Here is a 114,491-nt window from a genome sequence, read left to right on the forward strand (position 1 = left end):
GCGCCGATGGCGCCGCGGACCAGGTCGTCCCACATGAACCAGAAGCGGTCCTGGCCGGGTGTACCGAAGAGGTACAGGATCAGGTCCTGGTCCAGGGTGATGCGGCCGAAGTCCATGGCCACCGTGGTGGTGGTCTTGTCCCCGGTGTGGGTGAGGTCGTCGATGCCTGCCGAAGCAGACGTCATGACGGCCTCCGTGCGCAGCGGGTTGATCTCCGAAACGGCCCCGACGAACGTGGTCTTGCCCACGCCGAAGCCACCCGCCACCACGATCTTCGCCGAGGTGGTGGAGCGGCTTTCGGAGACCGTCCCGCCGCTAGAGCTTGCGAAGTCCACTGAGCACCCTTTCGAGCAGTGTCACGTCCGGGGCGCCGGTCGTCTCGTCGCCGCCCGGCTGATGCACGGCGACGAGTCCCGCCTCCGCCAAGTCGGCCACCAGGATCCGGGCAACACCCAGTGGCATGTTGAGCAGCGCCGAAACCTCGGCGACCGACTTCACCTCACGGCACAGATGGCAGATGCGCTGGTGCTCGGGAAGGAGCCCCATGAGCGCTGCCGGATCGGCCGTCGTACTGATCAGAGCCTCGATGGCCAGTTGGTAGCGCGGCCTGGTCCGGCCGCCGGTCATCGCGTACGGACGAACCAGCGGCTGGTCGCCCTCGTCCTCGTACGGCTCCGCGTACGGATCATGAGAGGCGGTGGGCGGGGTCATGAATCCTCCGGGCGGGACAGCAAGCGGTCAGTCAAGCCGTCTGATGGGGCCGGTGGGGGGAATTGTGGCGGCCGGACGGTGATTTGGTGAGACGGGTGGTGCCGGGGCCGATCAGTGCAGCAGACTTCCCTGTAGCTCGGCGCGCAGGTCTGGGGTGAGGACCGCCCCCGCGCGGTCGACCAGGAGCGCCATCTCGTAGCCGACGAGGCCGATGTCGCACTCGGGGTGCGCGAGCACGGCGAGGGACGAGCCGTCGGAGACGGACATGAGGAAGAGGAATCCCCGCTCCATCTCGACGACCGTCTGAGCGACGTTGCCGCCCTCGAAGATCCGCGAGGCGCCGGCCGTCAGGGAGGTCAGCCCCGAGGCGACGGCCGCGAGCTGGTCCGCGCGGTCGCGCGGGAAGCCCTCGGAGAGCGCCAGGAGGAGACCGTCGGCGGACACGACGACGGTGTGGGACACCCCAGGGGTGTTGTCCACGAAGTTGGTGATCAACCAGTTGAGGTTCTGTGCCGCCTGGCTCATCGGGCTCAACTAACGCTCCTGCTGGTGAGTGGGGTGCGGGAAGCTGCCGGTCTGTGAGGTCCCGGCCTGACGACCCTGTGCGATACCCCGACGGAGATTGGTCAGCCGGCCGCGCACGTCATCGGGGGCGCGCGAGACCTGAGGACCGCTCTGGTGGGACTGCTGCTGAGCTGTGCCCGGGACGAGGTTCGCCTTGGGCACCCGGCGCGGCAGGCCGGAGGTGGTGACGCCGCCCGCGGCCGGCTTGCGGACGCGTTCGGCCTGCTTGACGAGCTCGTCGTTGGGCGAGCTGCGCCAGGCGGCGTTGGACCGCTGCGGGCCGGTCGGGCCCTGCGGCTGCTGAGGGGACTGCTGGGGCTGGGGCTGGTGCTGCTGCGGGGGCTGGTGCTGCTGGGGCGCCGCCGGAGCCGCGCCGCCCGCCTGCTCCGGGGCGCCGCCCTGGCCGCCCCGGAACCAGTTGGTCTCCAGCGTGTCGTACAACGGCGTACGGCCGTCGCCCGGACCGGTCGCCGGCGGCAGGGCCCAGGCGTCGGACACCTGGCGCTGCTCCTCGGGCCGCTGTTGCGGGGCCTGCGGACGCGGGGCGCCGAAACCGCCGTCGGGCCGGCCGTTCGTCCGCGGGCGCTCGAACTGGCCCGTGGCGGACGGGTCGCCGGCGTTGCCGCGGTCCGGCAGGGCGTACTGGCCGGTCGAGCCGTTGTCCTGGCCCGGAGCCTGGTACTGACCGGGAGCCTGGTACTGGCCGGCGGCACCGTTGTCGTAGCCCTGCACGGCGGGGAACTGGCCCGTGGCGGACGGGTTCTGGTCGCCGGGACGGCCCTGCTGGCCGCCGAAGATGTCACCGCGGACGAACTGGCCCGTGCCGTGGGCGCCGTTCGTGCCCGGCTGGGCGTACTGGCCCGGGTTCTGACCGTTCCCCGGACCGTGCACGGGAGCCGGGGGGTTCTGCTGCTGCGCGTCGAACCGGGGGATCTCCGCCGTCGCGCCGGGACCCTGGTGGTCGTCGAAGCGGGGCATCGAGGCGGTGCGGGAGACGTCCGGCTCCTCGTGGCCGCGCGGGGCGTCCATCGAGGCGCGCGGCACCGGCGGCTGGGCGTTCTCGTCGCTCCAGCTGGGCACGCGCTGCTGCTGGTCGCCGCCGGGCAGTTCCGGACGGGCACCGCCGCGCGGCGGGAGCTGGGGCCGACGGCCGCGCTCGGCGGGGGCGTTGCCCGCGGAGGCGTTGCCCCGCTGCGGGGGCACCTGGCCCCGGGCGCCGCCGAAGGCGTCCTGGCCCTGGTTCCCGCCCTGGCCCGAGGCCTGCGGGGCACCGGGACCCTGGGCGCCGAAGGCACCCGCGCCGGCCGGCGCGGGACGTCCCTGCGGCGGGGCGGAGGGAGCGCCCTGGTCGAACAGCGACGGCGTCTGGTTGCCCGACGGACCCTGCGGTCCCCGGGCACCGGGCCGGCCGCCGCCGTCCCGTCCGGGCAGCGCGGCCCGCGGGCCCTGTCCGGAGCCGAGGCGGCCTCCGGGCGCACCAGCGCCGAGGGCACCGCCGCCGGACTGACCGGCTCCGGCGGAGCGCCGTGCCGCGGCGGCACCGGCGGCGGCCTGCGCGGCGGCCGGACCACCGGCGCCGGGCTGACCGGGCTTGCCCTGAGGCTTCTTGCCGCCCTGGGCGACGTCGACGGGCAGCATGACCAGCGCGGTCGTACCACCGGAGTCGGACGGGCGGAGCTGGATGCGGATGCCGTGGCGCTGGGACAGCCGGCCGACCACGAACAGACCCATGCGGCGGGAGACGGAGACGTCCACGGTGGGCGGCGAGGCGAGCCGCTCGTTGATCGCCGCCAGGTCCTCGGGGGACAGACCGATACCGGTGTCGTGGATCTCGATCAGCACCCGGCCGTCGGGCAGGGCGTGACCGGTGACCTTGACCTTGGTCTGCGGGGAGGAGAACGAGGTCGCGTTCTCCAGCAGCTCGGCGAGCAGGTGCACGAGGTCGTTGACGACCCGGCCGGCCACTTCGGTGCTCGGCACCGAGGCCAGCTCGATGCGCTCGTACTGCTCCACCTCGGACGCGGCGGCACGGAGCACGTCGACCAGCGGGACCGGACGGGTCCACCGGCGGCCGGGCTCCTCACCCGCGAGGACGAGGAGGTTCTCACCGTTACGGCGCATACGCGTGGCGAGGTGGTCCAGCTTGAACAGCGAGGACAGCTGGTCCGGGTCGGCCTCGCGGGACTCGAGTTCGGAGATCAGCGACAGCTGACGCTGGATGAGACCCTGCGACCGGCGCGAGAGGTTGGTGAACATCGCGTTGACGTTGCCCCGCAGCAGGGCCTGCTCGGCGGCGAGGCGGACCGCCTCGCGGTGCACGTCGTCGAACGCCGCGGCCACACGGCCGATCTCGTCCCGGGAGTGCACACCGACCGACTCCACGGACGTGTCGACGTCCTGCGGGTCGGACTCGGAGAGCTGCTTGACCAGGTCGGGCAGGCGCTCCTGGGCGACCCGGGTGGCGGTGTCCTCCAGGCGGCGCAGCGAGCGGATCATGGAGCGGGCCACGACGAAGGCGCCGACCAGGGACACGCCGAGCACGAGGAGGATCAGGGCACCGGAGACGATCGCGTCGCGCTCGGTGGCGCTGCGCAGCTCACGGGCCTTCTGTTCCATGTCCTCGAGCAGCTTGTGCTCGATGTTCTTCATCTGCTGGATTTTGGTGGAGCTGTCGTCCAGCCAGTCACGGTAGGAGCGCGCGCCGACCGACGCGAGGCCGTACTGCGAGGCCAGCGCGCGGCCGGCGTACTCGTCGGTGGCCTTGATCGTGGGGTTGCCCTCTTCGATGGGCAGCAGCAGCTCGGCGGCGAGGTCCTCGCCGTAGATGCTCTTGAAGCTGCGGAGCTCGGACTTCTGGCTCGTCAGGGCCGATTCCGCGTACAGCCGGTCGTTCTCGTTCAGCTTGCCCTTGGTGGTGTTGCCGGCGGGCAGCGCCGCGGCGAGGACGGCGCGCTGGACCGACGCGTACTCCTTGGCGGAGGAGAAGGACGCCAGGGCACGCGTGCGCTGGATCATGTCGGGGTTGCTGGTCGCCTCCGCCATGTCCTGCGAGAGGTCGATCAGGTTCTCGATCAGGCGGTGGTAGCCCTCGACCGTCTGGGTCGAGTTGTTCTCCGTCTGGAAGGCCGTGTTGCGGATCTTCTCGAGCTCGCCCAGGTCACCGGCGATCTGCACCAGGTTGTCGCGGACGCCCTTGAGGTTGCCGTCCTTGCTCGCGGCGTCGATCTCCTCGGAGCTGTCGAGGAAGTTCGACTTGGCGCGGTCGGTCTTCTCCCGGTAGCCCTTGACCGAGAAGTCCGTGCCCTTGCCGCCGTGCGCGAGCGGACCGGCCGACTGGTCGCGCTCCTCCTGGAGCGCGTGCGCCAGTTCGGTGGCCTGCTTGGTCATGTCCGTCAGCAGCTTCATGTTGTCGAGCTGCTGGATGTCGTCCATCGACTGCTGGATACGCAGTGCGCCGAGCGAGGTGGCCGCGACCACCGGCAGCGCGAGCAGCGACACCAGACGGGTCGAGATGCGCCAGTTGCGCAGGGCTATTCGCGAACCCGGGCCGGTCGGCTCGGCGGGGGAGGCCGACGGAGTCGGCGGTGCGGGCGGCGCGCCCGCGCCGGGGCGCTCGCCGCCGTTGCCGGGCGTGGTCGAACCCTGGCTCTGGGCGTGCTGGGGCGAGGAGCTGACGGCCTTGGGGCCAGTCCCGCCCTGCGGCTCCGGCTCCGCCGAAGCGCTGCCATCCCTCTTGAAACGTCCCTGCACTAGCGTCGCAACCTCTGAACCAGGCACCCCTCCGCGTGAACGGTGAGGCACGGTGTCGGCGTCATAGGGGCGCCCTGAATACGCCCCCGTGGTGGTCGTGATGATCCGGCGCCGGTCCCCCATCTCGCCGCCACTCGGCGCGTGGTCGCGCCCCCTGTGCGCCGGCTCGATCCCTGCGGCGGTCCGTGAGATTCCAGCACAGTGCAGGATCTCCAACAAGGCCCGTGGGCTTACCCGTGACATACGTGACACCCGGTGAGCGCCGGATCACCGGTGGTAGAAAAGGATCTTGTCCATACCGGGCGAAACGGCGCGGACCGGCGGGCCGGTGCGGGTGTCCCAGTCGGCATGATCAGGAGCGGAATGGTCGCTTCAGGGGGTCAATGTCCGATTCCGGTCACCCCGGAACGGGCCCGCATTGCCTGAATTGTTCCTCACTTCGTGAGGAAACTCACATCGTGATCACCGGATCCGCACCCGGGTCGCCGGGCATTCAATGTTTAGCCTGACGCTTTACAGGGATGGCAGAACTGACAACCCGCGCCCGCGCGAGGTCCTCCGGGCCCCGCCGGGCGCCCGTGCACAGGACAGGGTCAAGTAAACAGTGAAGACGACGACGATGTTCCACAGAATCGCCAACCCGCGGCGCACGACGCTGGCGCACCTCGGCGGTGCCGACGAACTGCAGACGCCGGTACAGCGGGAGCACCCCGTCGAACTCCCCACCCAGACTGCCAACCCCAAGCGCACCGTCCTCATGGAGATCCCGGTCGCGGCCGACGCCGCGCACTGACACCGGTCCATACGCGCGACGGCCGCGAAACGCTCAACGCGCACCGCGCGACCACGAGGGGCGCCCCACCCTGGACGGTGGGGCGCCCCTCGTCGGTGCGTCGGGCCGGGACCCCTGCGCGTTAGCCTGGAGCGTCAGACTCCAGCCGCTTCAGTCAAGGGGACCAGCATCCCGTGCGCATCGCCAGATTCTCCATCGACGGGAACGTCGCCTTCGGCGCGGTCGAGGGCGAGAAGCAGGACGAGCTCGTCCTGGACATCATCAAGGGCATCCCGTTCGCGGACTTCGAGCTCTCCGGCACCAAGGTCCCGGTGAGCAAGGTCAGGCTGCTGCCCCCGGTGCTCCCGAACAAGGTGGTGGCCTTCGGCCGCAACTACGCCGAGCACGCGAAGGAGATGGGCAACGAGGTGCCCGACGCCCCCTTCGCCTTCTTCAAGCCCGCCACCTCGGTCGTCGGCCCCGGCGACGAGATCCAGTACCCCTCCTTCTCCCAGGACGTGCACCACGAGGCCGAGCTCGCCGTGGTCATCGGCCGGCTGTGCCGCGAGGTCCCGCGCGAGCGCGTCAAGGACGTGATCTTCGGCTACACGTGCGCCAACGACGTCACCGCGCGCGACGTCCAGAAGCGCGAGAAGCAGTGGGCCCGGGCCAAGGGCTTCGACACCTCCTGCCCGCTCGGCCCCTGGGTGGAGACCGAACTGGACCCGCACGACCTGACGATCCAGCTCACGGTCAACGGCGGCCAGCGCCAGCTCGGCCGCACCAGCGAGATGATCCACTCCATCGAGGACCTGATCGTCAACATCTCCGAGGCCATGACGCTGCTCCCGGGCGACGTCATCCTCACCGGCACCCCGGCTGGGGTCGGCCCCCTCCACGTCGGCGACGAGGTCGCCGTCACCATCGAAGGCATCGGCACTCTCACCAACAAGGTTGTCAAGCGTGGCTAGCGCATCCGGCTCCTCCGTACGCGTCCGTTTCTGCCCCTCGCCCACCGGTAACCCCCACGTGGGCCTGGTCCGCACCGCCCTGTTCAACTGGGCGTTCGCCAAGCACCACGGCGGCACCCTGGTCTTCCGCATCGAGGACACCGACGCGGCCCGCGACTCCGAGGAGTCCTACAACGAGCTGCTCGACTCCATGCGCTGGCTGGGCTTCGACTGGGACGAGGGCCCCGAGGTCGGCGGCCCGCACGCGCCGTACCGCCAGTCGCAGCGGATGGACATCTACCGGGACGTCGCGCGGAAGCTCCTCGACGCCGGCCACGCCTACCACTGCTACTGCTCCCAGGAGGAGCTGGACACCCGCCGTGAGGCCGCCCGCGCCGCCGGCAAGCCGTCCGGCTACGACGGCCACTGCCGCGGGCTCACGCCCGCGCAGGTCGAGGAGTACAAGGCGCAGGGCCGCGAGCCGATCGTCCGCTTCCGGATGCCCGACGAGCCGATCACCTTCACCGACCTGGTCCGCGGCGAGATCACCTACCAGCCGGAGAACGTCCCGGACTACGGCATCGTGCGCGCCAACGGCGCCCCGCTGTACACCCTGGTCAACCCGGTCGACGACGCCCTGATGGAGATCACCCACGTCCTGCGCGGCGAGGACCTGCTCTCCTCCACCCCGCGCCAGATCGCCCTGTACCGGGCACTGATCGAGCTGGGCGTCGCCAAGGAGATCCCCGCCTTCGGCCACCTGCCGTACGTGATGGGCGAGGGCAACAAGAAGCTGTCCAAGCGCGACCCGCAGTCCTCGCTCAACCTCTACCGCGAGCGCGGCTTCCTGCCCGAGGGCCTGCTCAACTACCTCTCGCTGCTCGGCTGGTCGCTCTCCGCCGACCAGGACGTCTTCTCGATCGAGGAGATGGTCACGGCCTTCGACGTCAGCGACGTCAACCCCAACCCGGCGCGCTTCGACCTGAAGAAGTGCGAGGCGATCAACGCCGACCACATCCGCATGCTCGACGTGAAGGACTTCACCGAGCGCTGCGCGCGGTGGCTGAAGGCCCCGTTCGCGCCCTGGGCGCCGGAGGCCTTCGACGAGGCCAAGTGGCAGGCGATCGCCCCGCACGCGCAGACCCGCCTCAAGGTCCTCTCCGAGATCACGGACAACGTCGACTTCCTGTTCCTGTCCGAGCCGGTCTCCGACGAGGCCTCCTGGAACAAGGCGATGAAGGAGGGATCCGACGCCCTGCTGCGTACCGCGCGGGAGAAGCTGGAGACCGCCGACTGGACCTCCGCCGAGTCGCTGAAGGAGGCCGTCCTGGCCGCCGGCGAGGCCCACGGCCTCAAGCTCGGCAAGGCCCAGGCCCCGGTCCGCGTCGCGGTCACCGGCCGCACCGTCGGCCTGCCCCTCTTCGAATCCCTCGAGGTCCTGGGCAAGGAGACGACGCTGGCCCGCATCGACGCGGCCCTGGCGAAGCTCGCCGGCTGAGGCCGTCCGCCGTCGAGGGGCGGCGCCCGGACACGTCCGGGCGCCGCCCCTCGACGTTCCCGGGTACCGTCGGTGCCATGGACATCCGAGCCGTCGTCTGGGACGTCGACGACACGCTGTTCGACTACACCTCCGCGGACCGGAAGGGCATGGGCGCCCATCTGGCGGCCGAGGGGCTCCTCGCGGAACACGGGTCCGTGGAGCAGGCGCTGGCGCGCTGGCGGAGGATCACCGATCAGCAGTGGGCGCGGTTCGCCGCCGGCGAGGTGGACTTCGAGACGCAGCGGCGCGACCGCACCCGGGTGTTCCTGGGACGCGAGCTGACCGACGCCGAGGCGGACGCCTGGTTCGACCGCTACCTGGTCCACTACGAGTCCGCCTGGAGTCTCTTCCCGGACGTGCTGCCCGTGCTGGACGCCCTCGCGGAGAGCCACCGGCACGCCGTGCTCTCCAACTCCAGCCTGCTCGTGCAGGACCGCAAGCTGCGCGTGCTCGGGGTGCACGACCGTTTCGAGGCCGTCCTGTGCGCCGCCGAGCTGGGCGTCTCCAAGCCGGAGCCCGCCGCCTTCCTGGCCGCCTGCGAGGCGCTCGCGCTGCCCCCGCGGCACGTCGCGTACGTCGGGGACCACCCGGAGATCGACGGCCGGGGGGCCGCCGAGGCCGGGCTGCTGTCGGTGTGGATCGACCGCGCCGACGCCCACGCGACGGTGGAACCGCCCGTGGGTCCGCGGCGGATCGCCTCCCTCTCCGAACTCCCGTCGCTGCTGCGCGCCGATACTCGTTTTGGAGCGTCGTCGTCCTTCAGGTAATGTTCTTCCTGCGCCGCGGGGAGCGGGCCGGAAGGCCGGAGCCCCGAAGCGCAGAACTAGAACAAGATCCCCTCAGGGGCTTGCGTTCCAGTGGCCTATGGTGTAATTGGCAGCACGACTGATTCTGGTTCAGTTAGTCTTGGTTCGAGTCCAGGTAGGCCAGCTCGCAGAGCTCATCTGCACCCGCGGATCACATCCGCAAGCCCCCGTTGTGTAGCGGCCTAGCACGCTGCCCTCTCAAGGCAGTAGCGCCGGTTCGAATCCGGTCGGGGGTACAGATCCTTCCCGCGAGGACAGTGAGGGTAGCTCCCCCTGTCCTTACGGTGACACCACCCGGCTACCACCGGGTGAGGATCGCTAGGGCCCCCGTTGTGTAGCGGCCTAGCACGCCGCCCTCTCAAGGCGGTAGCGCCGGTTCGAATCCGGTCGGGGGTACTGACTGGTCTAAACCATCATTGGTCTATGGTGTAATTGGCAGCACGACTGATTCTGGTTCAGTTAGTCTTGGTTCGAGTCCAGGTAGACCAGCAGGATCTGCGGAAACGCATGATCCACGCCCCCGTTGTGTAGCGGCCTAGCACGCCGCCCTCTCAAGGCGGTAGCGCCGGTTCGAATCCGGTCGGGGGTACACAGGACGAAAGCCCTCCACTTCGGTGGGGGGCTTTCGCGTTGCCGCTCACTCGATGCCGTACCGGCGCGCCGACTCCTCTTCCTGCGCCAGCCGGTGCAGGGCCCGCAGCACCGGCTCGAACAGCACCGCCGACGCCACCGCCATCTCCACCTGCTCCGTCGGTGAGGCGTACGTCTCCATGTGGTCCAGTTGCCGGGACGCCACCTGGTGCATCAGCCGACCGTACGGGGCCATCAGTTCGGCATCCCAGGGGTAGCCGAGCCGGCGCAGCGTCGCCACCGCCACCACCAGCGAGCGGTGCACGGGGGAGAGCGTGGCCAGCTCCCGTGCGGTCTCCCAGCCCAGCGTCTCCAGCAGCCGTTCCACCTCCACGCGGGCGGCCGCGACGTCCGGGTCCTCCTCGTCCGGCTCCGGGTCCTGCGGCAGCGCCCACAGCGCCGCGCCCAGCCGGATGGTGCGGCCCAGGGAGTCGTCGTCGATGTGGCCCAGCACCTCGCGAGCCTTCGCCACCGGGACGCCTCCCACCTGGATCAGGGCGCGCACCAGACGCAGCCGGCGCAGGTGCTCCTCGTCGTACTCCGCGGTCGTGGCGTTGACCCGGCGGCCGGGCGGCAACAGTCCTTCCCGCAGGTAGTACTTGATCGTCGCGGTGGACACACCGCTGCGTTCGCTCAGTTCAGCCAGCCGCACCTCTTGCGCCTTTCTTGGGATAGCGAGACTATCCAATGGCTCCCGCGGGAGCACATCCAGCCCACCCTACGGATGCGGGAGTACGTCATGGGGCGCAGGTTCGCCGTTGCCGAGCGCACGACCGCCGCGGCCGAGGGGGACGTCGTCGTCCTGCTGATCGGCATGCGGATCAACCACTTCTGGGCGGTGCACCACTGGCTCCCGGTCCTCGTCTCCATGCCCCGCATGCTGCGGGAACTGGGCAGGCGGCCGGAGCGCGGACTTCTCGAGTACGTCCTGCTCACGGCCTCGCCGCGGACGTACTACGTCGTCCAGTACTGGGAGTCCAAGGAGAAGCTCTACGCCTACGCGCACGCCCCGGACACGGTCCACCACAGCGCGTGGACGTTCATCAACCGCAAGGAGCGGGCGGGGAAGGTGCGCGGTCACGTCGGGCTGTGGCACGAGACGTACGTGGTGCCGCAGGGCAACTACGAGTCGATCTACGCCGACATGCCGGCGTTCGGACTCGCCGCCGCGCACGGGCGGACAGCGCTGGAGAAGCGCGGCCGGCGCGCCAAGGACCGGTTCGCGTACCGGCCCGAGAAGCCGGCGACGGCGGAACAGCCGGAGAGGACGGCGCCGTCGGCGACGGCCGACGGCGCGTGAGACGGGGGAGGGTCCGCCGCGGCGTTGAGGCGGACCCGTTCCCGAAGGACGTGTGCGATGGACGGGGGAAGCGTCAGGAGCGCCGCAGCGCCTCGGAGAGGCGGCCGGCGGCGTCGATGACGGCCTGGGCGTGCATCCGGCCCGGGTGCCGGGTCAGCCGCTCGATGGGGCCGGAGACCGACACGGCGGCCACCACGCGGTTCGACGGACCGCGCACCGGCGCCGAGACGGACGCCACGCCCGGCTCGCGCTCGCCGATCGACTGGGCCCAGCCGCGGCGCCGTACACCCGAGAGGGCCGTGGCCGTGAACCGGGCGCCCTGCAGGCCGCGGTGCAGCCGCTCGGGCTCCTCCCAGGCCATGAGGATCTGCGCCGACGAACCGGCCTTCATCGTGAGCGTGGAGCCCACCGGGACCGTGTCCCGCAGACCGGACAGGCGCTCCGCCGCGGCGACGCAGATGCGCATGTCGCCCTGGCGGCGGTAGAGCTGGGCGCTCTCGCCCGTCACGTCGCGCAGGTGGGTCAGCACCGGGCCGGCCGTCGCCAGCAGCCGGTCCTCGCCCGCGGCCGCGGCCAGTTCGGCGAGCCGTGGGCCGAGAATGAAACGCCCCTGCATGTCACGCGCCACCATGCGGTGGTGCTCCAGCGCCACGGCCAGGCGATGGGCCGTGGGTCGTGCCAGTCCGGTGGCACCGACCAACCCCGCGAGGGTGGCCGGGCCGGACTCCAGAGCGCTCAGGACGAGTGCTGCCTTGTCCAGAACGCCGACGCCGCTACTGTTGTCCATGCAACGATACTTGCGTCTCACTCTGTGAAACGCAAGTTCAATTTTCCGTGGAACCCGCCACTCTTGAAGCACGAAGCAACGCGGCCCGTGGACCACCGGGCCTGACGGCGGACGCCCGGTGACAGGGGCGCGGGCGCCGTCTCACAGATCTCTAGTTGGGCCGGAGAGCCGCATGCCGGCCGGAGGGAAAGCGATGGGTAGGACACTCGCGGAGAAGGTCTGGGACGACCACGTCGTCCGGCGCGCCGAGGGCGAGCCCGACCTCCTCTTCATCGATCTGCACCTGCTGCACGAGGTGACCAGCCCCCAGGCCTTCGACGGCCTCCGTAAGAACGGCCGCCAGGTGCGCCGTCTCGACCTCACCATCGCGACCGAGGACCACAACACCCCGACCCTCGACATCGACAAGCCCATCGCCGACCCGGTCTCCCGGGTCCAGCTGGAGACGCTGCGCAAGAACTGCGCGGAGTTCGGCGTCCGGCTGCACCCGCTGGGCGACGTCGAGCAGGGCGTCGTGCACGTGGTGGGCCCGCAGCTGGGCCTGACCCAGCCCGGCATGACCGTGGTCTGCGGCGACTCGCACACCTCCACGCACGGCGCCTTCGGCGGACTGGCCTTCGGCATCGGCACCTCCCAGGTCGAGCACGTCCTGGCCACCCAGACGCTGCCGATGGCCCGCCCCAGGACCATGGCGATCACGGTCAACGGCGAACTGCCCGAGGGCGTCACGGCCAAGGACCTGATCCTCGCGATCATCGCCAGGATCGGCACCGGCGGCGGCCAGGGCTACGTCCTGGAGTACCGCGGCGAGGCCATCGAGAAGCTCTCGATGGAGGCCCGCATGACCATCTGCAACATGTCGATCGAGGCCGGCGCCCGCGCGGGCATGATCGCCCCCGACGAGACGACGTTCGCCTACCTCGAGGGCCGTCCGCACGCCCCCAAGGGCGAGGACTGGGACGCCGCCGTCGCCTACTGGAAGACGCTGAGGTCCGACGACGACGCCGAGTTCGACGCCGAGGTCGTCATCGAGGCCTCCGAACTGTCGCCGTTCGTCACCTGGGGTACCAACCCCGGCCAGGGCGCCCCGCTTTCCGCGTCGGTCCCCGACCCGGCCTCGTACGAGGACGCCTCGGAGCGGTTCGCCGCCGAAAAGGCGCTGGAGTACATGGGGTTGGAGGCCGGCCAGACGCTGCGCTCCATCAACGTGGACACCGTCTTCGTAGGTTCCTGCACCAACGGCCGCATCGAGGACCTGCGCGCCGCCGCCGACGTCATCAAGGGCCGCAAAGTCGCCGACGGCGTACGGATGCTGGTCGTCCCCGGCTCCGCGCGGGTCGGTCTGCAGGCCGTCTCCGAGGGCCTGGACGTGGTCTTCAAGGAGGCCGGCGCCGAGTGGCGGCACGCGGGGTGCTCGATGTGCCTGGGCATGAACCCCGACCAGCTCGCCCCCGGTGAGCGCTCCGCCTCCACCTCCAACCGCAACTTCGAGGGGCGGCAGGGCAAGGGCGGCCGTACGCACCTGGTGTCCCCACAGGTCGCCGCCGCCACCGCGGTGCTCGGGCACCTGGCCTCCCCGGCCGACCTCGCCGCCGCCGACGACCGCACGCCCGCTGGAGTCTGATCAGTCATGGAAGCATTCACCACCCACACCGGCCGGGCCGTCCCGCTGCGCCGCAGCAACGTCGACACCGACCAGATCATCCCGGCCCACTGGCTCAAGAAGGTGACCCGGGACGGCTTCGAGGACGGGCTCTTCGAGGCCTGGCGCAAGGACCCGGAGTTCGTCCTCAACCGCCCCGAGCGCGCGGGCGCCACGGTGCTGGTCGCCGGCCCCGACTTCGGCACCGGCTCGTCCCGCGAGCACGCCGTCTGGGCGCTGCAGAACTACGGCTTCAAGGCCGTGATCTCCTCCCGCTTCGCCGACATCTTCCGCGGCAACTCGCTGAAGAACGGCCTGCTGACGGTGCTCCTCGACCAGAAGATCGTCGACACGCTGTGGGAGCTCACCGAGTCCGACCCGACCACGGAGATCACCGTGGACCTCGAGTCGCGTGAGGTGCGCGCCGAGGGCGTCACCGCCCCCTTCGAGCTGGACGAGAACTCCCGCTGGCGGCTGCTGAACGGGCTCGACGACATCTCCATCACGCTGCGGAACGAGGCGGACATCGCCGCGTACGAGGCGAAGCGCCCGTCGTTCAAGCCGCGGACGCTCACCGCCTGACTCCGCGCGCGGCCGAAGTCCTCGCCTTCACGTCGACTTTCGGCCACCGGATCACTCCTCCCGTACCCCCGATCGGACCGATCGGGGGTACGGCCGTCTCCGCACCCGTTCGGCTCCGCGCGTCCTCTTGAGCGCCGCCAACTTGCCACGTTAAGAAGGTTGTTGCCCGGGTACACGTGTCACGCGCCCGTGAATCCCGGGTGTGTACGGAAAGCCGTCCGGCGTGGCAGTTGCCCCCTGCGCAGGCGACAACTCGCCCCAGATGGCACAATCTGTGCATGGAACACGACGGCCAACTCCAGCTCTATACGGCGGTCGCGGTCCAGCTCAAGGAAGCGCACTCGAGGGTGCGCGCACTGCAAGTCCCGGAGGGCGTACGGATGGCGCTGACCCGGAAGCTGCTGGTCATTACGGCCGTGGCCAAACACGATCTCGCCGGTGCGGCAAGGCGTCTGGAGCGGTTCACCACGGACCTCGACGAGGGTCGAATCCCCGAAGAGGAACGCTGAACCAGCCGGGACAACCGAGTCCGTTGCGGCACAAGGGTGATTAGCCCGTTTCGTGTTTGATTTGCGGTATATATCTGCCTAACGTGCGAAAAAGCTTGAACACATACGTTCTGGCGATGTCTCCGAAGGGGAAGACGTGAACAAGGCGCAGCTCGTAGAAGCGATTGCCGACAAGGTGGGCGGCCGCCAGCAGGCCGCCGACGCCGTCGACCACGTACTGGACGCCATCGTCCGCGCGGTCGTCTCGGGGGAGCGGGTCTCGGTCACCGGCTTCGGTTCGTTCGAGAAGGTCGACCGTCCGGCCCGCTACGCCCGCAACCCCCAGACGGGCGAGCGGGTTCGGGTCAAGAAGACCTCCGTCCCCCGCTTCCGCGCGGGCCAGGGCTTCAAGGACCTGGTCAGCGGCTCGAAGAAGCTGCCGCGCGGCGGTGAGGTCTCCGTCAAGAAGGCACCCAAGGGCAGCCTGACCGGCGGTGCTTCGGCGACGGTGAAGAAGGCCGCCGCGAAGAAGACCACGGCCAAGAAGGCCGCCACCGCGAAGAAGACCGCCGCCAAGAAGACGACCGCCGCGAAGAAGGCCACCACCAAGACGGCCGCCGCCAAGACCACGGCGAAGAAGGCCCCCGCCAAGACGACGGCGACGGCCAAGACCGCCACGGCGAAGAAGACCGCGGCGAAGAGCGCCCCGGCGAAGAAGGCGACGGCCAAGAAGGCCCCCGCCAAGAAGTCGACCGCGCGCAAGACCACCGCCAAGAGGACCACGGCCCGCAAGAAGTAGCGGGCGTCTCGTCCCCTTCGAGCCGAGCGGTACTCACGTGTCGGGCCGGGCTCCTCCGGGAGCCCGGCCCGCGGTGTGTCCGGGGCCGCACCGTGAGTCTCAGAAGGTCTGCAGTGTCACCAGCGTGATCCGGCGGGACTCGCCCTCGCCCTCCGTCTCCAGCCGCACCCGCTGCCCGGGACGCAGCAGCCTCAGCCCGCCCGCGTCGAACGCGGCGGCGTCGAACGGCACCGGGGTGCCGTCGTCCAGGAGCACCTGACCGCTGCGGCTGTCGGGGTCGTAGGTGTACGCGGTGGCCTGCATGCCGGAAGCCTACTGCTGCCCGGCGGGCAACCGCGCGGCGACCGCGGCCGTGTGAGGACCGACGCCCAGCGCCAGCGCGGCCCGCAGGTCGGCGCCGGTGTCGACGTCCTGCCGTACGGAATCGACGGCGTCGAGGGACAGTTCCACCGCGCCGGACGCCCGGTGACGGGCACGGGAATCCGTGCCGAAGAACGGACGCAATTCACGGCCCCGGTTCGCGGCGAGCAACGTGGTGCCGCGTTCCGCGGAATCCGGGAGAAAGGAACGGGGGAATTGCGCCGCCGCGTCCAGGACTCGGGCCAGTTCGGCCGGACGCAGCGCCGGCAGGTCCGCGTTCAGGGCCGCCACCGAGCCGGCCCGGCGGGCGGCGCCCACCACCGCCGCGGCATGGGCCAGCGCCTCGTTCAGTCCGGCGCGCGGCTGGTCGGGGACCGTCCCGGCGCCCAGCGCGGCCAGCTCACGGGCGGCCAAGGCGTCGTTGGTGACGACCACCACATCCCGTACGGCGGCGCACTCCAGCGCGGCCGCCACCGTGTCCTGCGCGAAGGCGAGCGCCAGTCCCGGACGCAGACCGTCGTCCGCGGTGTCCGCCAGCCTGCTCTTGGCCTGCGGCAGGGGCTTCAGGGGTACCACCAAGGTCCACTGCACGAGCGTTGCGTCCCTCTCTTGTCACGGCCATTGTCACCCGGGGCGGCCGGCGGCCGGGGGACCGGGCGTACGGTGTTCTCGACAGACCGGCGGCCCGGGGCGACACTTGTGCGGCCCGCCGGGCCTGAGGGGGGCCGGGACCTGGGCCTGACGTCCGTAAGAGGAAGGTGTACTCGTGCCGCGCCGCAGAATCGGCTTCTGGTACCGCTTCGCCGCGGTGATCTGCAAACCGCCGCTGGTGGTACTGCTCAAGCGGGACTGGCGCGGAATGGAGAACATTCCGGCCGAGGGTGGATTTATCACCGCGGTGAACCACAATTCACACATCGATCCTTTGGCCTACGCGCACTTCCAGTACAACACCGGCCGTGTTCCGCGATTTCTCGCGAAGAGCGGCCTTTTCAGCAAGGGATTCGTCGGCGCCGCGATGCGCGGCACCGGGCAGATCCCCGTGTACCGCGAGAGCACGGACGCGCTGAGCGCCTTCCGGGCCGCGATCGACGCCGTGGAGCGCGGCGAGTGCGTCGCCTTCTACCCCGAGGGCACCCTCACCCGCGACCCGGACGGCTGGCCGATGACCGGCAAGACCGGTGCCGCGCGCGTCGCGCTGCAGACCAAGTGCCCGGTGATTCCCGTCGCCCAGTGGGGCGCCAACGAAGTGCTGCCGCCGTACGCCAAGAAGCCGCGCCTGTTCCCGCGCAAGACCAGCCGGGTGCTGGCTGGCCCGCCGGTGGACCTCGAGCGCTTCTACGACCGGGAGATGACCCCGGAACTCCTCAAGGAGGCGACCGGGGTGATCATGGCCGCCGTCACCCGCCAGCTGGAGCACATCCGTGGCGAGAAGGCCCCCGAGACGCCCTACGACCCGCGCGAGGAACGACTGGAGCAGCGGCGCAGGACGCACCGGCAGCAGCGGCAGGACCGCACGCCCCGGCAGGACCGCACCCGGGACGACCGGGCCGTCGTACGGGAAGAAGGGCTGGGCACGTGAGCAAGCCGGTCAAGGCGGCCGTCTTCGGCACCGGATCGTGGGGGACGGCCTTCGGCATGGTCCTCGCCGACGCGGGCTGCGACGTCGTGTTGTGGGGACGGCGCCCCGAACTCGCCGAGGCGGTCAACTCCACCCGCACCAATCCCGACTACCTGCCCGGGGTCGAACTCCCCGAGAACCTGCGGGCCACCTCGGACGCCGCCGAGGCCGCGCGGGGCGCCGACTTCACCGTCCTCGCGGTGCCGTCGCAGACGCTGCGCGGCAACCTGGCCCAGTGGACCGATCTGCTCGCGCCCCGCACGGTGCTGGTGTCCCTGATGAAGGGCATCGAACGCGGCTCCGCGATGCGGATGAGCGAGGTGATCGACGACGTCGCCAAGGTCGGCCGTGAGCGGATCGCCGTGGTCACCGGACCCAACCTGGCCCGGGAGATCGCCGCCCGTATGCCGGCCGCCGCCGTGGTCGCGTGCACCGACGACGAGGTGGCCCGGCAGCTCCAGACCGCCTGCCACACCCCCTACTTCCGGCCCTACACCAATACCGACGTCATCGGCTGCGAGCTGGGCGGCGCGGTGAAGAACGTGATCGGTCTCGCCGTCGGCATCGCGGACGGCATGGGGCTCGGCGACAACACCAAGGGCTCGCTCATCACGCGCGGCCTCGCCGAGACCACCCGGCTCGGCGTCGCGCTCGGCGCGGACCCGCTGACCTTCTCCGGACTCGCCGGCCTGGGCGACCTGGTGGCCACGTGCTCCTCGCCGCTGTCCCGCAACCACACCTTCGGCACCAACCTCGGCAAGGGGCTGACCCTGCAGGAGACCATCGCGGTCACCAAGCAGACCGCCGAGGGCGTCAAGTCCTGCGAGTCGGTGCTGGACCTGGCCCGCCGGCACGGCGTCGACATGCCCCTCACCGAGACGGTCGTCGGGATCGTGCACGAGGGCAAGCCCCCGCAGGTGGCTCTCAAGGAGCTGATGTCGCGCAGCGCGAAGCCCGAACGACGCTGAGCGACGGCCGGACGGCGGCCGGGCGGCGGCCGGGCGGCGGCCCCCTCCGTTCGGCCCACGTACGGCGTTGCGGGCGCTGTGTCCCGGCCCTGCCAACGGGTACGCTCGTCGCGATATGAGCACCGAGAACCTCCCCCAGAGCCCCGACTCGCCGTCGCGCAAGCCGCGTGTGGCCGTCGTGTTCGGCGGGCGCAGCTCCGAGCACGGGATCTCCGTGGTCACCGCCGGCGCCGTCCTCAAGGCCATCGACCGGACCAAGTACGACGTCCTGCCGATCGGCATCACCCAGGACGGCCGGTGGGCGCTCACCGCCGACGAACCGGACCGCATGGCGATCACCGAGCGCCGCACGCCCAGCGTCGACCAGCTGGCCGAGTCCGCGGAGGGCGCGGTGGTGCTCCCCGTCGACCCCGCCGACCGGGAAGTCGTGTACAGCGAACCGGGATCGGTGCCCAAGGCACTCGGTGAGGTCGACGTGGTCTTCCCCGTGCTGCACGGCCCCTACGGGGAGGACGGCACCCTGCAGGGTCTGCTCGAACTCTCCGGCATCCCCTACGTGGGCTCCGGTGTGCTCTCCTCGGCCGTCGGCCAGGACAAGGAGTACATGAAGCGGGTGTTCACCTCCTTCGGGCTGAAGGTCGGCCCGTACCTGGTGATCCGGCCGCGCGAGTGGGCGCAGGACGAGCCGGCGGCCCGCAAGCGGATCGTCGAGTTCGCCGGTGAGCACGGCTGGCCGCTGTTCGTGAAGCCGGCCCGCGCCGGTTCGTCCATCGGCATCACCAAGGTCGAGGACCTCGGCGGCCTGGACGACGCCGTCGCCGAGGCCCAGCGCCACGACCCGAAGATCCTCGTCGAGGCGACGCTGCGCGGGCGCGAGATCGAGTGCGGCGTGCTGGAGTTCGAGGACGGGCCGCGCGCCTCGCTGCCCGCCGAGATCCCGCCGCCGGACACGCACGCGTACTACGACTTCGAGGCCAAGTACATCGACTCCACGCCCGGCGTGGTGCCCGCGCCGCTGACCGACGAGGAGACGGCCGAGGTGCGCCGGCTCGCGGTGGCGGCCTTCGACGCGGCGTCCTGCGAGGGGCTGGTCCGCGCGGACTTCTTCCTCACCGAGGACGGCGAGTTCGTGATCAACGAGATCAACACCATGCCCGGCTTCACGCCCATCTCGATGTACCCGCAGATGTGGCAGGCGACCGGCGTGAGCTACCAGGAGCTCGTCGACCTCCTCATCGAGGCGGCGCTGCGCCGGTCCACCGGGCTGCGCTGAGCGCGACCCGCACGCGTCAGGAGGCGATCCCCTCGGGGATCGCCTTCTTCACGGCCGGGGCCAGATCGATCAGCACGCCCGTGCTGTCACGCCCGTCGGACACCCTGACCTCGACATACGCCTCGCGGTTGGCGGTGGTGAAGCGGTAGACGCCGTCGTCCCGCTTCTCCATCAGCCAGTCGACGCCGTTGACGCCGCCCGGCACCGCGTCGGCGTCCTGTCCGCCTGCCACCTTGGGATCGGCCATCTTCGGGGGCCGCTCCACACCGCACCGCAGTATGATCGCCACGCCGCCCCAGCCCGCGGTCAGTTCGGACGCGGGTTCGGGATCGTCGCGATTCTCACCGTCCACCGTCGCCGGCAGGACCTCGTCCAGGTTCTGACACAGCTCGGTGACCTTCGCGTCCGGGCTGGGAACCGCCGTGGACGCGCTGTCGTCTGCTGAGGAGCAGCCCGCGGCGGTGATCAGCACCGCGAGCGCGGAGCACACGGCGTGCCGGTGACGGAAGGAGTTCACCGACACAGGGTAGACGGGGGCTACAGATGGACGACCGGGCAGGTCAGGGTGCGGGTGATGCCGTCCACCTGCTGGACCTTGGCCACCACCATGCGGCCCAGGTCGTCGACGGTGTCGGCCTGGGCGCGCACGATGACGTCATAGGGACCCGTCACGTCCTCGGCCTGGACGACTCCAGGAATCTTGCCGATCAGATCGGCGACGGTCGACGCTTTGCCGACCTCCGCCTGGATCAGGATGTACGCCTGTACCACGGAACCTCCAGGGCGGCCACGAGGATCATGTGGGGAAAAGGAACGCCACGGTATCGCGTCGCCGCTCGTCGCGGGGAGACCTGCGGGAACCGGGGCTTGCGCGCCGGGGTACAAGCACGGGAGAAGTTGACGGTCAGTTCGACCGTAGCGAGGACTCGGACGACCCGCGACCGGGCACGGACAGTGATAGAAGGGGCGAAAGGGAAATGAAGGGCACTGTTGGTGAGCTAGGGGAGTTCGGGCTCATCAGGGAGCTCACCTCCCGTCTCACCACCACCCCGGCGGTCCGGGTCGGCCCCGGCGACGACGCCGCGGTGGTCTCCGCACCCGACCGGAGGGTCGTGGCCAGCACCGACGTCCTGGTGGAGGGCCGTCATTTCCGCCGCGACTGGTCCACGGCCTACGACGTCGGCCGCAAGGCCGCCGCCCAGAACCTCGCCGACATCGCCGCCATGGGCGCCGTGCCGACCGCCCTGCTGCTGGGCCTGGTCGTTCCCGCCGAACTGCCGGTGACCTGGCCCAGCGAACTGATGGACGGGCTGCGCGACGAGTGCCAGGTGGCCGGCGCCGCGGTCGTCGGCGGGGACGTCGTGCGCGGCGACACCATCACGGTGTCCATCACCGCGCTCGGTGACCTGCGCAACCAGGAGCCGGTCACGCGGGGCGGGGCGCAGCCCGGCGACATCGTCGCCGTCACCGGCTGGCTCGGCTGGTCCGCGGCCGGGCACGCGGTGCTTTCCCGCGGGTTCCGCTCCCCGCGCGCCTTCGTCGAGGCCCACCGGCGTCCCGAGCCGCCGTACCACGCGGGCCCGGCTGCTGCCGGCCTGGGCGCGACCGCCATGTGCGACGTCAGCGACGGCCTGATCGCGGACCTCGGGCACATCGCCGAGGCCAGCAAGGTCCGCATCGACATCCGCTCCGGCGCGATCGACATCCCCTCGCAGATGAACGACATCGGGCAGGCCGTCGGTGTCGACCCCATGCAGTGGGTGCTGACCGGCGGCGAGGACCACGCGATCGTGGCCACCTTCCCGCCGGACGTGAAGCTCCCCGCCCGCTGGAAGGTCATCGGTGAGGTCCTCAACCCGTCCGCGCTGCCGCAGGTCACGGTGGACGGGGCGCCCTGGACCAGCCAGGGCGGCTGGGACCACTTCGGGGACATCGAGTCATGAGCGCCCCGCCCCGGGTGCTCACGGTGGCGGGCTCCGACTCCGGCGGGGGAGCCGGCATCCAGGCCGACCTGAAGACGATGCTGGCGCTCGGCGTGCACGGGATGAGCGTGCTCACCGCGGTGACCGCCCAGAACTCCCTGGGCGTGCAGGGTGCCTGGGAGCTTCCGGTGGAGGCGGTACGGGCCCAGTACCGCAGCGTCGTCGACGACATCGGGGTGCAGGCGGTCAAGACCGGCATGCTGGCCTCGGCCGAACTCGTCGAGGCGGTCGCCGACTTGCTGGCCGGCGCCGGCGCGCCGGCCGTGGTCGACCCGGTGGGGGTCTCCAAGCACGGCGACGCGCTGCTGGCGGCGTCCGCGCTGGACTCCGTCCGCGCGAAGCTGCTGCCAGTGGCGACCGTGGCCACCCCGAACCTGGACGAGGTGGGGCAACTCACCGGCGTGCGGGTGGGCTCGGAGCGGGACATGCGGCGGGCCGCCGCCGCGATGCTGGAGTTCGGGCCCCGCTGGGTGGTGATCAAGGGCGGCCATCTGTCCGGTGACGCGGTGGATCTGCTCACCGACGGGTCCGAGGAGCACTGGCTGCGCGCCCCCAGGCACGACAACCGCCACACCCACGGCACGGGCTGCACCCTGGCGTCGGCGATCGCCTCGTACCTGGCGAAGGGCCACACGGTCCCCGAGGCGGTCACGGCGGCGAAGACCTACGTCACCGGAGCACTGGCCTCGGGCTTCGCCCTGGGCGGGGGAATCGGCCCGGTGAACCACGGGTGGGCGCTGCGCGAGGACGACGCGAGGTAGTCACACGGGCGGCCTGTCTCCCACGGGCACGAGCGTCCGCAGGCCGTTCCGTTGTGGTCCGGGGTACTCGGGCCGGGCTGCGAGTGGGGCCGACAGCCGTCGGGGCGGCGTGGACGGGGGCGTGGGGCAGCCGCCCGAGGGACCTTGGCGGCCACGGGCCCACGTGTCCGTCGGCTGTGCGGGGGCCGTTCCGCTGTGGCCGGCGGCACTCCGGCCGCCGGGTTCCGAGCGGGGTCGACAGCCGTCGGGGCGGCGTGGGCCGGAGTCCGGGGCATGGGGTGCCCGACGGGGCCCGTCGCCTGTGGTGCGGGCGGCCGACCCGATTCGGGCGCAGGGCGTGAACGCCGGGTCGCTCCTCAGGCCCTGGCCGGCCGGAGGGAGGGCGTCAGGCGGAGACTCGGGGAGATCCCGAGGTGCGCCTCGGAGGCGGGCGGCGTCGGGGCACCCCGCCGCCGGCCTACGGTGTGCTCACCACGGACGTGCGCTTGATCCCGCCGTCGGTCGTCCGGCCGTCAGGCCGCCACCCCGCCGGGTACAGCAAAAAGCCGGTCCACCCCGAGGTGGACCGGCTGGTTGCGGCGATACCGGCTGTGGCCGCGCGCTCAGCGAATGCGTCAGCGCGAGACCTTGCCGGCCTTGATGCACGAGGTGCAGGCGTTCACGCGCTTCGGCGTCCCGCCGACCACGGTACGCACACGCTGGATGTTCGGGTTCCAGCGACGGGACGTACGGCGGTGCGAGTGCGAGATGTTGTTGCCGAAGCCCGGCCCCTTGCCGCAGACGTCGCAGTTGGCAGCCACGGGTCACTCCAAAGACTTCAGATGCACTTACGGTTGATCCCGGCAGGCCGGGATCCAGATCCAGGACTCGAGGAGTCCAACGGATCTGAGTGGCGTTGCCAGGGTGGGAGACGCCCGATCAGATCGGGCAACCGGAGCAGCATACAACGGCTGCACCCGTAGAACGAAACTAGCATGCCAGCTCACGGGCCCGCCTGCGGCCCTCTTCCGGTGGCCAGGGGCCCACGGTCTACGCTGCGTGCCACGTCCAGCAGCTCAAGGAGGCGCAGGTGCCGCAGGTGCCGCAGACATTCTTCGATGCTCTCGCGGTGCGCGCCTGGTGCGGTCTCGCGCTCGACTCGCTGGGACGGGCCCGGGAGGAGATCGACGCGATCAACGTCTATCCCGTGGCGGACGGCGACACCGGGACCAATCTCTATCTGACGCTGGAGTCGGCCGCCACGGCCGTGGAGGCGGTGTTCGCCGGTCACGAGGCCGGTGGGGGAGCGGAGCGCGGCCCGGCCATGGCCGACGCGGTACGGGCCATGGCGCACGGCGCGCTGATCGGCGCCCGTGGCAACTCCGGCACCATCCTCGCCCAGCTGTTGCGCGGGATGGCCCAGGTGCTGGCCTCCGACGAGGCCCCGGCCCACGCCGACGGTCCCGGCCTGGGCCGCGCCCTGCGGCACGCGGCCGACTCCGCCCGGCAGGCGGTGGCGCACCCGGTCGAGGGCACGGTCCTCACCGTCGCCTCGGCCGCCGCCGACGCCGCCGCGACCGCGGCCGGCACGGCGGACTGCGACTGCGGAGAGGTGGCCCGCGCCGCCTACGAGGGCGCCCGCACGGCGCTGGCCGAGACCCCGGACCGGCTGGACGTCCTGCGACGCGCGGGCGTGGTCGACGCGGGCGGACGCGGACTGGTGACGGTGCTCGCGGCACTGGTGGAGACGCTCACCGGCCAGACGCCCCGCACGACCGCCGGACGCGCCGCCGTCCCCGGACCGCACGCGCGCGTGGAGCCCGGCGAGGCGGCACACGGCACCCCCGCCCCCTGCGAGGACGGCGACACCGGAGCGCAGGACGGGAGCCCCGCCTTCGAGGTGATCTACCTGCTGGAGGCCGAGGACGCGGCCGTCGCGCGCCTGCGGAAACGGCTGGACGCCCTCGGCGACTCCCTCGTCGTGGTCGGCGGCGACGGCCTGTGGAACGTCCATGTGCACGTCGACGACGCCGGCGCCGCCGTGGAGGCGGGCGTCGAGGCAGGACGGCCGTATCGCATCCGGATCACCCACTTCGGCGCCGGGGACGCGCACGCCCACGGGGGCGGGCGGACGTTGGGGGAGCGCGCCCAGCGCGCCGTGGTCGCCGTGGTGCCCGGCGAGGGCCTGGCCGGGCTGTACGCCGAGGCCGGCGCCACCGCCGTACTCGCACGCCCGGGTGAGCCGCCCGCGAGCGGGGAGCTCGTCCAGGCCGTACGGCGCGCGCACGCGCGCGAGGTGGTGCTGCTGCCCAACGACGCCGACCTGCGCCACACCGCCGCCGCGGCGGCCGAGCAGGTGCGGGGCGAGGGGGTCCGGGTGGCCCTCATCCCCACCCGTTCCGCGGTCCAGGGCATAGCGGCGCTGGCGGTGCACGAGCCGGAGCGCCGCTTCGACGAGGACGTGGTCGCGATGACCTCGGCGGCCGGCGCCACCCGCTACGCCGAGGTCACCGTCGCCGAGCGGCAGTCCTGGACCATGGCGGGCATCTGCCAGGCCGGCGACGTCCTCGGCCTGGTCGACGGCGACGTGGCCGTCATCGGCCAGGACCTCACGGCCACCGCCGAAGCGGTCCTGGACCGCATGCTGGCGGCGGGCGGGGAACTGGTCACCCTGGTGCTCGGCGACGGCGCCCCCGAGTCGGTCGCCGAACGCCTGGAGGCCCGCGTCCGCGAGGGATACCTGGCCGTCGACACGGTCGTCTACCACGGCGGCCGGCAGGGCGCCGTCCTCCTCATCGGGGTCGAGTGACGGCCGCGTGACCCGGGGGCCGCCGCCCGACGCGCCACCGGCGCCGGTGACCCGCGGTCCACGCTCTGTCAGTGCGGTGGTGTCCAATGGATGCCGTGCCCGCACTGGACGAACCACTGAAGAAAGTGCTCGGCCCCGCCACCGCGAAGGTGATGGCCGAGCACCTCGGCCTGCACACCGTCGGCGACCTCCTGCACCACTACCCGCGCCGGTACGAGGAGCGGGGCCAGCTCACGCACCTCGCCGACCTCCCCATGGACGAGCACGTCACCGTGGTCGCGCAGGTCGCCGACGCCCGGCTGCACACCTTCGCCTCCAGTCGCGCCCCGCGTGGCAAGGGACAGCGCCTGGAGGTGACGATCACCGACGGCAGCGGCCGGCTGCAACTGGTCTTCTTCGGCGCCGGTGTCCACAAGCCGCACAAGGAACTATTGCCGGGCACCCGCGCGATGTTCGCCGGCAAGGTCTCCGTCTTCAACCGTCGCCTCCAACTCGCCCACCCTGCCTACGAGTTGCTGCGCGGGGACGCCGAGGAGACGGTCGAGACCTGGGCCGGCACCCTGATCCCGATCTACCCCGCCACCGCCAAGCTGGAGTCCTGGAAGATCGGCAAGGCGCTGCAGACGGTGCTGCCCAGCGCCCAGGAGGCGGCCGACCCGCTGCCCGAGTCGCTGCGCGAGGGCCGCGGCCTGGTCCCGCTGCCCGAGGCGCTGCTGAAGATCCACCGCCCGCACACCAAGGCCGACATCGAGGACGCCCGCGCCCGCCTCAAGTGGGACGAGGCGTTCGTCCTCCAGGTCGCCCTCGCCCGCCGCAGGTACGCCGACGCCCAGCTCCCCGCCGTACCCCGCCGCCCGCGGCCGGACGGGATCCTCGCCGCCTTCGACGACCGGCTGCCCTTCACCCTCACCGAGGGCCAGCGCAAGGTCTCCGAGGAGATCTTCGCCGACCTCGCCACCGACCACCCCATGCACCGCCTGCTCCAGGGCGAGGTCGGTTCCGGCAAGACCCTGGTCGCCCTGCGCGCCATGCTCGCCGTCGTCGACGCGGGCGGCCAGGCGGCGATGCTCGCGCCCACCGAGGTGCTCGCCCAGCAGCACCACCGCTCGGTCACCGAGATGATGGGGGAGCTGGCCGAGGGCGGCATGCTCGGCGGCGGGGACAACGCCACCAAGGTGGTCCTGCTCACCGGCTCCATGGGGGCCGCCGCGCGCCGCCACGCCCTGCTCGACCTGGCCACCGGCGAGGCCGGCGTCGTCATCGGCACGCACGCGCTGATCGAGGACAAGGTGCAGTTCCACGACCTCGGACTGGTGGTCGTCGACGAGCAGCACCGCTTCGGCGTCGAGCAGCGCGACGCCCTGCGCGGCAAGGGCAAGCAGCCGCCGCACCTGCTGGTCATGACCGCCACCCCGATCCCGCGCACGGTCGCCATGACCGTCTTCGGTGATCTGGAGACCTCCGTCCTGGACCAGCTCCCGGCCGGGCGTTCCCCCATCGCCAGCCATGTCGTCCCGGCCGCCGACAAGCCGCACTTCCTCGCCCGCGCGTGGGAGCGGGTGCGCGAGGAGGTGGAGAAGGGCCACCAGGCCTACGTGGTCTGCCCCCGCATCGGCGACGAGGAGGACGGGGCCAAGGCCAAGAAGAAGGCGCCGGAGGACGAGGCGGAGAAGCGGCCCCCGCTCGCCGTCCTGGACATCGCGGAGCAGCTCGCGCGAGGCCCGCTGGCCGGACTGCGCGTCGAGGTGCTGCACGGCAGGATGCAGCCCGACGACAAGGACGCCGTGATGCGCCGGTTCGCCGCGGGGGAGGCGGACGTGCTGGTGGCCACCACCGTCATCGAGGTCGGCGTCAACGTGCCGAACGCCACCGTGATGGTGATCATGGACGCCGACCGCTTCGGCGTCTCCCAGCTGCACCAGCTGCGCGGACGCGTCGGCCGCGGCTCGGCCCCCGGCCTGTGCCTGCTGGTCAGCGAGATGCCCGAGGCGAGCGCCGCCCGCCAGCGGCTGAACGCCGTCGCCTCCACCCTCGACGGCTTCGAGCTCTCCCGCATCGACCTCGAACAGCGCCGCGAGGGCGACGTGCTGGGCCAGGCCCAGTCCGGCACGCGGTCCAGTCTGCGCATGCTCGCCGTCATCGACGACGAGGAGGTCATCGCCGAGGCCCGCGAGGAGGCCGCCCGGGTCGTCGCCGCCGACCCGGACCTGGAGCGCCTGCCCGCCCTGCGTACGGCCCTGGACGCGCTGCTGGACGAGGAGCGGGAGCAGTACCTGGAGAAGGGCTGACAGACTGGGACGCGGCCACCGGCCCGCACACACCGACCCGTACTCACGGACAAGGACCGAGGACATGACTCGCGTGATCGCCGGCGCGGCCGGCGGACGCCGCCTGGCCGTCCCGCCGGGACAGGGCACCCGCCCCACCTCCGACCGGGCGCGCGAAGGCCTCTTCTCCACCTGGCAGTCGCTGCTCGGCGGCCCGCTCGACGGGGAACGCGTCCTCGACCTGTACGCCGGCTCCGGCGCCGTCGGCCTGGAGGCCCTGTCGCGCGGCGCCGGACACGTCCTGCTCGTCGAGGCCGACGCCCGCGCGGCGCGCACCGTCCGGGAGAACGTGAAGTCGCTCGGGCTCCCCGGCGCCGAGGTGAGATCCGGCAAAGCGGAACAGATCGTCCGCACGGCGCCCCCGGAGCAGCCGTACGACCTCGTCTTCCTGGACCCGCCCTACGCCGTCTCCGACGACGATCTCCGCGAGATCCTGCTCACACTCCGTACCGGGGGGTGGCTCACCGACGACGTCCTCGTCACCGTGGAGCGCAGCACCAGAGGCGGAGAATTCGCCTTTCCGCCGGGTTTCGAGTCCATCCGGGCCCGTCGTTACGGCGAGGGAACGTTTTGGTACGGTCGCGCCGCCTCTACGTGCGAAGACGCACGATGACCGGACCGGAGAGCGAGGGATCACCAGTGCGCCGCGCCGTATGTCCCGGGTCGTTCGACCCGATCACCAACGGACACCTCGACATCATCGCCCGGGCCTCCCGGCTGTACGACGAGGTCTACGTCGCGGTGATGATCAACAAGTCCAAGAAGGGCCTGTTCGAGATCGAGGAGCGGATCGACCTGATCCGCACCGTCACCGCCGAGTACGGCAACGTCAGGGTCGAGGCCTTCCACGGCCTGCTCGTCGACTTCTGCAAGCAGCGCGACATCCCCGCCATCGTCAAGGGCCTGCGCGCGGTGAGCGACTTCGACTACGAGCTGCAGATGGCCCAGATGAACAACGGCCTCTCGGGCGTGGAGACCCTCTTCGTCCCCACCAACCCCACCTACAGCTTCCTGTCCTCCTCGCTCGTCAAGGAGGTCGCCGCCTGGGGCGGGGACGTCTCCCACCTGGTGCCCGCCGAGGTCCTGACGCGGCTCACCGACCGCCTGCGGCAGGACTGACCCGGCCGAGCGCCGCGGGTGCGGGAGCCGTCCGGTGTCCACCGGACGCCCCGTGGCCGTACAGTCGTCCCGTCCGTCTCCAACACAGCTGTAGAGAGTGGCGAGCACACGGTGGACGTGCAGAAGAAGCTCGACGAGATCGTCGCCTCGGTCTCCAGTGCCCGGTCGATGCCCATGTCGGCGTCGTGCGTGGTCAACCGCGCCGAACTGCTCGCCATGCTCGACGAGGTACGCGCGGCGCTGCCCGACTCCCTGGCGCAGGCCGAGGAGTTGATCGGCGGCCAGGCGCACATGGTCGAGCAGGCCCGCCAGGAGGCCGAGCGGATCATCTCCGAGGCGCACGCCCAGCGCGGCACGCTGGTCGCCGACACCGAGGTCGCCCGCCGCTCCCAGGCCGAGGCCGACCGGATCCTCGCCGAGGCCCGCAAGGAGGCCGAGGAGATCCGCGCGGAGGCCGACGACTACGTCGACTCCAAGCTCGCCAACTTCGAGGTCGTCCTCACCAAGACGCTCGGCTCCGTCGGCCGCGGCCGCGAGAAGCTGCTCGGCACCGGTCCCGGCCTCGACGAGCAGGGCTACGAGGACGAGGACGCCCCCGAGCGCAGCCACGACCCCGAGACCCTGCGCCGTACCGCCGACGAGTACGTGGACGTCAAGCTCGGCGCGTTCGAGGCGGTGCTGGCCAAGACCCTGGAGGCCGTCGGCCGGGGCCGGCAGAAGCTGCACGGCCGGATCGCCACCGACGACCTGGGCGCGCTCGCCGACGACACCACGACCGTCCGGCACTCCAGTGACGCCGACTACCTCGCCGACCTGGCCGCGCTGGCCGAGCAGGACGCCCCGGCCAGGCAGCCCGAGCCGCCGCAGCAGCAGCAGCCGCCGCAGCCGCAGGCCCAGCCGTACGCCCAGCCCGAACCCGCCTACGGCTACCAGCAGCAGCCGGACCCCTACGCGGGCTACCAGCAGCAGTACGGCGGCGCCCAGGACCCGTACGCGCAGACCGCCGCCGGCTACGCCCAGGCCGACCCATACGCCGCCTACCAGGGCTACGACGGCTCCCAGCAGGCCTACGACCACGCCCAGGCCGCCCAGCAGGCGCAGCAGGCCCAGCACGGGCAGCAGACGCAACAGGGCTACACGCTGGACGAGACGAGCCTCTTCGACACCAGCATGATCACGCCCGAACAGCTCGAGGCGTACCAGCGCGAGCGGGGCCTGTAGGCCCGGATTGGGACGAGAGCGGAAGGTCCAGTATCCTGGCTCTTCGGTCGCGCGTATGACCGCGATCCACGCTGCCCGGGAAGCACCGGACGGCAGCCCCCCACTCTGAGCTCGAAGATCGAAAGCAGGAATGGCTCTGAACGCCCGCCTCGACCACCGCAACCCCCTCGTGTTCGACACGCACGAGCTGGGGAGGCGGCCCGGTGCGCTGCAGCGCCTGACCCGTACGGTCGACGCTCCGCTGGATCTCGGGATCCAGGGAGTCGTCGGAGTGCCGGAAGGCGCCCCGGTGGAGCTCGAACTGCGGCTCGAGTCGGTCATGGAAGGTGTGCTTGTCACAGGCACCGCCCGTGCCAAGGCCAAGGGGGAGTGCGTAAGGTGTCTGGAGCCGGTCGAGCTGGAGCTCGAAGCGGACTACCAGGAGATGTTCTCGTACCCTGACGCCGACGACCGGGGCCGCGTGACCGCGGAACCGGGCGACGACGCCGAGGACGACGAGGACAGGCTCCTCCTCGAGGACGGCTTGTTCGACCTCGAGCCGGTGCTGCGTGATGCGGTGGTGCTCGCACTGCCGATGCAGCCGGTGTGCCAGGAAGACTGCCCGGGTCTGTGCTCCGAGTGCGGAGTGCGGCTGGCGGACGACCCGGACCACCACCACGACGCCGTCGACATCCGTTGGGCGGCATTGCAGGGACTCGCCGGCACCATGAAGGACGGCGAGAAGGACGAGATGAGCGGCGCCGACGCAGGCGTCGACGAGAAGCAGGAGAAGTAGCCGTGGCTGTTCCGAAGCGGAAGATGTCGCGCAGCAACACGCGCCACCGCCGGTCGCAGTGGAAGGCTGCGGTCCCCACCCTGGTTGCGTGCGAGCGCTGCCACGAGCCCAAGCAGCAGCACATCGCGTGCCCGTCTTGCGGCACTTACAACAAGCGCCAGGTCCTCGAGGTCTGAGCGGCTGGTGAGAGGCACTGTGTCCACGCCGAAGAAAAACTCTGCGGACAACCAGGCCTCGTCCCACACGCTTCTGGAAGGGCGGCTCGGCTACAAGCTCGAGTCCGCCCTTCTGGTGCGTGCGCTGACCCATCGTTCCTACGCGTACGAGAACGGCGGTCTGCCGACGAACGAGCGGCTGGAGTTCCTCGGGGACTCCGTGCTCGGCCTCGTCGTCACCGACACGCTGTACCGCACCCACCCCGACCTGCCCGAAGGCCAGCTGGCCAAGCTGCGGGCCGCGGTGGTCAACTCGCGTGCGCTGGCGGAGGTGGGCCGCGGGCTCGACCTCGGCTCCTTCATCCGGCTGGGCCGCGGTGAAGAGGGAACGGGCGGCCGGGACAAGGCGTCCATCCTCGCCGACACCCTGGAAGCGGTGATCGGTGCTGTCTACCTCGACCAGGGCCTGGAATCGGCGGCGGAGCTGGTGCACCGCCTGTTCGACCCGCTGATCGAGAAGTCTTCGAACCTGGGAGCCGGCCTGGACTGGAAGACCAGTCTCCAGGAGCTCACCGCGACCGAGGGGCTCGGTGTTCCCGAGTACCTGGTCACGGAGACCGGCCCCGACCATGAGAAGACCTTCACTGCTGCCGCCCGCGTCGGAGGCGTCTCGTACGGCACCGGCACCGGCCGCAGCAAGAAGGAGGCGGAGCAGCAAGCCGCCGAGTCCGCGTGGCGGTCCATCCGGGCCGCGGCGGACGAGCGGGCCAAGGCGGCTCAGGAGGCCGAACAGGTCGTCCAGGCCGCCGAGGCCGGAGCCTCCGCCAAGAGCGCCGACGCCCCGTCGGCCTCCGCCTGACGTAGTACGCGCGCGACCCGAGCGCCCGCCCCGCACCCGGGGCGGGCGCTCGGTGCACGTTCCACCGGTCCTGGGAGGGACACCATGCCCGAGCTGCCCGAGGTCGAGGTCGTACGGCGCGGTCTCGAGCGGTGGGTCGCCCACCGGACCGTCGCCGACGCCGAGGTCCTGCACCCGCGCGCGGTACGCCGTCACCTGGCCGGCGCCGACGACTTCGTCCACCGGCTGAAGGGCCACCGCATCGGCGTCCCGCGCCGCCGCGGCAAGTACCTGTGGCTGCCGCTGGAGGACACCGACGAGTCGGTGCTGGCCCACCTCGGCATGAGCGGCCAGCTGCTGATGCAGCCGCACGCGGCGCCGGACGAGAAGCACCTGCGGATCCGCGTCCGCTTCACCGAGCCGCAGTCACCGGACGAGGGACCGGCGGGCGACACCGAGCTGCGCTTCGTCGACCAGCGCACCTTCGGCGGTCTGTCGCTGCACGACAACACCCCCGACGGACTGCCCGACGTCATCGCGCACATCGCCCGGGACCCGCTCGACCCGCTGTTCGACGAGGAGGCCTTCCACCAGGCCCTGCGCCGCAAGCGGACCACCATCAAGCGGGCGCTGCTCGACCAGTCGCTGATCAGCGGCGTCGGCAACATCTACGCCGACGAGGCGCTGTGGCGGGCCCGCATCCACTACGAGCGCCCGACGGCGGGCTTCACCCGCCCGCGCACGTCGCAGCTGCTGGGCCACGTCCGCGACGTGATGAACGCGGCCCTCGTCGCCGGCGGCACCAGCTTCGACAGCCTCTACGTCAACGTCAACGGGGAGTCCGGCTACTTCGACCGGTCCCTGGACGCGTACGGCCGCGAGGGTCTGCCGTGCCGCCGCTGCGGGACGCCGATACGCCGACGGGCGTGGATGAACCGCTCCAGCTACTTCTGCCCGAGGTGTCAGCGGGCGCCGCGCGCCGTGTCGTAGCGCTCACGGGCCTCGAGGACGGTGTCCATGCGGTCCTCCAGGAGGCGGATGAGGGCCAGCAGCTGCCCGGCCACCTCGCGGCCGAGCGGAGTCAGCTCGTAGTCCACCCGGGGCGGGTTGGTCAGCTGGGCCTCACGGTGCACCAGGCCGTCGCGCTCCAGCGCGTGCAGGGTCTGCGACAGCATCTTCTCGCTGACGCCGTCGACCCGTCGCCGCAGCTCGTTGAACCGCAGCGAGCCCTCGTACAGCGCGCCCAGGGTCAGCGCCCCCCAGCGCCCGGTCACATGCTCCAGCGTGACGCGGGAGGGGCAGGACTTGGCGAACACGTTGAAGGGAAGGTCCCGGTCCTCGGAGGCCGACTGCGCGGTCGTCATGCATCCAGCGTACTTCAGAGCAGCGCTTACCAAAGGGTGACGCTTACTGCTGGTAAGCAAGGGGGAGAGTGATCGTGTTGATCCGGGATGCCCGGCCCGACGAGGCAGGCGAGCTGATCGAACTGGCGCTTCGGTCGAAGGCCCACTGGGGCTACGACGAGGCGTTCATGGCGTCGTGCCGGGAGGAACTGACCGTCCGCCCGGCGGAGGTGGGGGAGCGGCGGACCGCGTTGGCCGAACGGCACGGCCGCGTCCTCGGCTTCACGACGGTGGACGGCCGGCCGCCGGAAGGCGCGGTGGGCATGATGTTCGTGGACCCGTCGGTCCTCGGCCAGGGCATCGGCCGCGCCCTCTTCGCACACGCCCTCGACACGGCCAGGGCCGCCGGCTTCCACCGCCTGACGATCGACGCCGACCCGAACGCGCAGCCGTTCTACCGAGCGATGGGCGCGGAACGGATCGGCGAGACGCCGTCGGGCTCGATCCCGGGTCGCGTGCTTCCGCTGCTGGCTGTCACTCCGTGAGACCGGTGCCGCCTCGGGTGGACGCCCTCCTGTGGAGAGGGGGGAGCCGTGAAGGCACGCAGCGTGCTGTCCGGCCCGACGGTGGCATTCGCCCTCGCGGGCATGTGGACGGCGATGATCGCGCTGTGGTTCGTCGCACGTCCGGACGGAGGCGGGGCGATCATGCTGATCCTTGCCGTCGTGTCGGCGCCGGTGTGACTGGCGATCGGGATGCAGCGCCTCAAGGCGAGGCGACCGACGACGAAGGGCCGGCGCCGCCCGCCTGAGACAGACCAAGGGCGCCGGTCGCCAGGCCTCCAGGAGCCGTTGATGCTGCCGGCCGGCGCCCGGGCCGAGTCGTCCGTGGGGGCTCAGTAGCCGAAGTTCTGGGTCCACCAAGGGCCGCCCGGGCCCATGTGGACGCCTACGCCCAGAGTCTTGAAGTCGCAGTTCAGGATGTTCGCCTTGTGGCCGGGGCTGTTCATCCAGGCCTCCATGACCGCCTCGGCGTCCGCCTGGCCCCGGGCTATGTTCTCGCCGCCGAGGTTGGCTATGCCGGCCGCCTGGGCCCTGTCCCACGGGGTGTCGCCGTCGGGGTCCGTGTGGTCGAAGAAGCCGCGGTCGGCCATGTCGTCACTGAAGGCGGTGGCCAGTGCGGCGAGCGCGTTGTCCGTGGTGACCGGGCTGCAGCCCACCTTGGCCCGCTCCGCGTTGACCAGCCGCAGCACCTCCGCGCCGGCGGCGACCTCGGCCGAGACCGGACCCTTGCCCTGGTTGCCGGTCTTCCGCTCGGGCTCCGGCGTCGCCTTGCGGGCCGGCGCCTCCTCCTCGGTCTTCTCCGGCGCGGCCGCGGACTCCGTCTTCTCCGGGGCCTTCTCGGGAGCCTTCGTCGGCGCGGTCGAGGCGGACGGCGCGGACGCGGAGGGCTTCGGGGACACGGAGCGCCCGCCGTCACGGCTCGCCGGGGCACCGGCGTCCCGGCTGGGCGTCTCGACGGATCCGGACGTGCCGCCCTGCTCGGTCGGCAGGTTGGTCGCCACGCCGCCGGCCTGGACCTCGTCGCTGGAGGCGCGGTCGCCGCCGAGCTTGTAGTTCTCCAGGCCGGGCACCGCACCGGTGGCCACCGCGACCGTGCCGAGCGCCACTGCGGCGGACACGCCCAGCAGCCCGGTGCGGACCGGTGTCGCGGCCTTCTTCTTCTTGCGCCGGTGCCCGCTGCCGGGCCGGTCGTCGGCGCCGACGGAGGACGTCTCAGCGGTGCGGACCGGGCGGCGGCGCGGGGTCACGTCAAGGTCGGGGAGCGGGTCGGCGGCGAACGAGTGCACCGCGAAGTCGTACTCGGCGGTGCGGGGGCCCGGGAAGGCGCCGCCCACCGTGGGCTGACCGGCCGCGTCACCGGCGTACGCGTACGCGGCGGGACCGGGCCGGTGCTCCGGGGCGGGCGCGGGGGAGGGGGCAGGGATGCCGTCGGGGAAACCACCCCGGGGGAGGCCGTTGCCGCCGGCCTGGGACGGCGCACCCTCCGTCGCGTACAGGTAGGCCTCGCTGCGGGCGTACGTCTCCGCGTAGGCCTCGGGGTTCAGGTACGGCGCGGTGCCCATGGTGGGCGGGCCGTCGGATCCGGCGCCCAGCGGGTCCTGGCCTTCCCCGAAGAAGCCGTCGTGGTGAGTGACCCCGGCGTCGCGGCTCGTGGCGGCGCGGCCGGCGTCGGAGCGTCGGTGGCGTCCCATGTCGTGGCCTTCCTCGTCCTTGCGGTCGACTCGTCTCGCGACCAGCCCGAAACCCAATGATCACGAAACTCACACGAAGGAGTGAGTTTCATATGAGATTCATGGGTGGGGACGCTACCGCATGGCGCCAGGGGGCGGAGTGCCCGGTGTGACTTTGTCCGGTTAGGTTGCAGGCATGAGCGAGGATGTGCGACTGGTCGCCTGGGTGCGGGGACGTGTCCAGGGTGTGGGCTTCCGCTGGTTCACCCGGGCCAAGGCGCTGGAGATCGGCGGCCTGCGGGGCTTCGCCCTCAATCTGGGTGACGGCAGGGTGCAGGTGGTCGCCGAGGGCCCCCGTAACCACTGCGAAGGTCTGCTGGAGTGGCTCCAGGCCGGCGACACGCCCGGGCGCGTGGACGGAGTGACCGAGATCTGGGACACACCTCGCGGCGGCTACGACGGCTTCGCGATCCGCTGACGGGCCCCGCCCGGCCGGCCGGGACGCGCACTCCTTGACTGCTGTCGCACGCCGTCAGCGGGGAGAAACTCCTGGTGATTGAGGAGAACGGCTTGCCACCGCGGGCGTCGCCCGCCAAGATGATCGCCACGTCCCGAGGACCCGTGAGGATCGCGACGCCGCCGCTTCCCGGCCGTGCGCACCCGGTTGTCCGCCAATACGGGGCGTGATCGTGTTGACCCTCAAACTTTTTGGTGAGACGCTAAAAGCCCCGCGCACCTTAGCTGTTTGGCATGGCTGAACGGCAGTACAACTCCAGGCTTGCCAAGCACCGCGGGTGCGAATCCCTCACGACCCACACCGCATCGGTCGGTCACTCATTGTGGAGGACCATCCATCATGGCAAAGGCGCTTCTCGGTTACGTCGGCGGCTCCGACCCGCGACTCCTCGCCGAGATGCGACGGCTCCAGCAGCGCGTCCAGGACCTGGAATCCGAGCTCGTACGGATCCAGGCCGAGAAGGACGCCCTGAAGGCTGCCGCTTCTCACGACAGGATCATGGAGAGCGTTGACGCACACCAGGCGGAGCCTGCGCTCACCTGATCACTGCATCGCTCCACGAACAGCAGCGCAGTGGTCGGGCTTGCCCGTCACCACCGCCAGGCAGTCAGAACTGCAAGGGACGCTCCGGCGTCCCTTCTTTCTTTCTCCTCCGCGTCCCGGACACCCGCACCGCACGCGCCGTGCACACTCACGCGGCAACGTCGCGAACCCCGCGCGGGGAAGTCTCTGTCCCGCGCACCCTTTCATCGTCTTAACGTCTGGCATGCCCTGCGCGTTCACCCGCGAAACCGCGCGCTCATGGAGTGAGACATGCCCGGCGGGTAGAGTCCGACGGCGTGCACCTCAAGGCCCTGACCCTCCGCGGCTTCAAGTCGTTCGCCTCCGCGACCACGCTCCGGTTCGAGCCGGGGATCACCTGCGTCGTCGGTCCGAACGGCTCGGGCAAGTCCAACGTGGTGGACGCGCTCAGCTGGGTCATGGGCGAGCAGGGCGCCAAGTCGCTGCGCGGCGGCAAGATGGAGGACGTCATCTTCGCCGGCACCACCGGCCGCCCGCCGCTGGGCCGCGCCGAGGTGTCGCTGACCATCGACAACTCCGACGGCGCCCTCCCCATCGAGTACGCCGAGGTCACGATCACGCGGATCATGTTCCGCAACGGCGGCAGCGAGTACCAGATCAACGGCGACACCTGCCGCCTGCTGGACATCCAGGAACTGCTGTCCGACTCCGGCATCGGCCGTGAGATGCACGTCATCGTCGGCCAGGGCCAGCTCGACTCCGTCCTGCACGCCGACCCCATGGGCCGCCGCGCCTTCATCGAAGAAGCGGCCGGCGTCCTCAAGCATCGCAAGCGCAAGGAGAAGGCGCTGCGCAAGCTGGACGCGATGCAGGCCAACCTCGCGCGCGTGCAGGACCTCACCGACGAGCTCCGCCGGCAGCTCAAGCCCCTCGGTCGGCAGGCTGCCGTCGCCCGCCGGGCCGCCGTCATCCAGGCCGACCTGCGCGACGCGCGCCTGCGCCTCCTCGCCGACGACCTCGTGAGGCTGCGTGAGGCGCTCCAGGCCGAGATCGCCGACGAGGCCGCTCTCAAGGAGCGCAAGGAGGCCGCCGAGGCCGACCTGAGGAAGGCCCTCCAGCGCGAGGCCCTCCTGGAGGACGAGGTACGCCGGCTCACCCCGCGGCTGCGGAACGCCCAGCAGACCTGGTACGAGCTCTCCCAGCTCGCCGAACGGGTCCGCGGCACCGTCTCCCTCGCCGACGCGCGCGTGAAGAGCGCCACCTCCGCGCCCCCCGAGGAACGACGCGGCCGGGATCCCGAGGACATGGAGCGTGAGGCCGCCCGCTTCCGCGAGCAGGAGGCCGAACTGGAGGCCGCCCTGGAGGCGGCCGAACGCGCCCTGGAGGACACGGTCGCCCACCGCGCCGAACTGGAGCGCGAGCTGGCGCAGGAGGAACGGCGCCTGAAGGACGTCGCCCGCGCCATCGCGGACCGGCGCGAAGGGCTCGCCCGGCTCAAGGGACAGGTGGGCGCCGCCCGTTCCCGGGCCGCCGCCGCCCAGGCCGAGATCGAGCGGCTGGCCGCCGCCCGGGACGAGGCCCAGCAGCGGGCCGTCACCGCCCAGGAGGAGTACGAGACCCTCAAGGCGGAGGTCGACGGCCTCGACGCGGGGGACGCGGAACTCGCCGAGCGGCACGAGGAGGCCAGACGCGGGCTCGCCGAGGCCGAGGCCGCCCTCACCGCCGCACGCGAGGCGGCCACCGCCGCGGAGAGGAAACGGGCCGCGACCCAGGCACGCCACGAGGCGCTGGCGCTCGGCCTGCGCCGCAAGGACGGCAGCGGGGCGCTCCTTGAGGCGCAGGACCGTCTGCACGGACTGCTCGGACCCGCCGCGGAACTGCTGACCGTGTCGCCCGGCCACGAGGTGGCCCTCGCCGCCGCGTTCGGCGCGGCCGCGGACGCCCTGGCGGTCACCACCCCTTCCGCCGCGGCCGACGCCATCCGTCTCCTGCGCAAACAGGATGCGGGCCGGGCCGCCCTCCTGGTGACGGGCCCGTCCTCCGACACCGCAGGCGAGACCACGCCCAGGGGCGCGGGGAACAGTGCGCCCCGCCATGACGCACCCGCACCCACGCCCCCCTCCGGAACCCCCCTCCCCGCGGAGCGCCTCGTCAGCGGCCCCGGCGACCTCATGCCCGCCGTGCGCCGCCTGCTGCACGGCATGGTCGTCGTCGGCACCCTCGAGGACGCCGAGGACCTGGTCTACGCCCGCCCCGACCTCACCGCCGTCACCGCCGAGGGAGACCTGCTCGGCGCCCACTTCGCGCAGGGCGGTTCGGCCGGCGCCCCCAGCCTGCTGGAGGTGCAGGCGTCCGTCGACGAGGCCGCCGCCGAGCTGGAGGAACTCGCGGTGCGCTGCGAGAAGCTGGCCGAGGCACAGGAGGAGGCGGCCCACCGGCGCCGCGAGTGCGCGGCCCTCGTCGAGGAACTGGGGGAGCGGCGGCGGGCCGCCGACCGGGAGAAGTCCACCGTCGCCCAGCGGCTGGGGCGGCTCGCCGGCCAGGCCAGGGGCGCCGCGGGCGAGGCAGAGCGGGCCGGGGCCGCCGCCGCCCGGGCGCAGGAGGCCCTGGACAAGGCGCTCGCCGACGCCGAGGAACTCGCCGAGCGGCTCGAGACCGCCGAGGAGATGCCGTTCGAGGAGGAGCCCGACACCGCCGTACGCGACCGGCTCGCCGCGGACGGGGCCAACGCCCGCCAGACGGAGATGGAAGCCCGCCTCCAGGTCCGTACGCACGAGGAGCGGGTGAAGGGGCTGGCCGGACGGGCCGACTCCCTGGACCGGGCCGCCCGCGCGGAACGCGAGGCACGCGCGCGTGCGGAACAGCGCAGGGCCCGGCTGCGCCACGAGGCCGAGGTGGCGGGCGCCGTCGCCGCGGGCGCCCGCCAGCTGCTCGCGCACGTCGAGGTGTCCCTGACCCGCGCCGCCGAGGAGCGCACTGCGGCCGAGGCCGCCAAGGCCCGGCGTGAGGAGGAACTCGCCCGCGCCCGCACCGAGGGACGCGATCTCAAGGCGGAACTCGACAAGTTGACGGATTCGGTTCACCGAGGCGAGGTACTAGGAGCGGAGAAGCGGCTGCGGATGGAGCAGCTGGAGGCGAAGGCGCTGGAGGAACTGGGTGTCGAACCGGCCGGGCTGGTGGCGGAGTACGGACCGCACCAGTTGGTGCCGCCCTCGCCCCCCGCCGACGGCGAGCGGCTGCCGGAGGACCCGGAGCACCCGCGCAACAGGCCCCGCCCCTTCGTACGGGCCGAGCAGGAGAAGCGCCTGAAGGCGGCCGAGCGTGCCTACCAGCAGCTCGGCAAGGTGAACCCGCTCGCCCTGGAGGAGTTCGCGGCGCTGGAGGAACGCCACCAGTTCCTCAGCGAGCAGCTGGAGGACCTGAAGAAGACCCGCGCGGACCTGCTCCAGGTCGTCAAGGAGGTCGACGAACGCGTCGAGCAGGTCTTCACCGAGGCCTACCGGGACACCGCCCGGGAGTTCGAAGGCGTCTTCTCCCGGCTCTTCCCGGGTGGGGAGGGGCGCCTGGTGCTGACCGACCCCGACAACATGCTCACCACGGGTGTGGACGTCGAGGCGCGTCCGCCCGGCAAGAAGGTCAAGCGGCTGTCGCTGCTGTCGGGCGGCGAACGCTCCCTGACCGCCGTGGCGCTGCTCGTGTCGATCTTCAAGGCGCGCCCCAGCCCGTTCTACGTGATGGACGAGGTCGAGGCCGCGCTCGACGACACCAACCTCCAGCGGCTGATCCGGATCATGCAGGAGCTCCAGGAAGCCTCCCAGCTGATCGTGATCACGCATCAGAAGCGCACCATGGAGGTCGCCGACGCGCTCTACGGCGTCTCCATGCAGGGCGACGGCGTGTCAAAGGTCATCAGTCAGCGTCTCCGCTGAAGCGGCTCAACTTCTTCAAGATGTGAACACCTTCTGGGTTCGGCACGGGCTCCTGCGTCTTGAAGCTCACATCTGCGCACCTCTTGACTTCAATAATTGAAGACATAGTCTCTGCAATGTTGTTCTTACCTTCAGGTGCCTATGGCTGGAACCTAGAAGGGCTGACCCCCACCCGGCGACGTTGCCGGTGGCCCGAGGAGTACACGTGACCAGCACCGCGCAGGCACACACAACAGGAGCCCGGACGGCTCACCCCGAACATCTCGGGCACGTCATCTTCATCGCAGCGGCCGCCGCCATGGGCGGCTTCCTCTTCGGCTACGACAGCTCCGTGATCAACGGCGCCGTCGAGGCCGTCCGCGACCGCTACGACATCGGCTCGGCCGCACTCGCCCAGGTCATCGCCATCGCGCTGATCGGCTGTGCGATCGGCGCCGCCACCGCGGGCCGGATAGCCGACCGCATCGGACGTATCCGGTGCATGCAGATCGCCGCGGTCCTGTTCACCGTCAGCGCCGTCGGCTCCGCGCTGCCCTTCGCGCTGTGGGACCTCGCCTTCTGGCGGGTCGTCGGCGGCTTCGCCATCGGCATGGCCTCCGTCATCGGCCCGGCCTACATCGCCGAGGTCGCCCCGCCCGCCTACCGCGGCCGCCTCGGCTCCTTCCAGCAGGCCGCGATCGTCGTCGGCATCGCCGTCTCCCAGCTCGTCAACTGGGGCATCCTGAACGCGGCCGACGGGGACCAGCGCGGTGAGCTGATGGGCCTGGAGGCCTGGCAGGTCATGCTCGGCGTCATGGTGGTCCCGGCGGTCCTCTACGGCCTGCTGTCCTTCGCCATCCCCGAGTCCCCGCGCTACCTGATCTCCGTCGGCAAGCACGAGCGCGCCAAGCAGATCCTCACCGAGGTCGAGGGCGGCGACATCGACCTCGACGCCCGCGTCTCCGAGATCGAGACCGGCATGCACCGCGAGGAGAAGTCCAGCTTCAAGGACCTGCTCGGCGGCAGCTTCTTCTTCAAGCCGATCGTCTGGGTCGGCATCGGCCTGTCGGTGTTCCAGCAGTTCGTCGGCATCAACGTCGCCTTCTACTACTCGGCCACGCTGTGGCAGTCGGTCGGCGTCGACCCGTCGGACTCCTTCTTCTACTCGTTCACCACGTCGATCATCAACATCGTCGGCACGGTGATCGCGATGATCTTCGTCGACCGCATCGGCCGCCGGCCGCTCGCCATCATCGGCTCGGTCGGCATGGTGATCGGTCTGGCGCTGGAGGCCTGGGCGTTCTCCGCGAACCTCGTCGACGGCCAGCTGCCCGCCACGCAGGGCTGGGTGGCCCTGATCGCCGCCCACGTCTTCGTCCTCTTCTTCGCCCTGTCGTGGGGTGTGGTCGTGTGGGTCATGCTCGGCGAGATGTTCCCGAACCGGATCCGGGCCGCCGCCCTCGGTGTCGCCGCGGCCGCGCAGTGGATCGCCAACTGGGCCATCACCGCGAGCTTCCCGTCGCTGGCGGACTGGAACCTGTCCGTCACGTATGTGATCTACACGGTGTTCGCGGCGCTCTCCATTCCGTTCGTGTTGAAGTTCGTAAAGGAGACGAAGGGGAAGCGGCTGGAGGAGATGGGCTGACGCCCCTCGTCCTCCCCCCTTTGCCCGGGGGTTGGGGGTTGCTCCCCGCCGGCCCTGCCTCTCGTGTGAGGTTCACCTGCTGCCCTGGCTCGGGTTTGTCCGAGCTGGGGCGGTGGCGTGTTCGTGGGTCCGTGCGGGTGGGTGGGGGTTGATCGCGCAGTTCCCCGCGCCCCTGGAGGGGTGGTTGCTGCTGAGTGGACCGCGTGCCGGCCGTTGGGGCTGGGCGCGCGGTTCCCCGCGCCCCTGAGGGGGCGGTGCCTTCGGAGTGGACGGCGTGCCGGCCACTGTGGCTGGGCGCGCGGTTCCCCGCGCCCCTGGCGGGCGCGGGGGTTCTTGTGTCTTGAGGGGCGCGCGTCGGGTGCGGGGGTCGTGGGGGGCGCATGGCTGATACTGGACGCGTTATGGACATCGTCATCCTTGCTGTAGTCATCGCCGTGGTCGTGCTCGGTGCGCTCGGCGGGCTGATCGTCGGGAGCCGGCGCAAGAAGCCGCTGCCCCCGCCGCCGCCCGCAGCGCCCGACATCACCGCCCCGCCGGCCGAGCCGCACGTCGGCGAAGAGGCCGAGACGCCGCGGGAGGAACCGCGGCGCACCATCGAGGAGGTTGATCTTCCGGCGGGCGCCGGTCCCGTCGTCATCGAGGAACCGTCCGCCGCCGAGGCTCCCGAGATCGAGATCCCGGAGCCCACCGCCGGCCGGCTGATCCGGCTGCGGGCCCGTCTCTCCCGCTCCCAGAACGCCCTGGGCAAGGGTCTGCTCACCCTGCTGTCCCGCGAGCACCTGGACGAGGACACCTGGGAGGAGATCGAGGACACCCTGCTCACCGCCGACGTCGGCGTCCAGCCCACCCAGGAGCTGGTCGACCGGCTGCGCGAGCGGGTCAAGGTGCTGGGCACCCGCACCCCCGAGGAACTGCGCGGGCTGCTCCGCGAGGAACTGGTCACCCTGGTCGGTCCGCAGATGGACCGCACCGTGCACACCGAGAACGAGGCCGGCGGCCCCGGCGTCGTGATGGTGGTCGGTGTCAACGGCACCGGCAAGACCACCACCACCGGCAAGCTCGCCCGGGTCCTGGTCGCCGACGGCAACACCGTCGTCCTGGGCGCCGCCGACACCTTCCGTGCCGCCGCCGCCGACCAGCTGCAGACCTGGGGCGAGCGGGTGGGCGCCCACATCGTGCGCGGCCCCGAGGGCGGCGACCCGGCCTCCGTCGCGTTCGACGCGGTCAAGGAGGGCAAGGAGATGGACGCCGACGCGGTGCTCATCGACACCGCCGGCCGGCTGCACACCAAGACGGGCCTCATGGACGAGCTCGGCAAGGTCAAGCGGGTCGTGGAGAAGCAGGCCCCGCTGGACGAGGTGCTGCTGGTGCTCGACGCCACCACCGGTCAGAACGGTCTGGTGCAGGCACGGGTCTTCGCCGAGGTCGTCGACATCACCGGCATCGTGCTCACCAAGCTCGACGGCACGGCCAAGGGCGGCATCGTCATCGCCGTCCAGCGCGAGCTGGGCGTCCCGGTCAAGCTGATCGGGCTCGGCGAGGGCGCGGACGACCTCGCGCCGTTCGAGCCCGGAGCCTTCGTGGACGCGCTCCTCGGGGAGTGACGCCCACCTCCCGACCACGGAACGCGAAAGCGCCCGCCCCCGGACCGCCGGGGGACGGGCGCTTCGCCGTGTCGGAGCCGTGTGCGGAGGGGCTACATGCCCGACCGGTGCGCCACGTACGCCAGGGTGCCGAGCAGGAGCCGGGCCTCGGGCGGCCGGGAAGCGGAGTCCAGGGCGGGGGAGCGCAGCCAGCGCACCGGTCCGAGGCCGCCGCGGTCCGAGGGCGGTGCCGTGATGTGCGTACCGCGTCCGAGGCCGCGCAGGTCGAGCGAGGCCGGATCGTCCCAGCCCATGCGGTACAGCAGGTCGGGCAGGGCCGCCGCGGCGCCCGGGGCGACGAAGAACTGGGCGCGCCCGCCCGGGGTGGCGGCGACCGGTCCGACCGGCAGGCCCATGCGCTCCAGCCGGGCCAGGGCGTTGCGCCCGGCGGGCTCGGCCACCTCGATCACGTCGAACGCCCGCCCGACCGGCAGCATCAGCGAGGCGCCCGGGAACTCGGACCACCGCGCGGTCACCTCGTCCAGCGGCGCGCCCGCGCGGATCACCGGCGCCAGGCTGAGGGGGTGGGCGCCCGGCGCCCGGCAGTCGCCGCGGCCGCAGGAGCATGACCCGGCGACGGCGCGGACGCCCGGCACCACGTCCCAGCCCCAGAGTCCGGTGTACTCCGCCACGACCGTGCCGTCCGAGGAGCGGCCGCGGCGCCGCGAGCCGGACCGGATGTCACGGATGCCCCGACTGATACCGATCGTGAAGCCCATGCCCCCTCCAACGGGTCAGACGTACCGGTGGTTACGTAGCGGACGCAGACTGTGACTCTCTGTTTCCGGCTTCCCGGTGCGCCTCGCGCCAACCAGCGCTTTGGTGCGCCAGGGGTGGTGCGAGGGGCGTTGCGCGCCCCTGAGTGCATCGCCGTATCCGCTCTTGTCTGTCCTGTGTCAAGTCAATCGCGGGTCGACGACGGTGCGTTCATTCGAAGGGGTGGCGAATGGTGGCGATTACGGTTCCGCCGTGGTGAGGCCGGTGATCGTAGGGTTACTGTGTGTGCACGGCTTGGATGGGGCACATGCACTCGTGGGTATGCCGGAGGCAACTCGGCTTTCCGTTCGAAGGGTGGCAACTGCCGGACGGGCGGCCCCAAAGACCGGCATTCTGATAGGGCTTGGCGCACTCAGCGACAAGTGGTCTTCAGGGATGGGGGCGTTCCAGTGAGCGGCAACGGCGGTGGCGGGACGAGTACTGCGGGTGCGGAGAAGCGTCCGAACGAGATGCTCGCCTCGTGGTTCGTCCGCAGCGGCTGGTCCAAGGGGGAGCTCGCCCGCCAAGTGAACCGCAGAGCGCGGCAGTTGGGCGCCAACCACATCTCCACCGACACCTCCCGCGTGCGCCGCTGGCTGGACGGGGAGAACCCGCGCGAGCCGATCCCCAGAATCCTGTCGGAGCTGTTCTCCGAGCGCTTCGGCGTCGTCGTCTCCGTGGAGGACCTGGGCCTGCGCACCACCCGCCCGGCACCCTCCGCGACCGGCGTCGACCTTCCCTGGACGGGCCCGCAGACCGTGGCCCTGCTCAGCGAGTTCTCGCGCAGCGACCTGATGCTGGCGCGGCGCGGCTTCCTCGGGAGCTCGCTGGCCCTCTCCGCGGGCCCGTCCCTCATCGAGCCCATGCAGCGCTGGCTCGTTCCCTCCCCGTCCAGCCCCCTCCCCAGGCCCGAGCCGGACGTCGCGCCCTCCTCGGCGCGGGCCCGCGGCCGGCTGTCCAAGCCGGAGCTGGACCTGCTGGAGACCACCACCGTGATGTTCCGGCAGTGGGACGCCCAGTGCGGCGGCGGACTGCGCCGCAAAGCCGTCGTCGGGCAGCTCCACGAGGTCACCGACCTCCTCCAGGAGCCCCAGCCGGAGGCCGCCACCAAGCGGCTGTTCAAGGTCGCCGCCGAGCTGGCCGAGCTCGCGGGCTGGATGTCGTACGACGTGGGGCTGCAGTCGACCGCGCAGAAGTACTTCGTGCTCGCCCTGCACGCCGCCAAGGAGGCAGGGGACCGGCCGCTCGGCTCCTACGTGCTGTCCAACATGAGCCGGCAGATGATCCACCTCGGCCGCCCCGAGGACGCCCTGGAGCTCATCCACCTCGCGCAGTACGGCAGCCGGGACTGCGCGAGCCCCCGCACCCAGTCGATGCTGTATGCGATGGAGGCCCGCGCCTACGCCAACATGGGGCAGCCCGGCCGCTGCAAGCGCGCCGTCCGCATGGCCGAGGACACCTTCGCCGAGGCCGACGAGTGGGACGAGCCCGACCCGGACTGGATCCGCTTCTTCTCCGAGGCCGAGCTGTACGCGGAGAACAGCCACTCCTTCCGCGACCTCGCCTACGTCGCGGGCCGCAGCCCCACCTACGCCTCGCTCGCCGAGCCGCTGATGAAGCGGGCCGTGGAACTCTTCGGCCAGGAGGGCGGCGAGCACCAGCGCTCCTACGCCCTCAACCTCATCGGCATGGCCACCGTCCACCTGCTCCAGCGCGAGCCCGAGCAGAGCACGGTTCTGGCCACCGACGCCATCAAGGCCGCCAAGAAGGTCCGTTCCGAGCGCGTCAACACTCGTATCCGAAAGACCGTCGACACCGCCGTACGCGACTTCGGGGACCTCGCCGACGTCGTCGAACTCACCGAGCGGCTCGCGATCGAGCTGCCGGAGACCGCCGAAGCGGTCTGACCACAGGAACACCCCTGGACCCCGGCCGCGGCCGGCCCTCCCGAACTGCCCGACTCGGCTCCCCCATGCCAGTCATTCGGAAGGCCGGCCGCGGCCGGTCGTGTGTCTCCCCGGCCACGGCTCACGGCCGTACATCGAAGGTTGCGTCACGATAACGATCGGCGCGCCCCGGATCCGGCAGTTCATCGACCCGTAACACGTCGGGTGCCTTCGTCACGGCGGCGAAACAACGAGGGGCTTCCACCGAAACGGCGCTGCGCCAATCTTCATGGCGCATAACCGGCCCACCCCTCAATCCGCTCAAGGCTTCGCCCGCACGGGGCCGTACCAACGACGAGGAGACGCCGATGGCCCAAGCCATCACCCTGGCAGCAGACGCGCCCACGCTGTCCGCCGCCAACACAGGGTTCATGCTCATCTGTTCCGCCCTGGTAATGCTCATGACGCCGGCCCTGGCCTTCTTCTACGGAGGCATGGTCCGGGTCAAGAGCACGCTGAACATGCTGATGATGAGCTTCATCAGCCTGGGCATCGTCACCATCCTCTGGGTGCTCTACGGATTCTCCGTCGCGTTCGGCGACGACAAGGGCAGCCTCGTCGGCTGGAACTCCGACTGGGTGGGCCTGAGCAACATCGGCCTGACGGAACTGTGGGACGGCACCACCATCCCGCTGTTCGTCTTCGCCTCCTTCCAGCTGATGTTCGCGATCCTCACGCCCGCCCTGATCAGCGGCGCGCTCGCGGACCGCGTGAAGTTCAGCGCCTGGGCCCTGTTCATCGCCCTGTGGGTCACCGTCGTCTACTTCCCGGTCGCGCACTGGGTGTGGGGCTCCGGCGGCTGGGCGTTCGACCTCGGCGTCATCGACTTCGCCGGCGGTACCGCGGTTCACATCAACGCCGGTGCGGCCGCCCTCGGTGTCATCCTCGTCATCGGCAAGCGCATCGGCTTCAAGAAGGACCCGATGCGTCCGCACAGCCTCCCGCTGGTCATGCTCGGCGCCGGTCTGCTGTGGTTCGGCTGGTTCGGATTCAACGCCGGCTCGTGGCTGGGCAACGACGACGGCGTCGGCGCGCTGATGTTCGTCAACACCCAGGTCGCCACCGGTGCCGCGGTCGTCGGCTGGCTCGCCTACGAGAAGATCCGCCACGGCGCGTTCACCACGCTGGGTGCCGCCTCCGGCGCCGTCTCCGGCCTGGTCGCCATCACCCCGGCCGGCGGCGCGGTCTCCCCGCTCGGCGCCATCGCGATCGGCATCATCGCCGGTGTCCTGTGCGCCATGGCGGTCGGCCTCAAGTACAAGTTCGGCTACGACGACTCCCTCGACGTCGTCGGCGTCCACCTCGTCGGCGGCGTCATCGGCTCCCTGCTCATCGGCTTCCTCGCCACCGGCAAGGGCCAGTCCGACGTCGAGGGCCTCTTCTACGGCGGCGGCCTCGACCAGTTCTGGAAGCAGTGCGCCGGTGTCTTCGGTGTCCTCGCCTACTCCCTGATCGCCTCCGCGGTCCTGGCCCTCCTCCTCCACAAGACCATCGGTATGCGAGTCTCCGAGGACGACGAGGTCGCCGGCATCGACCAGGCCGAGCACGCCGAGACCGCATACGACTTCAGCGGCGCCGGCGGCGGCGCGGCCCGCACGCCGGCCAGCACCCCCCTCGCCCCGGCCGAGAGCAAGAAGGTGGACGCATGAAGCTCATCACCGCCGTCGTGAAGCCGCACCGGCTCGACGAGATCAAGGAAGCCCTGCAGGCCTTCGGCGTGCACGGTCTGACCGTCACCGAGGCCAGCGGCTACGGCCGCCAGCGCGGCCACACCGAGGTCTACCGCGGTGCCGAGTACACCGTCGACCTGGTGCCCAAGGTCCGCATCGAGGTCCTGGTCGAGGACGACGACGCCGAGCAGCTCGTCGACGTCGTGGTCAAGGCGGCCCGCACCGGCAAGATCGGCGACGGCAAGGTCTGGATGATCCCCGTCGAGACCGCCGTACGGGTGCGGACCGGCGAACGCGGCCCGGACGCCCTCTGACTGCAGCCCCACGGAACAGGAGTCGCCGGGTGACGAGTACGGACACGCACGACCAGACAGAGGACTCGGGACCCGACGGCTACGCGGCGGCCCGGCTGCGCCTTCTCACCGAGAAGGCGCGGTCCGGGCCGCCGCGCCGTTCCGGCCTCGCCGACCTCACCGACGAATGGCTCGCCGGACTCTTCGCGGCCGGCGCCCCCGGAGCACGCGGGATCTCCCTGGTCGCCGTCGGCGGCTACGGACGCGCGGAGCTCTCCCCGCGCAGCGACCTCGACCTGCTGCTGCTCCACGACGGCAGCGCACCCGAGACCGTCTCGAAGCTCGCCGACCGCCTCTGGTACCCGGTCTGGGACCTCGGCCTCGCCCTCGACCACTCCGTCCGCACCCCGGCCGAGGCCCGCAAGACCGCCGGTGAGGACCTCAAGGTCCAACTCGGCCTGCTGGACGCCCGGCACGTCGCCGGCGACCTCGGCCTCACCACCGCCCTGCGCACCACCGTGCTCGCCGACTGGCGCAACCAGGCCCCCAAGCGGCTGCCCGCCCTGCGGGAGCTGTGCGAGGAACGAGCCGAACGCCAGGGCGAACTGCAGTACCTCCTCGAACCCGACCTCAAGGAGGCCCGCGGCGGACTGCGCGACGCCACCGCCCTGCGCGCGGTGGCGGCCTCCTGGCTCGCCGACGCCCCCCGCGAGGGACTCGCCGAGGCACGCGGCCGCCTCCTCGACGTACGGGACGCCCTGCACCTGAGCACCGGACGCGCCACCGACCGGCTCGCCCTCCAGGAACAGGACCAGGTCGCCGCCGAACTCGGCCTGCTCGACGCCGACGCCCTGCTGCGCCAGGTCTACGAGGCCGCCCGGGTCATCGCCTACGCGGGCGACGTCACCTGGCGCGAGGTCGGCCGCGTCCTGCGCTCCCGCTCCGTACGGCCCCGGCTGCGCGCCATGCTGGGCGGAGGGAGGCCCGCGCCCGAGCGGTCCCCGCTCGCCGAGGGCGTCGTGGAGCAGGACGGCGAAGTGGTGCTCGCCCGCGCCGCGCGCCCCGACCGCGACCCCGTGCTCCCGCTCCGCGCCGCGGCAGCCGCCGCCCAGGCCGGCCTCCCCCTCAACCTGCACGCCGTACGCCGCATGGCCGCCGGCGCCCGCGCCCTCCCCTCGCCCTGGCCCGCAGAGGCCCGCCAGCAGCTCCTCACGTTGCTGGGCTCCGGCCGCCCCACCGTCGAGGTCTGGGAGGCGCTGGAGGCCGAGGGCCTGATCAGCCTGCTGCTCCCCGACTGGGACCGGGTGCGCTGCCGCCCGCAGCGCAACGCCGTGCACCTGTGGACCGTCGACCGGCACCTCATCGAGACCGCGGTGCGCGCCTCCGCCTTCACCCGCCGGGTCAGCCGCCCCGACCTGCTGCTCATCGCCGCCCTGCTGCACGACATCGGCAAGGGTTGGCCCGGCGACCACTCGGTGGCCGGCGAGGTCATCGCCCGGGACGTGGCCGCCCGCATCGGCTTCGACGCGGACGACGTCACCGTGATCGCCACGCTCGTACGCCACCACCTGCTGCTCGTGGAGACCGCCACCCGGCGCGACCTCGACGACCCCGCCACCGTGCGGGCCGTCGCCGGGGCCGTCGGCTCCCAGGGCACCCTCGAACTGCTGCACGGCCTCACCGAGGCGGACGCCCTCGCCACCGGACCGGCCGCCTGGTCCTCCTGGCGTGCCTCCCTCGTCGCCGACCTCGTCAAACGGGTCTCCGCCGTGCTCGCGGGCCAGGCCCCGCCCGACCTGGAGGCGGCCGCGCCCACCGCGCAGCACGAGCGGCTCGCCCTCGAAGCCGTCGCCACGGGCGCCCCCGTCCTGTCGCTGCGGGCGCAGACCGAACCGCCCGCCGAGCCCTCGGACGACCCCGAACCGCTGGGCGTCGAGCTGATCGTGGCCGTACCCGACCAGCCGCGCGTGCTGCCCGCCGTGGCCGGGGTGCTCGCCACGCACCGGCTGACGGTGCGCACAGCCGAGCTGCGGGCCCTGGACCTCCCGGACGGCGTCGACGGGTCCGTGCTGCTGCTGGACTGGCGGGTCGCCGCCGAGTACGGCTCGCTGCCCCAGGCTGCCCGGCTCCGCGCCGACCTGGTCCGCGCCCTCGACGGCAGCCTCGACATCTCGGGCCGCCTGGCCGAGCGGGACGCCGCGTACCCGAGACGCCGCGGGGTGGTCGCCCCGCCCCCGCGCGTGACCGTCGCCCCGGCCGCCTCCCGGCACGCCACGGTGATCGAGGTCCGCGCGCAGGACGCACCGGGGCTGCTGTTCCGCATCGGGCGGGCCCTGGAGGACGCGGGCGTGAGGGTGCGCAGCGCCCACGCGAGCACCCTGGGCGCCAACGCGGTCGACGCCTTCTACGTCACCGGACCGGAGGGCCTGCCGCTGCCGGGCGAGGAGGCCGTGGCGGTGGCCCGCAAACTGGAGGAGATGCTGCGGGCGTGACCGCGGGGGCGGGCGCGCCCGCCCCCGCGGTCACGCGCGGGGCCGTCCCCCGGCACGTACGTCCGCCCCCGTCCACCGCCCCGCGGCGGGCGGGGCCGTTTTGCTTGCGGGGCCGGATACCCTGGAGGGCAGCCCAGTTCCGCCCCCGACCTCGAGGACCGACGCCACCGTGTTCGATACCCTCTCCGACCGCCTCAGCGCGACTTTCAAAAACCTCCGCGGCAAAGGCAGGTTGTCCGAGGCGGACATCGACGCCACGGCGCGTGAGATCCGCATCGCCCTCCTTGAGGCCGACGTGGCCCTGCCGGTCGTCCGGTCGTTCATCAAGAACGTCAAGGAAAGGGCCCTGGGCGCCGAGGTGTCCAAGGCGCTCAACCCGGCCCAGCAGATCATCAAGATCGTCAACGACGAGCTGGTCCAGATCCTCGGCGGCGAGACCCGCCGCCTGCGGTTCGCCAAGCAGCCGCCGACCGTGATCATGCTCGCGGGTCTGCAGGGTGCCGGTAAGACCACCCTCGCGGGCAAGCTCGGCCACTGGCTGAAGGAGCAGGGCCACTCCCCGCTGCTCGTCGCCGCCGACCTCCAGCGCCCCAACGCCGTCAACCAGCTGAGCGTGGTCGCCGAGCGCGCGGGCGTCGCCGTCTACGCGCCCGAGCCGGGCAACGGCGTCGGCGACCCGGTCAAGGTCGCCAAGGACTCCATCGACTTCGCGCGGTCCAAGGTCCACGACATCGTGATCGTGGACACCGCCGGCCGCCTGGGCATCGACCAGGAGCTGATGCGGCAGGCCGCGGACATCCGGGACGCGGTCTCGCCCGACGAGATCCTCTTCGTCGTCGACGCGATGATCGGTCAGGACGCGGTCAACACGGCCGAGGCCTTCCGCGACGGCGTCGGCTTCGACGGCGTGGTGCTCTCCAAGCTCGACGGTGACGCCCGCGGTGGTGCCGCCCTGTCGATCCGGCAGGTCACCGGCAAGCCGATCATGTTCGCGTCCAACGGTGAGAAGCTCGACGACTTCGACGCCTTCCACCCGGACCGCATGGCCTCCCGCATCCTCGACATGGGTGACCTGCTCACCCTGATCGAGCAGGCTGAGAAGACGTTCAGCCAGGAAGAGGCCGAGAAGATGGCCTCCAAGCTGGCGTCCAAGAAGGGCCAGGACTTCACCCTGGACGACTTCCTGGCCCAGATGGAGCAGGTCCGCAAGATGGGCTCCATCTCCAAGCTGCTCGGCATGCTGCCGGGCATGGGCCAGATCAAGGACCAGATCAACAACCTGGACGAGCGGGACGTCGACCGCACCGCCGCGATCATCAAGTCGATGACGCCGGGCGAGCGTCAGGACCCGACGGTCATCAACGGTTCGCGCCGCGCCCGTATCGCCAAGGGGTCCGGTGTCGAGGTCAGCGCGGTGAAGAACCTGGTCGAGCGGTTCTTCGAGGCGCGCAAGATGATGTCCCGCATGGCCCAGGGCGGCGGCATGCCGGGGATGCCCGGGATGCCGGGCATGGGCGGCGGCCCCGGCCGTACGAAGAAGAAGCAGAAGCAGGCCAAGGGCAAGCAGCGTTCGGGCAACCCGATGAAGCGCAAGCAGCAGGAGCAGGAGGAGGCCGCGCGCCGGGCCGCGGCGGCCGAGGGCGGCAACGCCTTCGGGCTGCCGCAGCAGGGTGGCAAGGACTTCGAGCTTCCCGACGAGTTCAAGAAGTTCATGGGCTGAGGCCCGTACCGGTGACGCCGCTGGGGCGCCCCCTCCTCGGAGGGGGCGCCCCAGCGGCGTTGTGCGTGTGTGCGGCGGACCGCACCGTCAGGGGACGCGCGCGACGAGGTACCGGAACACGTTCGGCATCCACACCGTGCCGTCCGGGCGCTGGTACGGGTGCAGCGCCTCGGTCAGCTCCTTGTCCACCTGCACCTGGTCGGTGGCGCTGATCGCCGGGTCGAACAGGCCCGTCGACTTCAGGCCCCGTACGGCGCTGTCCGGGTCGGCGTAGCCGAAGGGGCAGGCCACCCGCCCCGAGCCGTCGGGCCGCAGTCCGGCCCGCTCGGCGACCCGCTCCAGGTCGTCCCGTTCGGTGGGGCGCCAGGCCTCCGCGCCGCGCAGCGGTTCCGCCAGCTTGGCGGCCACCCGCAGCACGGCCGCCGTGGCGCACCGCTCGGGCGGGCCCCAGCCGGCCAGCACCACGGCCGCCCCGCGCCCGGCGAGCGGCACGGCCTCGGCGAGCAGGTCGCCCAGTCCCTCCGCGTCGCCCGCCAGGCAGCCGATCGGCTCGAAGGCGGTCACCACGGTGTACCGGGATACACCGGCGGGAGCGGCCTCGGCGGGCGAGCCCCGCACGATCCGGGTGTCCGCGCGCGCGTGCGGGTCCCGCTCGTCCGGCAGCAGCCGTTCACGGGCGAGGTCCAGCCGGTCGCACGAGGTGTCGACACCGGTGATCGTCGCGCCGCGCGAGGCCGCCATCAGCAGGGCCAGTCCGGAGCCGCAGCCGAGGCCGAGCAGCCGGGTCGAGGGGCCCACGTCCAGCCGCTCGTACACCGCTTCGTACAGCGGTACGAGCATCCGCTCCTGTATCTCGGACCAGTCACGCGCGCGTGCCCGCAGGTCGACGCGCGGGGCGGGCCCCGTGCGAGACGGGTGCTGCCGCACGAGCGTAGGTGTCATAGGTAAGCGCCCCAATCAGCCGAGAAGTTGCCGCAGTGCCCATTTCCCTGGCCCCCGTGCAGTGCGCCCGCACAGCCCCCGTATGCCAGGTAACTCCGCACTCGTCGTGTCGTCCAGTGGAAGAGGGCGGCCGATTGGTAGTTGCTCGTGCCAGAGGCAAGAATTCACATTCCGGTAATCGGGGGCCGCCCGGTCCGCCACGGCGAGACGTCCGCGGGAGGGTTCCGGCCACCGGTGACGGGCTGTGAACGTCCCGGGGGAGGGGCGGTGCGCGGCCTGGCGGGGGGAAGCGGTAGGTTCGTCGGTCACGGCGTTCCGGGTGAACCGGACGCCGCCCGACGCCGGGAGGGCGTCCGAAAGGCCTCTTGCGCATCCAGGGGGCTCACGCGCACCGGCGCGTGGAGACCGGATACGCGCGGGGGCGTACGTCAGCCTACGCACCACCTTGGGATGAGCTGCGAGGCTTCTCCGCAGATCAGCGCACCCGTGCTCGTCAGGACGCATCAGTGCCAACTGACTGGTACGTGCAAATTATTTGGGATGCCCCGGAATCGGAACACAGAGGCACCCCGGCTCGTTGTCATTACGTGAGCACGACACAGACACCACCTGTTCTCGCCGCAGAGCTGGCACAGGCGTGGGCCGACATTCAGCGGTACCACCCCGAACTGCCCGATCTTGCCGCGCCCGAGTCCCTGATCGGGGAGTCGTCGTCCGCGTGCGGTCACGAGCTCTCCTTCGAGCGACTGCTGCACGAGGCAGTCCACGGCATCGCCGCCGCGCGCGGCGTGCGCGACACATCCCGAGCCGGCCGATACCACAACCGCAGGTTCCTGGCGATCGCCGAGGAGCTGGGCCTTGACCACCCCGAGGAGCCGCACCCGAGCAGCGGTTTCTCGCTGGTCATGCTCACCCCCGAGGCGAAGCGCCGCTACCGTCCGACCACGGAGCGTCTCCAGCGGGCCCTGAAGGCCCACACGGCGGCGACCGCGGGCGACACCGCCCGCAGCTTCCGCGGGCCGGCCGCGCGGCACGGCTCGTCCGGCGGCGGCGTACGCGTCAAGGCGGTCTGCGACTGCGGCCGCAACGTACGCGTCGTTCCGTCGGTGCTGGCGCAGGCGCCCATCGTCTGCGGCGGCTGCGGAAAGCCGTTCCGTATCCCGGAAGTCGTAGCGGCGAGCTGAGGCCCCGGCACCTCGTGGGTGCCGGGGCCTCGGCCCCGTCGACACCGGGCGCACCCGACGCGTGACCATGCGGCGCCGGGTGCCGCTTTGTCATGCCCATGTGCCCGCACCCCACGGCAGGCCGGCCCCTCGGGGTGTGGCACAATGGCTAGCTGTACTCGACAGCCGCACAGGACCCCTCTCTCCTCCGGCTGACGCGTCCATCGGGCACTCGGGTACCGCAACCCCACGCGGCTCTCTCGCCGTGCCCAACCACGTCAATTCCAGGAGAACCCACTCCCGTGGCAGTCAAGATCAAGCTGAAGCGTCTGGGCAAGATCCGTTCGCCTCACTACCGCATCGTCGTCGCCGACTCCCGTACCCGCCGTGACGGCCGGGCCATCGAGGAGATCGGCAAGTACCACCCGACGTACAACCCGTCGGTGATCGAGGTCGACGGCGACCGCGTGGCGTACTGGCTCTCCGTCGGCGCCCAGCCGACCGAGCCCGTGCTCGCCATCCTGAAGAAGACCGGCGACTGGCAGAAGTTCAAGGGCGAGCCCGCCCCGGCGCCCCTGCTGCAGCAGCCCGAGAAGGCCGCCCGTCCGTCCTTCGAGGCGATCGGCGGCGACGACGAGGGCAAGGGTGAGGCCATCACCCAGAAGAAGAAGGCTGAGAAGAAGGACGAGGCTTCCGCCGAGTCCGCGTCGACCGAGGCCTGAGCATGCTCGAGGAGGCTCTCGAGCACCTCGTGAAGGGCATCGTCGACAACCCCGACGATGTGCAGGTCGCCTCGCGCGACCTGCGTCGCGGTCGCGTGCTCGAGGTCCGGGTCCACCCGGACGACCTCGGCAAGGTGATCGGCCGCAACGGCCGCACCGCACGCGCTCTGCGTACCGTCGTGGGCGCCATCGGCGGCCGCGGTGTCCGTGTCGACCTCGTCGACGTGGACCACGTCCGCTGACGCCGCAAGCAGCACCGGCTCGGGCCGGGGAGGGCCACTGGGCCGTCCCCGGCCCGCAGCCGTATGACAGGAGATCGAACACAGTGCAGCTGGTAGTCGCTCGTATCGGCCGCGCCCACGGCATCAAGGGCGAGGTCACCGTCGAGGTCCGTACCGACGAGCCGGAGCTGAGGCTCGGGCCCGGCGCCGTCCTGACCACCGACCCCGCTTCCGTGGGGCCGCTGACCATCGCGACCGGCCGGGTGCACAGCGGCCGCCTCCTGCTGCGCTTCGAGGGCGTCCACGACCGCACCGGCGCCGAGGCGCTGCGCAACACCCTCTTGATCGCCGACGTCGACCCGGAGGAGATGCCCGAGGGTGAGGACGAGTACTACGACCACCAGCTGATCGACCTCGACGTCGTCACCGAGGACGGTGAGACGGTCGGCCGGATCACCGAGATCTCCCACCTGCCCACCCAGGACCTCTTCGTCGTCGAGCGCCCCGACGGCAGCGAGGTGTTCGTGCCCTTCGTCGAGGAGATCGTCGCCGAGATCGACCTCGAGGAACAGCGCGCGGTGATCACCCCGCCGCCCGGCCTGATCGACGACCGCGCCGAGGTCGCCTCGTCCAGGGACTCCTCGGAATCCGGGGAAGACGCCTGATGCGGCTCGACGTCGTCACGATCTTCCCCGAGTACCTCGACCCGCTGAACGTCTCCCTCGTCGGCAAGGCACGCGCGCGCGGACAGCTCGACGTGCACGTCCACGACCTGCGCTCCTGGACCTACGACCGGCACAACACGGTCGACGACACCCCGTACGGCGGCGGCCCCGGCATGGTCATGAAGACCGACCCCTGGGGTGACGCGCTGGACTCGGTCCTGGCGGACGGCTACGAGAGCGGCTCGGGCGAGCCCGCCCTGGTCGTCCCCACCCCGAGCGGCCGCCCCTTCACCCAGGAACTGGCCGTCCACCTCTCCGAGCGGCCCTGGCTGATCTTCACCCCGGCCCGCTACGAGGGCATCGACCGCCGCGTCGTCGACGAGTACGCGACCCGCGTGCCGGTGTACGAGGTGTCCATCGGCGACTACGTCCTGGCCGGCGGCGAGGCCGCGGTGCTCGTCGTCACCGAAGCGGTGGCGCGGCTCCTCCCGGGCGTCCTCGGGAACGCCGAGTCGCACCGCGACGACTCCTTCGCCCCCGGCGCCATGGCCAACCTGCTGGAAGGCCCCGTCTACACCAAGCCGCCCGCCTGGCGCGGCCGCGAGATCCCGGAGGTGCTGCTCAGCGGCCACCACGGGAAGATCGCACGCTGGCGGCGCGACGAGGCGCTGCGGCGGACCACCACCCACCGCCCCGACCTCATCGAGCACTGCGACCCCAAGGCCTTCGACAAGAAGGACCGGGAGATGCTGTCCATCCTCGGCTGGGAACCGGACCCCGAGGGGGAGCCGTACGGCCGATTTTGGCGCAGGACCGACGGCGTGGAACAATAGGCCGCTGTTGTGCGCCGTCCGGCGAGCGCCCCTGCCGCAGGGGGACACGACGCCGCCCCGACCGCACAGCCCCGATCCGAAACTCAAGTGCCGTTGATGACCTGCGGCATCAGCGAAGAAAGCAGACGACATGTCTCACCTGCTCGACTCCGTCGACACCGCGTCGCTCCGCAGCGACGTCCCGGACTTCCGTCCCGGCGACACCGTCAACGTCCACGTGCGCGTCATCGAAGGCAACCGCTCCCGTGTGCAGCAGTTCAAGGGCGTGGTGATCCGCCGCCAGGGTTCCGGCGTGCGCGAGACCTTCACGGTCCGCAAGGTCTCCTTCTCCGTCGGCGTCGAGCGCACCTTCCCGGTGCACACCCCGATCGTGGAGAAGATCGAGCTCGTCACCAAGGGTGACGTCCGCCGCGCCAAGCTGTACTACCTCCGTGAGCTCCGTGGCAAGGCCGCGAAGATCAAGGAGAAGCGCGAGAACTGAGCGCTTTACCGGCGTCATATCGCGGCCGGATAGCATCTGGCCCCGATGGACACCGAAGCACAGCCGACGGAGCGCGACCGCTCTCTCCCCCCGGACCCCGAGGACTCCTCGGTGAGACCGGGGCCGGAGGGGCGGTCGCGTTCCGCGTTGCTGTCGCGCGTCACGGACCAGCTGCCCGGCGGGCGGATCACCCTGACCCTGTTGCTCTGCCTGCTGTTCCTGCTGGCCGTCAACACGTTCGTGGCGCGGCCCTTCGAGATCCCGAGCGGATCGATGGAGAAGGGATTGAGGGTCGGGGACCGCGTTCTCGTAAACAAGTTGGCGTACCGCTTCGGCGACGGGCCGCACCGCGGGGACGTGATTGTGTTCGACGGCACCGGGTATTTCGGTGACGCCGACTACATCAAACGGGTTGTCGGGGTGGGCGGGGACCACATCGTCTGCTGCGACGGGGAGGGGAGGATCCGGGTGAACGGCCGGTCGGTCGACGAGTCAAGCTTCCTGTTCCCCGGCGACAGCCCCTCCACGGTGCGCTTCGACGTGGTCGTGCCCGAGGGACGGCTGTTCGTCCTCGGTGACCACCGCGGCAACTCCAGCGACTCCCGCGACCACCTCGGTTCGCCCGGCGGGGGCATGATCCCCGTGGCGGAGGTCATCGGCCGCGCCGACGCCGTCGTCTGGCCGTTCGGCCACGCCGGCCGTCTTGAGCGGCCCGACTCCTACACGCGCGTACCGGCTGCGGACCCCTCCGCGACGGGGGGCCGTCATGGGTAACCGCGGAAGGCCCCGCGGTGTCCCGGAGAGCGCCGCCGAGAACCTGCTTCCCACCGGGTCCCGCCGTGCCGTCGTGCCCTCCTCCGGCCGCACCCGGGCCGAGCGGCGCAAACTCCAGCGCAAGGTCAAGCGCCGCCGCAGGCGCAGTGCCGTCAAGGAGATCCCGCTCCTCATCGGTGTCGCCGTCCTGATCGCCCTGGTGCTGAAGACGTTCCTCGTGCAGGCGTTCGTCATCCCGTCCGGCTCCATGGAGCAGACGATCCAGATCGGCGACCGGGTCCTGGTCGACAAGCTCACCCCCTGGTTCGGCTCCAGGCCGCAGCGCGGGGACGTCGTCGTGTTCAAGGACCCAGGCGGCTGGCTCCAGGGGGAACAGACCACGCCCCAGAAGGACGACCCGGTCGGCGTCAAGCAGATCAAGGAAGGCCTCACCTTCATCGGTCTGCTGCCGTCGGAGGACGAGAAGGACCTGATCAAGCGGGTCGTCGGGATCGGCGGAGACCGCGTCCGGTGCTGCGACACCCAGGGCCGCGTCACCGTCAACGGCGTCCCACTGAACGAGGACTACCTCTACCCCGGCAACGTTCCCTCGCTGACGCCCTTCGACGTCACGGTGCCGCAGGGCCGGCTGTGGGTGATGGGCGACCACCGCGCCAACTCCGCGGACTCCCGCGTCCACCAGGACACCGACTACGGCGGCACCGTCTCCGAGGACGAGGTGGTGGGCCGCGCCATGGTCATCGCCTGGCCGCTCGGTCACTGGACCACCCTCGACGAGCCCGCTGCCTATGCCGCCGTGTCCGACTCGGTGCCCGGGTCGAACGCCGGCGCCGCGCTGTCGCATAGGGTTGCCCCGGACGGTCCCAGCCAACGTGAAGGAATTGTCCAGCTCCCGAGCCCTGCGGAACTCCCGCTCGTTATGGGAGTGGTGGGCCTGCGCCGGGCATGGCGCGGGCGGCGGCAGAGAGTGAGGAGTCGGCGTGGGGGATGTGGCGGTAGGCGCACGGTCCGGTCAGGGAGGCGAGGAGCACCGCGGACGCCCCGCGGAACCGGGCGACCCGGCCGCGGCCCACGCCGCGTTCTCCGGGAATGACGATCCGGCGGTCGAGGGCGGCGGAGTGAACGACGACGGGACGAGGACCGGCGACCAGGGACCGGACGACCCCCAGCCGAAGAAGCAGCAGCGCTCCTTCTGGAAGGAACTGCCGATCCTGATCGGCATCGCGCTTGTCCTGGCGCTGCTGATCAAGACGTTCCTCGTGCAGGCGTTCTCGATCCCCTCCGACTCGATGCAGAACACCCTGCAGCAGGGCGACCGGGTCCTGGTCGACAAGTTGACCCCCTGGTTCGGCTCCGAGCCCGAGCGGGGCGAGGTCGTCGTCTTCCACGACCCCGACAACTGGCTCGCAGGCGAGCCCACGCCCGACCCCAACCCGCTGCAGAAGGTCCTCAGCTGGATCGGCCTGATGCCGTCCGCGGAGGAGAAGGACCTGATCAAGCGGGTCGTCGGCGTCGGCGGCGACACGATCGAGTGCAAGGGCACCGGCCCGCTGAAGGTCAACGGCAAGGCACTCAACGAGCCGTACGTCTACCCCGGCAACACCCCGTGCAGCCAGGACGACCAGGGCGGCCAGTTCAAGGTCAAGGTGCCCGAGGGCCACATCTGGGTCATGGGCGACCACCGCCAGAACTCCCGCGACTCCCGCTACAACCAGGCCGACAAGAACCACGGCTTCGTCCCCGTCGACAAGGTCGTCGGCCGCGCCGTGGTCATCGCCTGGCCGATCAACCGCTGGGACAACCTCCCCGTCCCGGACACCTTCGACCAGCCCGGTCTGAACACGCAGTCCCAGGACGCGGCGGCCCTCTCGGTCGCGCCGCCCGCGCTCGCGGTGGCCGGTGCGGTGCCGTTCGTGCTGTGGCGGCGCCGCCGGGCCGGGGGCGGAGAGGGGCGCGGGGAGGGCTGACCCGCCTGGGTACCGCCGGGTAGGGTGCCGCCCATGAGTGGTCAGAGCACGACGCGTACGGTCCCGGGCAACGGCGGTTCCTACGGTGCCCGGGCACGGAGCGGCCGGACCGGGCAGGTGCTGTCCAACGTGGCCGTCGCGCTCGGGCTGGTGCTGTTCCTCGGCGGGTTCGCCTGGGGAGCGGTGGTCTACCGGCCGTACACCGTGCCGACCACCTCGATGGCCCCGACGATCGACGCCGGCGAGCGGGTGCTCGCCGAGCGCGTCGACGGCGACGAGGTCCGCCGCGGCGACGTCGTCGTCTTCAAGGACGCGACGTGGTCGAACGCCCCGATGGTCAAGCGGGTCGTCGCCGTCGGCGGCGACACCGTCGCCTGCTGCAAGGACGGCAAGCTGACGGTCAACGGCAAGGAGATCGACGAACCGTATCTCCCCGACGACCCGATGGCCCGCTCGGCGGTCTTCCCCGAGGTGACCGTGCCGAAGGGGCGCCTGTTCCTGCTCGGCGACGAGCGCTCCGGGTCGCTCGACTCCACGGCCCACCTGACCGACGCCGCCGGCGGCACCGTCGCGCGCGACGCCGTCCGGGCCCGGGTCGACGCCGTGGTCTGGCCGATGGACGGCATGCTCGCCAGGCCCACCGGCTTCGAGCGGCTCGGCCCGCTCTCCACGCCCGGACCGCTGCCGACCGTGCTCGCCGCGGTGATCGGCGGCGCGGTGCTGGTGCTGGCGGGCGCCGCCTACGGACCCCTGGCCAAGCGAGCGGCCACGTCCCGCGCCCGGAGTGCCGCGGGGAGCAACGGTGGGCGCTGACCCGTCGCCGGACGCGCCCGACACCTACCAGGGCGGCCTGCGCAGGGTCGCCCGGGTCGTCCTGCTCGACCCGCAGGACCGCATCCTGCTGCTCCACGGCCACGAACCGGACGACCCCGGCACCGACTGGTGGTTCACGCCCGGCGGCGGCGTGGAGGGCGACGAGACCCGTGAACAGGCCGCACTCAGGGAACTCGTCGAGGAGACCGGCATCACCGACGTCGAACTCGGGCCCGTGCTGTGGCGGCGGCACTGTTCCTTCCCGTTCGCGGGCCGCCAGTGGGACCAGGACGAGTGGTACTTCCTGGCCCGCACGACCCAGACGGCGACCGCGGCCACGGCCCTGACCGAGCTGGAGCGGCGCAGCGTCGTCGGAGCACGCTGGTGGACGTGCCCGGAACTCGTCCGGGCCCATGAGACGGTGTATCCGACCAAGCTCGCCGGGCTGCTGCGGCGACTGCTCGACGAAGGCCCCCCGGCCGCGCCCGTGACCCTGGACACCGAAATCGTCCGGTGACCGACGGGACTGGCGCACAATGGTGGGATCGCACGGCTGAAGGGGAACATGCCATGAGCGCCGAGGACCTCGAGAAGTACGAGACCGAGATGGAGCTGAAGCTCTACCGGGAGTACCGCGATGTCGTCGGTCTGTTCAAATACGTGATCGAGACCGAGCGGCGCTTCTACCTCACCAACGACTACGAGATGCAGGTCCACTCGGTCCAGGGTGAGGTCTTTTTCGAGGTCTCCATGGCGGACGCGTGGGTCTGGGACATGTACCGGCCGGCCCGCTTCGTGAAGCAGGTACGGGTACTCACGTTCAAGGACGTGAACATCGAGGAGCTGAACAAGAGCGACCTGGAGCTGCCCAGCGGGTGATCCCTCACCCTCGCGGGTGGCGGAGTTGTCCACAGTCGAGGGGTTGTGCACCTGGGCCGACGGTGATCGGCGGAATGCGTGACGGTTGGCGCCGGAGGTGGTGCCGACATGGACGCACAGCAGGCACGCGACGGACAGCGGGCGCGACAGGGGACGCCGTCGGGCGCCGGGGAATTGGTACCCGGCGGGGAAGCGGTACGCGGCGGACGGCAGCCGGCCGGCGGAAGCCGGGCGGGCGGCGGGCTTCGGGCGTACGGAGGGCTTCAGGGCCACAGGGCCGGTCCCGCGGGTGGCGGGCGAGCCCGGGGGGCGCTCGGCCGGTACGGGGAGACGCTGGCCGCACGGCGGCTCACCCAGACCGGGATGACGGTCCTGGCGCGCAACTGGCGCTGCGGCAGGACCGGCGAGATCGACATCGTGGCCAGGGACGGAGACGCCCTGGTCGTCTGCGAGGTGAAGACCCGCAGGGCCGGCTCCTTCCAGCACCCCATGGCGGCGATCACACCGGCCAAGGCGGGCCGGCTGCGGGACCTGGCGGAGCGCTGGCTCCAGGAACACGGGGGAGCGCCGCCCGGCGGTGTCCGCGTCGACCTGGTCGGCGTGCTGCTCCCGGCCCGTGGCGCGCCCGTCGTCGAGCACGTCCGAGGGGTGGCGTGACATGGGATTCGCCCGAACGTGTTCGGTGACCCTGGTCGGTGTCGAGGGCGTGGTCGTCGAGGTCCAGGCCGACCTGGAGCCGGGGGTGGCCACGTTCACGCTGGTGGGGCTGCCCGACAAGAGCCTGACGGAGAGCCGGGACCGGGTCAGGGCCGCCGTCGTCAACTCCGGCGGTGAGTGGCCGCAGAAGAAGCTCACGGTGGGGCTGAGCCCGGCCTCGGTGCCGAAGGCCGGCAGCGGCTTCGATCTGGCCGTCGCGTGTGCCGTCCTCGGTGCCGCCGAGCGGATCGACCCGCGCGTCCTCACCGACATCGTGATGATCGGCGAGCTGGGCCTGGACGGCCGGGTGCGCCCGGTACGGGGCATCCTGCCGGCGGTGCTCGCCGCGGCGGACGCGGGCTTCGAGCAGGTGGTGGTGCCGGAGTGCGCCGCCGCCGAGGCCGCCCTGGTGCCGGGGGTGTCCGTGCTGGGCGTCCGCAGCCTGCGCCAGCTCATCGCGGTCCTCACCGACGAGCCGGTGCCCGAGGACGCACCGCAGGAACCGGAGCGGCCCGACCCGCTGCTGGCGGGGCTGCGTGACCTCGGAGGCGGAGCGGCCACCGGCGTGAGCGGCGGCCCGGGCCGGTACGACCAGGGGCACGACCTCGCGGACGTCGTCGGCCAGCACTCGGCACGCACGGCGGTCGAGGTGGCCGCGGCGGGCGGACATCACCTTTTCCTCGAGGGCCCGCCAGGTGCCGGGAAGACCATGCTCGCCGAACGGATGCCGTCCGTCCTTCCGCCCCTGGACCGCCAGGCGTCCCTGGAGGTGACGGCCGTGCACTCGGTGGCGGGGCTGCTGCCGCCGGGCAGGCCGCTGATCGACACGGCCCCGTACTGCGCCCCGCACCACTCGGCCACCATGCAGGCACTGGTCGGTGGCGGCCCCGGGACGGCCCGGCCGGGAGCGGTGTCCCTGTCCCATCGAGGCGTGCTGTTCCTGGACGAGACGCCGGAGTTCAGCAGCAAGGCGCTGGACGCACTGCGCCAGCCGCTGGAGGCCGGGCACGTGGTCATCGCACGCAGCGCGGGCGTCGTGCGCTTCCCGGCCCGCTTCCTGATGGTGCTCGCGGCCAACCCGTGCCCCTGTGGGCGCTTCTCGCGGACCGACGACCGCTGTGAGTGCCCGCCTTCGGCGATCCGCCGCTACCAGGCCAGGCTCTCCGGGCCGCTGCTCGACCGGGTCGACCTGAGAGTCGAGGTCGACGCCGTCACCCGTAGCCAGCTGACGGCGGCCGGCGCCCGGGGTGAGACCACCGCCACGGTCACCGACCGGGTGCGGGCGGCCAGGGAACGCGCCGGGGCCCGGTTCGACGGCACCCCGTGGCATCTCAACAGCGAGATCCCCGGGAGGGAGCTGCGCAGCCGCTGGCAGGCCGCTCCGGGCGCCATGGACGAGGCCGAGCGAAGCCTGGAGCGGGGCGTGCTCACCGCGCGGGGCATCGACCGGGTGCTGCGGGTCGCCTGGACCGTCGCCGACCTGGTCGGCCACGACCGGCCCGACGCCACGGACGTCGCCCTCGCCCTGCAACTGCGCACCGGTGTCCCGCGCGGGGTGCCCATGGCGATCGGAGCGGCCGTATGAGCGCAGGGAACGGCCCCGCGGACCTGCTCGGACGGGTCTTCCTCACCCGCGTCCTCGAACCCGGTGACGAGGCCGGCGGGCGCTGGGTGCGCGAGCTGGGGGTACACGCCGTGGTGCGCCGGCTGCGGCACCGCGGGGAGCCGCTGCCGGGCGCGAGCGCCAAGCGGTGGGCCGGGATGCTTGCCCGGGCGGAGCGGGCCGACCCGCGCCGTGACCTCGCCGTCGCACAGGACGCGGGGGTGCGGTTCGTGTGCCCCGGGGCCGCCGAGTGGCCCGGGCAGCTCGACGACCTGGGCGACGCCCGGCCGCTCGGCCTGTGGGTGCGCGGTGGCGCGGACCTGCGGATGTGGGCGCTGCGCTCGGTCGCCCTGGTCGGCGCGCGGGCGTGCACCGAGTACGGCGCCTTCATGGCGGCGGGCCTGGCCGCCGGACTCGCCGAGAAGGGCTGGATCGTCGTCTCCGGCGGCGCCTACGGCATCGACGGTGCCGCCCACCGCGGGGCGCTGGGCGCGGGCGGCGCCACCGTCGCCGTGCTCGCCTGCGGGGTCGACCGCCCCTACCCGCGCGGACACGCCGGGCTGATCGGACGGATCGCCGAACAGGGTCTGGTGGTCGGCGAGTTGCCCCCGGGAGAGCATCCCACCCCCAGCAGGTTCGTCCTCCGTAACCGCGTGATCGCCGCGCTCACCCGGGGCACGGTCGTCGTCGAGGCCGCCCACCGCAGCGGTTCCCTGGCGACCGCCCGCGCGGCCCGCCGGCTCGGACGCCACACCATGGGGGTACCGGGCCCGGCCACCAGCGGCCTCTCGGCCGGCGTGCACGAACTGCTGCGGCAGGACGCCGTCCTGGTCACCGACGCCGCGGAGATCGTCGAACTGGTCGGTGACATGGGGGAGCTCGCGCCGGAGCGCAGAGGACCGGTGCTGCCCCGCGACCTGCTGGACCCGGAGGTCCGCCAGGTCCTCGCCGCACTGCCGGCCCGTCGGGCGGCCCGACCGGACGAGATCGCGCGCACCGCCCAGACCACCCCGGACGACGCGATCGCGAGACTGTACGAACTACGAGCACTTGGTTACGTCGAACGACACGGCGACGGCTGGAAGTTGACGCGCCACGCGGTGATCTCGGTCCGGGGTGGGAGCGAGCCTCCCTGACGCAGCGTGTTCGGCCGTCCGGGGGAACCCCGACACGCCCTGGAACATACGTCAGTTGGGGTATCCGGGTGATCACGCTGCGCGACGGATGTGCCCCGGGGGGACGGCCACCGGAACGTATCTGCGCACGGCCCGGCCCCCGTTCTTCGCACACCGCGACGCCGCAGTCACGCTACGCTCACGAGGACCCAGACACGGACAGGCCAGAACAGACATCGGACAGACAACGCTCACAGGCAGCACCAGCCCACGGCAGAACGGCACAAGGCAACGAATGCCCCAGCACACCTCCGGGTCCGACCGGGCGGCGATCCCCCCAGCCGCCCGCGACGGTGGCAGCGTGCGGCCGCCCGCTCCCTCGACACTCGACGAGCTGTGGCGGTCGTACAAGGCGACGGGGGACGAACGGTTGCGGGAGCAGCTGATCCTGCACTACTCGCCGCTGGTGAAGTACGTCGCCGGACGGGTCAGCGTGGGACTCCCGCCCAACGTCGAGCAGGCGGACTTCGTCTCGTCGGGGGTCTTCGGGCTGATCGACGCGATCGAGAAGTTCGACGTCGACCGCGAGATCAAGTTCGAGACGTACGCGATCACGCGCATCCGGGGCGCGATGATCGACGAACTGCGGGCGCTGGACTGGATCCCGCGCTCGGTGCGGCAGAAGGCACGCAACGTGGAGCGCGCCTACGCCACCCTCGAAGCACGGCTGCGGCGCACCCCGTCGGAGCACGAGGTCGCCGGCGAGATGGGCATCACCGTGGCCGAGCTGCACGCGGTGTTCAGCCAGCTCTCGCTCGCGAACGTCGTCGCCCTCGAGGAGCTGCTGCACGTCGGCGACGCTGGTGACCAGCTCAGTTTCATGGACACCCTGGAGGACACCGCCGCCGACAACCCGGTGGAGGTGGCCGAGGACCGGGAGCTGCGCCGGTTCCTGGCGCGGGCCATCAACACGCTGCCGGAACGCGAGAAGACCGTGGTCACCCTGTACTACTACGAGGGCCTCACGCTCGCCGAGATCGGCAACGTCCTGGGCGTGACCGAGAGCCGGGTCAGCCAGATCCACACCAAGTCCGTGCTGCAGCTCCGCGCCAAGCTGGCGAGTTTCGGCCGCTGAGTCCGACCGGGGCCGGCCCGCCGAACCCCTGGCCGCCGTGGCCGCGGCGTCCGTAAAGTGGATGACGTGCCAAGGATTCGAGCGGCCTCCGTGGCCGAGCACCGGTCGATGCAGCGAGCCGCCCTGCTGGACGCGGCACGCTCCCTGCTGTCCGAGGGCGGTACGGAGGCGCTGACCTTCCCGGCCCTCGCCGAGCGCACCGGCCTCGCGCGGTCGTCCGTCTACGAGTACTTCCGCTCGCGGGCGGCCGTGGTCGAGGAGCTGTGCGAGGCCGACTTCCCGGTGTGGGCGGCGGAGGTCGAGGCGGCGATGGCGCAGGCCGACGGCGCCGAGGGCAAGATCGAGGCGTACGTCCGCAAGCAGCTGGAGCTGGTGGGGGACCGTAGGCACCGCGCGGTCGTCGCGATCTCCGCGAGCGAACTCGACGCCGGCGCGCGGGAGAAGATCCGCGCGGCTCACGGCGGCCTCATCGCCATGATCGTCGAGGCGCTCGCCGACCTCGGTCACGCCGAGCCCCGGCTCACCGCCATGCTGCTCCAGGGCGTCGTCGACGCCGCCGTGCGCCGCATCGAACTGGGGGCGGCGGAGCACCCGGACGTGATCACGCGGGCGGCGGTCTCCATGGCCCTGGACGGCGTCCGGGGCTGAAGTCGCCCGGCACGGGTCCTCATCTCGGTGCGGGCGCTCATTCGGGCAGCGGCACCCCGAGCACCGGGAGCAGCCGCGACGGACCCCGGTCGAGCAGCCACGGGGGCAGCAGGCTGAGCGGGTCCAGGTACGTGTCGCCGCGCAGCAGGCCCCAGTGCACGCACGGGGCCGTGCAGTGGGAGCCGGTGGCCTCCACCGAGCCGATCACCTCGCCCGCCGTCACCTCGGTCCCCTCGGTCACCGACGCCCGGACCGGCTCGTAGGTGGTGCGCAGCGGCGGCTCACCCGTGCCGGTGAGTTCCATCGAGACGACGCCCTTTCCGGCCACGCGGCCCGCGAACGACACCCGGCCGTCCGCCACAGCCCGCACCGGCGTCCCCGGCACCGCCGCCAGGTCCACGCCACGGTGCCCGGCGCCGTAGACGGTCGCCGGCGGCTCCCAGCCACGCAGCACCTGCGGGCGCACGCCCACCGGCCACGCACGGCCAACGGACGGCATGGAGTCGCCCCCGGCGCGGCGAGGGGGCGGCCCGGCGCCACCCAGGGCAACGGCTGAGGGCCCGCCTCCGGCCCCTGACGCCGACGTCAGCCCGCCCCCGGCCTTCGCTGTGGCCCTGCCCGACGTCATCCCCGCCCCCGCCCCCTCGCTCCCCGCTGCCATCGCGAACAGCCGGGACGGGGGTGGGGCCAGCAGTGCCGCCAGGGTCACGGCCACCACCAGGACCAACCGCAGGCACCCCCTCATCCAGCCGCACCGCTCACTTCGTCCTCGTCGCTCACCACGTCGTCGCATGGCGGAAAGCGTCCCCCGAGGACGCGATCAGCGCCGGGACCTGTGGACGACCACCCGGGTTGTGGACATCGGCGTCACCCGGCACCCCTCGGGTCCCGTACACTTCTGGTGGCGACCCGGGTCACTGGGTCGACTTCGCACGCCCCGACATCGGGACCGGTCACGGCCGTGGCCCGGTGTCAGCGCCCCTCGGTCCTTCGTGGCACGGCGCGTCGCGGGCGTCAGGCGCGGAAGCCGTCCGGATTCCGCGGCACAACCGAGAAACTCAAGGAGATACGGCCATGGCCGTCGTCACGATGCGGGAGCTGCTGGAGAGCGGCGTCCACTTCGGTCACCAGACCCGTCGTTGGAACCCGAAGATGAAGCGCTTCATCTTCACGGAGCGCAACGGCATCTACATCATCGACCTGCTCCAGTCGCTGTCGTACATCGACCGCGCCTACGAGTTCGTCAAGGAGACCGTCGCCCACGGCGGCACGGTCATGTTCGTCGGCACGAAGAAGCAGGCGCAGGAGGCCATCGCCGAGCAGGCCACCCGCGTCGGCATGCCCTTCGTCAACCAGCGCTGGCTGGGCGGCATGCTCACCAACTTCTCGACCGTCTACAAGCGTCTGCAGCGCCTCAAGGAGCTCGAGCAGATCGACTTCGAGGACGTGGCCGCCTCCGGCCTCACCAAGAAGGAGTTGCTGGTCCTCTCCCGCGAGAAGGCGAAGCTGGAGAAGACCCTCGGCGGTATCCGCGAGATGTCCAAGGTGCCCAGCGCCGTCTGGATCGTGGACACCAAGAAGGAGCACATCGCGGTCGGCGAGGCCCGGAAGCTCAACATCCCGGTCGTCGCCATCCTCGACACCAACTGCGACCCCGACGAGGTCGACTACAAGATCCCGGGCAACGACGACGCGATCCGCTCCGTCACCCTGCTCACCCGCGTGATCGCCGACGCCGTGGCCGAGGGCCTCATCTCCCGCTCCGGTGTCGCCACCGAGGGCAAGGGCGAGAAGGCCGCCGGCGAGCCGCTGGCCGAGTGGGAGCGCAACCTGCTCGAGGGTGAGAAGAAGGGCGAGGAGGCCGCTCCGGCCGCCGCCGAGGGCGAGAAGCCGGCCGAGGCTCCCGCTGCCGAGGGTGAGAAGCCGGCCGAGGCTCCCGCCGCCGAGGCCCCTGCCGCCGAGGCCCCCGCCGCGGAGACCCCGGCCGAGCAGGCCTGACCGCTCCGTCCGAGCCGATGACGGCGGGAGCGGTGACATCACGTCCGCTCCCGCCGTTCACCCGTAGGTCGGCGGAGAGCCGGTAGCCGCCCGCGCGGCGGACCGGCCCCGCTGATCTTCGATCCTCCAGACTTCGAGAAAGATTCACAGACTCATGGCGAACTACACCGCCGCCGACGTCAAGAAGCTCCGGGAGCTCACCGGCGCCGGCATGATGGACTGCAAGAAGGCGCTGGACGAGGCCGACGGCAACGTCGACAAGGCCGTCGAGGCGCTGCGCATCAAGGGCCAGAAGGGCGTCGCCAAGCGCGAGGGCCGCTCCGCCGAGAACGGCGCCGTGGTCTCGATCATCGCCGACGACAACTCCTCCGGTGTCCTCGTCGAGCTGAAGTGCGAGACGGACTTCGTCGCCAAGGGCGAGAAGTTCCAGGGTGTCGCCACCGCCATCGCCGAGCACGTCGCCAAGACCGCCCCGGCCGACCTCGAGGCGCTGCTCGCGTCCGAGATCGAGGCCGGCAAGACGGTCCAGGCGTTCGTGGACGAGGCCAACGCCAACCTGGGCGAGAAGATCGTCCTGGACCGCTTCGCGCAGTTCGCCGACGGCTACGTCACCGCGTACATGCACCGCACGATGCCCGACCTGCCCCCGCAGATCGGTGTGCTCGTCGAGCTCGACAAGCCGAACGCCGAGATCGCCAAGGGCGTCGCCCAGCACATCGCCGCCTTCGCGCCGAAGTACCTCTCCAAGGAGGACGTGCCGGCCGAGGTCGTCGAGTCCGAGCGCCGCGTCGCCGAGGAGACCACCCGCGCCGAGGGCAAGCCCGAGGCCGCCCTGCCGAAGATCGTCGAGGGTCGCCTCAACGGCTTCTTCAAGGACGCCACGCTGCTCGGCCAGCCCTACGCGCTGGACAACAAGAAGTCCGTCCAGAAGATCCTGGACGAGGCCGGTGTCACCCTGAAGCGCTTCACGCGCATCAAGGTCGGCATCTGAGTCCGCACCGCGACGGGCGCGCGACCCCGATAGGGTCGACAGCAGTCGTTCGGACACGCGTCCACGCACGCGCGCGTGCCGGACGACAGCAGATCTGACGAGGAGGCCATTGCCGCATGGGATGCGAACCACGCCCCACCGGCAATGGCCTTCTTCGTATGTGCAACAGGTGAAAGAGGCGGGATTCGACCATGACCACCAAGGCTGACAAAAGCGACGACGGCAAAGCGCGCGGCCGGTTTCTGCTGAAGCTGTCCGGAGAGGCCTTCTCCGGCGGCGGGGGCCTGGGCGTCGATCCCGACGTGGTGCACGCCATCGCACGTGAGATCGCGGCCGTCGTACGGGACGGCGCGCAGATCGCCATCGTGATCGGCGGCGGCAACTTCTTCCGCGGAGCCGAACTCCAGGTGCGGGGCATGGACCGCGCCCGCTCCGACTACATGGGCATGCTCGGCACCGTGATGAACTGCCTCGCCCTGCAGGACTTCCTGGAGAAGGAAGGCGTCGACTGCCGCGTGCAGACCGCCATCACCATGGGCCAGGTCGCCGAGCCCTACATCCCGCTGCGCGCCGTGCGCCACCTGGAGAAGGGCCGCGTGGTCATCTTCGGCGCCGGTATGGGCATGCCGTACTTTTCGACCGACACCACCGCCGCGCAGCGCGCCCTGGAGATCGACGCCGAGGCGCTGCTCATGGGCAAGAACGGTGTCGACGGGGTCTACGACTCCGACCCGAAGACCAACCCCGACGCCGTCAAGTTCGACGCCCTCGGCTACGGCGAGGTCATCACCCGGAACCTGAAGGTCGCCGACGCCACGGCCGTCACGCTCTGCCGGGACAACAGCCTGCCGATCGTCGTCTTCGAACTCCTGAAGGAGGGCAACATCGCCCGCGCCGTCAAGGGTGAGAAGATCGGCACGCTGGTGGGCGACGACGCCGGGCACAACTGACCGGGGGATGGACAATGTCCTGCCGGTCGTGAACCGTGCAGGAAGAAGACGCGACGCAGCCGGCCGCCGCCCCGACCAGGAACCGCAGCCGGGCCTACTCAAGACACGCAGGAGCAAGTGGTGATCGAAGAGACCCTCCTCGAGGCCGAGGAGAAGATGGAGAAGGCCGTCGTGGTCGCCAAGGAGGACTTCGCCGCGATCCGTACCGGCCGTGCGCACCCGGCGATGTTCAACAAGATCGTGGCCGATTACTACGGCGCGCCGACGCCGATCAACCAGCTGGCCTCGTTCTCCGTGCCCGAGCCGCGCATGGCCGTGGTGACCCCGTTCGACAAGAGCGCGCTGCGCAACATCGAGCAGGCGATCCGCGACTCCGACCTGGGCGTCAACCCGAGCAACGACGGCAACATCATCCGGGTGGTGTTCCCCGAGCTGACCGAGGAGCGCCGGCGCGACTACATCAAGGTCGCCAAGGGCAAGGGCGAGGACGCGAAGATCTCGATCCGCTCCGTCCGCCGCAAGGCGAAGGAAGCCATCGACAAGCTGATCAAGGACGGCGAGGTCGGCGAGGACGAGGGCCGCCGTGCGGAGAAGGAACTCGACGACACCACGGCGAAGTACGTCGCCCAGGTGGACGAGCTCCTGAAGCACAAGGAAGCGGAGCTGCTCGAGGTCTGATGAACGACTCTTCCTGGGGGACGCCGCAGACCGGGTACTGGGGGCCGTCCGACCACGGACCCGGCCGGGAAGCTGTCCCGGCGGGTCCCGCGTACGATGCGCACCAAGCACAGCAGACGCGGCCCATGCCCATCGTGCCCGACGTACCCGAACACGGCGGAGACCAGGATGCGGACCGGGGGGTTGCTCGGCTGAGCGGCCCCCTGTTCCGAGACGAGCCGACGCGGGCCCGCCCCCTGCCGGGGGAGGTGCCGCAGAATCCGGAGCCCATGCCCCCCGCCCCGCAGCCGGCCCCCGCACCGCAGAAGAAGAGCGCGGGGCGGGACCTCGGCGCGGCGATAGGCGTCGGCGTCGGACTCGGCGCGGTGATCGTCGCGTCGCTGTTCGTCGTCAAGGCCGTCTTCGTCGGAGTGATCGCGGTCGCCGTCGTGGTGGGCCTGTGGGAGCTGACGACGCGGCTCGACGAACGCAAGGGCATCAAGGCGCCCCTCGTTCCCCTGGCGATCGGCGGCGCGGCGATGGTCGTCGCCGGGTACGCCCGGGGCGCGGAGGGCGCGTGGGTCGCCATGGCGCTCACCACGCTGGCGGTCCTGGTCTGGCGTATGACGGCACCGCCCGAGGGCTACCTCAAGGACGTCACGGCGGGTGTCTTCGCGGCGTTCTACGTGCCGTTCCTGGCGACGTTCGTCGCGATGCTGCTGAGGGCCGATGACGGACCGTGGCGGGTGCTGACGTTCCTGCTGCTGACGGTCGTCAGCGACACCGGCGCCTACGCGGTCGGCTGGCGCTTCGGCAAGCACAAGCTCGCGCCGCGTATCAGCCCCGGCAAGACCCGCGAGGGCCTGCTGGGAGCGGTCGGCTTCTCCATGGTCGCGGGCGCGCTGTGCATGCAGTTCCTGATCGACGACGGCGTCTGGTGGCAGGGCCTCCTGCTCGGCCTCGCGGTCGCCGCCAGCGCCACGCTGGGTGACCTCGGCGAGTCCATGATCAAGCGCGACCTGGGCATCAAGGACATGGGCACTTTGCTCCCGGGCCACGGCGGCATCATGGACCGCCTGGACTCCCTGCTCCCGACGGCACCGGTGGTCTGGCTCCTGCTGGTGATCTTCGTGGGGGCGGGCTGAGGTTCCGTCCGCTTGCTGTGACCTCTGGGCCCCCGTCCGGCTGGGACGGGGGCCCAAAGGCTGTGTACATGCCGATCACGACCTGCGATCGTGATCACACGGAGGGGGCCGCTCTGACCGACGCGGACCTGACGGACGCGGTTGTCACGCGTGCGGGCCTGACCGGTGCGGGCCTGACCGGTGCGGCGCTCCGCGACGCCGCGAATCTGTGCGTAGTGGAATGAGGACCCAGGCAGAGCCGAGCAGACGCGGCCAGGGGGTCCAGGTCGTTCGTATCGTGGCGCGCTCCACCTGGACGCCCTGAACCACGCCCGCTCCACGGTGCGTGGGGCGACGGCGGACGGGGGATGAGAGCCAGGGTGAGGGTGGGTGTCTGGCCGCCAAGGTGCGGAGTGGGGTGATCCAGTGCACGGAAGTCTGCCGGTTGAGAACGCGGGGGGCGCCCCGTTGTGCCTCTTCGTCGAGCCGTACGGTGAGGACTTCTGGCTTGAGCCGGGCGAGGCCGTTACCGTTTCGTCGGTCGGCAACGGCATCAACGTCCAGTTCGCGGTAACGGTGGCGGCCGAGCTGATGAGCGTGTGGCTCTACGAGGATGGAGACCCGCGCAGGGTCGTCTTGGACTTCCAGGTGACCGATGCGTCCGGTACCCCGTTGAAGTGTGGACACCAGCGCCACGACCGGCGAATTCCCGGACCGTTCTTGCAGCGGGGTCTCAAGCCCGATCATTCACCTGACACCGACGCTTGACACCAACAAGGGCGGACCGCTCCTGTTGACGTCGAACCAGAGGGCACAGTCAGCCGACGAACAGGGCGGGTCGAAGCAGGGCCTCGGCCCCGCGTGATCGACCGGATAGGGATGACGCCGCAGCTCCAAGCGCCGGACCAGATGTGCGCTGCATTTTGCAGGGTGTGACAGCGAAGGCGACCTATCCACCTGGCCCGCTGGGCCGTCCCTGGTCCGAGGCCGCTCAAGGGTGACCAACGACCACCACCGCCGACAGGTGTGGCCCCCGACACCCGCAGGTCACCCAAGTGGATCTGCGACACTGGTACAGCCATGCCTAAGCCCGGAGAACTTACATTCGTCGCGCCGCGCGGAGTCAAGAAGCCGCCGCGGCATCTTGCCGATCTCACGCCTGCCGAGCGCAAGGAGGCGGTTGTCGCGGTCGGTGAGAAGCCGTTCCGTGCCAAGCAGCTCTCGCAGCACTACTTCGCGCGGTACGCGCACGACCCGGAGCAGTGGACCGACATCCCCGTCGGCTCGCGCGGGAAGCTGCAGGAGGCGCTGCTTCCTGAGCTGATGACCGTCGTACGGCATCTGTCGACCGACGCGGGGACGACCCGCAAGACGCTGTGGAAGCTGTTCGACGGGACGCTCGTCGAGTCCGTGCTGATGCGGTACCCGGACCGGGTCACCATGTGCATCAGCTCCCAGGCCGGGTGCGGCATGAACTGCCCGTTCTGCGCCACCGGGCAGGCCGGGCTCGACCGGAACCTGTCGACCGCCGAGATCGTGCACCAGATCGTGGACGGGATGCGGGCGCTCCGCGACGGCGAGGTGCCCGGCGGGCCCGCGCGGCTGAGCAACATCGTGTTCATGGGCATGGGCGAGCCCCTCGCCAACTACAAGCGGGTCGTCGGCGCCATCCGCCGGCTCACCGACCCCGAGCCGGACGGGCTCGGGCTGTCGCAGCGTGGCATCACCGTGTCGACGGTCGGCCTGGTGCCGGCCATCCACCGGTTCACCGAGGAGGGCTTCAAGTGCCGGCTCGCCATCTCGCTGCACGCCCCTGACGACGAACTGCGCGACACCCTCGTCCCCGTGAACACGCGGTGGAAGGTGCGCGAGGTACTCGACGCCGGCTTCGAGTACGCGGCCAGGTCGGGACGCCGGCTGTCCATCGAGTACGCCCTCATCCGGGACATCAACGACCAGGCGTGGCGAGGCGACCGCCTCGGGCGGCTCCTCAAGGGGCGGCCCGTGCACGTCAACCTCATCCCGCTCAACCCGACGCCGGGGTCCAAGTGGACCGCGTCCCGGCCCGAGGACGAGAAGGCGTTCGTCGAGGCGATCGCCGCGCACGGTGTGCCGGTCACGATCCGGGACACCCGTGGTCAGGAGATCGACGGGGCGTGTGGTCAGCTCGCCGCGAGCGAACGGTAATGTGACCCGGGTACGTACATCTTCATATTCCGACAGGGGAGCGCCACAGCGCTGAGAGTGCGGCACCGGCCGCAGACCCTCCGAACCTGGCCCAGGTCATTCTGGGTAGGGAGATCGGTCATCACTCGAGCTGTTGCGCCCTGCCCGGGACCCCGACCAGGGGTTCCGGGCAGGGCCGCGTCTCTTCCTGGTCACTCCAGGAGGAATCAAGTGGACATCACCAAGAAGGTCGTGGTCCTGGCCGTGGGGCTGGGGCTCGTCACGCTGTCCGCCTGCGGGTCGTCCGGCGGCGACGGCGGCAGCGGTACAAGCAGCAAGACCGTGACCCTCGTCAGTCACAACTCGTGGGCCGTGTCCAAGGACGTCGTCGCCGCCTTCGAGAAGCAGTCCGGCTACAAGCTCAAGGTCCTCGAGGACGGCGACGCGGGCCAGGCTGTGAACAAGGCGATCCTGACCAAGGACAACCCCCAGGGTGACGTCTTCTTCGGCGTCGACAACACCCTGCTGTCCCGCGCCCTCGACAACGGGCTGTTCCAGTCCTACGAGGCCAAGGGCTCCGACCAGCTCCTGCCCGAGTACCGGGTGGACGAGGACAAGCACCGGGTCACGCCGGTCGACACCGGTGACGTCTGCGTCAACTACGACAAGGCGTGGTTCGAGAACAAGGGCCTGACCCCGCCGAAGACCCTCGACGACCTGGTCAAGCCCGCCTACAAGGATCTCCTGGTCGTCGAGAACGCCGCCACCTCCTCACCGGGCCTCGGCTTCCTGCTCGGCACCGCCGCCAAGTACGGGGACGACGGCTGGCAGGACTACTGGAAGAAGCTCAGGGCCAACGGCGTCAAGGCGGTCGACGGCTGGGAGCAGGCCTACAACGAGGAGTTCTCCGGCTCGGCCGGCGGCAAGGAGGCCAAGGCGGACCGGCCACTCGTCGTGTCGTACGCCTCTTCGCCGCCCGCCGAGGTGATCTACGCCGACCCGAAGCCCGACACCGCCCCCACCGGCGTCGCCGAGGGCACCTGCTTCCGGCAGGTCGAGTACGCGGGGCTGCTGAGCAACGCGAAGAACCCCGAGGGCGGCAAGGCGCTGCTCGACTTCCTGATCGGCAAGACCTTCCAGGACGACATGCCGCTCAACATGTTCGTCTACCCGGTGCGCGAAGGTGCGCAGGTGCCCGAGGAGTTCGTGAAGTTCGGGCCGCAGGCGAAGCAACCGCAGACCATGGACCCGGCGAAGATCGCCGAGAACCGTGACCAGTGGGTCAAGTCGTGGACCTCGCTCGTACTGAAGTGAGCCCGCGCCGGCGCGGGTGGTGGCGCCGGAACGCGGCACGGCTCGGTCTGATGACCGTGCCGGCCGCGTTCTTCGCGGTCTTCTTCGCCTACCCGGTCACCGCGATCGTCGCGCGCGGGTTGAAGACCGACGGTGGCTGGCAGCCCGGGCGGATCGCGGACGTGCTGGCCCAGTCCGACATCCGCCAGGTGCTGTGGTTCACCACCTGGCAGGCGCTCGTCTCCACGGTCCTCACCCTGGTGATCGCGCTGCCCGGCGCCTACGTCCTGGCCCGTTTCGACTTCCCCGGCAAACAGGTGCTGCGGGCGGTGATCACCGTGCCGTTCGTTCTGCCGACGGTCGTCGTCGGCACGGCGTTCCTCGCCCTCGTCGGACGCGGCGGACTGCTGGACGAGCTGTGGGGCGTGCGCCTCGACACCACCGTGTGGGCGATCCTCCTCGCGCACGTCTTCTTCAACTACGCCGTGGTCGTCCGCACCGTGGGCGGGCTGTGGTCCCAGCTCGACCCGCGGCAGGAGGAGGCCGCGCGGATGCTCGGTGCCTCCCGTCTCACCGCCTGGCGGACGGTCACCCTGCCGGCGCTCGCCCCCGCCGTGGCCGCCGCCGCGCTGATGGTCTTCCTGTTCACCTTCACCTCCTTCGGCGTGGTGCAGATCCTCGGCGGGCCCACCTTCTCCACCCTCGAGGTGGAGATCTACCGGCAGACCGCCGACCTCTTCGACCTGTCCACCGCCGCCGTCCTCACGCTGATCCAGTTCGCCGCCGTCGGCCTGATCCTCGCCCTGCACGCCTGGACGGTGCGGCGCCGCGAGACCGCGCTGCGCCTTGTCGACCCCTCGGTGACCGCGCGCCGGCCGCGCGGCGCAGGACAGTGGGCGCTGCTCGGCGGGGTCGTCGCCACGGTGGCCGTGCTGCTCCTGATGCCGCTCGGCGTACTGGTGCAGCGCTCCTTCGGCAGCGCCGGCCTCGGGTACTACCGGGCGCTGACCGACGGCGACGGAGGAGTGTTCCTCGTCGCGCCGATCGAGGCGGTCGGCAACTCGCTGCGCTACGCCGTCGCCGCCACCGTGATCGCCGTGGTGATCGGCGGACTCGCCGCCGTCGCGCTGACCCGGCGGGACGCGGGGCGGCTGGTGCGCGGGTTCGACGCGCTGCTGATGCTGCCGCTCGGGGTGTCCGCGGTGACCGTGGGCTTCGGCTTCCTGATCGCCCTCGACGAGCCGCCGCTGGACCTGCGCGCCTCCTGGATCCTGGTCCCGCTGGCGCAGGCACTGGTCGGCGTCCCCTTCGTCGTACGGACCATGCTGCCGGTGCTGCGGGCGGTGGACGTACGGCTGCGGGAGGCGGCGGCGGTGCTCGGGGCGTCGCCGTGGCGGGCGTGGCGTGAGGTGGACCTGCCGCTGGTGCGGCGGGCGCTGCTGATCGCGGCCGGGTTCGCCTTCGCGGTGTCCCTCGGGGAGTTCGGGGCGACGGTGTTCATCGCGCGGCCGGACAACCCGACCCTCCCGGTGGCCGTGGCACGGCTGCTGGGACGGCCCGGGGACCTCAACTACGGCCAGGCCATGGCCCTGTCGACCATTCTGATGATCGTGTGCGCGGTGGCGCTGCTGGTGCTGGAGCGGCTGCGGACCGACCGGAGCGGGGAGTTCTAGATGCTGCTGAGCCTTCAGGACGCGACCGTCCGCTTCGGCGGGCGGGCGGCACTGGACGCCGTCGGTCTCGACGTCGCCGAGCACGAGATCGTCTGCGTCCTCGGACCCAGCGGCAGCGGCAAGTCCACGCTGCTGCGCGTGGTGGCCGGGCTGCAGCCGCTGGACGCGGGGCGGGTCCTGCTCGGCGGGAAGGACCAGTCAGGTGTGCCCGCGCACAAGCGGGGGGTCGGGCTGATGTTCCAGGACCATCAGCTGTTCCCGCAGCGGGACGTGGGCGGCAATGTGGCCTTCGGGCTGCGCATGCACGGGCTTCCGCGCGACGAACAGTCCCGGCAGGTCGGCGAGTTGCTGGAGCTGGTCGGTCTCCCCGGGGCGTCCCGGCGGGCCGTCGCCGCCCTCTCCGGAGGGGAGCAGCAGCGCGTGGCACTGGCCCGTGCCCTCGCCCCCAGCCCGCGGCTGCTGATGCTCGACGAGCCGCTCGGCCAGCTTGACCGGTCGCTCAGGGAGCGGCTCGTCGTCGAACTGCGCGAGCTGTTCGGCCGGCTGGGCACGACCGTGCTCGCCGTGACGCACGACCAGGGCGAGGCGTTCGCGCTGGCCGACCGGGTGGTGGTGATGCGGGACGGGCGGATCGCCCAGTCCGGCACACCGCTGGAGGTCTGGCAGCGGCCGGCCGACGCCTTCGTGGCCCGCTTCCTCGGCTTCGAGAACGTCGTCGAGGCGGCCGTCGCGGACGGTGTCGCCGTCACCCCCTGGGGGAAGGTCCCGGTGCCGCAGGACGCTCCCGGGGGCACGCGCACGCTGCTGGTCCGGCCCGCCGGTGTCCGTCTGGTCCCGGCCGACGAGGGGCTGCGCTGCACGGTGACCGCGCGCACCTTCCGCGGCACCCACGTCGCCGTGCGCCTCCAGCCCGAGGGCGCGCCCCCGCTGGAGGCGGCCTGCGCGCTCAGGGACGCGCCCGGGACGGGGGACGTGACCGGGGTGGAGTTCGACGCCGCGGAAATCGCCGTGCTCGGCTGATCGCCGTTGCCTAGGGTGAGCCGCATGACACGACTCGCCCATGAGCGCTACTGCCAGGAGGTCTCCCACCAGATCGGTGAGTTGAGGGCGGTGGTGACGTCCGGCATCGACCTGTCCCGCGCGGTCCCGACGACCCCCGACTGGTCGGTGGAGGAGCTGGTACGGCACCTCGGCGGCGCCCTGCGCTGGGTGGCCCTGATGGTGCGCACCGGGGCTGTGGAGGAGACCCCCGAGGAGGACGTACCGGAATGTGAAGGGCCCGAGGCCCGTGGTGACGCCGCCGCGCTGGACGCCTGGCTGGCCAAGAGCGGCGAGCTGGTCGTCGGCGCGCTGCGGGAGGCCGGCCCGGACGCGCGGGTGTGGAGCTGGGCGGGGACCGACAACGCCGGTTTCTGGGCCCGCCGTATGACGCACGAGGTGACGGTGCACCGCGCGGACGCCACGCTCGCCGCCGGGCTGCCCTACGAGGTGGCGCCCGAGGTGGCCGCCGACGCGGTAGACGAGTGGCTGGAGATCGTGGAGTGGGCGCAGCGGACGCTGCCCGACGACGAGGTGCACGGGCTGCGCGGGCCGCTGCGCACCCTGCACCTGCACGCCACCGACACCGAGGCGGAGTGGCTGATACGGCTCGACGAGGACGGCGTGTCCTGGAGCCACGGCCACGAGAAGGCCACGGTCGCCCTGCGCGGGCCGCTCACCTGGGTGCTCCTCGCCTTCTACCGCCGTATCCCGCTGGACGACCCCCGCGTCGAGGTGCTCGGCGAACGCAAGGTGCTCGAACACTGGCTGGAGCTGGCCTCGTTCGGCTGAGCGTCCGGTGAACGGCGAGCGGCCCGCCCCCCGGAGGGGACGGGCCGCACGTGGTTCCGTGAGGCGTCAGCGCCGGCTGTTCGCCCCGCGGCGGCGCATGCCGAAGAAGACCGCGCCGCCACCGATGGCGACCAGGGCGGCCGCCGCACCGGCGATCACGCCGGTGTTGGAGTTGGCACCGGTCTCGGCGAGGTTGGACTCACCGGCGGGGGAGGGCGCGTTGTCCGACGTGTCGGCCGGCGGGGCGGAACTCTCGCTCTCGCTCTCCGACGGCGCCGGGCTCGGCTCCTCGCTCTCCTCGGCCGGGGCCGAGGACGTCACCGACGGCGTGGGCTCGGGGGCCGGGGGCTCCTCCTCGTCCTCCTTGCACGGCGTCGACGGCGTGGTCAGGTTGGGCTTGATGTCCTCGTCGACGTAGGGCTTCGCCGAGACGTGGATGCGGTAGACGGCGTTCGGCTTCCAGTCCTCCTCGAAGGTGATGGTCGTGCCCTTCTTGGAACCCTTGACCACCTGCTCGCCGACCTTCTCGATGTCGGCGCCGTTGTTCTGGAGGAACACGGTGACGGTGGCCGGGACGCCGGCCGGGTCGACGTCGGTGACGGTGATGACACCCTTGTCACCGTCGCACTTCGCCTCGGCCGAGAACTCGTTGATGTTGCACGCCGCGGCGTTACCGGCGACACCGAGCGCGAGCGCCGCGGACGCGGAGACGACACCGAGGGCGCGCACGGAGCGGGTGACGGAACGGCGTGATACGGACAGAACTGCCACGTTTGTCCTTTACATGAAGCGCAAATGCGGGGGGTTGAGGGAGGGTTGATGAAAGCTCAGCACTCCCATGAGGCTCCCAGGTCTATAAGCGCCGCATAAGTAGTGTCAACGCATATGCCTACCGGTGGACCGGGCTTTGCCTTTTTGTTAACCACCCGGACGTTTCAACGCCCGCGGGAGCGGCCCGATCCGGCCGACGCGGCCGGGAACGGTCACCGGCCGTGCGGGAAGCGGCAGTTGTGAAGACGGTGTCCGAACGGTTTTGGTTGCGCGCCGCGCCGGTCGGTCATGACGACGGCCCGGTCGGGGGCTCTTTCGAGCGCCCGTCCGGGCCGGGGGTGACGCGGTGGCGGTGTGTCAGCCCTGCACCGCGGCCGGGTCCATCCACACGACCTCCCAGGTGTGGCCGTCGAGGTCGTCGAAGGAGCGGCCGTACATGAAGCCGTGGTCCTGGGTCTCGCCGGCGGTCGTGCCGCCCGCCGCGAGGGCGTTGTCCACCAGCTCGTCGACCTTCTCGCGGCTCTCGGCGCTCAGCGCGACCAGCACCTCGCTGCTGGTACGCGCGTCCACGATCTCCTTCTTCGTGAACTGCGCGTACTTGTCCTTGGTCAGCAGCATCGCGACGATCGTGTCGCTGATCACGACGGACGCCGTGGACTCGTCGCTGAACTGCGGGTTGATGTCGTAGCCGAGCGCCGTGAAGAACTTCTTCGAGGCGTCGATGTCCTCGACGGGCAGGTTCACGAAGATCATCTGCTGGTACATGGTGGGGCCTCTCCCGTTCATCCGGTGTCGTTCGAGGGGGTAGACCGGCCGTCCGCGCGGAACTCATCGCGAGCGGGGAAAGTTTCTTCGACTTCTTTCTCAGCCGCCCAGCGGCCAGGCCGACAGCTCGGCCACGGCCACCGTCAGCGGGCCGAACAGGGCGAGCAGCGCGCCCGCGCGCACGGCCGCGGCCCGGCGCAGGGTCGCCGCGGGCGCCCCGAGGCGACGCAGCGACTCGGTGGTGCCGGAGTGCGCCTGCTTCGCCTCGACGGCCGCCGTGAGCAGTGTCGCCACCGTGCAGCCCGCCACCAGCAGCACGCCGAGCACCACCAGCGGACCGGCGGACGGGTCCTCGCGGTCGTGCAGCGACGCCATGGCGTACGCGGCCGCCATCACCGCGCAGACCACGCCCAGCGGGCGGCCGATGCGCGTGGCCTCCGTCATCAGCACCCGTCCGGCCAGCAGCCGCAGCGCGCCCGGGCGGACCGCCTGGAGCAGCCTGCCGCACAGGTGGGCGAGCCCGGGGCCGACGAGGGCCAGACCGAGGCACGTCAGGGCCAGCCCGAGGAACGCCGCCGGGCCCTCCCCGGAGCCGGTACGGCTCGTCAGCGCCTCCACCGCCAGACCCACCGCGAGCACCGCGACCCCCCACGGCAGTCCGGACGGCGCCGCGGTCGGGACGACGGGCGGGACGACGGCACCGGACCCGTCGGCGGGCTCCGGGCCGGAACCCTCCGCGGACTCGGCCCCCGGACCCTCCTGCTCCCCGGCAGGCGCCCCGGCCGTGCGCCGGCCGTGTGCGGCGGCCCCCAGCTGGCGGCCGAACCGCCCGTAGGCGCCGAAGGATTCGAGCGCCGTCGTCCGCCGGTACGCGCCGAACCTGCCGTACGCCCGGCCCGCCCGGCCCGCGCCCGTGACCGGCTCGCGCGGCCGCAGGGACACCGCCGCCGCCGCCGCCGCGCTCAGCGGCACCAGGGCCAGCAGCGTCAGCGCGGCCGGCATCGGCAGGGGCCGGCCCGCGGCCAGGAACTCCCTCGCGCCCCCGCCGAGCGGCATGCCCGTGAGGTCGCCCCGGAGCTGGAGGAAGACGAGCAGCGCCAGCGCGGAACCCAGCAGGCAGGACAGCGCCGTGGTGGCGGCGGAGATCGCCATCAGCTTGACCGGACCCAGACCGACCGCGGACAGACCGGGCCGGGGCCGGGTGGCCGGGTCGGTGCGGGCCACCGCGACCGCGAGGTACACCGTGGCCGCCAGCGGGGCAGCGCACCAGGCCAGCCGCAGCGCGGAGGCGGACGGGTCCGGGTGGGTCAGCGCGTGGCCCAGGGCGCTCAGCAGCAGGAAGCCGGTGCCGGCCGAGGCGCCGGCGACCAGGAGCCGGCGCACCTGGACGGCGGGCTGGGCCCCGAGGCTCAGACGGAGAGCGAGCACGCCGCCCGGCCTTCCGACTCGGCCGGTCCGGAGACCGGGGGGAGGTGAACGGTGCGCACGCACCGCCCGTCGAGCAGCGACACCGTACGGTCGGCCAGCGCGGCGGTCTGGCTGTCGTGGGTCGCGAGGACCACGGTGATGCCGTGCGAGCGGGCCGCGGTGGTGAGCGTGCGCAGTACGTGGGCGCGGTCGACGCGGTGCAGCGGGGCCGTCGGCTCGTCGGCGAACAGTACCGAGGGCGCCGGGGCGAGCGCGCGAGCGATGCAGGCGCGCTGGCGCTCCGCGTGCGTCAGTTCCGTGGGGTGCTTGCGCGCCCGCTCACCGATGTCGAGGCGCTCAAGCCACTCCAGGGCGGCGGCCTTGGCGCGCCGTCGCCCGGTGCCGCGCAGCATCAGTGGCAGGGCGGCGTTCTCCCAGACGTTCAGCTCCGGCACCAGGACCGGCGCCGGGTCGATCCAGCCGAAGCGGTCGCGGCGCAGCCGTTCCCGGGCCGCCGGTCCCATGGTGTGCACCGGCACGCTGTTGAACCAGACCTCGCCGTCGTTCGCGGGCACCAGGCCGGACAGACAGCGCAGCAACGTCGACTTGCCGCTGCCGCGCGGGCCTGAGACCGCGAGGATCTCGCCCTCCCTGACGCCGAGCGAGACCCCGCTCAGGCCGGGTGAGCCGTCGTCGTGCCGGAAGTGCAGGGCACGCGCCCAGAGCACGTCGTTGTCCGGTGGGGCCACCATGGCGTACACCTCGGTTCGGATCGGAAATGCCGTGCGCTCTTCGGGTTTATCCCCCGTCCGGGGGAACGAAGGGCGGGCCGATCGGTCACTGGGCACGCTAGGCAGGCGGTGGCGGGCGGCCGGACAGCACGCGGCCCCGGGACGCCGTTTCTCACTCGAACGGCGGCACCGGGGCCGGTGTTGATCATTCAAAGGGAAGATCGGTACCTCGGACGGCCTACGTCCGCGATCAGCTCGTCGGCCTACAGCTTGGTCCACGCCTCCGTGAGCGTCGCGCGCAGGATCTGCTCGATCTCGTCGAACGTCTCCTGGTGGGAGATCAGTGGCGGCGCGAGCTGGATGACCGGGTCGCCGCGGTCGTCGGCACGGCAGTACAGGCCGTTCTCGAACAGCTTCTTCGAGAGGAAGCCGTAGAGCACGCGCTCGGTCTCGTCGGCGTCGAAGGACTCCTTGGTCGCCTTGTCCTTGACCAGCTCGATGCCGTAGAAGAAGCCGTTGCCGCGGACGTCGCCGACGATCGGCAGGTCGTGCAGCTTCTCCAGGGTCGAGCGGAACGCGCCCTCGTTGTCCAGCACGTGCTGGTTGAGGCCCTCGCGCTCGAACAGGTCGAGGTTGGCGACGCCGACCGCCGCCGACACCGGGTGGCCGCCGAAGGTGTAGCCGTGCAGGAAGGTGTTGTCGCCCTTGTAGAACGGCTCGGCGAGCCGGTCCGAGACGATGCACGCGCCGATGGGGGAGTAGCCCGAGGTCATGCCCTTGGCACAGGTGATCATGTCCGGCACGTAGCCGAACTTGTCGCAGGCGAAGGTGGTGCCGAGCCGGCCGAAGGCGCAGATGACCTCGTCGGAGACGAGCAGCACGTCGTACTGGTCGCAGATCTCGCGCACCCGCTGAAAGTAGCCGGGCGGGGGCGGGAAGCAGCCGCCCGCGTTCTGCACGGGCTCCAGGAAGACCGCGGCGACCGTGTCCGGGCCCTCGAAGAGGATCTGCTGCTCGATCTGGTCGGCGGCCCAGCGGCCGAACGCCTCGGGGTCGTCGCCGTGGATCGGCGCCCGGTAGATGTTGGTGTTCGGCACCTTGTGCGCGCCCGGGACGAGCGGCTCGAAGGGCGCCTTGAGGGCCGGCAGGCCGGTGATGGACAGCGCGCCCTGCGGGGTGCCGTGGTAGGCGACCGCGCGGGAGATGACCTTGTACTTGGTCGGCTTGCCGACGAGCTTGAAGTACTGCTTGGCGAGCTTCCAGGCGGTCTCCACCGCCTCGCCGCCGCCGGTGGTGAAGAAGACCTTGTTGAGGTCGCCGGGGGCCTCGTGCGCGAGCCGCTCCGCGAGTTCCACGGCCTTGGGGTGGGCGTAGGACCACACCGGGAAGAACGCCAGCTCCTGCGCCTGCTTGGCGGCGGTCTCGGCGAGCTCCTGGCGGCCGTGCCCGGCCTGCACGACGAACAGGCCCGCCAGGCCGTCGAGGTAGCGCCTGCCCTTGTCGTCCCAGATGTGGGTGCCCTCACCGCGGACGATGGTGGGGACGGGCGCGTTCTCGTACGAGGACATGCGGGTGAAGTGCATCCACAGGTGGTCGTACGCGGACTTGCTGAGGTCCTTGGGGGTGTCGGTGCTCACGGTTATCGGGTTCCCCACATGTAGGTCTGCTTCTTGAGCTTGAGGTAGACGAAACTCTCGGTCGAGCGCACGCCGGGCACGGCGCGGATGCGCTTGTTGATGACCTCCAGCAGGTGGTCGTCGTCCTCGCAGACGATCTCGACCATCAGGTCGAACGAGCCGGCGGTCATCACCACGTACTCGCATTCGGCCATCTCGGCCAGCGCGTCGGCGACGGCCTCCACGTCCCCCTCGACGTTGACGCCGACCATCGCCTGCCGGCGGAAGCCCACGGTGAGCGGGTCCGTGACGGCGACGATCTGCATCACGCCCTGGTCGAGCAGCTTCTGCACCCGCTGGCGCACGGCCGCCTCCGACAGGCCCACGGCCTTGCCGATGGCGGCGTACGGCCGGCGGCCGTCCTCCTGGAGCTGCTCGATGATGGCGAGGGAGACGGCGTCCAACTGCGGTCCGCCGCCGTGTCTGGACTCGCGGGAGTCCCTCGGGTCTGCGCTTCGACTGGCCACAGGGTCACTGTGCACGACGTATCGACAGTTTCGCAAGGCTCGATCGATGAAATCCGTTGTTAACGGAGGTGATGTTTGCGGATTTCGCAGATGCGGGGGAGGTGGGGGTGTTGAAAACGTCAGCGGTCCGTCTAGGGTGGGTGTCTCAGAGGTTGGACACCTCTCTTCGTTCGACCCGACACCTCGGGCACCCACAAGGAACACCAGGAGGGCCTGCAGTGAGCACCGAGCTGCGTCGTCTGCGCAACTACATCGGCGGTGAGTTCCGGGACGCCGCCGACGGACGGACCACCGAGGTGGTCAACCCCGCGACCGGCGAGGCGTACGCGACGGCTCCGCTGTCCGGTGCCGCGGACGTCGACGCCGCGATGGCGGCCGCCGCCGAGGCCTTCCCCGGCTGGCGCGACACCACCCCGGCCGAGCGGCAGAAGGCGCTGCTGAAGATCGCGGACGCCTTCGAGGAGCGCGCCGAGGAACTCATCGCCGCCGAGGTGGAGAACACGGGCAAGCCGGTCGGGCTGACCCGCACCGAGGAGATCCCGCCGATGGTGGACCAGATCCGCTTCTTCGCGGGCGCGGCGCGGATGCTGGAGGGCAAGGGCGCCGGCGAGTACATGGAGGGCCTCACCTCCTTCGTGCGGCGCGAGCCGGTCGGCGTCTGCGCCCAGGTGGCGCCCTGGAACTACCCGATGATGATGGCCGTGTGGAAGTTCGCCCCGGCCATCGCCGCGGGCAACACGGTCGTCCTCAAGCCCTCGGACACCACCCCCGCCTCCACGGTCCTGCTCGCCGAGATCCTCGGTTCGATCCTGCCCAAGGGCGTCTTCAACGTCGTCTGTGGCGACCGTGACACCGGCCGCCTGATGGTCGAGCACCCCACCCCGGCGATGGCCTCCATCACCGGTTCGGTGCGTGCGGGCATGTCGGTCGCGGAGTCCGCGTCCAAGGACCTCAAGCGGGTCCACCTGGAGCTGGGCGGCAAGGCTCCGGTCGTGGTCTTCGAGGACGTCGACATCGCGAAGGCCGTGGCGGGCATCTCCGAGGCCGGCTACTTCAACGCCGGCCAGGACTGCACGGCCGCCACGCGCGTGCTGGTGCACGAGTCCGTGCACGACGAGTTCGTCTCCGCGCTCGCCAAGGCCGCCTCCGACATCAAGACGGGCATGCCCGACGACGAGGACGTCCTCTACGGCCCGCTCAACAACCCCAACCAGCTCCAGCAGGTGGAGGGCTTCATCGAGCGGCTGCCCGCGCACGCGCGCGTCGAGGCGGGCGGCAAGCGGGTCGGCGACAAGGGCTACTTCTACGCGCCGACCGTCGTCTCGGGCCTCACGCAGGACGACGAGATCATCCAGAAGGAGGTCTTCGGGCCGGTCATCACCGTGCAGTCCTTCACCGACGAGGACCAGGCCGTCCAGTACGCCAACGGCGTGGAGTACGCGCTGGCCTCCTCGGTGTGGACCAAGGACCACGCCCGGGCGATGCGGATGTCCAAGGCGCTCGACTTCGGCTGCGTGTGGATCAACACCCACATCCCGCTGGTGGCCGAGATGCCGCACGGCGGCTTCAAGCAGTCCGGCTACGGCAAGGACCTCTCGGCGTACGGCTTCGAGGACTACACGCGGGTCAAGCACGTGATGACCTCGCTCGAGGGCTAGCGCGCGACTCGTCGGCCCCGGACGGTGCACCCGCACCGTCCGGGGCCGACGTGTGACCGGCGGCGGAATATTTTTTGAACATGTTCAACTCTCGGCGTACGCTCCTGCCATGAGCGACAGAGCCGCCCTGCTCAAGGGCATTCGCGTGTGGCTGGTCTTCTTCGTCGTCTGCCTGGTGCTCAGCGGCGCCACGGCCTTCCCCCTGGTGCACGAACTGCGCTGGACCGAGGAGACCCTGCGCTCCCTCGGCGCGCCGGAGCACCTCCCCGGCCTGATGGAGTGGATCGAGCGCGTACGGGACGGACTCGACGCCGCCGACGCCGACCACCCCTTCCTCCTCTACGGCACCGACTGGCTGGCCTTCGCCCACCTCGTCATCGCGGTCGCCTTCCTGGGCCCCTACCGCGATCCCGTACGCAACATCTGGGTCGTGGAGTTCGGCATGATCGCCTGCGCCGGCGTCATCCCCCTCGCGCTGATCTGCGGACCGGTCCGCGGCATCCCCTTCTGGTGGAGCGTCGTCGACATGGCGTTCGGGGTCTTCGGGGTGATTCCGCTGTACGTCGTCAGGAACAAGATCAAGCGGCTGGAGGCGCTCACGCAAGGGTCCGCTCCCGGGGTAACGCCCGTACCCGCGCGATAGGTTGGGGCCATGACGGGTGAACTGGTGGGCGGCGCCGTCACATGGGGGCTCCTGGGTGCGTGGGTCGTGCACGATCTCGAGGAACTGGCCACGGTGCCGGGCTGGTTGCGGCGTAACGTGCCCGAGCTGAGGGAGCGGTTCCCGCAGGTGCCGGAGCGGGTGTGGCAGCGGGCCGAGAGCATGGGCGCGGCCGAGTTCACCGCGGCGGTGGGTGTGATGGGGGCCGTCGTCGGGACCGCGGCGGCCGCCGGGCGCCTCACCGGAGGACGTTCCGGCTTCTACCAGTCCGCGCTGACCGGGTTCGGGCTGCACGGAGTGGTCCACATGGCCCAGGCCGCCGCCGTACGCGGCTACACCCCCGGGTCCGTGACCTCGCCGCTGGTCGTCCTGCCGTTCACGCTGTGGGCGCGCGGCCGGCTGAAGCAGGCCGGTGTGCTGCGCCCCACGCGGCCCCGCGACGTGGTGGTCGGCCTCGCGGCCGCGGGTGCGGCGACGGCCGCGTCGCACGTGGTGGCGCGCAGGCTGCTCGGAGCGGCCCGGCGCCGGTCGTCATGACGTGACGCGGTCGCGCAGCGCGCACAGGACGTCGACGCGGTTGGTGGTGATCGAGTCCACCCCTGCGGCCACCAGGCGGCGCATGGAACGGCGGGTGTCCGGGGTCCACACCGACAGCAGGAGACCGTCGCGGTGGACGCGGTCCGCGAGCGCCCGGTCCACCAGGCTGAAGCGGTAGTTCAGCCAGCGCGGGCGGACCGCCTCCAGCACTCCGGCGCGCACCGGCGCGTGGGAGGTGTGGGTGAGCGCGATCTCCGCGTCCGGGTCCACCGCCCGTACGGCGAGCATGGCGGGGGCGCCCGCGCAGTAGTACACGCGGTCCTGGGCGCCCTGCTGCCGGACGACGTCCACGATCCGGTGCACGGCACGCTCGCCCGGGGCGCCGGGCAGGTCGATCATCACCCGGCCGCCGTCGGTCACCTCCAGCGCGTCCGCGAGGGTGGGGACCCCGCCGTCCGTCACCTCGCGCACCTCGTCCCACGTGAGGGACGCGAGGGGGCGGTCGTGGTCCCACAGGCGTTCGAGCGTCGCGTCGTGCAGCAGCACCGGGACGCCGTCCCGGGTGAGCCGTACGTCGAACTCGACCGCGTCCGCGCCCCGCCGGATCGCGGAGCGCAGGGACGGCAGGGTGTTCTCGCGGACGCGGTAGGGGTCGCCGCGGTGGGCCACGGCGGTCACGTTCTGCATGGTGGCCCTTCGCGGGGGGATCAGGAGGCGAGCCAGTCGGTGGTGTAGGTGTCGATTTCGGTGGCGATCCGGGCCTTGCCCGCCGGGTCGAGGAACGAGGCCTCGACCGCGTTCTTGGCGAGGTCCGCCAGGCCCCGCTCGTCCAGGTCCAGCAGCCGGGCGGCGACCGCGTACTCGTTGGCGAGGTCGGTGCCGAACATCGGCGGGTCGTCGGAGTTGACCGTCACCAGCACGCCGGCCCGGGTGAACTCCTTCATCGGGTGCTCGTCCAGGGTGGCGACCGCGCGGGTGGCGATGTTGGACGTCGGGCACACCTCCAGCGGGATGCGCCGCTCGGCGAGGTGCTGGAGCAGCTTCGGGTCCCGCGCGGCGCTGGTGCCGTGGCCGATGCGCTCGGCGCCCAGCTCGTTCAGCGCGTCCCAGATCGTCTCCGGGCCCGTGGTCTCGCCCGCGTGCGGCACCGAGCGCAGGCCGGCGGCGATCGCGCGGTCGAAGTACGGCTTGAACTGCGGGCGCGGCACGCCGATCTCCGGGCCGCCCAGACCGAAGGAGACCAGGCCCTCCGGGCGCAGCCGGTCGTCCGTCGCGAGCCGCGTCGTCTCCTCGGCGGCCTCGAGACCGGCCTCGCCGGGGATGTCGAAACACCAGCGCAGGACGGTGCCGAGTTCGCTCTCGGCCGCCTTGCGGGCGTCCTCGATCGCCTCCATGAAGGCGCGCTCGTCGATCCCGCGGCGGGTGGAGGAGAACGGGGTGATGGTCAGCTCGGCGTACCGCACCTGCTGCCGGGCCAGCTCACGGGCCACCTCGTACGTCAGCAGGCGGACGTCCTCGGGGGTGCGGACCAGGTCGACGACGGACAGGTACACCTCGATGAAGTGCGCGAAGTCCGTGAAGGTGAAGTAGTCGGCCAGGGCCTCCGGGTCGGAGGGAACCTTCGAGTCGGGGTGGCGGGCGGCCAGCTCGGAGACGATGCGGGGGGAGGCGGAGCCGACGTGGTGCACGTGCAGTTCGGCCTTCGGCAGCCCCGCGATGAAGGCGTGCAGGTCGCGGACCTGCTCGGCGGTGGCCGCGGTGTCCAGGTGGTCGGTCAAGGTTCCTCCCCGGGAACGGCGTCCTCGGCCGGGTCGCGGCGGGACGCGGGTGATCGGCTGATCGGTGGTGCGGGGATCATCGTAGGCCGGGCACGCGCGGTCGCGGCGCGGGCCGTAGCATGACGGTTCGTCCGAGGAAGGGGTCGCAGCGCATGTCCGACGACGCACCGGCACCGGGGGCCGGGGACCACACCGGGGACGGGACGCCTCCGGCGGGTTCGTCCGCCCCTGGCCTGTGGCCGGCACCGGCCGACGGCGGGGCGGAGCACGTGGCTCCGCAGGACGGCTCGCTGGTGGACGCGCGGACCACCGAGACGCGGGGTGCGGCGCCGGGGGCCAGGGCCGCCGACGCGTCTGCGCCCTCGCCTGCCACCTCGCCTGCGCCCGCGGCCGATCCGTGGGCGCTGCCGGAGGACCGTCCGTCGACGCCCGGTACGGCCCCCGGCCGTCCGGCGGCCGGGGGTCCGGGGGAGACCGTGGTGGCGGGAGAGACCTCGCCGTGGTCGGCGCCCATGGGAGCCACGGCCCCCACGGGAGGCACGGCCCACGGCCGTCCGGCGCCCGCCGCACCCCCCGTGCACGACCAGCAGACGGTGACGTCCTTCCCGACGGCGGGGAACCCGGCCCCGTCCCCCCAGTACGGCACTCCGTGGGCCGGCCCTTCGGGGGCGCCCACCGCCGTGCCGCACTCCGCGCACCCGCCGGCCGCCAACCCGTTCGCGCCGCCGGCCGCCGGGTCGCCCGTCCCGCCGCCGCCCATGGGCCCCGAGGGTCCGGGGCAGGTGCCCTACGGCTACCCGGGCACGGGGTACGCCGGCGCGCCGAGCGCCCACGGGTACGGCGGCTGGGCCGGCGGGGCACCCCTGCCGAGCAACGGCCTGGGCGTCACCGCGATGGTGCTCGGGATCATCTCGGCGGCCGGCTTCTGCCTGTGGCCGGTGGCCATCGTGCTGGGCGTCCTGGCGGTGATCTTCGGGGCGATCGGCCGGGGCAAGGCCAACCGGGGCGAGGCGACCAACGCCGGCCAGGCCCTGGCGGGCGTGATCTGCGGAGCGGTCGGCAGCGCGTTGGCGCTCGCGTTCGGCGTGATAGTGCTGGTTACCTGAGTCGTCACCGCACGCCGACGTGCCGTCCGCCCCTGACCGTCCCGACGCTGACAGGGTGCCGTCTGTGCCCACCCGTGCCGCCCCAGCGGCAGGACTGCCCGCAGACGGTGGCGTGTATGCCGGCAGCGGCGGGGGCTGTCCGTGGCAGCGGGGCCCTTGCAGCGGCCGTGGCGGAAGCACCCCTCAGGGGCGCGGGGAACTGCGCGACGAGCCACGGACTGCCCGCACCCGACGCTGACAGGATGCCGTCTGCGCCCACCCGTGCCGCCCCAGCGGCAGGACTGCCCGCAGACGGTGGCGAGTCGCCGCCCGCAGACCTGCTGCCCGCAGACGGCTGCGGCGTACGCCGTCCGGCCGGCCCATCCCGCTGTGGGGCTACTCCACGCGCCCCGCTTCCGCCCGCGCCGCCTCTCGCAGCCTCCGCCGCGCCTCCATCAAGGCGAAGCCCAGGAGGTTCGGGCCGCGCCAGCGGGTGGGGTCGTGGGCCGCCTCGTGGTCGGCGGCGAGGCCGATGCCCCAGACCCGGTCGACGGGGCTCGCCTCGACCAGCACGCGCTCGCCCGTGCCCAGCAGGAAAGACCGCAGCCCCTCATCGGCTGCGAACTTGTGCACGCTGCCCTCCACCACGATCCCGAACCGCTCCCGCCGCCAGGTCTCCTCGTCGAAGCCCCGGACGAGACGGCCCGCCTTCTTCGCCTCGGAGGGATGCCCCGCGGCCAGCACCCGGCGCTCCCCCTCCGCGTCCCCGAAGAGCCGCGCCTTGGCCGCCATCATCCAGTGCTCGGCGGTCGCGTACGCCACGCCGTCCACCGTGAACGGCGACGGCCACCACTGGCTCAGACAGCTCGCCCCGATCCGGCCGTCGGGCGGCGGCCGGTGCCCCCAGAAGTGCAGGTACTTCACCCGCTCCCCGGCCCGCACCGCCTCGATCAGCGCCTCCCGGGAAGCCACCGTTCGTACGGTTCCGTCCAAGGTCATCACCCCCGATGTCGTCCTGTGCGCAGAGCAGTCTCGCAGGCACCACGGACACTCCGTCCTGCCTTTTCCGTCGCCACTCGACACCTGGTCGACAGATTCCGTCGCGTAACCAAATGGCAACAACGGAATCACTTGTTGGAGTGCCATAGCTCTGTCAGGATCGGCACTCAAATCGAGCTGGAGCCACGCCGCCCCCCTCGGGGACACGGAGGAGAGCGACATGCACAACCCCGGCAGCACCACGCAGGAACGATTCCCGGCCAGCGAACGGTTCGCGGACGGCGCGCAGTTCATCGCGGGCCGTCTCACCAAGGGCACCTCGGGACGCACCCACTCCGTGGTCGATCCGGCCACCGGCGCGGAGGTGTACACCTACGACCTCGCCGGCACCGACGACGTCGACGCGGCCGTCGCCGCCGCGCGGGAGGCGTTCCCGGCCTGGGCGGGCGCCACACCCGGCGAGCGCTCCGACGCCCTGCACCGGTTCGCCGCCGTGGTCGCCGAACGCGCGGAGGACTTCGCCCGCGCCGAGTCGCTGCAGTGCGGCAAGCCCCTGAAGCTGAGCCGCGAGTTCGACGTACCCGGCACGATCGACAACATCACCTTCTTCGCCGGCGCCGCCCGCCACCTCGCGGGCCGGTCGGCCGGCGAGTACTCGGGCGACCACACCTCCTACGTCCGCCGCGAGCCCATCGGCGTCGTCGGCTCCATCGCCCCCTGGAACTACCCGCTGCAGATGGCCGCGTGGAAGATCCTCCCGGCGATCGCCGCGGGCAACACCATCGTGCTCAAGCCCGCCGAGCTCACCCCGCTGACCTCGCTGCTCTTCGCCCAGGCCGCCACCGACGCCGGCATCCCGGACGGTGTGGTCAACATCGTCACCGGCACCGGCAAGGAGGCCGGCGAGCACCTGGTCGGCCACCCCGACGTGGCGATGACCTCGTTCACCGGATCCACCGCCGTCGGCAAGCGGGTCGCCGAGATCGCCACCGCCACCGTCAAGCGCCTCCACCTCGAGCTCGGCGGCAAGGCGCCCTTCGTGGTCTTCGACGACGCCGACCTCGACGCGGCGGTCAACGGCGCCGTCGCGGGCGCGCTCATCAACACCGGGCAGGACTGCACGGCCGCCACGCGCGCGTACGTGCAGCGCCCCCTGTACGACGCGTTCGTCGAGCGCACCGCCGCGCTGATGGAGACCGTCCGCCTCGGCGACCCCTTCGCCCCCGGCACCGACCTCGGCCCGCTGGTCTCCCACGCCCAGCGCGACCGGGTGGCCGGTTTCGTCGACCGTGCGCGTGCCTACGCGCGCGTGGTGACCGGCGGTGAGTCACCCCTGGGCGATCTGTCCGACGGCGCGTACTATCGCCCCACGCTGATCGCCGGCGCCGCGCAGGACAGCGAGGTCGTGCAGTCGGAGATCTTCGGACCGGTGCTGGTCGTCCTGCCCTTCGACACCGACGACGAGGGCATCGCACTCGCCAACGACACCCCGTACGGGCTCGCCGCCTCCGCCTGGAGCCGGGACGTGTACCGCACGGGCCGGGCCACCCGCGAGATCAAGGCGGGGTGCGTGTGGATCAACGACCACATCCCGATCATCAGCGAGATGCCGCACGGCGGCTACAAGGCGTCCGGCTACGGCAAGGACATGTCCGTGTACTCCTTCGAGGAGTACACCCAGATCAAGCACGTCATGTTCGACAACACCGCGGTGGTCCGCAAGGACTGGCACCGCACCGTCTTCGGGGACCGATAGCAGCCAGGCCGCCCGACCCGCGGCCACTTCCCGAAAGGGCACACACGCGCATGGAGCAGTACGAGCCCGACCGCCTCTCGCCGGCCCAGGAGGCCGCGATACGGCGCAGTTTCCGCAACGGCAGGGCGGCCATGACCCGCCGTTCCCTGCTGCGCGCGTCAGCGGGCGGCGCGCTCGCGGTCGGGGGCATGGGCGCGCTGAGCGCCTGCGGCATCCCCGCGGCCGGTAACACCCAGGGCGGCGTCCCGGCGGAGGACCGCTCGGCGAAGGAGAAGACCGTCAGCTTCTCCAACTGGACCGAGTACATGGACATCGACGACAGCGGGCGCGAACACCCCACGCTGGAGGCGTTCACGAAACGCACCGGCATCAAGGTGAAGTACACCGAGGACATCAACGACAACAGCGAGTTCTTCGGCAAGATCAAGCCGCAGCTCGCCGCGGGCCAGGACACCGGCCGCGACATCATCGTCCTCACCGACTGGCTCGCCGCCCGCCTCATCCGCCTCGGCTGGGTGCAGAAGCTCGACGCGTCCAACCTGCCGCACGCCTTCGCCAACGTCGCCTCGTCGTACCGGACCCCCGACTGGGATCCCGGCCGTGCCTACTCGTATCCCTGGCAGGGCATCGCCACCGTCATCGCCTACAACAAGAAGGCGCTCGACGGCATCGAGGTGAAGACCCTGTCCGACCTGCTGGACAACCCCAAGCTCAAGGGCCGGGTCGGGCTGCTCACCGAGATGCGCGACACCATGGGCATGGCGCTGCTCGACATGGACAAGGACCCGCGGTCCTTCACCGCCGACGACTACGACGCGGCGATCGCCCGGCTGCAGAAGACCGTCGACAAGGGCCAGATCCGCCGCTTCACCGGCAACGACTACACCTCGGACCTCACCAAGGGCGACCTCGCCGCGTGTGTCGCCTGGGCCGGTGACGTCGTCCAGCTGAAGGCCGACAACCCGGACATCGGCTTCGTCATCCCTGACAGCGGCTACATGCTCTCCAGCGACAACATGCTGATCCCCAACAAGGCCCGGCACAAGACGAACGCCGAGCGCCTGATCGACTTCTACTTCGAGCCGCAGCCCGCCGCCCAGCTCGCCGCCTACATCAACTTCGTCTGTCCGGTCGACGGGGTGAAGGAGGAGCTCGCGAAGCTCGACGAGGACGCGGCGAACAACCCGCTGATCCTCCCCGACAAGGCCATGCAGGCCAAGTCCCGTGCCTTCCGCTCGCTGAGCTCCGAGGAAGAGACGGCATTCGAAGGCAAGTTCGCGAAGCTCACTGGGGCGTGACGAGATGAAGACCACCGAAGAGACCACCAAGGCCGGCGGCGGTGACGTCCGGCTCACCGGGATCAGCAAGACGTACGGCTCCTTCACCGCCGTGCACCCGCTCGACCTGACCGTCCCGGAGGGCTCCTTCTTCGCCCTGCTCGGCGCGTCCGGCTGCGGCAAGACCACCACCCTGCGCATGATCGCCGGCCTGGAGGATCCCACCGCGGGCACCGTCCACCTCGGCGACCAGGACGTCACCGCGCTGCCGCCGTACAAGCGGCCGGTGAACACCGTCTTCCAGTCCTACGCCCTCTTCCCGCACCTCGACATCTACGAGAACGTCGCCTTCGGTCTGCGCCGGCGCGGCATCAAGAGCGTGAAGAAGCAGGTCGAGGACATGCTGGAGCTGGTCCAGCTCGGCGAGCAGGCGCGCAAGAAGCCGCACCAGCTCTCCGGCGGCCAGCAGCAGCGTGTCGCGGTCGCCCGCGCGCTGATCAACCACCCCAAGGTCCTGCTGCTCGACGAGCCGCTCGGCGCCCTCGACCTGAAGCTGCGCCGTCAGATGCAGCTGGAGCTCAAGCGCATCCAGACCGAGGTCGGCATCACCTTCGTGCACGTCACGCACGACCAGGAGGAGGCCATGACCATGGCCGACTGCGTCGCCGTGATGAACGCCGGCCGGGTCGAGCAGCTCGGCACGCCCGCCGACCTGTACGAGAACCCGCGCACCACCTTCGTCGCCAACTTCCTCGGCACGTCGAACTTCATCGAGGCCGAGGTCGACACCACCTCCGGCGACGACATCGTGCTGAAGGCGGGCGGCGGCAAGCTGGTGCTGCGCCGGGCCCGCACCGGCGCGCCCGCCACGGCGGGCGGCAAGGTGCTGGCCGGGGTCCGCCCGGAGAAGATCTCCCTCACCCACGCCGACGACGCAGGCGGGATACCCGAGGGACGCAACCGCATCACGGGCCGGATCACCGAGTCCAGCTTCATCGGCGTCTCCACGCAGTTCGTCGTCGACAGCCCGGTCTGCTCCGACTTCGAGGTCTACGTGCAGAACATCGACCGGGACGCCCGGCTGGTGCCCGGCGCCGAGGTCGTCCTGCACTGGAACCCGGACCACACCTTCGGCCTGGACGCCGCACAGTCCCTGCTGGCTGGGACAGTGGGCTCCGCGGGCGTCGAGACGGTCGCGGAAGAGGTCGCCTGATGGCCACGGTCACCGAGGCGCCGCCGACGCCGGCGCCCGTCGCCCCCGAACCGGAACCGCCGCGCCGGCGGGGACGCCGGACGCCGTACCTGCTCCTGCTGCCCGGCCTGCTCTGGCTCCTGGTGTTCTTCGCGCTGCCGGTGATCTACCAGGCCTCCACGTCCGTGCAGACGGGCTCCCTGGAGGAGGGCTACAAGGTCACCTGGCACTTCGCCACCTACTGGGACGCGCTGTCCGAGTACTGGCCGCAGTTCGTCCGCTCGGTGCTCTACGCGGCCTCCGCGACCGTGCTGTGCCTGCTGCTCGGCTACCCGCTGGCGTACCTGATCGCCTTCCGGGCGGGCCGCTGGCGCAACGTGATCATGATCCTGGTGATCGCGCCGTTCTTCACCAGCTTCCTGATCCGCACCCTCGCCTGGAAGACGATCCTCGCCGACGGCGGCCCGGTGGTCGGCGCCCTGGACTCGCTGCACCTCCTGGACGTCACGGCGTTCCTCGGCTGGACGGCCGGCGACCGGGTGCTCGCCACCCCGCTGGCGGTGGTGTGCGGTCTGACCTACAACTTCCTGCCCTTCATGATCCTTCCGCTCTACACCTCCCTGGAGCGGATCGACCCCCGGCTGCACGAGGCGGCGGGTGACCTGTACGCCAAGCCGTCGACCACCTTCCGCAAGGTCACCTTCCCGCTGTCGATGCCGGGCGTGGTCTCCGGCACGCTGCTGACCTTCATCCCGGCGACCGGCGACTACATCAACTCGGACCTGCTCGGCTCCACGGACACCCGGATGGTCGGCAACGTCATCCAGTCGCAGTTCCTGCGGATCCTGGACTATCCGACAGCCGCGGCGCTCTCGTTCATCCTGATGGCCGCGATCCTCGCCGTCGTCACGGTCTACATCCGCAAGTCCGGCACGGAGGATCTGGTTTAAATGGCCTTCGTCAATTGGTTCAAGCGCAACGTCGTCGTCATCGCGGGCCTGCTGACGCTGGCCTACCTCCTGCTGCCGAACGTCGTCGTCACGGTGTTCTCCTTCAACAAGCCGAAGGGGCGCTTCAACTACGAGTGGCAGGAGTTCTCCACCGACGCGTGGCGGGACCCGTGCGGGGTGTCCGGGCTGTGCGGCTCGCTCGGCCTCAGCCTGCAGATCGCCTTGTGGGCCACGCTCGGCGCCACCCTCCTCGGCACGCTGATCGCCTTCGCGCTGGTCCGCTACCGCTTCCGTGCCCGCGGTGCCGTGAACTCGCTGATCTTCCTGCCGATGGCGATGCCCGAGGTGGTGATGGCGGCCTCGCTGCTCACCCTGTTCCTCAACATGGGTGCCGAGCTGGGCTTCTGGACGATCCTGATCGCCCACATCATGTTCTGCCTCAGCTTCGTCGTGGTCGCCGTGAAGGCGCGCGTGATGTCGATGGACCCGCGTCTGGAGCAGGCCGCGCAGGACCTGTACGCCGGCCCGGTGCAGACGTTCCTGCGGGTCACCCTGCCGATCGCCGCCCCGGGCATCGCGGCGGGCGCGCTGCTCGCCTTCGCCCTGTCCTTCGACGACTTCATCATCACCAACTTCAACGCCGGTTCGACCGTCACCTTCCCGATGTTCGTCTGGGGCTCCGCCCAGCGCGGCACGCCCGTCCAGATCAACGTCATCGGCACGGCCATGTTCGTCGTCGCCGTGGCTCTGGTCCTGGTCTCCATGGCCGTCGGCAACCGCCGCGAGCGCCAGAAGGCATGACAGCGAATCCATAGTCCGCAGTAGGGAGTTGAGATCATGGCCCCGAGCGCCATGAGCCGTTGGACGCAGTCCCTCTCCGAGGCCCGGCCGGTCTCCTACTGGCTGGACGACCCCGGCCGCCCCGGCCCCGAGCCGGCCCTGACCGGGCGGACCACCTGCGACCTGCTCGTCGTGGGCGGCGGCTACAGCGGACTGTGGACCGCGCTGATCGCCAAGGAGCGCGATCCCTCCCGGGACGTGGTGCTGCTGGAGGGCCGCGAGGTGGGCTGGGCCGCCTCCGGCCGCAACGGCGGGTTCTGCGCCGCCTCCCTCACCCACGGACTGTCCAACGGACTCACCCGCTGGCCGGACGAGATCCACACCCTGGAGCGGCTGGGCGCCCGCAACCTCGACGCCATCGAGGAGACGGTCGCCCGCCACTCCATCGACTGCGACTTCGAGCGCACCGGCGAGATCGACGTCGCCACCGAGCCGTACCAGGCGGAGGAACTGCGCGCCTGGCACGAGGAGATCGCCGGCCGGGGCCTCGCCGACGGCATCGAGTACCTGGACGCCGACGCGCTGCGCGAGCAGGTGGATTCGCCCACCTTCCTCGCCGGTCTGTACGACCGCCGGGGCGTGGCCATGCTGAACCCGGCCAGCCTCGCCTGGGGGCTGAAGCGGGCCTGCCTCGACCTCGGGGTGCGCGTGTACGAGCACACCCCCGCCCTCACCCTCCGGCAGTACGGCGCCGGCATGTCCGTCCGCACCCCGTACGGCGCGATCCGCGCCCGCCGGGTCGCGCTCGGCACGAACGTCTTCCCCAGCCTGGTCCGCCGGGTCCGCCCCTACACCGTCCCGGTCTACGACTACGCCCTGATGACCGAGCCGCTCACCGACGAGCAGCTCGACTCCATCGGCTGGAAGAACCGCCAGGGACTCGGCGACAGCGCGAACCAGTTCCACTACTTCCGGCTCTCCTCAGACAACCGCATCCTGTGGGGCGGTTACGACGCGGTCTACCCGTACGGCGGCCGGGTGCGCGCCGAGTACGACGACCGACCGGAGACGTACGCCAGGCTCGCGGGCCACTTCTTCACCTGCTTCCCGCAGCTGGAGGGGGTGCGCTTCACCCACGCCTGGGGCGGCGCGATCGACACCTGCTCCCGCTTCTCGGCCTTCTTCGGCACCGCCCACGCGGGCCGGGTCGCGTACGCGGCGGGTTACACCGGGCTCGGTGTAGGGGCCACACGGTTCGGCGCGGAGGTGATGCTGGACCTGCTGGCGGGGGAGCGGACCGAGCGCACCGAGCTGGAGATGGTGCGCAGCAAGCCGCTGCCGTTCCCGCCGGAGCCGTTCGCCTGGACCGGCGTCGCCCTCACCAAGTGGTCGCTGGCCAGGGCGGACGCCCACGAGGGCCGGCGCAACCTGTGGCTGCGGACGATGGACCGGCTGGGGCTGGGCTTCGACAGCTGAGCCTGCCGGGGGCCGGGTGGGGGCCTGCCGGGGGCCGGGCGGGGCCGGGCGGGGCGTGCGGGAAAGCCGCGCGGGGTCTTGACAACCGAATTGGTCTGGACCAAATTGAGCGCGCTCCACCCCTCCAACTCCCCCATGCCCGGAGGCCCCTGTGGACCGCGCCAGACCCCTTGCCCGCCGGCCCCTCGCCGCCCTGCTCACCGCCACGGCACTCGCCGCGGCCGGCGTCACCGCCCTGACGCCGGACGCCCGAGCGGCCGACGCCGACCTCGCCCGCAACGGCGGCTTCGAGGCCGGCCTCGACGGCTGGAGCTGTCCGGCAGGCACCGCCGTCACCTCGCCCGTCCGCACCGGCGCCTCCGCTCTGAAGGCCACCCCGGCCGGGTCGGACAACGCCCGCTGCGCGCAGACGGTCACCGTGAGGCCGGACTCCTCCTACACCCTCTCCGGCCACGTCCGCGGCGCCTACGTGTACCTCGGCGCGAGCGGCACCGGCACCACCGACGTCTCCGCCTGGACCCAGTCCGCCCCCGATTGGCAGCAGCTCACCACCACCTTCCGCACCGGCCCCTCCACCACCAGCGTCACGATCTACACCCACGGCTGGTACGGCACCGGCGCCTACCACGCCGACGACATCACCCTCGTAGGCCCCGGCGGCGAGACCGGACAGCCGCCCGCCCCGCCGACCGGTCTCACCGCGTCCGCGGCGACCTCCACCAGCGTCTCCCTGTCCTGGTCACCGGCCGCGGGCGCCACCTCGTACGCCGTCTACCGCGACGGCGCGCGGATCCGTACCGTCACCGGCACCTCGACCACCGTCACCGGCCTGACGCCGTCGACGGCGTACGCCTTCCAGGTCGCCGCCCTCAACGACGCCGGGGAGTCGGCCCGTTCGGCCACCGTCACCGCGACCACCAGCACGCCCGACTCCGGCGGCGGCGACTCCGGCCTCCCGGCCCACGCCCTGGTCGGCTACCTCCACGCGAGCTTCGCCAACGGCTCCGGCTACACCCGCCTCGCCGACGTCCCCGACAACTGGGACGTCATCGACCTGGCCTTCGGCGAGCCCACCTCCGTCACCTCCGGCGACATCCGCTTCGAGCGCTGCCCCGCCACGGAGTGCCCGGGCGTGGAGAGCGACGCCGAGTTCAAGGCGGCAATCAAGGCCAAGCAGGCGGCCGGGAAGAAGGTGCTGATCTCCATCGGCGGCCAGAACGGCCAGGTCCAGCTCACCACGACCGCCGCCCGCGACACCTTCGTCAGCTCCGTCTCGAGGATCATCGACGAGTACGGCCTGGACGGCCTGGACATCGACTTCGAGGGCCACTCCCTCTCCCTGGACACCGGCGACACCGACTTCAGGAACCCGAGGACCCCGGTGATCGTCAACCTGATCTCCGCCCTGAAGACGCTGAAGGCCCGCTACGGCGACGACTTCGTCCTGACCATGGCCCCGGAGACCTTCTTCGTCCAGCTCGGCCACCAGTTCTACGGCAGCGGACCCTGGGGCGGCCAGGACCCGCGCGCGGGCGCCTACCTCCCGGTCATCCACGCCCTGCGTGACGACCTCACCCTGCTGCACGTCCAGGACTACAACTCGGGCCCGATCATGGGCCTGGACGGCCAGTACCACTCCATGGGCGGCGCCGACTTCCACATCGCCATGACCGACATGCTGCTCACCGGCTTCCCGGTGGCCGGCGACGCGAACAACGTCTTCCCGCCCCTGCGCCCCGACCAGGTCGCCATCGGCATGCCCGCCACCGTCAACGCCGGCAACGGCCACGTGTCCCCGGCAGAGGTCACCAAGACCCTCAACTGCCTCACCAAGCGCACCGACTGCGGCTCGTACGCCACCCACGGCACCTGGCCGTCCCTGCGCGGCCTGATGACCTGGTCGATCAACTGGGACCGCTTCGGCGGCTGGGAGTTCCAGCGGACGTTCGACGGCTACTTCGGCTGACCGTCACCCGGCCACCGCACTCCACACCTTGCGCAGCAGCCCACGTCGCTCGGCGCCATCCCGGGTGCCGAGCAGCGTCGGGAGATGCAGCGCGACGGCACGGATCCGGGCCGACACCGCACCGTCGAACCGGCGGACGGCGACGCTCTGCCGTGCGGCCGAGGCGTCGCCGGGGTGAACCAGAACGCAGGTCGGTGGGACACCGGACGGCTGCCGGGCAAGGGCGTGGGCGTAGAGAGCGGCCTGGTAGATGTCCGACGGGGCGAGCTTCTTGCTGTCGTACAGCTTGTACTTGAGGTCCACCGGTAGCCGCTGCGGCACCCCGTCGACGTCTCCCGACAGCAGGAGGTCCGGGCGTACCTCTCCGTAGGAACGCCCGGTGCGCTCGTCGAGCAGGACTCCCCGGTGCCGTGACTGTTCGCGCACCGCCCATCCCGTGCCGTCGGCCGCCTCCCGCAGCAGCCGGGCACCAAATGCCTCGAACAGGGCGTTCATGTCGATGAGCAGGGCCCGCGAGGCGAGCGACCCGGTGGCGAAGAGGCCGTCGATGCCGCCTCCGCGAAGTAGCAAAGCCGCCCAGTGGTGGGCGCTGCGGTAGTGCGCGTTGTGACGGTGATGGTTAACGCTGTCCCATGCGGTGCGGAGATCACCGAGAGGTGTGGGGGCGATCTGCGCGAACCGGGCGGCGGCGCGGCGCGCCCGGGCGCGCGCCGGGGGTGAGCCGGCGGTGCGAGCGGCGAGGTCGAGCGCCGCGGCACACAGCCGGTTGTCCACGATGTCGCCGTCGTGCTCGTCGAACCGGCAGGCCAGCCGGTCCAGCCTGGCGTGGTGGCGCAGCACTTGCCGGTCGGCGAGGAGACGCCCCCTGACGGCCGGGAGGTCGTCCTCGACCGTGACGTAGTCCCGGCGTACCCCGTGGGCCAGGTGGACAGCGCGCTGTCCAAGGGCTGGGCGGGAGCGGTCTCGGCGGCATCCGGCACCGGGTCGTCCTCGAGGGCCGACGGCGCGGACTTGGCGCGCCGGATCCTGTTCCACAAGGACGCGGGCACGTCCTTGACGGTGACGGTCGCCCACGACCGCTCCGGTTCCTCCAGCCGGCCCGCGTGGCTCTCGTCCCACTCCACTTGAACGGTGTGACGGAACTCCGCCCGGTCCTCACGCCACACGTAGCCGTCCCCGGCGATCCGGCCCACGCCCAGGACCTCGCTGGTGCCCCTGTTGGCGACGACGAGGTCACCCGGCCGCAGGCTCAGCAGCTTCCACAACTCGTCGGCCTTGTTCGCGATCCTGGACCGGTTGCCGTGGTACTTCTCGGCGTACGCGGAGCTGAAGGCCGCCTGGAACTCGTCCTTGTCCGCGTACGAGCGCAGGTCCGCCACGTCGTCCCAGCCGACCGCGACATAGCCGCCCGCACGGCACTCGTCCCACACCGAGCCGTCCTCACCCGGCGCGATCTTCACGATCTGCTGCGTCCGGAACGGATCGGACCACCAGTACAGGAAGAGCACGACCAGGTCGTACGACCAGTCGCGGAAGCGTTCATCGGCATCGATGACCTCCCTGAGCCGCGCCAGCATGGCGAACCGTTCCAGTTTGGGCGCCGGTTCCCCTGTCAACTGCTGCAGGAAGTGGCGGACGACGTCGTTGCCGTACACCGGCAGTGAGACGTCCGGTGCGTAGACCCGCAGAGTCTTGGCGACCAGGGAGGGGCCCGAGCGGATGGCGTCGATGGCGTCGATGTCGGCGATCCGGCCCTCCCGTGCGGCGGTCACCGCGGCGATGATTCCAGCCCGCACCTCGCGCCATGCCTCCTGTTCGTCGGCGTAGCGCGAGTCGTGCCACCAGGAGCCGTCCCGGCTGCGCCGGTAGATGAGGTGCTTGGCCGAGGACCCGCCGGCGATGGTGCCCAGCGCCTTGGTGCCGAACTCCAGGAGGTAGCAGTAGGGGCGGGTGCGCGCGCTGTCGCCCTGGCCCAGGGCGTAGCGCTCCAGGGGCAGGGTGGGCCAGTCCTCCCAGGGGAACTCCTCGTTCACCTGCCGTGCCGCGGCCTTCATGGCGTCCAGTTCCCCGGCGCGGCCGTCTCGGTCGAAGGCCGCGACCGCCTCGTCCAAGGGCCAGGGGCGCATGGTGGCGGCCTGGCGCGGTGAGATGGGGCGCAGGACGCAACTGCAGACGCTGACGAGGGGCTGGCCGTTTCCGCCGAGCAGGCGGATGGACCGGGCGAAATCGGCGCGGCGGTCGAGGTCGTGGGACGGCGCGGAGTCGATCAGCCAGCGCCACAGCAGCCGGTCGGGGTCGGGGAAGCGGGGGAGCCGGTGGCCGTCGGTGAGGTGCCCGCACCCGGCATCGTGGTGGATCTTCCGGCCGTACTGAGGGAGGATCACTTCCCCGGGTGACCGGGTGAGGGCGTAGTCACGGTTCTCGAAGGTGACCGCCACCTGCTCCTGCTCGTCCGTCATGACGCCTCCCCACTGGCCCCGGTGGCCCCCGCGACCGGTCACTCCACGTGCTGTCGTGCTCCCTGACCGTATCGTGCGACGACCGCCGAGAAGGCCAGAAGAAGGATCATCGACAGGCACCAACTGGCCACCACGTCCAGCGGCCAGTGGTAGCCCCGGCGCACCAGGCCGTAGGAGGCGCCCAGGACCAACGCGGCGCACAGGGCGAGCAGTCCACGGCGCACGGCCGGCGACCGAAGCAGCGGAAGGAGCAGCAGGGTCGCCGCGCCGTACGCCACCACGGCGGTGGCGGTGTGGCCGGAAGGGTAGTAGCCGGACGCCGGCGGCACGGCGGGGGTGCCCGGGCGGTCGGTCCACGCCTTCAGCGGCGCGACCAGCACCGGCACCAGCACCATCGCCGCCGCCCCGGCCGCGGGCGGCAGCCACCAGCGGTCCACACCGGTGGCACGCAGCCGCCACGCCACCGTGGCCAGCACGACCACCAGGACCGGCACGGCCACGTCGACGTTGCCGAGGTCGGAGAGCACTTCGGAGGCCCGGTCGGGACGCACCAGGGCGTCACTCAGCCGCTCGTCGACGTCGAGCAGCGGCCCGTCGACGACGACCTGCCAGGTGATCAGGAGGAAGAGGACGAGCGGCACGGCCGAAAGCAGCATGCGGGACAGCTTCCCAGCCGGGACGGTCCGGGCACACCGGAGGGCCGGCACAAAGGGGGGTGTGTGCCGGCCCTCCGGTGGACGGCTTGCCGTGGCTGATGCCCGACGGCCGTCCGATCGGAACGTCGCGCGCCCCGGGGGGTATGGGGCGGGCGACCGTCCGATCGTGAGGAGACCCGGGGCCCTCGGGCCCCGGTTGTGTGCGCGAGGGCACGACCAGGTCGAAGCTGGGGAGGCCTCGGCCTGAGCCGCCCACAGTCCCCTGTGGGCGGGGTGTATCTCTCATCCGGGTAGAAACCTACGGCAGGGGGTGGCCCGGCGACAGGGCACACGGGCACCTGTCATCCACCCCGCACACGTTCTTCACACGCTCTGCCGCTGTCCGGAGCCGAACGGCCGGGAACAGGCGGTCCGAGCCGGTCCACCTGCCCCGATGGCGGTTCAGACGCGCGCGAAGGCCTGTTCGATGATGTCCAGACCCTCGGTGAGCAGGTCCTCGCCGATGACCAGCGGGGGCAGGAAGCGCAGCACGTTGCCGTAGGTGCCACAGGTCAGGACCAGCAGACCCTCCTGGTGGCAGGCCTTGGCCAGCGCGGCCGTCGCCTCCGGGTTCGGCTCCTTGGTGGCGCGGTCCTTGACCAGCTCGATGGCGATCATCGCGCCCCGGCCGCGGACGTCGCCGATGATGTCGAACTTCTCCGCCATGGCCGTCAGGCGCGCCTTCATGACGCCCTCGATGGCCTTGGCCTTGGCGTTGAGGTCCAGCTCCTTCATCGTCTCGATGGCGCCGAGCGCGCCCGCGCAGGCCACCGGGTTGCCGCCGTAGGTGCCGCCCAGGCCGCCGGAGTGCGCGGCGTCCATGATCTCCGCGCGGCCGGTGACCGCGGCCAGCGGCAGGCCGCCCGCGATCCCCTTCGCCGTGGTGATCAGGTCGGGGACGATGCCCTCGTCCTCGCACGCGAACCACTGGCCGGTGCGGCAAAAGCCCGACTGGATCTCGTCGGCGACGAAGACGATGCCGTTGTCCCGGGCGAACTCGCTGATCGCCGGCAGGAAGCCCTTGGCCGGCTCGATGAAGCCGCCCTCGCCGAGCACCGGCTCGATGATGATCGCGGCGATGTTCTCCGCGCCCACCTGCTTGGACATCTCGTCGATGGCCTGCGCGGCGGCCTCCGGACCCGCGTTCTCCGGGCCGGTCGGCCAGCGGTAGCCGTAGGCGACCGGGACGCGGTACACCTCGGGCGCGAACGGACCGAAGCCGTGCTTGTACGGCATGTTCTTCGCGGTCAGCGCCATGGTGAGGTTGGTCCGGCCGTGGTAGCCGTGGTCGAACACGACGACCGCCTGCCGCTTGGTGTACGCACGCGCGATCTTCACGGCGTTCTCGACGGCCTCGGCGCCGCTGTTGAACAGCGCGGACTTCTTCGCGTGGTCGCCCGGCGTCAGCTCGGCGAGCGCCTCGGCGACGGCCACGTAGCCCTCGTACGGCGTCACCATGAAACAGGTGTGCGTGAAGTCGGCGAGCTGGGCGGAGGCGCGGCGGACGACGGCCTTGGCGGAGGCGCCGACGGAGGTCACGGCGATGCCGGAACCGAAGTCGATCAGACGGTTGCCGTCGACGTCCTCGATGATCCCGCCGCCGGCGCGCGCGGTGAACACGGGCAGCACGGAGCCCACGCCCTGCGCGACCGCGGCGGTACGGCGGGCCTGAAGCTCCCGCGACTTCGGGCCGGGGATGGCGGTGACGACGCGGCGCTCCTGCGGAAGTGCGGTCATGCGGGGCTCCTGGGGGGTGAAACGGACGCTCTTTGCTTCTTTTCTCGCAGGCTAGGGCGGGGCGAGAAGGCTGGGCATGCTCCATGTGGGCGTTGTCCGAGGGTCCGGGTTGTCCGCGATGGACATACCCGCCGGCGACCGGCCGTGCCGACACGGTACGGCGACACGTTCCGGCCGGGCGCGGACCCCGGCCGGGCAATCGGTGGACTGCGCCTGTCGGGGCGTTAGATTGACGTGCTGATGGCGGATGCGGCGGCTGCTCAGGGGGCAGGGGCGATGGACAGCGAGGGTACCCAGGACACGCGGGGCACACAGGCCGGACCCGTGCCGCGCCCGGCGGGGCCACCTCAGGTACCGGCGGCGCCACCGCGCCCCACCCGCGCACCGGGCATGCCGCCGCCCCCCGACGGGTCCGCGTTCCTCTCCTGGCTGCGCACCGCCCGTCCCGAGGCGCTCCCCGGCATCTGGCGGTTCGGTCACCGGCCCCGGCCCGAGGAGGAGCCGGAGCGCGTCCCCGGACGTCAGCTGTTCAGCGGCGCGCTGATCGCGTTCCTCGTCGGCTGGCTGATCTGGTCCCTGCTGTGGAACGGCTATCTCGGCGGCTGGTGGCTGCTGCCGCTGTACGCGATGATCCCCGACTCCTGGGCCGAGCCGCACAGCTTCGGCGCCGTCGTGGTCGTCTACGCCTACTACGTGCTCATCGCCGGGATCATCATGGTCGGCGTGGGCCGGCTCGGCCGCTGGGGCGAGATCTGGCGCCGCTACGGCCCGCCCGCCTGGCGCCGCACCCCCCGCGACGAGCCCCCGCCCGCACCCGAGGAGGACCCGGCCGCCTGGCCCGCGCTGCGCGCCGCCGGCGCCGTCGACGCGGCCGAGCGGCTCGCCTCCGACGCCCGCGCCGGGATGATGCGGGACGTCGACCACGCCCGCATCTCCCGCGCCTGGCAGGGCGTGCGCAGCGGCCGGCACAGCCTCGCCACCTTCACCGGGGCCGTGCTCAAGGACGGCGCCGCCGCCTGCCCGCACCCCTCCGGAGCCCGCGACCTGCCCGCCCGGCAGGCCCGGCACGACCTGCTCACCGGACAGGTCCGGCTCGGCACCACCGCCGACGACCCCCGCAACCCCTACGTCTACCGCGCCACCGGCCTCGCCCTCGGCCCGGACCTGCTCGGCACCTCCCTGCTCGCGGTCGGGCCGGCCGGGTCGGGCAAGACCGGCGGGGTGGTCCTGCCGGTCGCCGAGTCGCTGTGTCTCCAGGCGCTCGCCGGGAAGACCGCCGTGGTGGTGGTCGGCGCGGCCGGCGCGGGCCTCGGCCCGGCCGACGCCTACGACGTCGTCGTCCGCATCGGCAGCCCCGACTCCGTCTACGACCTCGACCTGTACGGCGGCACCACCGACCCCGACGAGGCGGCCGCCGTGCTCGCCGAGGCACTGGTCGGCGACCTGGCGGACCCGCACCCGGGCAGCGACAGCCGCCGCTCCACCACCGTTCTCGCGCAGCTCCTCGGCCCGTTCCGCGCGGTGCACGGCCGTTTCCCGTCGGTGCCCGAGCTGCGGCAGCTCCTCGACGGCGCCCCCGGCCCGCTGGCCACCCTGCGCAAGGGGCTGCAGGACGCGGGCCAGGAGTCGCTGCTGCGTGAACTCGACGCCCGCGAACGCCAGCTGGCCCACCCCGGCGACGTGGGCGGGATCCTCGCCGACCGGGTGGCGCTGCTGGACCGGCCCGCCTTCGCCGGATTCTTCGACACCTCGGGACAGTCCCGGCCGTTCTCCCTCAACGCGCTCGACCACCCGGTGCGGGTCCGCGTCGACCTGCCCCGGCGGGGCCACGCCGACGCCTCGCGGATGCTGGCGCGCCTGGTGCTCGCGCAGTTCACCGCGAGCGTGACCGTACGCGAGGACCGTTCCCTGTTCGCCTGCCTGGTGCTGGACGACGCCACCGGCGTGATCACCCCCGAGGCCGTGCGCGGCATCCAGCGGCTGCGGTCGGCCAACGCCGGTGTGGTGCTCACCCTGCGCACCCTGGACGACGTGCCCCGGCCGCTGCGCGGGCCGCTGCTCGGCGCCACCGGCTGCCGCATGGCGCTGGCCGGCCTCACCCCCTGGGACGGCCAGGACTTCGCCGAGGTCTGGGGCAAGGAGTGGACCGAGGCGCGGGACGTCACCGACCGGCAGATCATCGCCGAGAGCCCGGCGGGCAAGGCGGTGCACGCGCTGCGCCGCGCGATCACCGGCAAGGCGCCGACCGCGCGGGCGGTCACCGTGCGCCAGGTCGAGCGGGAGCGGTGGTCGGCCTCCGAGCTGGCGCACGCGGTGCCCGCGGGACACGCGGTCCTGTCGCTGACCAACGTGAAGGGGGAGCACGCGCCTCCGTTGCTGGTGGACCTGCGGGAGTGACCGGACCCGGCCGACGGGGACCGTACGGTGAGGCAGAATCGACACAGGTCGTTCATACGAGACGGCCAAAAGATCACCGTTCTCGCACACCCGACGCCGACCCGAAGGCTCACCGCCCCGATGCCCCCGACGCTCGCCTCGCTCGTCCACCACTCCGCGCTCAAGCTGACCGTGCGCGCGGGGGAGGACCGCCTCGACGCGCCCGTCCGCTGGGCGCACGCCAGTGAGCTCGCCGACCCCGTGCCGTACATGGAGGGCGGCGAGCTGCTGCTGATCACCGCGCTGAAGCTCGACGCGGAGGACCGCGAGGCGATGCGCCGGTACGTGAAGCGGCTGGCCGGGGCGGGCGTGGTCGGACTCGGCTTCGCCGTCGGCGTCCACTACGACGACATCCCCGAGGCCCTGGTCGAGGCCGCCCGCGAGGAGGGGCTGCCGCTGCTGGAGGTGCCGCGCCGCACCCCGTTCCTCGCCATCAGCAAGGCGGTGTCCGCCGCGATCGCCGCCGACCAGTACCGCGCGGTCACCGCCGGTTTCGCCGCCCAGCGGGAACTGACGCGGCAGACCCTCACCGACGGCCCCGAAGGGCTGCTGGCCGCCCTCGCCGCCCAGGTCGACGGCTGGGCCGCGCTGTACGACGCCTCCGGTGCCGTCGTCGCCGCCGCCCCGGACTGGGCTGCCCGGCGGGCCGCACGGCTGACCGCGGAGGTCACCCGGCTGCGCGAACGGCCCGCGCCCGCCTCCTCGGTGGTGGCGGGCCCCGAGGACGAGGACCGGGTCGAGCTGCACTCCCTCGGCACCGGACGCCGCCCCCGCGCCGCGCTCGCCGTCGGCACCGCGGCCGCGCCGGGCACCGCCGAGCGCTACGCCGTCCACTCCGCCGTCGCGCTGCTCACCCTCACCACCGAACGCTCCCGCTCCCTGCACGCGGCGGAACAGCGCATCGGGGCGGCCGTACTGCGCATGCTGCTCGCCGGGGAGCCGGACCACGCCCGGACGGTCGCCGGTGACCTGTACGGCGGCCTGCTCGACGCGCCGTTCCGGATGATCGTCGCCCAGGGCGAGGCGAACGGCGACGCCCTCGGAGCCCTCGCCGAGTCCGCCGAGTCCGCCGCCGCCCGGTCCGGCGAAGCGGTCCTCGTGGTGCCGGAAGGGGAGCGGCTGGTCGTGCTGGCCGCCGACGGCGGCACCGTCGTCGGGGCCTGCTGCGACCACGCCGCCGCGCGGGAGGCCGCCCGCAGGACGGACGACGACGAACTGGTCGTCGGCCTGTCCGCGCCGGCCGGGCCGATCGCCGCGTCCGCCGCCTACAAGCAGGCCGAACAGGCGCTGTCCGTGGCCCGGCGGCGGGGCAGGGTGCTGGTGGAGCACGAGCAGATGGCCGCCGGTTCCGTACTGCCGCTGCTCGCCGACGACGCGGTCAAGGCGTTCGCGGACGGTCTGCTGCGGGCGCTGCGCGACCACGACGCGACCGGCCGCGGCGACCTCGTCGCCTCCCTGCGGGCGTGGCTCTCGCGCCACGGGCAGTGGGACGCGGCGGCGGCCGACCTCGGCGTCCACCGCCACACCCTGCGCTACCGGATGCGCCGCGTCGAGGAGATCCTCGGCCGCTCCCTGGACGACCCGGACGTCCGCATGGAGCTGTGGCTGGCGCTGAAGGCGACGTCGGCGGACACGGCCTGAGGGCGAGGCTGTCCGGTGGCGCCCCGCCTGTGGGGACGCGGCGCCTGCGGAGACGCGGCGCCTCGGACGCCCTTCCCCCGGCGGTGCCACCGGAGGCCGGGCTCGACGTCGGCGAGCGGCACCGTCAGCTCCGGTGCGGGCCTGCGGCGCGCGGGCGGGTGCGGGGCCGTGGGGGCTGAGCGCGCAGTTCCCGCGGCCCCTGGGGGGCGGCACTCGCCGGGGTGGTGCCGTGCACGGGCGTCTCTGCCCGCCCGGTGTCGGGCCGCGACCTGAGCCGCCACGGTGATGCCGCGGGTCGAGCGCATCGCACCCCGCTCACCCGCGCCGCGAGCGCGGCGATCCTGTCGCCAAAGTGGCACGGAATCGCCGGGCACTGCTCCGCCCCGGACAAACGCCGCACCGGTGTCGCGGACCTACCGTGGTGGCCAGCAACCCCACGTACACCTCCAACGCGGAAGGGCCGGGACTCACATGACTTCCACCCACGCCTTCTGGCTCGCCGGCCGCCAAGTCACCGGCGAGACCGCCTTCGACGTCACCTCCCCGTGGGACGGCCGGGTCGTCGGCTCCGTGAGCGTGCCGACCGACGCCCAGGTCGAGGAGGCCCTGGCCGCCGCGTACGCCGTGCGGGACGAGTTCGCCGCCACCCCCGCCCATGTCCGCGCCGCCGCCCTGGACCACGTCAGCCGCCGGCTGGCCGAGCGCACGGAAGAGATCGCCCAGCTGATCTCCGCCGAGAACGGCAAGCCGATGAAGTGGGCGCGCGGCGAGGTCGGCCGCGCCGTCTCCGTGTTCCGCTTCGCCTCCGAGGAGGCCCGCCGCTTCAACGGCGGCGAGGCGCAGCGCCTCGACACCGACGCGGGCGGCCAGGGCCGGCTCGCCTTCACGCGCCGCTTCCCCAAGGGTGTCGTCCTCGGCATCGCTCCGTTCAACTTCCCGCTGAACCTGTGTGCCCACAAGGTGGCCCCCGCGATCGCCGCCGGCGCTCCCATCGTCCTGAAGCCGGCGCCGGCCACCCCGCTGTCCGCGCTGATCCTCGGCGAGCTGCTGGCCGAGACCGAGCTGCCCGCCGGTTCCTGGAGCATCCTCCCGGTCCCCAACGACCGCATGCCCGCCCTGGTCCAGGACGAGCGGCTGCCGGTGATCTCCTTCACCGGGTCCGAGAAGGTCGGCTACGCGATCATGGACTCGGTGCCGCGCAAGCACTGCACCCTGGAGCTCGGCGGCAACGGCGCGGCCGTCGTCCTCGCCGACTTCGCGAGCGACGAGGACCTCGACCGGGCCGCCACCCGCATCGCCACCTTCTCCAACTACCAGGGCGGCCAGTCCTGCATCTCCGTGCAGCGCGTGATCGCCGACGCCTCGGTCTACGACCGGCTGCTGCCCCGCATCGTCGCGGCCGTGGAGGCGCAGGTCACCGGTGATCCGTCCGACGACGCGACGGACGTCGGCCCGCTGGTCAGCGAGGACGCCGCCCGGCGCGTGGAGGCGTGGGTGCAGGAGGCCGTCGAGGCCGGCGCCACCCTGGTCACCGGTGGCAAGCGCGACGGCGCCTCGTACGCGCCGACCGTGCTGACCGACGTGCCGGCCGACGTGACGATCTCCTGCGAGGAGGTCTTCGGGCCGGTGCTGACGGTGCGGAAGGTGGACGGCGAGGAGGAGGCGTTCGCCGCCGTCAACGACTCCAAGTACGGCCTCCAGGCAGGCGTGTTCACCCACGACCTGCAGACCGCCTTCCGTGCCCACCGCGCCCTGGAGGTCGGCGGCGTGGTCGTCGGCGACGTGCCGTCCTACCGCGCCGACCAGATGCCGTACGGCGGCGCCAAGCAGTCCGGTGTGGGCCGCGAGGGCGTGCGGTTCGCGATGGAGGACTACACCTACGAGCGGGTCATGGTCCTCACGGGTCTCGCGCTCTGACGACCGGAACCCGTCCGTGAGAGGGCCCGGCACCGACAGCGGTCGGCGCCGGGCCCTTCCCGTGCCGGGCCCTTCCCGTGCCGGGCCCTTCCCGTGCCGGGCCCTTCCCGTGCCGGGCCCTTCCCGTGCCGGGCCCTTCCCGNGCCGGGCCCTTCCCGTGCCGGGCCCTTCCCGTGCCGGGCCCTTCCCGTGCCGGGCCCTTCCCGTGCCGGGCCCTTCCCGTGCCGGGCCCTTCCCGTGCCGGGACTCAGCCCGTGAAGCCGACCCGCCCCCGCACGCTCCGGCGGCGGGCGCGGACAGCGTGACGCGCCGTACGGACCAGCCGTGGGCGTCCTGGCGGGCAGCGAGGCCGCCACCGCTCCGTAGAGGACCACCTCGACCGTGCCGGTGCCGGACACCTCCGGCGACGCACATACCCGTGCCGGCCGCACGGACGGCACGGGGCTGGTCACCGCACCGGTGCCGGCCCCGAGCTCGCGCGTACCGTCAGCTCGGGCGGGAGCAGCACGACCTCGTCGCCGCCCCGCCCGTCGAGCTTGGCGACCAGCTGCTCCACCGCCTGCCGGCCCATCTCCTGCGCGGGAACGGCCACCGACGTCAGCCGGACCGACGCCTGCACGGCGACCTGCTCCGGGCAGACCGCGACCACCGAGACGTCCTCGGGCACGGCCCGGCCCTGCTGCCGCAGCAGCGCGAGGAGCGGCTCGACCGCGGCCTCGTTCTGCACCACGAAGCCCGTGGTGTCCGGACGTTCGTCGAGGATCCGGGCGACCGTCACGGCGGTCGCGTCGTACCCGCCCTCGCAGGGGCGGTGCAGCAGCCGCAGCCCGGTCTCCCGCGCGCGGGTGCGCAGCCCGTCGAGGGTGCGCTCGGCGAAGCCGGTGTGCCGCTCGTAGACCGCCGGGGCCTCGCCGATGACGGCGACGTCCCGGTGCCCCCGCTCGGCGAGGTGCTCCACGCACAGCGCGCCGGTCGCCCTGAAGTCGAGGTCCACGCAGGCCAGCCCGGTGGTGTCGGCGGGCAGTCCGATCAGCACGGCCGGCTGGGCGGACGCGCGCAGCACGGGCAGCCGCTCGTCGTCGAGCTCGACGTCCATGAGGATCATGCCGTCGGCGAGGCCGCTGCCCGCGACCCGGCGCACCGCGTCGGGGCCCTCCTCGCCGGTGAGCAGCAGTACGTCGTACCCGTGGGTGCGGGCCGTGGTGGCCACCGCCATGGCGATCTCCATCATCACCGGCACGTACATGTCGGTCCGCAGCGGGATCATCAGGGCGATGACGTTGGACCTGCTGCTGGCCAGGGCGCGGGCGCCGGCGTTGGGGTGGTAGCCGAGCTCGCGGATGCTCCGCTCGACCCGCTGCCGGGTGGTCGCGGAGATGGACCGCTTGCCGCTGAGGACGTAGCTCACCGTGCTCGCCGAGACTCCGGCGTGCTGGGCGACCTCGGCGAGGGTGACCATCCGGCTCTCCCAGGGATGTGAAGCGCTTCGACAGTGCGCGAGATCGGTAAAAGTGCCTGTGAAGGCCACATTGACCCTAACGGCAGCAAGCTCTTGCTGTCCAGGGAGCCCAGGGAGTCGAAGCGCTTCAACGCGAGAGTTCCCCGTCGTCTCCGCCGGGCGCGGATCGGCCGGACGGCGGCACGAAGGGTGGTGGGGTCGCTACGAATCGGGTACATACGATCGAGTAGCACCGGTCCGTACCGCAATGACTCCATCCTATTCGCGGCGAGGTGAGCCTCATGTCCGCAGTACCCGAGACCCCAGCGGCACCGTCCCGGCCGACCGTCACCGAGCGTGAGGCCCGGGAGGTCGCCGAGGCCGCACGGGAGCAGGACTGGCGCAAGCCCAGCTTCGCCAAGGAACTGTTCCTCGGCCGCTTCCGGCCGGACCTCATCCACCCCCACCCGCTCCCCGCCGACCAGGACGTCCAGCGCGGCGAGGAGTTCCTCGCCAAGCTCCGCGACTTCTGCGAGACGACGATCGACGGCGCCGCGATCGAGCGCGAGGCGGTCATCCCCGACGAGGTGATCACCGGGCTCAAGGAGCTCGGCGCCCTCGGCATGAAGATCGACACCAAGTACGGCGGCCTCGGCCTCACCCAGGTGTACTACAACAAGGCCCTGGCCCTGGTCGGCTC

The 114,491-nt window shown here is 71.7% G+C and carries 108 protein-coding genes, 5 tRNA genes and 1 riboswitch (1 of these 114 running past the window's edge); of the genes, 84 read left to right on the forward strand and 29 right to left on the reverse strand.

Annotated features, from left to right (window positions below):
* The 4 genes from B100_RS0129070 to B100_RS0129085 form a co-directional block, all read right to left on the reverse strand.
* Positions 1-335 (reverse strand): ATP/GTP-binding protein (locus B100_RS0129070; protein ID WP_024887913.1); only part of this gene is annotated, 335 nt, incomplete at its 3' end.
* On the reverse strand, positions 316-711 hold the full coding sequence (locus tag B100_RS0129075; RefSeq protein ID WP_004924977.1) for a DUF742 domain-containing protein: 396 nt from the start codon (positions 709-711) through the stop codon (positions 316-318). The genes B100_RS0129075 and B100_RS0129070, both read right to left, overlap by 20 nt.
* 111 nt (positions 712-822) lie before the next feature.
* Entirely contained in the window at positions 823-1,236 is a 414-nt protein-coding gene (locus B100_RS0129080) for a roadblock/LC7 domain-containing protein (RefSeq protein WP_004983056.1), read from the reverse strand.
* A gap of 9 nt (positions 1,237-1,245) precedes the next feature.
* Entirely contained in the window at positions 1,246-5,025 is a 3,780-nt protein-coding gene (locus B100_RS0129085; RefSeq protein ID WP_024887914.1) for a nitrate- and nitrite sensing domain-containing protein, read from the reverse strand.
* Between the two features lie 619 nt (positions 5,026-5,644).
* Between B100_RS0129085 and B100_RS37360 the strand changes: the two genes are divergently transcribed.
* The 9 genes from B100_RS37360 to B100_RS0129130 all read left to right on the forward strand — a co-directional run bounded on the left by B100_RS37360 (position 5,645) and on the right by B100_RS0129130 (position 9,682).
* Positions 5,645-5,818 (forward strand): hypothetical protein, encoded by a 174-nt coding sequence (locus B100_RS37360; RefSeq protein WP_199785300.1) that lies wholly within the window; start codon positions 5,645-5,647, stop codon positions 5,816-5,818.
* Positions 5,819-5,991: 173 nt separating this feature from the next.
* Positions 5,992-6,768, forward strand: coding sequence for a fumarylacetoacetate hydrolase family protein (locus B100_RS0129095; RefSeq protein WP_024887915.1), 777 nt, complete (start codon positions 5,992-5,994; stop codon positions 6,766-6,768).
* Positions 6,761-8,245 (forward strand): glutamate--tRNA ligase, encoded by a 1,485-nt coding sequence (gene gltX / locus B100_RS0129100; RefSeq protein WP_078541246.1) that lies wholly within the window; start codon positions 6,761-6,763, stop codon positions 8,243-8,245. The genes B100_RS0129095 and gltX overlap by 8 nt, the downstream gene beginning before the upstream one ends.
* A gap of 77 nt (positions 8,246-8,322) precedes the next feature.
* Positions 8,323-9,054, forward strand: coding sequence for an HAD family hydrolase (locus tag B100_RS0129105; protein WP_024887917.1), 732 nt, complete (start codon positions 8,323-8,325; stop codon positions 9,052-9,054).
* A 91-nt stretch (positions 9,055-9,145) separates the two neighbouring features.
* Positions 9,146-9,217: transfer RNA gene (locus B100_RS0129110), tRNA-Gln, on the forward strand.
* A 39-nt stretch (positions 9,218-9,256) separates the two neighbouring features.
* Positions 9,257-9,329: transfer RNA gene (locus tag B100_RS0129115), tRNA-Glu, on the forward strand.
* A gap of 87 nt (positions 9,330-9,416) precedes the next feature.
* Positions 9,417-9,489: transfer RNA gene (locus B100_RS0129120), tRNA-Glu, on the forward strand.
* 21 nt (positions 9,490-9,510) lie between these two features.
* Positions 9,511-9,582, forward strand: a tRNA-Gln gene (locus B100_RS0129125).
* Between the two features lie 27 nt (positions 9,583-9,609).
* A tRNA-Glu gene (locus B100_RS0129130) sits at positions 9,610-9,682 on the forward strand.
* A gap of 48 nt (positions 9,683-9,730) precedes the next feature.
* Here the strand turns inward: B100_RS0129130 and B100_RS0129135 are convergent.
* A complete protein-coding gene (locus B100_RS0129135; RefSeq protein ID WP_024887918.1) occupies positions 9,731-10,375 on the reverse strand; it encodes a MerR family transcriptional regulator in 645 nt (214 codons plus the stop codon).
* 87 nt (positions 10,376-10,462) lie between these two features.
* Between B100_RS0129135 and B100_RS0129140 the strand changes: the two genes are divergently transcribed.
* Positions 10,463-11,023 carry a DUF4188 domain-containing protein gene (locus B100_RS0129140; RefSeq protein ID WP_024887919.1) on the forward strand — a complete coding sequence of 187 codons (561 nt, stop codon included), beginning with the start codon at positions 10,463-10,465 and terminating at the stop codon, positions 11,021-11,023.
* 73 nt (positions 11,024-11,096) lie between these two features.
* On the opposite strand, the gene ndgR is transcribed toward B100_RS0129140, so the two are convergent.
* On the reverse strand, positions 11,097-11,810 hold the full coding sequence (gene ndgR, locus B100_RS0129145) for an IclR family transcriptional regulator NdgR (protein ID WP_004924944.1): 714 nt from the start codon (positions 11,808-11,810) through the stop codon (positions 11,097-11,099).
* Positions 11,811-12,003: 193 nt separating this feature from the next.
* Between ndgR and leuC the strand changes: the two genes are divergently transcribed.
* The 4 genes from leuC (at position 12,004) to B100_RS0129165 (ending at position 15,321) form a co-directional block, all read left to right on the forward strand.
* Entirely contained in the window at positions 12,004-13,434 is a 1,431-nt protein-coding gene (gene leuC, locus B100_RS0129150) for a 3-isopropylmalate dehydratase large subunit (RefSeq protein ID WP_024887920.1), read from the forward strand.
* A gap of 6 nt (positions 13,435-13,440) precedes the next feature.
* Positions 13,441-14,034 carry a 3-isopropylmalate dehydratase small subunit gene (gene leuD / locus B100_RS0129155; RefSeq protein ID WP_024887921.1) on the forward strand — a complete coding sequence of 198 codons (594 nt, stop codon included), beginning with the start codon at positions 13,441-13,443 and terminating at the stop codon, positions 14,032-14,034.
* Between the two features lie 278 nt (positions 14,035-14,312).
* Complete coding sequence (locus B100_RS0129160; protein ID WP_024887922.1) at positions 14,313-14,543, forward strand: SCO5555 family protein; 231 nt, start codon at positions 14,313-14,315, stop codon at positions 14,541-14,543.
* Positions 14,544-14,679: 136 nt separating this feature from the next.
* A complete protein-coding gene (locus B100_RS0129165) occupies positions 14,680-15,321 on the forward strand; it encodes an HU family DNA-binding protein (RefSeq protein ID WP_024887923.1) in 642 nt (213 codons plus the stop codon).
* Between the two features lie 99 nt (positions 15,322-15,420).
* Here B100_RS0129165 and B100_RS0129170 read toward each other — a convergent pair whose 3' ends face one another.
* Positions 15,421-15,624, reverse strand: a complete 204-nt coding sequence (locus B100_RS0129170) for a hypothetical protein (RefSeq protein WP_024887924.1) — start codon at positions 15,622-15,624, stop codon at positions 15,421-15,423.
* Positions 15,625-15,633: 9 nt separating this feature from the next.
* Positions 15,634-16,272 (reverse strand): 2-phospho-L-lactate guanylyltransferase, encoded by a 639-nt coding sequence (cofC, locus tag B100_RS0129175; RefSeq protein WP_024887925.1) that lies wholly within the window; start codon positions 16,270-16,272, stop codon positions 15,634-15,636.
* A 175-nt stretch (positions 16,273-16,447) separates the two neighbouring features.
* Here cofC and B100_RS0129180 point away from each other — a divergent pair, with 175 nt between their 5' ends.
* The 3 genes from B100_RS0129180 (at position 16,448) to B100_RS0129190 (ending at position 19,543) form a co-directional block, all read left to right on the forward strand.
* Positions 16,448-17,263, forward strand: coding sequence for a lysophospholipid acyltransferase family protein (locus tag B100_RS0129180; RefSeq protein WP_024887926.1), 816 nt, complete (start codon positions 16,448-16,450; stop codon positions 17,261-17,263).
* On the forward strand, positions 17,260-18,270 hold the full coding sequence (locus tag B100_RS0129185) for an NAD(P)H-dependent glycerol-3-phosphate dehydrogenase (protein WP_024887927.1): 1,011 nt from the start codon (positions 17,260-17,262) through the stop codon (positions 18,268-18,270). The genes B100_RS0129180 and B100_RS0129185 overlap by 4 nt, the downstream gene beginning before the upstream one ends.
* Before the next feature lie 115 nt (positions 18,271-18,385).
* Positions 18,386-19,543 carry a D-alanine--D-alanine ligase family protein gene (locus B100_RS0129190; protein ID WP_024887928.1) on the forward strand — a complete coding sequence of 386 codons (1,158 nt, stop codon included), beginning with the start codon at positions 18,386-18,388 and terminating at the stop codon, positions 19,541-19,543.
* A gap of 16 nt (positions 19,544-19,559) precedes the next feature.
* On the opposite strand, the gene B100_RS0129195 is transcribed toward B100_RS0129190, so the two are convergent.
* Together B100_RS0129195 and B100_RS0129200 are read right to left on the reverse strand one after the other, a co-directional pair.
* On the reverse strand, positions 19,560-20,060 hold the full coding sequence (locus tag B100_RS0129195; RefSeq protein WP_024887929.1) for a DUF3515 domain-containing protein: 501 nt from the start codon (positions 20,058-20,060) through the stop codon (positions 19,560-19,562).
* Positions 20,061-20,080: 20 nt separating this feature from the next.
* Positions 20,081-20,314: an Lrp/AsnC ligand binding domain-containing protein gene (locus tag B100_RS0129200; protein WP_024887930.1), complete on the reverse strand. Its 234-nt coding sequence runs from the start codon at positions 20,312-20,314 to the stop codon at positions 20,081-20,083.
* Between the two features lie 206 nt (positions 20,315-20,520).
* Between B100_RS0129200 and B100_RS0129205 the strand changes: the two genes are divergently transcribed.
* Both B100_RS0129205 and thiD read left to right on the forward strand, forming a co-directional pair.
* Positions 20,521-21,486, forward strand: coding sequence for a thiamine-phosphate kinase (locus B100_RS0129205; RefSeq protein WP_024887931.1), 966 nt, complete (start codon positions 20,521-20,523; stop codon positions 21,484-21,486).
* Complete coding sequence (thiD, locus tag B100_RS0129210; RefSeq protein ID WP_024887932.1) at positions 21,483-22,286, forward strand: bifunctional hydroxymethylpyrimidine kinase/phosphomethylpyrimidine kinase; 804 nt, start codon at positions 21,483-21,485, stop codon at positions 22,284-22,286. The genes B100_RS0129205 and thiD overlap by 4 nt, the downstream gene beginning before the upstream one ends.
* 614 nt (positions 22,287-22,900) lie before the next feature.
* On the opposite strand, the gene rpmB is transcribed toward thiD, so the two are convergent.
* Positions 22,901-23,086, reverse strand: a complete 186-nt coding sequence (rpmB, locus tag B100_RS0129215) for a 50S ribosomal protein L28 (RefSeq protein ID WP_003993230.1) — start codon at positions 23,084-23,086, stop codon at positions 22,901-22,903.
* Between the two features lie 269 nt (positions 23,087-23,355).
* Here rpmB and B100_RS0129220 point away from each other — a divergent pair, with 269 nt between their 5' ends.
* The 9 genes from B100_RS0129220 (at position 23,356) to mutM (ending at position 32,499) form a co-directional block, all read left to right on the forward strand.
* Positions 23,356-25,074: a DAK2 domain-containing protein gene (locus B100_RS0129220; protein WP_024887933.1), complete on the forward strand. Its 1,719-nt coding sequence runs from the start codon at positions 23,356-23,358 to the stop codon at positions 25,072-25,074.
* Positions 25,075-25,160: 86 nt separating this feature from the next.
* The gene (gene recG, locus B100_RS0129225; protein ID WP_024887934.1) at positions 25,161-27,362 is read left to right on the forward strand and encodes an ATP-dependent DNA helicase RecG; all 2,202 of its coding nucleotides are present in this window, start codon (positions 25,161-25,163) and stop codon (positions 27,360-27,362) included.
* A 64-nt stretch (positions 27,363-27,426) separates the two neighbouring features.
* Positions 27,427-28,014, forward strand: coding sequence for a 16S rRNA (guanine(966)-N(2))-methyltransferase RsmD (gene rsmD / locus B100_RS0129230; protein WP_024887935.1), 588 nt, complete (start codon positions 27,427-27,429; stop codon positions 28,012-28,014).
* Positions 28,015-28,040: 26 nt separating this feature from the next.
* Positions 28,041-28,520, forward strand: coding sequence for a pantetheine-phosphate adenylyltransferase (gene coaD, locus B100_RS0129235; RefSeq protein ID WP_024887936.1), 480 nt, complete (start codon positions 28,041-28,043; stop codon positions 28,518-28,520).
* A gap of 111 nt (positions 28,521-28,631) precedes the next feature.
* The gene (locus B100_RS0129240; RefSeq protein WP_024887937.1) at positions 28,632-29,741 is read left to right on the forward strand and encodes a hypothetical protein; all 1,110 of its coding nucleotides are present in this window, start codon (positions 28,632-28,634) and stop codon (positions 29,739-29,741) included.
* A 130-nt stretch (positions 29,742-29,871) separates the two neighbouring features.
* Positions 29,872-30,516 carry a YceD family protein gene (locus B100_RS0129245; protein ID WP_024887938.1) on the forward strand — a complete coding sequence of 215 codons (645 nt, stop codon included), beginning with the start codon at positions 29,872-29,874 and terminating at the stop codon, positions 30,514-30,516.
* A 2-nt stretch (positions 30,517-30,518) separates the two neighbouring features.
* Positions 30,519-30,692, forward strand: a complete 174-nt coding sequence (gene rpmF, locus B100_RS0129250) for a 50S ribosomal protein L32 (RefSeq protein ID WP_003951102.1) — start codon at positions 30,519-30,521, stop codon at positions 30,690-30,692.
* 19 nt (positions 30,693-30,711) lie between these two features.
* Positions 30,712-31,530: a ribonuclease III gene (gene rnc, locus B100_RS0129255; protein WP_024887939.1), complete on the forward strand. Its 819-nt coding sequence runs from the start codon at positions 30,712-30,714 to the stop codon at positions 31,528-31,530.
* Between the two features lie 84 nt (positions 31,531-31,614).
* The gene (gene mutM / locus B100_RS0129260) at positions 31,615-32,499 is read left to right on the forward strand and encodes a bifunctional DNA-formamidopyrimidine glycosylase/DNA-(apurinic or apyrimidinic site) lyase (protein WP_024887940.1); all 885 of its coding nucleotides are present in this window, start codon (positions 31,615-31,617) and stop codon (positions 32,497-32,499) included.
* On the opposite strand, the gene B100_RS0129265 is transcribed toward mutM, so the two are convergent.
* Positions 32,472-32,873 (reverse strand): winged helix-turn-helix transcriptional regulator, encoded by a 402-nt coding sequence (locus tag B100_RS0129265; protein WP_024887941.1) that lies wholly within the window; start codon positions 32,871-32,873, stop codon positions 32,472-32,474. The two genes, mutM and B100_RS0129265, sit on opposite strands and share 28 nt — an antisense overlap.
* A gap of 74 nt (positions 32,874-32,947) precedes the next feature.
* Here B100_RS0129265 and B100_RS0129270 point away from each other — a divergent pair, with 74 nt between their 5' ends.
* Both B100_RS0129270 and B100_RS37045 read left to right on the forward strand, forming a co-directional pair.
* A complete protein-coding gene (locus B100_RS0129270; RefSeq protein WP_024887942.1) occupies positions 32,948-33,397 on the forward strand; it encodes a GNAT family N-acetyltransferase in 450 nt (149 codons plus the stop codon).
* 48 nt (positions 33,398-33,445) lie between these two features.
* Complete coding sequence (locus B100_RS37045) at positions 33,446-33,595, forward strand: hypothetical protein (protein WP_158686757.1); 150 nt, start codon at positions 33,446-33,448, stop codon at positions 33,593-33,595.
* 152 nt (positions 33,596-33,747) lie between these two features.
* Here the strand turns inward: B100_RS37045 and B100_RS0129280 are convergent, their stop codons facing one another.
* A complete protein-coding gene (locus tag B100_RS0129280; RefSeq protein WP_024887943.1) occupies positions 33,748-35,106 on the reverse strand; it encodes a CAP domain-containing protein in 1,359 nt (452 codons plus the stop codon).
* Positions 35,107-35,281: 175 nt separating this feature from the next.
* Between B100_RS0129280 and B100_RS0129285 the strand changes: the two genes are divergently transcribed.
* The 5 genes from B100_RS0129285 (at position 35,282) to ftsY (ending at position 43,281) form a co-directional block, all read left to right on the forward strand.
* A complete protein-coding gene (locus tag B100_RS0129285) occupies positions 35,282-35,563 on the forward strand; it encodes an acylphosphatase (protein ID WP_024887944.1) in 282 nt (93 codons plus the stop codon).
* A gap of 378 nt (positions 35,564-35,941) precedes the next feature.
* A complete protein-coding gene (locus B100_RS0129290; protein ID WP_006130460.1) occupies positions 35,942-36,145 on the forward strand; it encodes a hypothetical protein in 204 nt (67 codons plus the stop codon).
* A 296-nt stretch (positions 36,146-36,441) separates the two neighbouring features.
* A complete protein-coding gene (smc, locus tag B100_RS0129295) occupies positions 36,442-40,053 on the forward strand; it encodes a chromosome segregation protein SMC (RefSeq protein ID WP_024887945.1) in 3,612 nt (1,203 codons plus the stop codon).
* 205 nt (positions 40,054-40,258) lie between these two features.
* Complete coding sequence (locus tag B100_RS0129300; protein ID WP_024887946.1) at positions 40,259-41,677, forward strand: sugar porter family MFS transporter; 1,419 nt, start codon at positions 40,259-40,261, stop codon at positions 41,675-41,677.
* 401 nt (positions 41,678-42,078) lie between these two features.
* Positions 42,079-43,281: a signal recognition particle-docking protein FtsY gene (gene ftsY, locus B100_RS0129305; protein WP_024887947.1), complete on the forward strand. Its 1,203-nt coding sequence runs from the start codon at positions 42,079-42,081 to the stop codon at positions 43,279-43,281.
* A gap of 92 nt (positions 43,282-43,373) precedes the next feature.
* Here the strand turns inward: ftsY and B100_RS0129310 are convergent, their stop codons facing one another.
* Positions 43,374-44,039 carry a bifunctional DNA primase/polymerase gene (locus B100_RS0129310; protein ID WP_024887948.1) on the reverse strand — a complete coding sequence of 222 codons (666 nt, stop codon included), beginning with the start codon at positions 44,037-44,039 and terminating at the stop codon, positions 43,374-43,376.
* 447 nt (positions 44,040-44,486) lie between these two features.
* On the opposite strand from B100_RS0129310, the gene nsdA reads away from it, so the two are divergent.
* The 5 genes from nsdA to ffh all read left to right on the forward strand — a co-directional run bounded on the left by nsdA (position 44,487) and on the right by ffh (position 52,197).
* Complete coding sequence (gene nsdA / locus B100_RS0129315; protein WP_024887949.1) at positions 44,487-45,983, forward strand: transcriptional repressor NsdA; 1,497 nt, start codon at positions 44,487-44,489, stop codon at positions 45,981-45,983.
* Between the two features lie 347 nt (positions 45,984-46,330).
* Positions 46,331-47,671, forward strand: coding sequence for an ammonium transporter (locus B100_RS0129320; RefSeq protein WP_024887950.1), 1,341 nt, complete (start codon positions 46,331-46,333; stop codon positions 47,669-47,671).
* Positions 47,668-48,006 carry a P-II family nitrogen regulator gene (locus B100_RS0129325; RefSeq protein WP_024887951.1) on the forward strand — a complete coding sequence of 113 codons (339 nt, stop codon included), beginning with the start codon at positions 47,668-47,670 and terminating at the stop codon, positions 48,004-48,006. The genes B100_RS0129320 and B100_RS0129325 overlap by 4 nt, the downstream gene beginning before the upstream one ends.
* 29 nt (positions 48,007-48,035) lie before the next feature.
* Complete coding sequence (locus B100_RS0129330; RefSeq protein ID WP_024887952.1) at positions 48,036-50,477, forward strand: [protein-PII] uridylyltransferase; 2,442 nt, start codon at positions 48,036-48,038, stop codon at positions 50,475-50,477.
* Between the two features lie 169 nt (positions 50,478-50,646).
* Positions 50,647-52,197, forward strand: coding sequence for a signal recognition particle protein (gene ffh / locus B100_RS0129335; protein ID WP_024887953.1), 1,551 nt, complete (start codon positions 50,647-50,649; stop codon positions 52,195-52,197).
* 87 nt (positions 52,198-52,284) lie between these two features.
* On the opposite strand, the gene B100_RS0129340 is transcribed toward ffh, so the two are convergent.
* A complete protein-coding gene (locus tag B100_RS0129340; protein WP_078541250.1) occupies positions 52,285-53,139 on the reverse strand; it encodes a methyltransferase domain-containing protein in 855 nt (284 codons plus the stop codon).
* 587 nt (positions 53,140-53,726) lie between these two features.
* On the opposite strand from B100_RS0129340, the gene B100_RS0129345 reads away from it, so the two are divergent.
* The 17 genes from B100_RS0129345 to B100_RS0129425 all read left to right on the forward strand — a co-directional run bounded on the left by B100_RS0129345 (position 53,727) and on the right by B100_RS0129425 (position 66,854).
* A complete protein-coding gene (locus B100_RS0129345) occupies positions 53,727-54,323 on the forward strand; it encodes a hypothetical protein (RefSeq protein WP_024887955.1) in 597 nt (198 codons plus the stop codon).
* A gap of 281 nt (positions 54,324-54,604) precedes the next feature.
* The gene (gene rpsP, locus B100_RS0129350; protein ID WP_024887956.1) at positions 54,605-55,024 is read left to right on the forward strand and encodes a 30S ribosomal protein S16; all 420 of its coding nucleotides are present in this window, start codon (positions 54,605-54,607) and stop codon (positions 55,022-55,024) included.
* A gap of 2 nt (positions 55,025-55,026) precedes the next feature.
* On the forward strand, positions 55,027-55,266 hold the full coding sequence (locus B100_RS0129355; protein ID WP_005479813.1) for an RNA-binding protein: 240 nt from the start codon (positions 55,027-55,029) through the stop codon (positions 55,264-55,266).
* Between the two features lie 83 nt (positions 55,267-55,349).
* Entirely contained in the window at positions 55,350-55,910 is a 561-nt protein-coding gene (gene rimM, locus B100_RS0129360; RefSeq protein WP_024887957.1) for a ribosome maturation factor RimM, read from the forward strand.
* A complete protein-coding gene (trmD, locus tag B100_RS0129365) occupies positions 55,910-56,743 on the forward strand; it encodes a tRNA (guanosine(37)-N1)-methyltransferase TrmD (RefSeq protein WP_024887958.1) in 834 nt (277 codons plus the stop codon). The genes rimM and trmD overlap by 1 nt, the downstream gene beginning before the upstream one ends.
* 130 nt (positions 56,744-56,873) lie before the next feature.
* The gene (gene rplS / locus B100_RS0129370) at positions 56,874-57,224 is read left to right on the forward strand and encodes a 50S ribosomal protein L19 (protein WP_006130445.1); all 351 of its coding nucleotides are present in this window, start codon (positions 56,874-56,876) and stop codon (positions 57,222-57,224) included.
* 45 nt (positions 57,225-57,269) lie between these two features.
* Positions 57,270-57,998 carry a signal peptidase I gene (gene lepB / locus B100_RS0129375; RefSeq protein ID WP_024887959.1) on the forward strand — a complete coding sequence of 243 codons (729 nt, stop codon included), beginning with the start codon at positions 57,270-57,272 and terminating at the stop codon, positions 57,996-57,998.
* Positions 57,991-59,091: a signal peptidase I gene (gene lepB, locus B100_RS0129380; protein WP_024887960.1), complete on the forward strand. Its 1,101-nt coding sequence runs from the start codon at positions 57,991-57,993 to the stop codon at positions 59,089-59,091. Before lepB (B100_RS0129375) ends, lepB (B100_RS0129380) begins: the two co-directional genes overlap by 8 nt.
* Positions 58,979-59,965, forward strand: a complete 987-nt coding sequence (lepB, locus tag B100_RS0129385; protein WP_037723740.1) for a signal peptidase I — start codon at positions 58,979-58,981, stop codon at positions 59,963-59,965. The genes lepB (B100_RS0129380) and lepB (B100_RS0129385) overlap by 113 nt, the downstream gene beginning before the upstream one ends.
* 33 nt (positions 59,966-59,998) lie before the next feature.
* The gene (lepB, locus tag B100_RS0129390) at positions 59,999-60,778 is read left to right on the forward strand and encodes a signal peptidase I (RefSeq protein ID WP_024887962.1); all 780 of its coding nucleotides are present in this window, start codon (positions 59,999-60,001) and stop codon (positions 60,776-60,778) included.
* A complete protein-coding gene (locus B100_RS0129395; protein WP_024887963.1) occupies positions 60,768-61,295 on the forward strand; it encodes an NUDIX hydrolase in 528 nt (175 codons plus the stop codon). The genes lepB (B100_RS0129390) and B100_RS0129395 overlap by 11 nt, the downstream gene beginning before the upstream one ends.
* Positions 61,296-61,348: 53 nt before the next feature.
* Complete coding sequence (locus B100_RS0129400; RefSeq protein WP_003993268.1) at positions 61,349-61,657, forward strand: DUF2469 domain-containing protein; 309 nt, start codon at positions 61,349-61,351, stop codon at positions 61,655-61,657.
* A 174-nt stretch (positions 61,658-61,831) separates the two neighbouring features.
* Positions 61,832-62,314: a YraN family protein gene (locus B100_RS34420; RefSeq protein WP_486585731.1), complete on the forward strand. Its 483-nt coding sequence runs from the start codon at positions 61,832-61,834 to the stop codon at positions 62,312-62,314.
* Position 62,315: 1 nt separating this feature from the next.
* Complete coding sequence (locus B100_RS0129410) at positions 62,316-63,938, forward strand: YifB family Mg chelatase-like AAA ATPase (RefSeq protein ID WP_024887964.1); 1,623 nt, start codon at positions 62,316-62,318, stop codon at positions 63,936-63,938.
* The gene (gene dprA, locus B100_RS0129415; protein WP_024887965.1) at positions 63,935-65,092 is read left to right on the forward strand and encodes a DNA-processing protein DprA; all 1,158 of its coding nucleotides are present in this window, start codon (positions 63,935-63,937) and stop codon (positions 65,090-65,092) included. Before B100_RS0129410 ends, dprA begins: the two co-directional genes overlap by 4 nt.
* A gap of 274 nt (positions 65,093-65,366) precedes the next feature.
* Entirely contained in the window at positions 65,367-66,206 is an 840-nt protein-coding gene (whiG, locus tag B100_RS0129420; RefSeq protein WP_024887966.1) for an RNA polymerase sigma factor WhiG, read from the forward strand.
* Positions 66,207-66,296: 90 nt separating this feature from the next.
* On the forward strand, positions 66,297-66,854 hold the full coding sequence (locus tag B100_RS0129425) for a TetR/AcrR family transcriptional regulator (protein WP_024887967.1): 558 nt from the start codon (positions 66,297-66,299) through the stop codon (positions 66,852-66,854).
* Between the two features lie 37 nt (positions 66,855-66,891).
* Here B100_RS0129425 and B100_RS0129430 read toward each other — a convergent pair whose 3' ends face one another.
* Entirely contained in the window at positions 66,892-67,482 is a 591-nt protein-coding gene (locus tag B100_RS0129430; protein WP_078541256.1) for a M23 family metallopeptidase, read from the reverse strand.
* A gap of 446 nt (positions 67,483-67,928) precedes the next feature.
* On the opposite strand from B100_RS0129430, the gene rpsB reads away from it, so the two are divergent.
* From rpsB to B100_RS0129490, 12 genes are all read left to right on the forward strand, one after another.
* Positions 67,929-68,852 (forward strand): 30S ribosomal protein S2, encoded by a 924-nt coding sequence (rpsB, locus tag B100_RS0129435; protein ID WP_024887969.1) that lies wholly within the window; start codon positions 67,929-67,931, stop codon positions 68,850-68,852.
* 154 nt (positions 68,853-69,006) lie between these two features.
* Complete coding sequence (gene tsf / locus B100_RS0129440) at positions 69,007-69,843, forward strand: translation elongation factor Ts (RefSeq protein WP_024887970.1); 837 nt, start codon at positions 69,007-69,009, stop codon at positions 69,841-69,843.
* Positions 69,844-70,034: 191 nt separating this feature from the next.
* Positions 70,035-70,793: a UMP kinase gene (gene pyrH, locus B100_RS0129445; RefSeq protein WP_024887971.1), complete on the forward strand. Its 759-nt coding sequence runs from the start codon at positions 70,035-70,037 to the stop codon at positions 70,791-70,793.
* Between the two features lie 120 nt (positions 70,794-70,913).
* Complete coding sequence (gene frr / locus B100_RS0129450) at positions 70,914-71,471, forward strand: ribosome recycling factor (RefSeq protein ID WP_024887972.1); 558 nt, start codon at positions 70,914-70,916, stop codon at positions 71,469-71,471.
* Positions 71,471-72,595, forward strand: a complete 1,125-nt coding sequence (locus B100_RS0129455; RefSeq protein ID WP_078541252.1) for a phosphatidate cytidylyltransferase — start codon at positions 71,471-71,473, stop codon at positions 72,593-72,595. Before frr ends, B100_RS0129455 begins: the two co-directional genes overlap by 1 nt.
* 68 nt (positions 72,596-72,663) lie before the next feature.
* Positions 72,664-72,819, forward strand: a complete 156-nt coding sequence (locus B100_RS37050; protein ID WP_158686758.1) for a pentapeptide repeat-containing protein — start codon at positions 72,664-72,666, stop codon at positions 72,817-72,819.
* 181 nt (positions 72,820-73,000) lie between these two features.
* The gene (locus tag B100_RS0129465; RefSeq protein WP_024887974.1) at positions 73,001-73,342 is read left to right on the forward strand and encodes a hypothetical protein; all 342 of its coding nucleotides are present in this window, start codon (positions 73,001-73,003) and stop codon (positions 73,340-73,342) included.
* A gap of 312 nt (positions 73,343-73,654) precedes the next feature.
* The gene (gene rlmN, locus B100_RS0129470) at positions 73,655-74,761 is read left to right on the forward strand and encodes a dual-specificity RNA methyltransferase RlmN (RefSeq protein WP_024887975.1); all 1,107 of its coding nucleotides are present in this window, start codon (positions 73,655-73,657) and stop codon (positions 74,759-74,761) included.
* Between the two features lie 24 nt (positions 74,762-74,785).
* A riboswitch (TPP riboswitch) is annotated at positions 74,786-74,891 on the forward strand.
* Positions 74,892-74,971: 80 nt separating this feature from the next.
* On the forward strand, positions 74,972-76,054 hold the full coding sequence (locus B100_RS0129475; protein WP_024887976.1) for a thiamine ABC transporter substrate-binding protein: 1,083 nt from the start codon (positions 74,972-74,974) through the stop codon (positions 76,052-76,054).
* A gap of 50 nt (positions 76,055-76,104) precedes the next feature.
* On the forward strand, positions 76,105-77,706 hold the full coding sequence (locus B100_RS0129480; protein ID WP_106967120.1) for an ABC transporter permease: 1,602 nt from the start codon (positions 76,105-76,107) through the stop codon (positions 77,704-77,706).
* Positions 77,707-78,726: an ABC transporter ATP-binding protein gene (locus B100_RS0129485; RefSeq protein WP_024887978.1), complete on the forward strand. Its 1,020-nt coding sequence runs from the start codon at positions 77,707-77,709 to the stop codon at positions 78,724-78,726. It abuts the gene before it with no gap.
* Between the two features lie 24 nt (positions 78,727-78,750).
* A complete protein-coding gene (locus tag B100_RS0129490) occupies positions 78,751-79,536 on the forward strand; it encodes a maleylpyruvate isomerase family mycothiol-dependent enzyme (protein ID WP_024887979.1) in 786 nt (261 codons plus the stop codon).
* Between the two features lie 66 nt (positions 79,537-79,602).
* Here B100_RS0129490 and B100_RS0129495 read toward each other — a convergent pair whose 3' ends face one another.
* From B100_RS0129495 to B100_RS0129520, 6 genes are all read right to left on the reverse strand, one after another.
* Positions 79,603-80,307 carry an LAETG motif-containing sortase-dependent surface protein gene (locus tag B100_RS0129495; RefSeq protein WP_024887980.1) on the reverse strand — a complete coding sequence of 235 codons (705 nt, stop codon included), beginning with the start codon at positions 80,305-80,307 and terminating at the stop codon, positions 79,603-79,605.
* 357 nt (positions 80,308-80,664) lie between these two features.
* The gene (locus tag B100_RS0129500) at positions 80,665-81,072 is read right to left on the reverse strand and encodes a VOC family protein (protein ID WP_024887981.1); all 408 of its coding nucleotides are present in this window, start codon (positions 81,070-81,072) and stop codon (positions 80,665-80,667) included.
* Between the two features lie 99 nt (positions 81,073-81,171).
* Positions 81,172-82,500, reverse strand: a complete 1,329-nt coding sequence (locus B100_RS0129505) for a hypothetical protein (protein WP_024887982.1) — start codon at positions 82,498-82,500, stop codon at positions 81,172-81,174.
* Entirely contained in the window at positions 82,482-83,231 is a 750-nt protein-coding gene (locus tag B100_RS0129510; protein WP_024887983.1) for an ATP-binding cassette domain-containing protein, read from the reverse strand. The genes B100_RS0129505 and B100_RS0129510 overlap by 19 nt, the downstream gene beginning before the upstream one ends.
* A 242-nt stretch (positions 83,232-83,473) precedes the next feature.
* A complete protein-coding gene (locus B100_RS0129515) occupies positions 83,474-84,847 on the reverse strand; it encodes an aspartate aminotransferase family protein (RefSeq protein WP_024887984.1) in 1,374 nt (457 codons plus the stop codon).
* A gap of 2 nt (positions 84,848-84,849) precedes the next feature.
* Positions 84,850-85,368 (reverse strand): Lrp/AsnC family transcriptional regulator, encoded by a 519-nt coding sequence (locus B100_RS0129520; protein WP_037723746.1) that lies wholly within the window; start codon positions 85,366-85,368, stop codon positions 84,850-84,852.
* 203 nt (positions 85,369-85,571) lie between these two features.
* Here B100_RS0129520 and B100_RS0129525 point away from each other — a divergent pair, with 203 nt between their 5' ends.
* From B100_RS0129525 to B100_RS0129535, 3 genes are all read left to right on the forward strand, one after another.
* Positions 85,572-87,011, forward strand: a complete 1,440-nt coding sequence (locus B100_RS0129525) for a gamma-aminobutyraldehyde dehydrogenase (protein ID WP_024887986.1) — start codon at positions 85,572-85,574, stop codon at positions 87,009-87,011.
* A 109-nt stretch (positions 87,012-87,120) separates the two neighbouring features.
* Positions 87,121-87,654, forward strand: a complete 534-nt coding sequence (locus B100_RS0129530; protein ID WP_024887987.1) for a membrane protein — start codon at positions 87,121-87,123, stop codon at positions 87,652-87,654.
* 9 nt (positions 87,655-87,663) lie between these two features.
* On the forward strand, positions 87,664-88,209 hold the full coding sequence (locus B100_RS0129535; protein WP_024887988.1) for an HXXEE domain-containing protein: 546 nt from the start codon (positions 87,664-87,666) through the stop codon (positions 88,207-88,209).
* On the opposite strand, the gene B100_RS0129540 is transcribed toward B100_RS0129535, so the two are convergent.
* Complete coding sequence (locus B100_RS0129540) at positions 88,204-88,896, reverse strand: glycerophosphodiester phosphodiesterase (protein WP_024887989.1); 693 nt, start codon at positions 88,894-88,896, stop codon at positions 88,204-88,206. The two genes, B100_RS0129535 and B100_RS0129540, sit on opposite strands and share 6 nt — an antisense overlap.
* 20 nt (positions 88,897-88,916) lie before the next feature.
* Positions 88,917-90,041: an adenosine deaminase gene (locus tag B100_RS0129545; protein ID WP_106967121.1), complete on the reverse strand. Its 1,125-nt coding sequence runs from the start codon at positions 90,039-90,041 to the stop codon at positions 88,917-88,919.
* Between the two features lie 98 nt (positions 90,042-90,139).
* Here B100_RS0129545 and B100_RS37795 point away from each other — a divergent pair, with 98 nt between their 5' ends.
* Positions 90,140-91,093 (forward strand): hypothetical protein, encoded by a 954-nt coding sequence (locus B100_RS37795; RefSeq protein ID WP_024887991.1) that lies wholly within the window; start codon positions 90,140-90,142, stop codon positions 91,091-91,093.
* Positions 91,094-91,468: 375 nt separating this feature from the next.
* On the opposite strand, the gene ybiA is transcribed toward B100_RS37795, so the two are convergent.
* Entirely contained in the window at positions 91,469-92,071 is a 603-nt protein-coding gene (gene ybiA, locus B100_RS0129555) for a riboflavin biosynthesis intermediates N-glycosidase (RefSeq protein WP_037723749.1), read from the reverse strand.
* 220 nt (positions 92,072-92,291) lie between these two features.
* Here ybiA and B100_RS0129560 point away from each other — a divergent pair, with 220 nt between their 5' ends.
* The 7 genes from B100_RS0129560 to B100_RS0129590 all read left to right on the forward strand — a co-directional run bounded on the left by B100_RS0129560 (position 92,292) and on the right by B100_RS0129590 (position 101,468).
* A complete protein-coding gene (locus tag B100_RS0129560; protein WP_024887993.1) occupies positions 92,292-93,827 on the forward strand; it encodes a gamma-aminobutyraldehyde dehydrogenase in 1,536 nt (511 codons plus the stop codon).
* Between the two features lie 50 nt (positions 93,828-93,877).
* Positions 93,878-95,125 (forward strand): polyamine ABC transporter substrate-binding protein, encoded by a 1,248-nt coding sequence (locus B100_RS0129565; protein WP_024887994.1) that lies wholly within the window; start codon positions 93,878-93,880, stop codon positions 95,123-95,125.
* Positions 95,126-95,129: 4 nt separating this feature from the next.
* Complete coding sequence (locus B100_RS0129570) at positions 95,130-96,317, forward strand: ABC transporter ATP-binding protein (protein ID WP_024887995.1); 1,188 nt, start codon at positions 95,130-95,132, stop codon at positions 96,315-96,317.
* Entirely contained in the window at positions 96,317-97,246 is a 930-nt protein-coding gene (locus B100_RS0129575) for an ABC transporter permease (RefSeq protein ID WP_024887996.1), read from the forward strand. Before B100_RS0129570 ends, B100_RS0129575 begins: the two co-directional genes overlap by 1 nt.
* Positions 97,247-98,047, forward strand: a complete 801-nt coding sequence (locus tag B100_RS0129580; RefSeq protein ID WP_024887997.1) for an ABC transporter permease — start codon at positions 97,247-97,249, stop codon at positions 98,045-98,047.
* 36 nt (positions 98,048-98,083) lie between these two features.
* Positions 98,084-99,502, forward strand: coding sequence for an FAD-dependent oxidoreductase (locus B100_RS0129585; RefSeq protein WP_024887998.1), 1,419 nt, complete (start codon positions 98,084-98,086; stop codon positions 99,500-99,502).
* Positions 99,503-99,653: 151 nt separating this feature from the next.
* Positions 99,654-101,468: a carbohydrate binding domain-containing protein gene (locus B100_RS0129590; protein ID WP_024887999.1), complete on the forward strand. Its 1,815-nt coding sequence runs from the start codon at positions 99,654-99,656 to the stop codon at positions 101,466-101,468.
* Positions 101,469-101,471: 3 nt separating this feature from the next.
* On the opposite strand, the gene B100_RS34430 is transcribed toward B100_RS0129590, so the two are convergent.
* The 3 genes from B100_RS34430 to gabT form a co-directional block, all read right to left on the reverse strand.
* Entirely contained in the window at positions 101,472-102,587 is a 1,116-nt protein-coding gene (locus B100_RS34430; protein ID WP_486585730.1) for a 5-methylcytosine restriction system specificity protein McrC, read from the reverse strand.
* A gap of 1,378 nt (positions 102,588-103,965) precedes the next feature.
* On the reverse strand, positions 103,966-104,583 hold the full coding sequence (locus B100_RS0129605; RefSeq protein WP_024888001.1) for a phosphatase PAP2 family protein: 618 nt from the start codon (positions 104,581-104,583) through the stop codon (positions 103,966-103,968).
* 441 nt (positions 104,584-105,024) lie between these two features.
* Positions 105,025-106,359, reverse strand: coding sequence for a 4-aminobutyrate--2-oxoglutarate transaminase (gene gabT, locus B100_RS0129610; protein WP_024888002.1), 1,335 nt, complete (start codon positions 106,357-106,359; stop codon positions 105,025-105,027).
* Between the two features lie 276 nt (positions 106,360-106,635).
* Between gabT and B100_RS0129615 the strand changes: the two genes are divergently transcribed.
* From B100_RS0129615 to B100_RS0129625, 3 genes are all read left to right on the forward strand, one after another.
* Positions 106,636-108,756 carry a hypothetical protein gene (locus tag B100_RS0129615; protein WP_024888003.1) on the forward strand — a complete coding sequence of 707 codons (2,121 nt, stop codon included), beginning with the start codon at positions 106,636-106,638 and terminating at the stop codon, positions 108,754-108,756.
* Between the two features lie 120 nt (positions 108,757-108,876).
* Complete coding sequence (locus B100_RS0129620; protein WP_024888004.1) at positions 108,877-110,436, forward strand: PucR family transcriptional regulator; 1,560 nt, start codon at positions 108,877-108,879, stop codon at positions 110,434-110,436.
* Between the two features lie 471 nt (positions 110,437-110,907).
* A complete protein-coding gene (locus tag B100_RS0129625; protein WP_024888005.1) occupies positions 110,908-112,353 on the forward strand; it encodes an aldehyde dehydrogenase family protein in 1,446 nt (481 codons plus the stop codon).
* Between the two features lie 448 nt (positions 112,354-112,801).
* Here the strand turns inward: B100_RS0129625 and B100_RS0129630 are convergent, their stop codons facing one another.
* Positions 112,802-113,812 (reverse strand): LacI family DNA-binding transcriptional regulator, encoded by a 1,011-nt coding sequence (locus tag B100_RS0129630; protein WP_024888006.1) that lies wholly within the window; start codon positions 113,810-113,812, stop codon positions 112,802-112,804.
* A 281-nt stretch (positions 113,813-114,093) separates the two neighbouring features.
* On the opposite strand from B100_RS0129630, the gene B100_RS0129635 reads away from it, so the two are divergent.
* Positions 114,094-114,491, forward strand: the 5' end (the start) of a protein-coding gene (locus B100_RS0129635) for an acyl-CoA dehydrogenase family protein (protein ID WP_024888007.1). It continues 1,552 nt past the right edge of the window; the window shows 398 of its 1,950 coding nt (coding positions 1-398); the start codon lies at positions 114,094-114,096; the stop codon falls past the right edge of the window.

The organism is Streptomyces sp. CNH189, from assembly GCF_000527195.1.

Excerpts from the sequence above, each read along its gene's own strand:
- B100_RS0129075 (WP_004924977.1), bottom strand. The coding sequence starts at position 711 with ATGACCCCGCCCACCGCCTCTCATGATCCGTACGCGGAGCCGTACGAG.
- B100_RS0129080 (WP_004983056.1), bottom strand. The coding sequence starts at position 1,236 with ATGAGCCAGGCGGCACAGAACCTCAACTGGTTGATCACCAACTTCGTG.
- B100_RS37360 (WP_199785300.1), top strand. The coding sequence starts at position 5,645 with ATGTTCCACAGAATCGCCAACCCGCGGCGCACGACGCTGGCGCACCTC.
- B100_RS0129105 (WP_024887917.1), top strand. The coding sequence starts at position 8,323 with ATGGACATCCGAGCCGTCGTCTGGGACGTCGACGACACGCTGTTCGAC.
- B100_RS0129140 (WP_024887919.1), top strand. The coding sequence starts at position 10,463 with ATGGGGCGCAGGTTCGCCGTTGCCGAGCGCACGACCGCCGCGGCCGAG.
- ndgR (WP_004924944.1), bottom strand. The coding sequence starts at position 11,810 with ATGGACAACAGTAGCGGCGTCGGCGTTCTGGACAAGGCAGCACTCGTC.
- leuC (WP_024887920.1), top strand. The coding sequence starts at position 12,004 with ATGGGTAGGACACTCGCGGAGAAGGTCTGGGACGACCACGTCGTCCGG.
- leuD (WP_024887921.1), top strand. The coding sequence starts at position 13,441 with ATGGAAGCATTCACCACCCACACCGGCCGGGCCGTCCCGCTGCGCCGC.
- B100_RS0129160 (WP_024887922.1), top strand. The coding sequence starts at position 14,313 with ATGGAACACGACGGCCAACTCCAGCTCTATACGGCGGTCGCGGTCCAG.
- B100_RS0129170 (WP_024887924.1), bottom strand. The coding sequence starts at position 15,624 with ATGCAGGCCACCGCGTACACCTACGACCCCGACAGCCGCAGCGGTCAG.
- B100_RS0129190 (WP_024887928.1), top strand. The coding sequence starts at position 18,386 with ATGAGCACCGAGAACCTCCCCCAGAGCCCCGACTCGCCGTCGCGCAAG.
- B100_RS0129205 (WP_024887931.1), top strand. The coding sequence starts at position 20,521 with ATGAAGGGCACTGTTGGTGAGCTAGGGGAGTTCGGGCTCATCAGGGAG.
- thiD (WP_024887932.1), top strand. The coding sequence starts at position 21,483 with ATGAGCGCCCCGCCCCGGGTGCTCACGGTGGCGGGCTCCGACTCCGGC.
- recG (WP_024887934.1), top strand. The coding sequence starts at position 25,161 with ATGGATGCCGTGCCCGCACTGGACGAACCACTGAAGAAAGTGCTCGGC.
- rsmD (WP_024887935.1), top strand. The coding sequence starts at position 27,427 with ATGACTCGCGTGATCGCCGGCGCGGCCGGCGGACGCCGCCTGGCCGTC.
- B100_RS0129245 (WP_024887938.1), top strand. The coding sequence starts at position 29,872 with ATGGCTCTGAACGCCCGCCTCGACCACCGCAACCCCCTCGTGTTCGAC.
- mutM (WP_024887940.1), top strand. The coding sequence starts at position 31,615 with ATGCCCGAGCTGCCCGAGGTCGAGGTCGTACGGCGCGGTCTCGAGCGG.
- B100_RS0129265 (WP_024887941.1), bottom strand. The coding sequence starts at position 32,873 with ATGACGACCGCGCAGTCGGCCTCCGAGGACCGGGACCTTCCCTTCAAC.
- B100_RS0129280 (WP_024887943.1), bottom strand. The coding sequence starts at position 35,106 with ATGGGACGCCACCGACGCTCCGACGCCGGCCGCGCCGCCACGAGCCGC.
- B100_RS0129285 (WP_024887944.1), top strand. The coding sequence starts at position 35,282 with ATGAGCGAGGATGTGCGACTGGTCGCCTGGGTGCGGGGACGTGTCCAG.
- B100_RS0129290 (WP_006130460.1), top strand. The coding sequence starts at position 35,942 with ATGGCAAAGGCGCTTCTCGGTTACGTCGGCGGCTCCGACCCGCGACTC.
- ftsY (WP_024887947.1), top strand. The coding sequence starts at position 42,079 with ATGGACATCGTCATCCTTGCTGTAGTCATCGCCGTGGTCGTGCTCGGT.
- B100_RS0129310 (WP_024887948.1), bottom strand. The coding sequence starts at position 44,039 with ATGGGCTTCACGATCGGTATCAGTCGGGGCATCCGTGACATCCGGTCC.
- B100_RS0129320 (WP_024887950.1), top strand. The coding sequence starts at position 46,331 with ATGGCCCAAGCCATCACCCTGGCAGCAGACGCGCCCACGCTGTCCGCC.
- B100_RS0129325 (WP_024887951.1), top strand. The coding sequence starts at position 47,668 with ATGAAGCTCATCACCGCCGTCGTGAAGCCGCACCGGCTCGACGAGATC.
- B100_RS0129340 (WP_078541250.1), bottom strand. The coding sequence starts at position 53,139 with ATGACACCTACGCTCGTGCGGCAGCACCCGTCTCGCACGGGGCCCGCC.
- B100_RS0129355 (WP_005479813.1), top strand. The coding sequence starts at position 55,027 with ATGCTCGAGGAGGCTCTCGAGCACCTCGTGAAGGGCATCGTCGACAAC.
- trmD (WP_024887958.1), top strand. The coding sequence starts at position 55,910 with ATGCGGCTCGACGTCGTCACGATCTTCCCCGAGTACCTCGACCCGCTG.
- rplS (WP_006130445.1), top strand. The coding sequence starts at position 56,874 with ATGTCTCACCTGCTCGACTCCGTCGACACCGCGTCGCTCCGCAGCGAC.
- lepB (WP_024887959.1), top strand. The coding sequence starts at position 57,270 with ATGGACACCGAAGCACAGCCGACGGAGCGCGACCGCTCTCTCCCCCCG.
- lepB (WP_024887960.1), top strand. The coding sequence starts at position 57,991 with ATGGGTAACCGCGGAAGGCCCCGCGGTGTCCCGGAGAGCGCCGCCGAG.
- lepB (WP_024887962.1), top strand. The coding sequence starts at position 59,999 with ATGAGTGGTCAGAGCACGACGCGTACGGTCCCGGGCAACGGCGGTTCC.
- B100_RS0129400 (WP_003993268.1), top strand. The coding sequence starts at position 61,349 with ATGAGCGCCGAGGACCTCGAGAAGTACGAGACCGAGATGGAGCTGAAG.
- B100_RS0129410 (WP_024887964.1), top strand. The coding sequence starts at position 62,316 with ATGGGATTCGCCCGAACGTGTTCGGTGACCCTGGTCGGTGTCGAGGGC.
- dprA (WP_024887965.1), top strand. The coding sequence starts at position 63,935 with ATGAGCGCAGGGAACGGCCCCGCGGACCTGCTCGGACGGGTCTTCCTC.
- whiG (WP_024887966.1), top strand. The coding sequence starts at position 65,367 with ATGCCCCAGCACACCTCCGGGTCCGACCGGGCGGCGATCCCCCCAGCC.
- B100_RS0129430 (WP_078541256.1), bottom strand. The coding sequence starts at position 67,482 with ATGACGTCGGGCAGGGCCACAGCGAAGGCCGGGGGCGGGCTGACGTCG.
- rpsB (WP_024887969.1), top strand. The coding sequence starts at position 67,929 with ATGGCCGTCGTCACGATGCGGGAGCTGCTGGAGAGCGGCGTCCACTTC.
- tsf (WP_024887970.1), top strand. The coding sequence starts at position 69,007 with ATGGCGAACTACACCGCCGCCGACGTCAAGAAGCTCCGGGAGCTCACC.
- pyrH (WP_024887971.1), top strand. The coding sequence starts at position 70,035 with ATGACCACCAAGGCTGACAAAAGCGACGACGGCAAAGCGCGCGGCCGG.
- B100_RS0129455 (WP_078541252.1), top strand. The coding sequence starts at position 71,471 with ATGAACGACTCTTCCTGGGGGACGCCGCAGACCGGGTACTGGGGGCCG.
- B100_RS37050 (WP_158686758.1), top strand. The coding sequence starts at position 72,664 with ATGCCGATCACGACCTGCGATCGTGATCACACGGAGGGGGCCGCTCTG.
- rlmN (WP_024887975.1), top strand. The coding sequence starts at position 73,655 with ATGCCTAAGCCCGGAGAACTTACATTCGTCGCGCCGCGCGGAGTCAAG.
- B100_RS0129480 (WP_106967120.1), top strand. The coding sequence starts at position 76,105 with ATGACCGTGCCGGCCGCGTTCTTCGCGGTCTTCTTCGCCTACCCGGTC.
- B100_RS0129485 (WP_024887978.1), top strand. The coding sequence starts at position 77,707 with ATGCTGCTGAGCCTTCAGGACGCGACCGTCCGCTTCGGCGGGCGGGCG.
- B100_RS0129490 (WP_024887979.1), top strand. The coding sequence starts at position 78,751 with ATGACACGACTCGCCCATGAGCGCTACTGCCAGGAGGTCTCCCACCAG.
- B100_RS0129500 (WP_024887981.1), bottom strand. The coding sequence starts at position 81,072 with ATGTACCAGCAGATGATCTTCGTGAACCTGCCCGTCGAGGACATCGAC.
- B100_RS0129510 (WP_024887983.1), bottom strand. The coding sequence starts at position 83,231 with ATGGTGGCCCCACCGGACAACGACGTGCTCTGGGCGCGTGCCCTGCAC.
- B100_RS0129530 (WP_024887987.1), top strand. The coding sequence starts at position 87,121 with ATGAGCGACAGAGCCGCCCTGCTCAAGGGCATTCGCGTGTGGCTGGTC.
- B100_RS0129535 (WP_024887988.1), top strand. The coding sequence starts at position 87,664 with ATGACGGGTGAACTGGTGGGCGGCGCCGTCACATGGGGGCTCCTGGGT.
- B100_RS0129540 (WP_024887989.1), bottom strand. The coding sequence starts at position 88,896 with ATGCAGAACGTGACCGCCGTGGCCCACCGCGGCGACCCCTACCGCGTC.
- B100_RS37795 (WP_024887991.1), top strand. The coding sequence starts at position 90,140 with ATGTCCGACGACGCACCGGCACCGGGGGCCGGGGACCACACCGGGGAC.
- ybiA (WP_037723749.1), bottom strand. The coding sequence starts at position 92,071 with ATGACCTTGGACGGAACCGTACGAACGGTGGCTTCCCGGGAGGCGCTG.
- B100_RS0129560 (WP_024887993.1), top strand. The coding sequence starts at position 92,292 with ATGCACAACCCCGGCAGCACCACGCAGGAACGATTCCCGGCCAGCGAA.
- B100_RS0129565 (WP_024887994.1), top strand. The coding sequence starts at position 93,878 with ATGGAGCAGTACGAGCCCGACCGCCTCTCGCCGGCCCAGGAGGCCGCG.
- B100_RS0129570 (WP_024887995.1), top strand. The coding sequence starts at position 95,130 with ATGAAGACCACCGAAGAGACCACCAAGGCCGGCGGCGGTGACGTCCGG.
- B100_RS0129575 (WP_024887996.1), top strand. The coding sequence starts at position 96,317 with ATGGCCACGGTCACCGAGGCGCCGCCGACGCCGGCGCCCGTCGCCCCC.
- B100_RS0129580 (WP_024887997.1), top strand. The coding sequence starts at position 97,247 with ATGGCCTTCGTCAATTGGTTCAAGCGCAACGTCGTCGTCATCGCGGGC.
- B100_RS0129585 (WP_024887998.1), top strand. The coding sequence starts at position 98,084 with ATGGCCCCGAGCGCCATGAGCCGTTGGACGCAGTCCCTCTCCGAGGCC.
- B100_RS0129605 (WP_024888001.1), bottom strand. The coding sequence starts at position 104,583 with ATGCTGCTTTCGGCCGTGCCGCTCGTCCTCTTCCTCCTGATCACCTGG.
- gabT (WP_024888002.1), bottom strand. The coding sequence starts at position 106,359 with ATGACCGCACTTCCGCAGGAGCGCCGCGTCGTCACCGCCATCCCCGGC.
- B100_RS0129615 (WP_024888003.1), top strand. The coding sequence starts at position 106,636 with ATGGACAGCGAGGGTACCCAGGACACGCGGGGCACACAGGCCGGACCC.
- B100_RS0129620 (WP_024888004.1), top strand. The coding sequence starts at position 108,877 with ATGCCCCCGACGCTCGCCTCGCTCGTCCACCACTCCGCGCTCAAGCTG.
- B100_RS0129625 (WP_024888005.1), top strand. The coding sequence starts at position 110,908 with ATGACTTCCACCCACGCCTTCTGGCTCGCCGGCCGCCAAGTCACCGGC.
- B100_RS0129630 (WP_024888006.1), bottom strand. The coding sequence starts at position 113,812 with ATGGTCACCCTCGCCGAGGTCGCCCAGCACGCCGGAGTCTCGGCGAGC.